This window comes from Tundrisphaera macrotermitis (genome assembly GCF_051175315.1).
In the GTDB taxonomy this organism is placed as follows: domain Bacteria; phylum Planctomycetota; class Planctomycetia; order Isosphaerales; family Isosphaeraceae; genus Tundrisphaera.
On sequence record NZ_CP195100.1, the window covers coordinates 5407909 to 5523251 of the forward strand.

85 protein-coding genes and 2 tRNA genes (2 of these 87 only partly in view) are annotated in these 115343 nt (G+C 69.1%); 36 read left to right on the forward strand and 51 right to left on the reverse strand.

The window, feature by feature from the left end; all coding sequences use genetic code 11:
* Positions 1-746, forward strand: the final stretch of a protein-coding gene (locus TA3x_RS21975) for a hypothetical protein (RefSeq protein WP_435016816.1). The gene continues 850 nt to the left of window position 1, outside the view; the window shows 746 of its 1596 coding nt (coding positions 851-1596); its start codon lies beyond the left edge, outside the window; the stop codon is at positions 744-746.
* A gap of 12 nt (positions 747-758) precedes the next feature.
* Here the strand turns inward: TA3x_RS21975 and TA3x_RS21980 are convergent, their stop codons facing one another.
* From TA3x_RS21980 to TA3x_RS22005, 6 genes are all read right to left on the reverse strand, one after another.
* Complete coding sequence (locus tag TA3x_RS21980; protein WP_435016817.1) at positions 759-1418, reverse strand: hypothetical protein; 660 nt, start codon at positions 1416-1418, stop codon at positions 759-761.
* A gap of 15 nt (positions 1419-1433) precedes the next feature.
* Positions 1434-2006, reverse strand: a complete 573-nt coding sequence (gene pyrE / locus TA3x_RS21985) for an orotate phosphoribosyltransferase (RefSeq protein ID WP_435016818.1) — start codon at positions 2004-2006, stop codon at positions 1434-1436.
* 116 nt (positions 2007-2122) lie between these two features.
* Complete coding sequence (locus TA3x_RS21990; RefSeq protein ID WP_435016819.1) at positions 2123-4519, reverse strand: protein kinase domain-containing protein; 2397 nt, start codon at positions 4517-4519, stop codon at positions 2123-2125.
* 15 nt (positions 4520-4534) lie between these two features.
* The gene (locus tag TA3x_RS21995; protein WP_435016820.1) at positions 4535-5113 is read right to left on the reverse strand and encodes an RNA polymerase sigma factor; all 579 of its coding nucleotides are present in this window, start codon (positions 5111-5113) and stop codon (positions 4535-4537) included.
* A 322-nt stretch (positions 5114-5435) separates the two neighbouring features.
* Positions 5436-5690, reverse strand: a complete 255-nt coding sequence (locus TA3x_RS22000; RefSeq protein ID WP_435016821.1) for a hypothetical protein — start codon at positions 5688-5690, stop codon at positions 5436-5438.
* Between the two features lie 93 nt (positions 5691-5783).
* The gene (locus TA3x_RS22005; RefSeq protein ID WP_435016822.1) at positions 5784-6383 is read right to left on the reverse strand and encodes a hypothetical protein; all 600 of its coding nucleotides are present in this window, start codon (positions 6381-6383) and stop codon (positions 5784-5786) included.
* 526 nt (positions 6384-6909) lie between these two features.
* On the opposite strand from TA3x_RS22005, the gene TA3x_RS22010 reads away from it, so the two are divergent.
* Entirely contained in the window at positions 6910-7173 is a 264-nt protein-coding gene (locus TA3x_RS22010) for a hypothetical protein (RefSeq protein WP_435016823.1), read from the forward strand.
* Between the two features lie 89 nt (positions 7174-7262).
* On the opposite strand, the gene TA3x_RS22015 is transcribed toward TA3x_RS22010, so the two are convergent.
* Positions 7263-9689, reverse strand: a complete 2427-nt coding sequence (locus tag TA3x_RS22015; protein WP_435016824.1) for a hypothetical protein — start codon at positions 9687-9689, stop codon at positions 7263-7265.
* Between the two features lie 434 nt (positions 9690-10123).
* Between TA3x_RS22015 and TA3x_RS22020 the strand changes: the two genes are divergently transcribed.
* Positions 10124-10197 (forward strand) — tRNA-Arg (locus tag TA3x_RS22020).
* Positions 10198-10899: 702 nt separating this feature from the next.
* Here the strand turns inward: TA3x_RS22020 and TA3x_RS22025 are convergent.
* Positions 10900-10972 (reverse strand) — tRNA-Phe (locus tag TA3x_RS22025).
* A gap of 294 nt (positions 10973-11266) precedes the next feature.
* Here TA3x_RS22025 and TA3x_RS22030 point away from each other — a divergent pair.
* Positions 11267-12124 (forward strand): hypothetical protein, encoded by an 858-nt coding sequence (locus TA3x_RS22030; protein WP_435016825.1) that lies wholly within the window; start codon positions 11267-11269, stop codon positions 12122-12124.
* Positions 12125-12140: 16 nt separating this feature from the next.
* On the opposite strand, the gene TA3x_RS22035 is transcribed toward TA3x_RS22030, so the two are convergent.
* Complete coding sequence (locus tag TA3x_RS22035; protein WP_435016826.1) at positions 12141-12998, reverse strand: hypothetical protein; 858 nt, start codon at positions 12996-12998, stop codon at positions 12141-12143.
* 242 nt (positions 12999-13240) lie between these two features.
* Between TA3x_RS22035 and TA3x_RS22040 the strand changes: the two genes are divergently transcribed.
* From TA3x_RS22040 to TA3x_RS22055, 4 genes are all read left to right on the forward strand, one after another.
* Positions 13241-14092, forward strand: coding sequence for a 2-phosphosulfolactate phosphatase (locus tag TA3x_RS22040; RefSeq protein WP_435016827.1), 852 nt, complete (start codon positions 13241-13243; stop codon positions 14090-14092).
* A gap of 147 nt (positions 14093-14239) precedes the next feature.
* A complete protein-coding gene (locus TA3x_RS22045; protein WP_435016828.1) occupies positions 14240-15757 on the forward strand; it encodes a glycine--tRNA ligase in 1518 nt (505 codons plus the stop codon).
* A 14-nt stretch (positions 15758-15771) separates the two neighbouring features.
* A complete protein-coding gene (locus tag TA3x_RS22050; RefSeq protein WP_435016829.1) occupies positions 15772-16614 on the forward strand; it encodes a sugar phosphate isomerase/epimerase family protein in 843 nt (280 codons plus the stop codon).
* A 14-nt stretch (positions 16615-16628) separates the two neighbouring features.
* Positions 16629-17162, forward strand: coding sequence for a hypothetical protein (locus tag TA3x_RS22055; RefSeq protein WP_435016830.1), 534 nt, complete (start codon positions 16629-16631; stop codon positions 17160-17162).
* A 12-nt stretch (positions 17163-17174) separates the two neighbouring features.
* Here TA3x_RS22055 and TA3x_RS22060 read toward each other — a convergent pair whose 3' ends face one another.
* The 3 genes from TA3x_RS22060 to TA3x_RS22070 are packed head-to-tail and all read right to left on the reverse strand — an operon-like array spanning position 17175 to position 19992.
* Positions 17175-18290, reverse strand: a complete 1116-nt coding sequence (locus tag TA3x_RS22060) for a D-TA family PLP-dependent enzyme (protein ID WP_435016831.1) — start codon at positions 18288-18290, stop codon at positions 17175-17177.
* Entirely contained in the window at positions 18287-19612 is a 1326-nt protein-coding gene (locus TA3x_RS22065) for an amidohydrolase (protein WP_435016832.1), read from the reverse strand. The genes TA3x_RS22060 and TA3x_RS22065 overlap by 4 nt, the downstream gene beginning before the upstream one ends.
* Positions 19613-19671: 59 nt before the next feature.
* Positions 19672-19992 (reverse strand): tetratricopeptide repeat protein, encoded by a 321-nt coding sequence (locus TA3x_RS22070; protein ID WP_435016833.1) that lies wholly within the window; start codon positions 19990-19992, stop codon positions 19672-19674.
* Between the two features lie 279 nt (positions 19993-20271).
* Between TA3x_RS22070 and TA3x_RS22075 the strand changes: the two genes are divergently transcribed.
* Positions 20272-21804 carry a hypothetical protein gene (locus TA3x_RS22075; protein ID WP_435016834.1) on the forward strand — a complete coding sequence of 511 codons (1533 nt, stop codon included), beginning with the start codon at positions 20272-20274 and terminating at the stop codon, positions 21802-21804.
* Positions 21805-21905: 101 nt separating this feature from the next.
* On the forward strand, positions 21906-23975 hold the full coding sequence (gene nadE / locus TA3x_RS22080; RefSeq protein ID WP_435016835.1) for an NAD(+) synthase: 2070 nt from the start codon (positions 21906-21908) through the stop codon (positions 23973-23975).
* On the opposite strand, the gene TA3x_RS22085 is transcribed toward nadE, so the two are convergent.
* The 4 genes from TA3x_RS22085 to TA3x_RS22100 all read right to left on the reverse strand — a co-directional run bounded on the left by TA3x_RS22085 (position 23936) and on the right by TA3x_RS22100 (position 31131).
* Positions 23936-24826, reverse strand: coding sequence for a hypothetical protein (locus TA3x_RS22085; RefSeq protein ID WP_435016836.1), 891 nt, complete (start codon positions 24824-24826; stop codon positions 23936-23938). The two genes, nadE and TA3x_RS22085, sit on opposite strands and share 40 nt — an antisense overlap.
* A 55-nt stretch (positions 24827-24881) precedes the next feature.
* Positions 24882-26882, reverse strand: coding sequence for a YjhG/YagF family D-xylonate dehydratase (locus TA3x_RS22090; protein WP_435016837.1), 2001 nt, complete (start codon positions 26880-26882; stop codon positions 24882-24884).
* A gap of 360 nt (positions 26883-27242) precedes the next feature.
* Complete coding sequence (locus TA3x_RS22095) at positions 27243-28595, reverse strand: DUF1501 domain-containing protein (RefSeq protein WP_435016838.1); 1353 nt, start codon at positions 28593-28595, stop codon at positions 27243-27245.
* A 25-nt stretch (positions 28596-28620) separates the two neighbouring features.
* The gene (locus TA3x_RS22100) at positions 28621-31131 is read right to left on the reverse strand and encodes a DUF1549 and DUF1553 domain-containing protein (RefSeq protein ID WP_435016839.1); all 2511 of its coding nucleotides are present in this window, start codon (positions 31129-31131) and stop codon (positions 28621-28623) included.
* Positions 31132-31357: 226 nt separating this feature from the next.
* On the opposite strand from TA3x_RS22100, the gene TA3x_RS22105 reads away from it, so the two are divergent.
* Positions 31358-31909 carry a GbsR/MarR family transcriptional regulator gene (locus TA3x_RS22105; protein ID WP_435016840.1) on the forward strand — a complete coding sequence of 184 codons (552 nt, stop codon included), beginning with the start codon at positions 31358-31360 and terminating at the stop codon, positions 31907-31909.
* Positions 31910-31914: 5 nt separating this feature from the next.
* Here TA3x_RS22105 and TA3x_RS22110 read toward each other — a convergent pair whose 3' ends face one another.
* The 6 genes from TA3x_RS22110 to TA3x_RS22135 all read right to left on the reverse strand — a co-directional run bounded on the left by TA3x_RS22110 (position 31915) and on the right by TA3x_RS22135 (position 42331).
* Positions 31915-33366 carry a hypothetical protein gene (locus tag TA3x_RS22110; protein ID WP_435016841.1) on the reverse strand — a complete coding sequence of 484 codons (1452 nt, stop codon included), beginning with the start codon at positions 33364-33366 and terminating at the stop codon, positions 31915-31917.
* On the reverse strand, positions 33363-35798 hold the full coding sequence (locus tag TA3x_RS22115) for an ABC transporter substrate-binding protein (protein WP_435016842.1): 2436 nt from the start codon (positions 35796-35798) through the stop codon (positions 33363-33365). The genes TA3x_RS22110 and TA3x_RS22115 overlap by 4 nt, the downstream gene beginning before the upstream one ends.
* Positions 35795-39397, reverse strand: a complete 3603-nt coding sequence (locus tag TA3x_RS22120) for a PQQ-binding-like beta-propeller repeat protein (protein WP_435016843.1) — start codon at positions 39395-39397, stop codon at positions 35795-35797. Before TA3x_RS22120 ends, TA3x_RS22115 begins: the two co-directional genes overlap by 4 nt.
* A 60-nt stretch (positions 39398-39457) precedes the next feature.
* Complete coding sequence (locus TA3x_RS22125; protein ID WP_435016844.1) at positions 39458-40381, reverse strand: hypothetical protein; 924 nt, start codon at positions 40379-40381, stop codon at positions 39458-39460.
* Positions 40378-41973 carry a HEAT repeat domain-containing protein gene (locus TA3x_RS22130; protein ID WP_435016845.1) on the reverse strand — a complete coding sequence of 532 codons (1596 nt, stop codon included), beginning with the start codon at positions 41971-41973 and terminating at the stop codon, positions 40378-40380. The genes TA3x_RS22125 and TA3x_RS22130 overlap by 4 nt, the downstream gene beginning before the upstream one ends.
* Before the next feature lie 82 nt (positions 41974-42055).
* Complete coding sequence (locus TA3x_RS22135) at positions 42056-42331, reverse strand: hypothetical protein (protein ID WP_435016846.1); 276 nt, start codon at positions 42329-42331, stop codon at positions 42056-42058.
* 152 nt (positions 42332-42483) lie between these two features.
* On the opposite strand from TA3x_RS22135, the gene TA3x_RS22140 reads away from it, so the two are divergent.
* The gene (locus TA3x_RS22140) at positions 42484-43317 is read left to right on the forward strand and encodes a hypothetical protein (RefSeq protein ID WP_435016847.1); all 834 of its coding nucleotides are present in this window, start codon (positions 42484-42486) and stop codon (positions 43315-43317) included.
* On the forward strand, positions 43314-44453 hold the full coding sequence (gene thiO / locus TA3x_RS22145) for a glycine oxidase ThiO (RefSeq protein ID WP_435016848.1): 1140 nt from the start codon (positions 43314-43316) through the stop codon (positions 44451-44453). Before TA3x_RS22140 ends, thiO begins: the two co-directional genes overlap by 4 nt.
* Here thiO and TA3x_RS22150 read toward each other — a convergent pair.
* The 3 genes from TA3x_RS22150 to TA3x_RS22160 form a co-directional block, all read right to left on the reverse strand.
* Entirely contained in the window at positions 44428-45123 is a 696-nt protein-coding gene (locus TA3x_RS22150; protein ID WP_435016849.1) for a metal-dependent transcriptional regulator, read from the reverse strand. The genes thiO and TA3x_RS22150 overlap by 26 nt on opposite strands.
* 122 nt (positions 45124-45245) lie before the next feature.
* A complete protein-coding gene (locus tag TA3x_RS22155) occupies positions 45246-46571 on the reverse strand; it encodes a class I SAM-dependent rRNA methyltransferase (protein ID WP_435016850.1) in 1326 nt (441 codons plus the stop codon).
* Positions 46568-46894 carry a hypothetical protein gene (locus tag TA3x_RS22160; RefSeq protein ID WP_435016851.1) on the reverse strand — a complete coding sequence of 109 codons (327 nt, stop codon included), beginning with the start codon at positions 46892-46894 and terminating at the stop codon, positions 46568-46570. Before TA3x_RS22160 ends, TA3x_RS22155 begins: the two co-directional genes overlap by 4 nt.
* 123 nt (positions 46895-47017) lie before the next feature.
* Here TA3x_RS22160 and TA3x_RS22165 point away from each other — a divergent pair, with 123 nt between their 5' ends.
* The gene (locus tag TA3x_RS22165) at positions 47018-47392 is read left to right on the forward strand and encodes an ATP-dependent Clp protease adaptor ClpS (RefSeq protein WP_435016852.1); all 375 of its coding nucleotides are present in this window, start codon (positions 47018-47020) and stop codon (positions 47390-47392) included.
* Here the strand turns inward: TA3x_RS22165 and TA3x_RS22170 are convergent.
* The 7 genes from TA3x_RS22170 to TA3x_RS22200 form a co-directional block, all read right to left on the reverse strand.
* Complete coding sequence (locus tag TA3x_RS22170; protein ID WP_435016853.1) at positions 47365-47931, reverse strand: hypothetical protein; 567 nt, start codon at positions 47929-47931, stop codon at positions 47365-47367. The genes TA3x_RS22165 and TA3x_RS22170 overlap by 28 nt on opposite strands.
* Positions 47932-48028: 97 nt before the next feature.
* Positions 48029-48514 carry a hypothetical protein gene (locus tag TA3x_RS22175; protein ID WP_435016854.1) on the reverse strand — a complete coding sequence of 162 codons (486 nt, stop codon included), beginning with the start codon at positions 48512-48514 and terminating at the stop codon, positions 48029-48031.
* Positions 48515-48530: 16 nt separating this feature from the next.
* Positions 48531-49421, reverse strand: coding sequence for an NAD-dependent epimerase/dehydratase family protein (locus TA3x_RS22180; protein ID WP_435016855.1), 891 nt, complete (start codon positions 49419-49421; stop codon positions 48531-48533).
* A 14-nt stretch (positions 49422-49435) separates the two neighbouring features.
* Positions 49436-49930 (reverse strand): Holliday junction resolvase RuvX, encoded by a 495-nt coding sequence (gene ruvX, locus TA3x_RS22185; RefSeq protein WP_435016856.1) that lies wholly within the window; start codon positions 49928-49930, stop codon positions 49436-49438.
* Entirely contained in the window at positions 49927-51006 is a 1080-nt protein-coding gene (locus tag TA3x_RS22190; RefSeq protein ID WP_435016857.1) for a mannose-1-phosphate guanylyltransferase, read from the reverse strand. The genes ruvX and TA3x_RS22190 overlap by 4 nt, the downstream gene beginning before the upstream one ends.
* Positions 51007-51091: 85 nt before the next feature.
* Complete coding sequence (locus TA3x_RS22195; RefSeq protein ID WP_435016858.1) at positions 51092-52537, reverse strand: UTP--glucose-1-phosphate uridylyltransferase; 1446 nt, start codon at positions 52535-52537, stop codon at positions 51092-51094.
* A gap of 44 nt (positions 52538-52581) precedes the next feature.
* A complete protein-coding gene (locus tag TA3x_RS22200) occupies positions 52582-53310 on the reverse strand; it encodes an MBL fold metallo-hydrolase (RefSeq protein ID WP_435016859.1) in 729 nt (242 codons plus the stop codon).
* A 425-nt stretch (positions 53311-53735) separates the two neighbouring features.
* Between TA3x_RS22200 and secA the strand changes: the two genes are divergently transcribed.
* The 4 genes from secA (at position 53736) to TA3x_RS22220 (ending at position 64052) form a co-directional block, all read left to right on the forward strand.
* Positions 53736-57296 (forward strand): preprotein translocase subunit SecA, encoded by a 3561-nt coding sequence (secA, locus tag TA3x_RS22205; RefSeq protein ID WP_435016860.1) that lies wholly within the window; start codon positions 53736-53738, stop codon positions 57294-57296.
* Positions 57297-57618: 322 nt separating this feature from the next.
* A complete protein-coding gene (locus TA3x_RS22210; RefSeq protein ID WP_435016861.1) occupies positions 57619-58911 on the forward strand; it encodes a 3-deoxy-D-manno-octulosonic acid transferase in 1293 nt (430 codons plus the stop codon).
* A 162-nt stretch (positions 58912-59073) separates the two neighbouring features.
* A complete protein-coding gene (locus TA3x_RS22215; protein WP_435016862.1) occupies positions 59074-59433 on the forward strand; it encodes a DUF3467 domain-containing protein in 360 nt (119 codons plus the stop codon).
* A 413-nt stretch (positions 59434-59846) separates the two neighbouring features.
* Positions 59847-64052, forward strand: a complete 4206-nt coding sequence (locus tag TA3x_RS22220) for a hypothetical protein (RefSeq protein WP_435016863.1) — start codon at positions 59847-59849, stop codon at positions 64050-64052.
* A 936-nt stretch (positions 64053-64988) separates the two neighbouring features.
* Here TA3x_RS22220 and TA3x_RS22225 read toward each other — a convergent pair.
* The 3 genes from TA3x_RS22225 to TA3x_RS22235 all read right to left on the reverse strand — a co-directional run bounded on the left by TA3x_RS22225 (position 64989) and on the right by TA3x_RS22235 (position 70450).
* Entirely contained in the window at positions 64989-67190 is a 2202-nt protein-coding gene (locus TA3x_RS22225; protein WP_435016864.1) for a biotin/lipoyl-binding protein, read from the reverse strand.
* 84 nt (positions 67191-67274) lie between these two features.
* Positions 67275-68276, reverse strand: a complete 1002-nt coding sequence (locus tag TA3x_RS22230) for an efflux RND transporter periplasmic adaptor subunit (RefSeq protein ID WP_435016865.1) — start codon at positions 68274-68276, stop codon at positions 67275-67277.
* 110 nt (positions 68277-68386) lie between these two features.
* Positions 68387-70450: an efflux RND transporter periplasmic adaptor subunit gene (locus TA3x_RS22235; RefSeq protein WP_435016866.1), complete on the reverse strand. Its 2064-nt coding sequence runs from the start codon at positions 70448-70450 to the stop codon at positions 68387-68389.
* A 200-nt stretch (positions 70451-70650) separates the two neighbouring features.
* On the opposite strand from TA3x_RS22235, the gene TA3x_RS22240 reads away from it, so the two are divergent.
* Both TA3x_RS22240 and TA3x_RS22245 read left to right on the forward strand, forming a co-directional pair.
* Entirely contained in the window at positions 70651-71736 is a 1086-nt protein-coding gene (locus TA3x_RS22240; RefSeq protein ID WP_435016867.1) for an NAD-dependent epimerase/dehydratase family protein, read from the forward strand.
* Between the two features lie 212 nt (positions 71737-71948).
* Complete coding sequence (locus TA3x_RS22245) at positions 71949-74828, forward strand: zinc-dependent metalloprotease (protein ID WP_435016868.1); 2880 nt, start codon at positions 71949-71951, stop codon at positions 74826-74828.
* Between the two features lie 98 nt (positions 74829-74926).
* On the opposite strand, the gene TA3x_RS22250 is transcribed toward TA3x_RS22245, so the two are convergent.
* The 3 genes from TA3x_RS22250 to thyX form a co-directional block, all read right to left on the reverse strand.
* Positions 74927-76579, reverse strand: a complete 1653-nt coding sequence (locus TA3x_RS22250) for an SUMF1/EgtB/PvdO family nonheme iron enzyme (protein ID WP_435016869.1) — start codon at positions 76577-76579, stop codon at positions 74927-74929.
* Positions 76580-76718: 139 nt separating this feature from the next.
* Complete coding sequence (gene rho / locus TA3x_RS22255; protein WP_435016870.1) at positions 76719-77849, reverse strand: transcription termination factor Rho; 1131 nt, start codon at positions 77847-77849, stop codon at positions 76719-76721.
* Positions 77850-78198: 349 nt separating this feature from the next.
* Complete coding sequence (gene thyX / locus TA3x_RS22260; protein ID WP_435016871.1) at positions 78199-79002, reverse strand: FAD-dependent thymidylate synthase; 804 nt, start codon at positions 79000-79002, stop codon at positions 78199-78201.
* 121 nt (positions 79003-79123) lie between these two features.
* Here thyX and TA3x_RS22265 point away from each other — a divergent pair, with 121 nt between their 5' ends.
* Both TA3x_RS22265 and TA3x_RS22270 read left to right on the forward strand, forming a co-directional pair.
* Entirely contained in the window at positions 79124-81187 is a 2064-nt protein-coding gene (locus TA3x_RS22265) for an ATP-dependent helicase (RefSeq protein ID WP_435016872.1), read from the forward strand.
* A 54-nt stretch (positions 81188-81241) separates the two neighbouring features.
* The gene (locus tag TA3x_RS22270) at positions 81242-82804 is read left to right on the forward strand and encodes a hypothetical protein (RefSeq protein ID WP_435016873.1); all 1563 of its coding nucleotides are present in this window, start codon (positions 81242-81244) and stop codon (positions 82802-82804) included.
* A gap of 6 nt (positions 82805-82810) precedes the next feature.
* Here TA3x_RS22270 and TA3x_RS22275 read toward each other — a convergent pair whose 3' ends face one another.
* Positions 82811-83599: a sugar phosphate isomerase/epimerase family protein gene (locus TA3x_RS22275; RefSeq protein WP_435016874.1), complete on the reverse strand. Its 789-nt coding sequence runs from the start codon at positions 83597-83599 to the stop codon at positions 82811-82813.
* Between the two features lie 140 nt (positions 83600-83739).
* Between TA3x_RS22275 and pabB the strand changes: the two genes are divergently transcribed.
* Genes pabB through TA3x_RS22290 form a run of 3 tightly spaced genes read left to right on the forward strand, consistent with a single transcriptional unit; the run spans position 83740 to position 87109 of the window.
* Positions 83740-85134: an aminodeoxychorismate synthase component I gene (pabB, locus tag TA3x_RS22280; RefSeq protein WP_435016875.1), complete on the forward strand. Its 1395-nt coding sequence runs from the start codon at positions 83740-83742 to the stop codon at positions 85132-85134.
* Positions 85131-85979 (forward strand): aminotransferase class IV, encoded by an 849-nt coding sequence (locus tag TA3x_RS22285; RefSeq protein ID WP_435016876.1) that lies wholly within the window; start codon positions 85131-85133, stop codon positions 85977-85979. Before pabB ends, TA3x_RS22285 begins: the two co-directional genes overlap by 4 nt.
* On the forward strand, positions 85976-87109 hold the full coding sequence (locus TA3x_RS22290; RefSeq protein WP_435016877.1) for a Nif3-like dinuclear metal center hexameric protein: 1134 nt from the start codon (positions 85976-85978) through the stop codon (positions 87107-87109). Before TA3x_RS22285 ends, TA3x_RS22290 begins: the two co-directional genes overlap by 4 nt.
* Positions 87110-87225: 116 nt before the next feature.
* On the opposite strand, the gene TA3x_RS22295 is transcribed toward TA3x_RS22290, so the two are convergent.
* The 3 genes from TA3x_RS22295 to TA3x_RS22305 form a co-directional block, all read right to left on the reverse strand.
* On the reverse strand, positions 87226-87531 hold the full coding sequence (locus tag TA3x_RS22295; protein WP_435016878.1) for a hypothetical protein: 306 nt from the start codon (positions 87529-87531) through the stop codon (positions 87226-87228).
* A gap of 476 nt (positions 87532-88007) precedes the next feature.
* Positions 88008-89003 (reverse strand): zinc-dependent alcohol dehydrogenase family protein, encoded by a 996-nt coding sequence (locus TA3x_RS22300; RefSeq protein ID WP_435016879.1) that lies wholly within the window; start codon positions 89001-89003, stop codon positions 88008-88010.
* A 210-nt stretch (positions 89004-89213) separates the two neighbouring features.
* On the reverse strand, positions 89214-89660 hold the full coding sequence (locus TA3x_RS22305) for a hypothetical protein (protein ID WP_435016880.1): 447 nt from the start codon (positions 89658-89660) through the stop codon (positions 89214-89216).
* 514 nt (positions 89661-90174) lie between these two features.
* Here TA3x_RS22305 and TA3x_RS22310 point away from each other — a divergent pair.
* Together TA3x_RS22310 and TA3x_RS22315 are read left to right on the forward strand one after the other, a co-directional pair.
* Complete coding sequence (locus TA3x_RS22310; protein ID WP_435016881.1) at positions 90175-90351, forward strand: hypothetical protein; 177 nt, start codon at positions 90175-90177, stop codon at positions 90349-90351.
* Positions 90352-90496: 145 nt separating this feature from the next.
* Positions 90497-91363 carry a sulfurtransferase gene (locus TA3x_RS22315; protein ID WP_435016882.1) on the forward strand — a complete coding sequence of 289 codons (867 nt, stop codon included), beginning with the start codon at positions 90497-90499 and terminating at the stop codon, positions 91361-91363.
* Positions 91364-91369: 6 nt separating this feature from the next.
* Here TA3x_RS22315 and TA3x_RS22320 read toward each other — a convergent pair whose 3' ends face one another.
* Complete coding sequence (locus TA3x_RS22320) at positions 91370-91936, reverse strand: hypothetical protein (RefSeq protein ID WP_435016883.1); 567 nt, start codon at positions 91934-91936, stop codon at positions 91370-91372.
* Between the two features lie 32 nt (positions 91937-91968).
* On the reverse strand, positions 91969-92538 hold the full coding sequence (locus tag TA3x_RS22325) for a hypothetical protein (protein WP_435016884.1): 570 nt from the start codon (positions 92536-92538) through the stop codon (positions 91969-91971).
* 130 nt (positions 92539-92668) lie between these two features.
* On the opposite strand from TA3x_RS22325, the gene TA3x_RS22330 reads away from it, so the two are divergent.
* Positions 92669-93472, forward strand: a complete 804-nt coding sequence (locus TA3x_RS22330; RefSeq protein WP_435016885.1) for a ThuA domain-containing protein — start codon at positions 92669-92671, stop codon at positions 93470-93472.
* 21 nt (positions 93473-93493) lie between these two features.
* Here the strand turns inward: TA3x_RS22330 and TA3x_RS22335 are convergent, their stop codons facing one another.
* From TA3x_RS22335 to TA3x_RS22345, 3 genes are all read right to left on the reverse strand, one after another.
* Entirely contained in the window at positions 93494-94618 is a 1125-nt protein-coding gene (locus TA3x_RS22335; RefSeq protein WP_435016886.1) for a carboxylate-amine ligase, read from the reverse strand.
* 23 nt (positions 94619-94641) lie between these two features.
* Positions 94642-95223 (reverse strand): DUF4112 domain-containing protein, encoded by a 582-nt coding sequence (locus TA3x_RS22340; protein WP_435016887.1) that lies wholly within the window; start codon positions 95221-95223, stop codon positions 94642-94644.
* A gap of 95 nt (positions 95224-95318) precedes the next feature.
* The gene (locus tag TA3x_RS22345) at positions 95319-96197 is read right to left on the reverse strand and encodes a C40 family peptidase (RefSeq protein ID WP_435016888.1); all 879 of its coding nucleotides are present in this window, start codon (positions 96195-96197) and stop codon (positions 95319-95321) included.
* A 213-nt stretch (positions 96198-96410) separates the two neighbouring features.
* Here TA3x_RS22345 and TA3x_RS22350 point away from each other — a divergent pair, with 213 nt between their 5' ends.
* The 3 genes from TA3x_RS22350 (at position 96411) to TA3x_RS22360 (ending at position 100699) form a co-directional block, all read left to right on the forward strand.
* Complete coding sequence (locus TA3x_RS22350) at positions 96411-97523, forward strand: OmpA family protein (protein ID WP_435016889.1); 1113 nt, start codon at positions 96411-96413, stop codon at positions 97521-97523.
* A 103-nt stretch (positions 97524-97626) separates the two neighbouring features.
* Positions 97627-99315 carry an ATP-binding protein gene (locus tag TA3x_RS22355; RefSeq protein WP_435016890.1) on the forward strand — a complete coding sequence of 563 codons (1689 nt, stop codon included), beginning with the start codon at positions 97627-97629 and terminating at the stop codon, positions 99313-99315.
* 16 nt (positions 99316-99331) lie between these two features.
* Positions 99332-100699 (forward strand): hypothetical protein, encoded by a 1368-nt coding sequence (locus tag TA3x_RS22360; protein WP_435016891.1) that lies wholly within the window; start codon positions 99332-99334, stop codon positions 100697-100699.
* Here TA3x_RS22360 and TA3x_RS22365 read toward each other — a convergent pair.
* From TA3x_RS22365 to TA3x_RS22380, 4 genes are read right to left on the reverse strand one after another with little or no spacing between them, the layout of a single operon-like run.
* Entirely contained in the window at positions 100696-103650 is a 2955-nt protein-coding gene (locus TA3x_RS22365; RefSeq protein WP_435016892.1) for a glycosyl hydrolase family 38, read from the reverse strand. The genes TA3x_RS22360 and TA3x_RS22365 overlap by 4 nt on opposite strands.
* A 33-nt stretch (positions 103651-103683) precedes the next feature.
* The gene (locus TA3x_RS22370; protein WP_435016893.1) at positions 103684-104403 is read right to left on the reverse strand and encodes a YceH family protein; all 720 of its coding nucleotides are present in this window, start codon (positions 104401-104403) and stop codon (positions 103684-103686) included.
* Between the two features lie 57 nt (positions 104404-104460).
* A complete protein-coding gene (locus TA3x_RS22375; protein WP_435016894.1) occupies positions 104461-106194 on the reverse strand; it encodes an ArnT family glycosyltransferase in 1734 nt (577 codons plus the stop codon).
* Between the two features lie 24 nt (positions 106195-106218).
* Complete coding sequence (locus TA3x_RS22380; protein ID WP_435016895.1) at positions 106219-107274, reverse strand: Gfo/Idh/MocA family protein; 1056 nt, start codon at positions 107272-107274, stop codon at positions 106219-106221.
* A 200-nt stretch (positions 107275-107474) separates the two neighbouring features.
* On the opposite strand from TA3x_RS22380, the gene TA3x_RS22385 reads away from it, so the two are divergent.
* From TA3x_RS22385 to TA3x_RS22405, 5 genes are all read left to right on the forward strand, one after another.
* Positions 107475-108758 (forward strand): DUF3754 domain-containing protein, encoded by a 1284-nt coding sequence (locus TA3x_RS22385; RefSeq protein ID WP_435016896.1) that lies wholly within the window; start codon positions 107475-107477, stop codon positions 108756-108758.
* 218 nt (positions 108759-108976) lie between these two features.
* On the forward strand, positions 108977-111079 hold the full coding sequence (locus TA3x_RS22390) for a cytochrome c biogenesis protein ResB (RefSeq protein ID WP_435016897.1): 2103 nt from the start codon (positions 108977-108979) through the stop codon (positions 111077-111079).
* 1478 nt (positions 111080-112557) lie between these two features.
* Positions 112558-113676 (forward strand): cytochrome c biogenesis protein, encoded by a 1119-nt coding sequence (locus tag TA3x_RS22395; RefSeq protein WP_435022409.1) that lies wholly within the window; start codon positions 112558-112560, stop codon positions 113674-113676.
* Positions 113677-113755: 79 nt separating this feature from the next.
* Positions 113756-115147: an alkaline phosphatase family protein gene (locus TA3x_RS22400; protein WP_435016898.1), complete on the forward strand. Its 1392-nt coding sequence runs from the start codon at positions 113756-113758 to the stop codon at positions 115145-115147.
* Between the two features lie 26 nt (positions 115148-115173).
* A protein-coding gene (locus TA3x_RS22405) for an adenylate/guanylate cyclase domain-containing protein (protein WP_435016899.1) crosses the window boundary here: on the forward strand, positions 115174-115343 show its beginning. It continues 472 nt past the right edge of the window; only the first 170 of its 642 coding nucleotides appear in the window; it begins with the start codon at positions 115174-115176; the stop codon falls past the right edge of the window.

A 115343-nucleotide genomic window follows, 5' to 3' on the forward strand; every position in this document is an offset into this window, starting at 1 on the left:
TTGGCGACGGCTTCGACCCCTTCACCGCATCGGAGTCGGCCGAGCCCGCGCCGCCCTCGGGCGGGCCCGGGCCCCCCCTGCTGGTGGCGAGCCCGAAATTCTCGCTCCAGTACGCGGTCGATGATGCCGGGCCGAGCGGCCGTCCGGCCGTCGTGGAGCTGTGGATCACGCAGGACGGGGGCCAGACCTGGTTCCGCAAGGGGGAGGATCCTGACCGGGTCTCTCCATTCCCGGTCGACCTCGGCGGAGAAGGGTCGTTCGGCCTGAAGCTGGTGGCCCGGTCGGCGTCGTTCCTGGGAGACCTGCCCCCCTCCCCGGGCGAACTCCCCCAGTCGATGGTCGAGGTGGACAGCACCCCCCCGGTGGTCAAGCTCGACCCGATCAAGGTGGGATCCGAGGCGAATGCGGGCAAGATCGCCATCGTCTGGCATGCCAGCGACCCCCACCTCGGCGGGCGTCCGGTCGCGATCTCGGTCCGCCGGGCCGACGTACCCAACGACGCCTGGCAGCCGATCGCCCCCGCGATGGAGAACACCGGCCAGTTCATCTGGACGGTGCCGCCCAACTTCCCGAACCGGTTCCATGTCCGGGTCGATGTCATCGACACCCTGGGCAACCGGGGCTTCGCGGACACCACGGAAACCGGCCCGATCCTGGTCGACCGGACCCGCCCTCGCGGGCGGATCATCGGGCTCGACCCCGCCCATCGGCCCGGCGGCGGCCCGTCGGCCCACCCGATCCGCTGAGCATCGGCCGGCTCAACCCGCGGCAGCCTCGTAGACCCGGTGCGAGCCGATCTTGTGGCTCACTCGCGCCGCCCCGGCGTGGAGCAGGCAATACGCCACGCGCTGGGCGAAGGCGATCGGCCGATCGAGTCGATCGGAGAGGTCGCGCGTGGTGAAGGGCGAGGCGGCCACGCCGTCCGGCAGGAGGTCCCAGAGGTCCCGGGCCTCGCGAAGTCGGGCCGTGGCCCGGACTTCCCTGAGGCTCCGATCGACCACGGCGAAGCCCGGGCGTTTGCGGCGGGCGACCCGGATCTCGTCGATGTCCACGGCGAGCAGATCAACTTCGAGGTTGGCGTGCGGGAAGATCCGCACCAACCCGATCAGGTCATCGAAGGCGTCGAGGAGGGTCCCCCGCCAGGGGGATCGACGCCCGGGAGGGCCCGTCGCCCCGGACCGATCGCGCCAGATGAGCCGACGCCGGACCACCACCGGCTTGATCACCCGGACCCGGCTGGTGGGGAGCAATCGCTCCAGCTTGGGGCGGAGCGGGCCGAGCGCCCCGGTCTGCACCTCGATCAGCAATCCGTCGGGCGTGACGGCATCGATGCGATAGCCGGACACGGCCACCTCGACCCGGCCGCCGATGTCGGGGCCATAACGCCCCTTGAGTTGCCGATGCAGGGTGCATTCCATGGCGATCCGGCCCGGTCAGGCGGGGGGCAACGGCTCGACGCCCAGGTCGCGGATCGTCACCAGCGAGCGGAAGTCCAGCCCCTTCGCGGCGAAGGCGGCCGCGGCCCCCTCCAAACGGTCGAGGACGACGATCACCCGCACGACGCGGCACCCCATCGCCTCGACGGCGGCGACGGCCTGGAGCGAGGACCCGCCGGTGGTCGCCACGTCGTCGACGATCACCACGTCCAGGCCCGTCGCGATCGGGCCTTCGACCAGCTTCCCCGTCCCGTGCCCCTTGCTCTCCTTGCGGACCAGGAAGCCGCGCAGGTCGGGCCGGCCACCGAGCCCCGCGACGGCGAGGGTCGCCCCCACGATCGGGTCGGCGCCCATGGTCAGCCCGCCGATGGCCGCGACCCCGGGCAGGTCGGACATGGCATCGAGGACCCCGGCCCCGACCAGCGCCGCCCCCTCCGCCGAGAGCGTGACGGTCCGGCCGTCCACGTAATAATGCGAGGTCCGCCCGCTGGCCAGGGTGAACGTGCCCGTGCGCAGGGCATCCCGCTTCAACTGGGCGATGAGCCCATCCCGATCCCATCCCATCGCCATGACGTTTCGCCCTTCCCGGCCCTCGACTCGCGGTCCATTCGACCGCAGTACCGTATCAAACCGAGGCTGGGCGGGCGAGTGGACCTGCCGGAAACCCGCATCCCCCCGCGTTCCCCTCAGAGGATTGTCTTCGACGAACTCGATTGGAGCATTTGGAGATGCAGACGCTGCTGGCGGGGTCGGGGGTCGGGATGACGCCGCTCCGCTTCGAAGAACTCTCCCATGGCGATCTTGATCTGGCGGTTCATCTCGGCGGGTTCCCCCCCGACCAGCGCCAGGCGGGCGCGGCCCGAGGCCACCAGGCCCCGGAAATAGTAGATCCAGAAATCCTTCGGCGCCTTCATCCGGGTGCGCATCGAGGCGGACCAGGGGACATCGATGAGGGGGATGATCTCTTCGATCCGATCGTAGAGCCGGGCCAGTCGGGCCGACGTCTCCTCGGAGATCTCCGAACGGTCGACTTCGGCCAGCAGGTCGAGGACGCGCAACGCGTAGGACTGGTAGGCCGCGAGGATCATCTGGATCGATGGATCGATCTTCTGGGTCCGCACCAACCCGATGCCACGGCCCAGGATTTCCACCGACTCCTGGAGGTGGCCCAACTTCAACTCGACGTCGGATAACGCGAAGAAGGCCTGGACGAGCGGTTCCTTGGTCTTGCAGGCCGCCGTCAGGACCTCGTGCGCCTCCGGCTCGCGCCCTTCGTCCTGATAGATCAATCCCAGTTGGGTCAGCAGGAACGAGGAGTTCGGCTCGACTTTCAGCCGCTCGCGGATCTCGGCCTCGGCGCCGGCCGTCCGCCTTAATTCGGAGTAGAGACGCCTGGCTTCGTCGTCGTTGACGTTGCCCCCCTGGCGTTCGAGCGTGAGCCCGAGATAGAGCTTGGCCCGGGCCGAACTCGGATGGGCCCGATGGTAGGCGGAGAAGACCTCTCGGGCTTCCTTCAGCCGATTGGCATCCATGGCCACGATGGCGGCGCGGAACTTCCGCTCGTCCAGGGACTGGCAGACCATCGCCCACGCGATCATCAGGGCGATGGCCAGGACGATGGACCCGGCCACCCGCACATGGCGGCGATTCCGCCACGCGAAGTTGGCCGACAACTCCATCCGGGAGGTGTTGGGGGCGTGTTTCAGCGGGCGACGATCGAGGAACAGGCGGAGGTCCTCGGCGAACTCGGCGGCCGAGGCGTACCGCCTCGATACGTCCGGCTCCAGGCTGCGCGACAGGATCGAATCCAACGCCGGCGGGATGCCCGGATCGATCTTGCGAACGGGCTCCATCGGGGTGCTGCGGCGATCCCAAAGATCCTGGATGGAACGGGTCAGGGGGAGCCCGGGCTTGGGCATCTCGGGCATGACACCGGTCAGGATCTCCCGGAGCACCAGCCCCAGGGAATACACATCCGCGGGACGGCCCACGGCGTCCCACCCCCGCGGGTCGACGAAGGCGTGGAGCTGCTCCGGCGACATGTAGGGGAGGGTCCCGCCCCTCTGCGCGGCGGCGGCCTCCGCCGGGGCCCACGGCTCGTCGGCCAGGTTGAAGTCGAAGAGTTTCGGCCCTTCCTCATAGGTCAGCAGGATGTTGGCGGGCTTGACGTCACGGTGGAGGATCTCCTCCTCGTGGGCGTGGATCAGGGCGTTGGCCAGGCAGAGGCCGATCCAGGCGATTGCCTGGTGGAATGTCCCGTCGATGGGGAAGTCATCCCAACCCGTGGGCGACCCGCCGGCACGGGGCGGCTTCGGCTCCGGAGCGTCCAGCAGCTTCCAGAAGTCGCGGGCCGTCTTCGGACGCCCCTGTTCGCGGATGGCGCCGATCGTCTTGTCGAGCGTGATCCCGGGGCTGTAGAACATGCTGAATCCCCGGAGCCCGCTCTCGTTCGTCTCGATCCGCGAGAGGACCGAGACGATGTTGGGATGCCTGAGGTGGGAGAGGATCGAGGCCTCCCGCCCGTCCGCCTCGGAAATCTTGAGCACGACCTGGCGATCATCGAGGTCGTTCTCGGTGGCGAGGTAGACCCGTGCCGATCCCCCCGTGCCCAGGACCCGGCGGAGCGTATAACGCGAGAACCGCTCGCCGGCCTTGGGGAACTGGGTGATCTTCCGGGGCTGGTTGGCCGTCTGGCTCAACTGGCGGTGGAAACCGATCTGCGAATAGAGGGAATCGCGCCAACGGGCATAGTTTTCGCAGAATGCGGATGCGTCGAGGATCTCGCCATTCTCCTCGCGCAGGCAATATTCCTCATAGACCAGGCTGACGACCCGATCCTTGTGGTCGATCAGTTCGGGGAAACGTTCGAGATAGGATGAGGCGGGGACGATCTCCCCGCGATCGAATCGATTCCGGATATCGACCTTGATCAATTCCGAGAGGACGGTGATCGGGCAATCCGCGCCGCGCCTGCCCCAGAACTCCTCGACCGAAGGTTCCTCGGTCGCCCAACGTTCTTCGAAGAGATCGATGAGGCGGTCGCCTTGCGAGGGGCCGCCTCTCCCGTGGAAGAAGGTTTGCATGGCCTTCCCCCGGGTTTAAAGGCGCCAGCTGTCGGAGACCTTCTTCAGCAATCGTTCCACCGTCCGGACCGACCAACCGACCTCGCGTGCCACCTCGGGCTTCGAATAGCCCTGGAGCCTCAGCTCCAGCACGGCGCGAGCGGGGCCGGATTGCTTTTCCAGCAGCTGCTGCTCCTCCTCGCTGGCGACGGCGATCTGGCTCGGCGTGGGCGAGTCGTCGGCGGGTTCCCATTGCGTCCGGCCGTCGTCCGTGACGAACGAGCGGTCGCGATCGATATTCCGCCGCTGGGCGTGCTGGTGCCGGTGGTGATCGATGACCTTCTGCTGCGCCGCGTGGAGCACGAACTTGCGTAGCTCGTTGACCGAGGCGAAGTCGAAGTCGCCGAACCGGGTGGCCAGGCTGTTCATCACATCATTGGCGATGTCCGTCGAGTCCAGATGCTTCCGCATCTGGCGGCTCATCCGGCGTCGGATGACCCGCAGGATCTTGGGATAGCATTCTTCGAAGAGCTCGCTCCAGGCATCCTGATCGCCATCGCGCGCCCTGGCGATCAGGTCTCCCGAGTCGATGAGAAGTGTCGGCGAATTCTCCATCCGAATTCCTCCCTTGATGTGAAGGGAGGGGAGAGGGAGCGACTTGCCGAGACTTGCCCGATCCTGGGCGCCGTGCGCCGCCGCCTGCTTCTCCCCTCGCGGCGCCAATTGTAGCCCGCGTCGGAGGAACGATGCAGCGCACTCTCCCCGGAATCGGGGCTGCGGACACGCGTGTCAGAATATCCGTCGATTTTGGCCGGGACGTGATTAAAAAAAACAACGTTGGAGCATGCGACATGCAATCTTGCATGCCGTCGTGCGTATCTAATGGCCTATTCCATCCTCATCTGTCCGATCCATCCGCCGGGGTCGCGAACCCGGGTCAGCCGGTGGGCAGGATCCAATCGACATTCGTCATGATCGAGTCGTCCGCGTCGTCCGCCTGCTGTTCTTCCAGGCTCGGGGGGATGAAGGTGATCGAATCCGAGATGAGCATATCCCCGCCGGGGATGCCGAGGTCTTCCGGCGAGACCTCGTCGGCGTAATCGACCCCCGACGGGACCGGTGCGACGTCGGACGGGGTGATGCGGAGGCCGAGGTGATCGAAGCTCGGGACGAAGCGGCTGCGGCGGTTCATGTCGCTCTCTTTTCGGGTGAGGATGGCCGTGCGAAGTCGAGGCGACGCCGGATCGACGCCGGGATGGGCCTCGACGCATGGGTATTTGATGGATCAGTTCAGGCTGAAGGCCAATGCCGAGATCGGCGGGGTCGGCATCGGATCTGAAGCGTCCGGGATCGGATAAGAGGGGTCCGGCAGCAGGATGCGGGCGGCCTGCCGGTACAGGGGGCACGACCGGTGCTGGTTCTCTGCGGCGGCCCGGAAGCGGCTGGAGAGGTCCACGCGGCCGGCGCGATGGGCGAGGATGTATCGCGTCAGGGGTGAGATGCTCGCCTGTTCGGAGGCGAGGAGCTGGTCGAGGGTGGTCCCCCGGAGCATCTTCTGCTCGGCGATGCGGACTTCCTGGCGGAGTTCCTGACGCAACTGGCCGACGATCCGCTTGACCGCCTTGAGGTAGCGGCGGACCGACCCTTCCTGTGCCAGTTCCGCCCAGGGATCATGGGCATCGGCCACCTGGGGCTGGGCCGCGATGAACAGTTCCGGATCGACCGGGATGGAGCCGCCGGTCCCCACCGTCGAGATCATCCGCGCGGCCGCCACTTCCCATGCACCCGGGGTGATCCCGATCGAGTTCCAGCGGGGGTAACGCCTCCGATAAGCCTGCTGGATCCGTTCGGCTAGCTGCTCGATGGCATCCTGAGTCGGGATCACGTCAACCTCGGAACCAGAACTCGGACACGGAGTCGAGGCGACCAAGGACCATCTTGGACGTCCACCTCCGATTCATCCGAACCTAGGACCGTAAACGACACGCGATCGCGACAATCTTTTTTGAGATCTTTTAGGATTTCGGGGCGGGGGCTCGACCGATCGACGAGCCGACAAGGTTTATGTTTAAATTGGCGATTGGCGGCCTTAGTTCCTCCGGAACCCGAACTTCATATTTGGCTGAGGTGAAATCGCCGGTGTTTGGCGTATTCAGGCGATTCTCCCGGGTTGGCGCGAAGGGTGAGCCCGGGCGAAATGAATGATTTGATCATGGACACCTCCTCCGACGCGCGTTAGTATGGCTAGCCTGCTTCGGAACAGATGGATCGGATTGGACCTCAGCCAGCCAGTCGAACCGGCCCATCCCTTCGGTTCGATCAACCCTCGCGAAAGGCGACCGTCCCACCCCCTCGGCCCGAGGTCCGATCCACCCCCGTGTTGATGACATCTATACTCATGGATCGTCGGAATGGACACCTACTCGCGGCAGTCGGACTGGCAATCGATCAAGCTTGACCTCGCGTCCCGCGTGAGGGAAATTCGCGAGGAACTGTTCGGGGAGCATGGCGGACCGATGCTCGCGCTCGAGGTCGGCGTGCCGTTCCGGACCTGGATGAATTATGAGGATGGATGCACCATCCCGGCGCAGGCCATCCTCCGGTTCCTCGAAGTGACCAACGCAGAGCCGCACTGGTTGCTGACGGGAGAAGGCAAGAAATACCGGCCCCGCTGATCTGACGCCGATCACCTCGCCCGGCGGGCGAGGTGGGGCGCTGCGAATCCCCGCGTCGCCCCTTTGCGGCGGGATGGGGACCGACTTGATCAGGCACGACCCCATCGGCATTTGGGGCGGAGAACCTTGCGCGAGGCGGTCCGGGCCTGCTCGACTCCTTCCTTCGACCGCCGCGCCCGCTTGCGGATCTCGACCCTGGTCCGGTACGCAGCCAGGATCGTGCCGATCAGCAGGGCCGGCGATGCGAGAGAGGCCGAATCGATGCGACTGGCCATCTCGGCCTCCGGGCTGCCGGTCCCGATCGCGATGGCCCCCTCGGGCACGTCCGGGTCGATCGCGGGGGGCAGCTCGTCGATCAAGTGATCCTCGACCCAGCCCGCAACCCGAGTGAACCATCCCAGATCGATGTTCATGTCCAGCTTCGCGAGATCCGGCATCGCACCGGATGCTTCCCCCGGAGCATCCTCCTTCGGGGCGACCGTCGGGCCGTTCCTCCTGGCCGGGGCGGGCCGCCCCCAGATCAACCCCGGTGACTCGCCGACCACATTCGAGTCGGCGATCAGGCTCTCCGCGACCTCTTGCAGCAGGCCGTGCGGTAGGGTCGGATGGTTCGATGCGAGCGAGACGGAACCGGCACCCGGCGCAGGCCCGACCACATTGATGATATCGAAGGTCGTCTCCGGATAGCCGGCCGGGACGCCGCCGATCAGGATCGTGGCCCCTGCGTTCTCCCCGGGCGAGACGTGAGCCATCGGAGATGACAGGGGGGACGCCTGGTCCGACCCGGCCGGCGAGGTCACGACCATCGTCGCGTCCACGATGCCGGGGTGGGGCCCGTAGTCGGCGAGGTCGCCCGCGAGCGGTTCGACGATGGGGGCGTTCCCCTTGGTGCCGCGATCGGGCGAGAGCCCCGGGCCGCCACGCTCCCCGGCCGGGGAGCGAGGGGTCGCCACGCCCCCCGACCCCGAAGCCGGCGAAATCACCTTCGGCCCGGACGGCGGCCCCTGACCCACGCCGCTGTCCAGCAGGTTGGACGCCGGGTTCGACTTGAAGACCAGCGAAACGCCGAAGGCCGCGGCGACAGGCTCATCGGCATCGATGGTCAACGTATAGGTCCCCGCCTTCAGGATGTAGTTCCAGTGGATCTCGCCGGGGCCTGAGCCCTCGGAGGCGAACGTGAGGATGCTCGGCATCGGGCGGCCGTCGGCGTCGAGGATCGAAAACCTGGCGGACATCCTCTCGCCGATCGCCACGAGGGAGACCGTACCATCGGCCAACAGCGTGAAAGTGCGCGATGAGGCCATCCCATCGGCCAGGCTCACCACCCCGCCCACCTTCGAGCCGGGGGCGGACCAAAGGGTCCCGAGGTCGCTGGCCGACGGCGCGGCCTGGGACACGACGTCGATCGACCCGAGGACTCCAGCGGCCAGGCCCGGGCGGCTCGGCGTCCGCCCGGAGAGGTCCGCCAGCATCGAATCGGACCCTAACTTGATCTGATACGACCCGACCGGGAGCGCGGCCCCCAGGACGAAGGTCAACGTGGTGTGGTCGGTGCTGACGCTCGCGAGGGAGATCGGCCAGGATTGGCCCTGCCCATCGACCAGGCTCAAGACCCGAGACGGATCGATGAGCAGGGAGTTGAGATCGATCGGGCCGGAGAAGTCGATCGCCAGCCCGGTCAACTCCGACGTGTTGGGGTTGGCCTTCATTCCGCGAATGCCGACCACGGTGGTCCTGGAAGCCGAGGGGGCGGCGGACAGCTGGAGCCGATAGGAACCGTCCGTGCTCTTGCCCATCAGCCGGCCGGCGACGGCGATGAAATACTCCCCTCCGGCGAGGCTGAGGGTCAATGAAGGGTCCAGGGGGGAGTCGATCTTCCCACGCTCGATGTTCACGACCTCCTTCCCCTGGGCATCGTAGAGGATCGCGACCGCATCGAGCGAATTCCCGTCACGCTGCGCCGCGACGTCGATCGAGAGATTCCATTCCCGCCCCTTGGGGATCGAGAACTTGTACAGATCGGTCGCGCCCGGGCTGGTGATCAGGTCCAGGCGGCCCCGATGCTCGACTTTCGTGCCGGTGACGGTCCCCAGGTTGAGGGCCCGCCCGAAGTCGAGTCGATCGGATTCGACGCGGAACGAGCCGAGGATCTGATCTTCGCCCGTGGTCGCCCTGATCCCATCCACGCCCGCCAGTTCGCTCTGGCCGGAAAGCTTGATCTGATATTGGCCCGTGGGAAGGGCCGTGTTCAGGATGAAGCTGACCCGGCGGTTGGACGCGTCGGAATCATCGAGGAAGGCCGTCTCGACGCTGATCGTGCGGGCCGACCCGTCGGGATCCGCCGACCGATCCAGGGAGAAATCCCCCGAGAGGATCGTGAACGGGTCGATCTCCCGGTCGAACGTGATCGTCACCGACGAGATGCTCCGCGACGTCGTCGAACCGGAGGGAGGGTTGGTCTCCAGGACGTCCAAGGTCTCGACGACGGCGGTCTGGTCGAAGCCGAAGCTCGCCATCGACTCGGGCTGGTCCTCCCCGAATCCCGCACCGACCAGGACGGTTGAGTTATCTTCGATGAACCCATCCGGCTCCGAGAGCCCCAGATTGGACAGGACAAAGCGAACCTCGAGTCCATCAAAACGGGGTCGGTATCGATTGATCGTTCGGTTGGTCGTCCTGGAGCGACGTCGATTGCTCGTCATGGCAGTAGACCAGTCTGGAAGCGAGGAAGGGTCGCGACTTGCATCGTGACTTGAACAATCTCTCCATCTGGTTGAACACTAGGCCCCTTTTCGACAATCGGAGACGCGATGATCCCTAATCGCAACGCTGCCGAGACCGAAGCCGGATTTTTCGAATTTTCGAGCGGCCTGAAGATTCTTGCCGAACTGGGCTTCCTCTCACCGTGTCCTTTCCTGTAGAATCCGACCCGTCAAAGCCAGTCAGCAACGCACCCGTAGCTCAATTGGATAGAGCATCGGTCTACGGAACCGAAGGTTTCAGGTTCGAATCCTGACGGGTGTATTTCGCAGTATTAACCAAATTTGTGCATTTGAGAACATCCCGGCATTTTGTCGGGATGTTCTCGTTTCCAGGCAGGATCAGCTTTGTGGCCCAGCCTATGGGCTCGATCGACGCCAACGCGGGCGGGCACGATCTCGGAAGCGGGAAGATCTCAGATGAGCAGGCCGCCTTCCCCGACGGCTGCTCTGGACAATCGAGTTGAAGATCACGCCGGAGAGTGGAGGATCTCGACGGCGCAGAGAAGCGAACTGGCCAAGCAGTAGGACCGTGGCCCACAAGAGAAGGTTGCGGCCCAGGCCGATGGTCCCGACGCGCCGACTTTCGTGATTCCTGGCCGAGGGAAGGATAGGCTCGCCCGGCCAATCCACTCCTTGAAGAGCGCGTTGGTCAACGCTGCCCAGTTGCACGTGAGGCGGTCGACACCCGCCGCGAGAATCCGGCCGGATGAGACGTGGCGAGAGAATGCGACCTTGTTCGCACCATGCCGACGATCACTCGCGATGGTCGCGGTAGATTCAAGGAATCATGCCTTCCCGTCTCAAGAAGGGATCGGGATGCGAGGGCTTCGTCGCCCTGACCGGCAGCGTCGTACACCATAACGGGATGGTGCTACGGCCGATAGTCAATTCCTACGAGATGAAGTCGGGTGGACGCAAAGCCGCCGAACCAGATCTCACACCGAAAGATGGAATTGACTGATAATGGGCAGAGGGAGGGTCGAACTCCCGACACCAGGATTTTCAGTCCTGTGCTCTACCAACTGAGCTATCTGCCCCGAACGTTGAGAGGGGAGTATAACGTCGATGACCTCCCCGAGTCAAGAGAGTCTTTCGGCCATTCGGCAGGCTCCGGGCATCATTGCCCGGGCCTCACGATCATCGGACGCCTGCGGTCCTCGCGAGGTTCGTGGAGAAATCCGGCGCGTGCGGGGGCTATTCCGGCATCGCGCGGTCCGGTACGATTGCCCCTTCTCGACCGCCAAGCCTCGACGGGCCGCTCCGCCCGCGGAGGATCATTTCCGGCCCGTGGCGAGGCCTGGTCACGTCCCTGGACTGAGGAGTGCATCGCGATGGCTTCGGACCTGAAATCAACCTTGGACGACGTGGGCGGAAACTCGCCGCAGCGTGCCCGAGGGGTTCGGATCTTCACCTATCCCAAGATCATCTTCATCTTCCCCAGCCTGATCATGGCCCTGATCTGCGGCGTCGGGATGTGGATGATCGACGGCCAGTTGAAGCGGGATGCGACGCGTGCCGCCGCCCATCAGGCCGGGGAGCCTGCGGGGGCGAACACAGCGCCGGGCGTCGATATCCCGTCCGATGGGGCGCTCCCGATGCAGCTCCGTTCGAACCCGGAACGATTCAAGCAGCCGGAGAACATGCTCGGCTTCCTGTTCCTGGGCGTCCTGTTCCTGAATCTCATGATCATGGCGGTGGATTTCCCCAGGTTCACGATCTTCGCCGTCGTGCTCCTGATCACCACGATCACGTTCTTCCTGCTCTGGCTGGGGATGTTCGTCAACTTCCTCGACCCGCTGGTCCGGCTGATCGAGGTCTTCTACGTCCGCGCCAACGCCCAGTTCTACCTGATCTTCGCGGCGGTCCTGGCCCTGATGTATGGGGCGATCTTCGCCACCCGGTGGCTGGACTACTGGGAGATCATGCCGAACGAAATCCTCCACCACCACGGGCCGCTCAGCGACCTGGAGCGGTTCCCGACGACGAACCTGAAGTTCGACAAGGAGATCCCGGACATCTTCGAGCACATCATGTTCGGCGCCGGGCGGCTGGTGCTCAACCTCCCGAGCGAGCGGCGGTCGATCATCCTCGACACGGTCCTCCACGTCTCGCGCAAGGAGGAGGCGCTCAAGGCCCTGATGAGCCGGCTGGAAGTGCGGGTCACGACCGACCAGGAAGTCGCCGGCTGACCGGCCGGCTCCCCGTTCACGCGCCTCGCCCGGCATTCCTGGCGGGCGAGGCGCGATGCGGCTTGGTCGGGGACGATGGGGTCGAGACCGAGGCGCGGGGCGAGATCGGCAGGGTTTCCCCCGTCTCTCCCCGGCGCAACTCCTCGAGGATCGCCCCGTTCATCAGCTCTTCGACGTCGACCAGTCGGCGGGCGACGTAGGCTCCATCGAGGACGCGATGGTCGTAGATGATCTTCGCCGTCACCTTGCCCCAATCATCGATCGGGCCGAAGGTGAAGGTCGTGGTCAGGGGCGAGAGCGGGTGGACCTGCTCGACGCCCTGGCTGCCCAGGGTGGTCACCCCGAACGTGCCGAACCGCTTGGCGCGGGCCCGGCCCGAGATGTTCAGGCTGACCGACCAGAGGAAGCGGCGCACCGGGGTCGGGTAGCGGCTGATCCGCACCATGCGGCGGAAGAAGCCGATCTCCTCGAGCGGTAGGTTTTTGAATTCGACCAGCGATCGCTGGAGTTCGCCGATCGTCTGGCCTTCCGGGGCGCGGAACATGCCGAAGAAGACCCCATCTTCCCCCTCGAACGTCCGCTCGATGGCCAACGAGCAGTTGGTCTGAGGGTGTTCGTAGATCCGGGGATAGGGGAATTCCAGGAGGGCACGCCGGAGCGGCGGATGCTCCATCGCGACCCGGGCATAGGCCTTCATGAACAAGACCGACCACGACGGCCGGGCCGGGTGGGCCCGACGGGCGGCGAACAACGCCGAGACATCCATGACCCGACTGAGCGGGATCGACGGAACCCGACCGGCGAAGTGCAGCAAGTCGATGATCAGCCGACGTGGCACCGAGAGCGGGAATACGACTCCCTTCGGCTCGCGCATCCTTGCACCTCATCGAGTCGAAATCCGTTTCCCCCAATCCCACACGGCGCGCGGGTCCGGACAATTGGCGTCGGTCAGCGTTGGGGGCGAGCGGTAACCTACCGGAAATCCCCGCGATGGGGAAGGCGAAGTTTCCCGCGTGATCCGAAGGCGTTGGGGACTCCCCAACGGTCGCCCGCCATGCCATAATCTTCGCAGTCAGGGACGGAGCGAACTCGGTCTCGCCTTGGATTCCCACGCCGATGTTGCAACGACCCCCGGTCTTCGTCCACCTGCTCCCCGCCCTGATCCCGCCCGGATCTCTGGAAGGCGGGGTGGCCGTGGTCATCGACGTGCTCCGCGCCACCACCGTGATGCTCCACGCCCTGGCGGCCGGCTGCGACGCGATCCTCCCGTGCGGCGAGGTCGAGGAGGCCCGCAAGCTCGCCGCGACCTTCCCGGAAGGCGGCGCCCTGCTGGCCGGGGAACGCCACGGCGAGCCGATCGAGGGGTTCCAACTCGGGAACTCGCCGGGGCAGTTCACCCCTTCCTTATGTTCCGGCAAGACGATCGTGATGACGACGACCAACGGGACGCGGGCCATCCTGGCCAGCCTGGCCGCCGAACGCGTCCTGGTGGCCGGCTTCGTCAACTGGAAGGCGACCGCCAATCTCCTCAAGGCGGACGGCCGGCCGATCCACCTCATCTGCGCCGGGACCGACGGCCAGGTCAGCCTGGAAGACACGATGCTGGCCGGGGCTTTGGCCGATGACCTGGACTCCTGGGCCTGGGATGCGGCCGGCGACGAGTCCAACGTCCTGAAGCTCGGCGACACGCCGGTCGATACGATCCTGGCCAACGACTCCGCCGAGATCGCCGCGGCCCTCTGGCACGAGACCAGCGCCCTGCAGGGGGAGGGCTATCCCCTCGCCGACTCGCTCTCCGACGGGCGGGGCGGCCGGAGGAACCTGGAACTGGGCAATGACGTCGACATCGAGGACGCGGCCCGGGTCGACCAGTTCCCGTTCGCGGCCGAACTGCTCCGCGACCCACTGCGGATCGTCCCCGCCAGCGATTCCGCCGGTCCTCGTCTCAGGCTCTTCGGCGCCTCCTGAAGCCGGACGGCTTCGTTTCCGCTCCCATGAAGCCCTGGCCGGGACGGCCGAGTGAATTCGTTTCCCCGGCGTCCGGCCGGTCGAGAAGTTTTGATGTTCGGGGTGGGCCCTGCCAAGGTCATGCCCCTCGGGAAAGGTGATGACGCGATGGACATGGAAAAGCTGGTCTCCCTCTGCAAGCGCCGGGGGTTCATCTTCCCGTCGAGCGAAATCTACGGCGGCCTGAACGGCTTCTGGGATTACGGCCCGCTCGGGGTCGAGTTGAAGCGGAACATCAAGGACGCCTGGTGGCGCGACAACATCACGCTCCGCGACGACATGGTCGGGCTGGATTGCTCGATCATCATGAACCCGAAGGTCTGGGAGGCGTCCGGCCACGTCGGCGGCTTCAGCGACCCGATGGCGGATTGCAAGAAGTGCAATGGCCGCTTCCGTGCCGACCAGCTCCTCTACATCCGAATCGATGCGACCACGGATGACGGGCAGCCATCCCGGACTCCGGTCTACTTCTTCGGATTGGGGGGGGTGACCGAGGTCTACGAGCAGAACGCCAAGCGGATCGACAAGTTGAAGGGTTCGGCCAAGCCCGGCGAGACCATCCATCAGACCGAAGGGGTCTTCGCCGGCGCGGATCGTGCGACCCAGGAACTGTTCGAATGCCCGACCTGCAAGACGGTCGGATCGCTGACCGAACCCCGCAACTTCAACCTGATGTTCGAGTCCCACGCCGGGGCACTCGCCACGGAGGCGAACAAGGTCTACCTCCGCCCCGAGACGGCGCAAGGGATCTTCGCCAACTTCAAGAACGTGGTCGACACCGCCCGGGTCAGGATCCCGTTCGGCATCGGCCAGGTGGGCAAGAGCTTCCGCAACGAGATCAACCCCCGCAACTTCACGTTCCGGTCGCGCGAGTTCGAGCAGATGGAGATCGAGTTCTTCTGCCACCCGGACACGGCGGCCGAGTGGTACGCCTACTGGCGGAAGACCCGGTTCCAGTGGTACGTCGATCACGGTTTGCAGAGCGACCGGCTCCGCCTCCGCGATCACGACCCGGACGAGCTGGCCTTCTACTCGACCGCCACGGCCGACATCGAGTACGAATTCCCGTTCGGCGTGAGCGAGCTGGAAGGGATCGCCCATCGCGGGGCCTATGACCTCGGCCAGCACCAGAAGTTCAGCGGCAAGGACCTGACCTACTTCGACGAGGAGATGAAGGAACGCTACCTGCCGCACGTCATCGAGCCGTCGGCCGGTGCCGACCGCGCCACGCTCGCGTTCCTGTGCGAGGCGTACAAGGAAGATCAGGTCGCCGGCGAGACCCGGACCGTGCTGTCGTTCCACCCCCGGTTCGCCCCGATCAAGGCGGCCGTCTTCCCGCTGGTGAAGCGCGACGGCATGCCCGAGATGGCCGAGAAGATCTACCGCGACCTGAAGCGCCATTTCAACGCCTTCCTCGACGAGAAGGGGGCGATCGGCCGACGCTATCGGCGGCAGGACGAGGCGGGGACCCCGCTGGGCATCACCGTCGACGGCCAGTCGATCACCGACGGGACGGTGACCTTCCGCGACCGCGACACGTGCCGGCAGTGGCGCGTCCCGGCAACCGGGGTCGTCGAGGCGGTCCGCGACTTGCTCGAAGGCGGCACGGTACCCGAAGCGTCCTGAAGGGATCTCCCCCGATGAAGCCATGCATCAGCCAGGCGACCACCATGAGCACGTCCTTCGAGGCCGACCTCGAAGCTTACGCTCAGTGCGGCTGGGCCGCCGTCGAGATCTGGCTGACCAAGCTGGAGACGTACCTCCAGTCCCACACCGTCGAGGAGGCCCGCGGCCTCCTCGACAGGTCGGGCCTGGTCCCGGCCGCCGCCGCCGGCCAGGGCGGCCTCCTGCTCTCGCGCGAGCCCGAGCGGGCGATCCACTGGGACCTGTTCCGCCGCCGGCTCGACCTGCTCCACGCCCTCGGGGTGCCGAGGCTGGTCGTGGCGGTCGACTTCTTCGCGCGTGACCTCGTCCCGGAAGACTACACCCGGTCGGTCGCCTCGATGGTCGAGGCCGCGCATCTGGCCCAGGCGGCGGGGGTGACCCTCGCCTTCGAGTTCCAGAAGAACGCGACGTTCTGCGCCAGCCTGGATACGATGCTGGCCCTGATCGCCCAGAGCGGCGCGACCGGCCTGGGGGTCTGCCTCGACCTCTTCCACTACTACACCGGCCCCAGCAAGTTCGAGGACCTGGCCTACCTGACCCCGGAGAATCTCGCCTGGGTCCAGATCTCGGACCTGAGCGGGACCCCTCGGGAACTGGCCGGGGATTCGGATCGGATCTTCCCTGGCGAGGGGGATTTCCAGATCGAACCCATCCTGGACCACCTGGGCCGGATCGGTTACGACGGATATGTGTCGCTGGAAGTCCTCAATCCCCAGCTCTGGGCCATCCCGGTGGATCGGGTCGCCGATGCCGGCCTCCGCGCAACGGCCCGGACCCTGGGCCGATGGCTGTCCAATGCCCCGGAACCCCAAGTTTAAAGGTAGGCCGAGTCTTGGCCCTCTCCCTCGCGGCCGTACAACCGCCCGCGGCGATGTTCCGCGAAGATCAGCGCTTCGGCTGGTGGCTCTACGCGCTGCTCGCCCTGATGATGGGGATCGAGTGGTCGATGCTGATGGGCCACGGCCAGGCCCTGCTCGGCATCGCCGATGCCAAGACGGCGGCCGGCACCGCCCTGGGGATCGCCGTCGGTCTGGGGATGCCGATCCTCCTGCTGGTCGGCGTCCTGCGGATGACCACCGTGGTGGCCCTGGGCGAGGTCCGGGTCTGGTTCGGCTGGATCCCGACCTACCGCCGGTCGATCCCGATCGCGTCGATCCGGGGCGTCCACGTCGTCCAGTATCGTCCGATGCGCGACTACGGGGGCTGGGGCATCCGCCAGGGGCGCGATGGCGAACGCGTGCTCAATGCGCGCGGGAATCGGGGGGTGCGCCTGATCCTGGAAGATCAGACGCAGATCCTGATCGGCAGCCAGCGCCCCGAGGAACTGGCCCGGGCGATCGAGTCGATTCGCCACCCGGGGCTTTGAGGGTGCCGCCCCTCAAACCTTGATGACGCGCTGGCGGGCGGCCACATCCCAGCAATCGACCAGCTTGCCGTCCTCGACGACGTAGGCCCAGGCGTGCAGGGCGCAGGTCGGGCAGACGTGGGTTGGGATGGCCAGGAATGGCGTGCCCGGAGGGAAGGAGGCCGCGTCGGCCGTCTCCACGACGAGGTGTTCCTCGCTCTGGCCGCCGAGCGTGGCGCCGTCGAGCCCCAGCAAGGTCAGCCGGTCCCCGGCCGGGTCGGCCGCCACGGCCTTGTGGCCGAGGTCCAGGGTCAGGCGGTCGGGCCTGGGCTGGCTCACGACCCGCGTCAGGAGCAAGGCGGCGGGCGTGAACGGGAGGTCGGGGAACTTCCCGGCGTAGCTGCCATCGTGCAGGACGCAGGTGCCCGGCGAGCACTCCGCCCCTTCCGTCTGGACCTCGGCATGGACCGGGAAGGTCGGCGTCCCGCCCAGGACCAAGCGGGGGACCGGCAGCCCGAGGTTCAGGATCTGGCTGCGAAGGCCGTGGACCGCCTCCAGGCCGGGCGCCGCCGCCCTTTTCCGCTCGTCCAGGTCGAAGTCCCGGACATGGCCGTCGTAGGCGTGGAGGCCGTCGGGCCGGAGGTTGGGCAGGGCGTTGACCAGCCGGTACAGGCTCAGGGCATCCTCTCCCACGGCGATCCCGGTCCGGCCCATCCCGGTGTCCAGGTCGACCAGGGTCGGAAACGGCTCGTCGAAGTCGGCCATCGCCTCGGACAGGTCCCAGGCCGAAACCGGGTGATCCACGGTCGCCCGGAAGGTCGTCTCGGGGAACGCCTTGCGGAGCTTGGCCAGCCGGCCCAGGTTGGGCCCGACGGTCGGGTAGGCGAGCAGGACGTCGGTCCCGCCCGCCGCCGCGATCATCTCGGCCTCGGCGATCGTGGCGCACTTGTGCTTGCGGATGCCCATCGACTCGGCCAACTGGACGAGCTGGGGCATCTTGTGGGTCTTGACGTGCGGGCGGAGCCGGCCGACATCACCCGCCATGGCGATCATGGCTTCGAGGTTGCGTCGGACCTCCGCGCGGAAGATGACCAGGGACGGGCTCAGCAGATTCTCGACGTCAGTGATCGGGTAGCGGGCGTCGATCATCGATTCTCTCGGGAGGTAACTGCGGGAGGGAGCAAGTCCACGACGGCGGCCGTCATGGCGCGGATGCCGGTCCGGAGGGTGGGGGCGGGGTCGGGATGGAACAGCGGCGAATGGAGCGAAGGCAGGGTCTCGCCCTTCGCCTTCGCCTCGGCCAGCCGATCGGGCGGGATGGTGCCCAGCCGGAACATGAAGGTCGGCACGCCCCCCTGCCCGAACAGGCCGAAGTCCTCGGCCCCCATCGTGGGGTCGACCTCGACCAAGTTCGCCTCGCCGCCGATGCCCCGGGCGATCGCCGGCATCACCCGACTGACCAGGCTGGGCGTGTTGATCGTGGCCGGGGTCGATTCGTTGATCACGACCGACGGCTCCGGGGCGCGATGGGCTTTCGCCAGGCCGTCGGCCCGGCGACGGATCCCTTCTACCAGTTGTGTGGTGACCTCGGGCCGGAACGACCGCAGGGTCATCTGCAGGAGGACGTCGTTGGGGATGATGTTGTGCTTGGTCCCGCCCTGGATCGACCCCACGGTGACCACGGCCGAGTGGATCGGGTTGACCTCGCGGCTCACGATCGTCTGCAGGTCCAGGACCAGCAACGAGGCGAGGACGATGGGGTCGACGGTGTTGTGGGGCATGGCCCCATGGCCCCCCTTGCCCCGGACCGTCACCTCGACCGAGGTCGATCCGGCCATCGCCGGGCCGGCGATATAGCCGATCTTGCCGGCTTCCAGGTCGTGCGCCACGTGGAGGGCCAGGGCGAAGTCGGGCTTCGGGAACCGGGTGTAGAGGCCGTCGGCGAGCATCTCCTTGGCGCCGCCGATCTTCTCCTCGGCCGGTTGACCGATCAGGACCACCGTGCCCGACCACTCCTTCTTGTGCTCCGCGAGCCAGCGGGCCACCCCGACCAGGCAGGTCATGTGGACGTCGTGGCCGCAGGCGTGCATCACCGGCACGGTCTTGCCGGCGTCGTCGGTGGTGGTCGCCTTGCTGGCATAGGGCAGCCCGGTCATCTCGGCCACCGGCAGGGCGTCGAGGTCGGACCGGACCAGGACCGTCGGCCCGGGCCCGTTCTTGAGGATCCCGACCACGCCCAGCTTGCCGACGTTCTCCGTGACCTCGGCCCCGGCGTGACGCAGCTCGTCGGCGATCCGGCCGGCCGTCTCGACCTCGTGGAACGACAGCTCGGGATGCGCGTGCAGGTGCTCGTAGAGCTTGAGCAACTCGCCCTGATGCCGGTCGATCCAGGCGACGGCATGATCGTCCCCCGCCGCGGCGCGGGCGATCAGCAACGCGGACAGGGCCAGGCCGAATCGCGTCCAGGTCATGGTCGAGGTTCCCCGTAGATCGAAGCCAACGCCATCAGATGAGACCGAACGGTCCAGGATCAATCCAGGCCGTGCTGCTTGTTGAAGGCGATCGCCTTGGCATGCTCCGCCTCGGGGATCTTGCCGCATCGCTGGTAGACCACCGAAAGGGCGGTGTAGCTGAACGTGTCGTCGGGTTCAAGCTCGACGACCTTCTTGGCGTGCTCGATGGCCTTGTCGGGGATGGCGAGGTCGACGAACAGCTTGGCGAGCATGCCGTGGCCGATGGCAAAGCTCGGGTCCGCCGCGATCGCCTCTTCCAGCTTGGCCACGGCCCCGGGCTTGTCGCCGGCGTCGCGGAGGTCCACGGCCTGATCATACAGTTCGTTCGGTGTCGGCATCGGTCGGGCAACTCCCCCATCGTGAACGTCGGTACGCGGCCTCATTCTAAGGGACCGGGTCGGCACTCCGCCAGGGCATGCCCTGCGCCCGCCGTCCGGGTCCCGTCCCGGGCGAGCCGACGGAACAGAACCCCCGGTAGGCCCCGGAAATCGCCTCAAGTTGCGGACGATTCGGGCCGACAAGGCGCGATTGACCAAACTCCCCATCCCGCATAAGATCCCGCCCCGATGGGTCGTCGCTTTAGGAAGGCGACGGGGACAAGGCAAGGAGGTCGAGCGATGGCAACGATGACGGGTCTTCTCGCACTGGCTTTGGTGGGGGCCGCCCCGGCGGCCGATCCCTGCGACGAAGCGATCTCGGTGCAGGTGCGGGTCTTCGACATGGACGGGCTGGGGTGGAGGTCCGAGGCGCACCCGCGCCTCCGCCCAGTGGCCAACCGGGGAACGTCCACGGTCTGGACGGCCGACCGCTCCTTGCTCGACGACCTGGTCGCGCGTGCCAAGATCGTCTCTACGACGCCCCGGGTCGATGCCGTGGGCGAGGCGGCCGTCTCGAACATCAAGCCGGTCCATTATGTGGCCAGGCAGGATCGGGTCGGGGGCACGACCACGCCGATCTCCTTCAAGCCCGCCGTCGAGACGATCGATGCCGGGATCGAGGCCCGGGTCCGGGGCCGGAAGCTCGACCAGGGGATGCTGGCCCAGGTTCTGATCTCCGACACGCGGGTCCTGGCGATGCACCAGGTGAAATTCGTCGAAGACCTGCACCCGACCAAGCCCGCCCCCGATGCCCCCAAGCCCACGGACAACGCGGCCGTCGGCGCCTTCCTGAAGACGACCTTCGGCGTCAGCCTCGCGACGAAGTGCGAGGGCGGCGCCGAGGCCATCGGCACCAACATCCAGGTGCCGGAAGTGGCCCACGCCGAGATCGAAGGCGAGTGGCTCATCCCCAACGACGGCATCCTCGTGGTGAGCCTGGGCGTCGACACGGTCGCCAACCACCTGGGCCGGGCTATCCCCCGCGAACGCCTCGCCGTGGTGGAGCTCAGCAACGACCAGCCCCCGACGCCGATCGCCGTCTCCCAGCTCAACCAGGCCCTGACCGAGGACACCCTGGCCCTGATGGCCGTCGACCCCGCCTTCCAGCACAATCCGGACTCGGGCCGCATCCAGCCGTTCGCCGGCCGGAGCTACGCCGACATCGTTGCGAACATCGATGAGGTTCCCACGGGCCGCCTCGCTGTCAAGCAGGGCCTCAACGAGTACTATGGCCAATTGTTCAGGACCCAGGACGAGGCGGTCGTGACCGCCAGCTTCGACGACGCCGCCCCGACCCAGCCCATCCTGCCGACCCCGGCCGCCCCGTCGCGGATGCTGCCCCTGCCGGTCGACGGCAACGGCAACGTGGTCGAGCTGCCCCCGCTGCCGATCGCGGCCTCGACGCTGGATGAGTCGCTGCGTCCCGCCGCCAACCAGCCGAGCCCGCAGTCGGTCCACCTGTCGATGGCCGATCCCGCGATCTCGCAGGCCACGTTCCTGGCCCCGGCCCCCGGAGTGACCACGACGACCGTCGTGTCGACCTCCGGCCCGTCGCTCGGCTTCGGCATCCAGATGAAGGACGGACAGGGCACCCCGGTCCAGGAAGTCGAGAAGGACCTGACCACGGCCCTCAAGACCCCCGGCAAGACCGAGACGATCCGCGTCCCCCTCGGCGGCAGCCTGTCGCTGGAGATCAAGGCCACGGTGGTCCCGTCCCGGTCCGCCGAGCCCGCCGTCGCCGACGGCTCGGGCGACTCCGCCGACCGCAAGTGAGCGATCGATCGCGGTAAATTGACCCATCCCCCAACCGCGGTGTACCTTGAAGGCGTCGATCCGGCGCGGCAAGGGCATGGCGGGAGGGGGCGGGGTTCATCATGGTGGACGGTCAGCAAGCACACCTGGCGGCGGCCTCGCTCAACCAGACGGTCGGCGACTGGGCCGGCAACGAGAGGCGGATCCGCGAGGTCATCGCCGAGGCGCGCGGCACCGGGGCGAAGCTCCTGCTCCTGCCCGAGATGTGCGTGCCGGGCTACAGCCTGTGCGACCGCCTGCTCCGCCTGGGGACGCTGGAACGGTCCTGGGATGTCGCGATGCGCCTCGCCGACGCCACCCAGGGCATGGCCGTCGCCGTGGGCCTGCCGATCTCGCACGAGGGGGTCGTCTTCAACGCGATGGCCCTGCTCGCCGACGGCAAGCTCGTCGGGCTGGCCGCCAAGGAGAACCTCGCGGTCGGCGACGTCCAGTACGAGAACCGTTACTTCCAGCCCTGGAGCCACGGCCGCGTCGTCGAGTTTCGCGGCCCGGATGGGACGACCGCCCCGCTCGGCACCCAGATGTACCAGATGGACGGGCTGGGCACCTTCGCCTTCGAGATCTGCGAGGACGCCTGGAAGGGGCTCCGGGTCGGGTCGACCTACGCCCTCGCCGGCGCCGAGATCCTGCTGAACCCGTCGGCGTCGTGGTTCTCGATCGGCAAGCATCGCAATCGTCGGCGGCTGGTCTCGCAGATCAGCCAGCAGGACCACTGCGTCTACCTCTACACCTCCTTGCTGGGCTGCGACGCCACCCGCCTGATCTTCGACGGCAGCCTGTTCCTGGCGGTGGACGGCCGGATCGAGGTCGAGGGGCGTCGGTTCGTGTTCACCCGCGAATGGGAGATGATCCACCGGGTCGTCGACCTCCGCGAGGTCCGCCACGCCCGGATGGAGGAAGGCTCCTGGGGCAGCCAGGCGACCCGGGCCAATGCGGGGGCCTACGGCAAGACCCCGAACCTGGTCCGCGTCCCGGGCGACTTCACCACCGACCGCGTCGCCCCGGCCCCCCCGCCCTACTGGATCCCGCCGGAACCAGCCCACCCGGACCCCTCGCTCCGCTATCTCGAAGACTCCGCACTCGGCGGTCGGGCGATCACCGAGCGCGACCTGAACCACATCGAGCTGGAACTGGCCCTGGCCTTGGCCCTGCGCGACTACACCGGCAAGACCGGCATCAAGACGCTCTGCCTGGCGCTGTCGGGCGGCCGGGACAGCGGGATGGTGGCCCTGCTGGTCCAGCGGATGCTCCGCTACAATCACCCCGAACTTTCGGCCGAGGCCCTGGCGCGGCTGGTCCGCGACCGGTTCCTGTGCGCCTACCTGGCCACCGAGAACTCGGGCGAGAAGACCCGCGAGGCCGCCCGCGCCGTGGCCGAGGAACTCGGGGCCCGGTTCATCGACGCCAAGGTCCAGCCGGCGCTGACGGCGGCGCACGAGGTCGTCGAATCGATGATCGGCGAGCCGTTGTCCTGGTCCAACCCGGCCCACGACATCCCGCTCCAGAACGTCCAGGCCCGGGTCCGGGGGATGCTGATCTGGACGATCGCCAACCTCCACAACGCCCTCCTGCTGGTCACCAGCAACAAGAGCGAGGCGGCCGTCGGCTACACCACGATGGACGGCGATTCCAGCGGCGGCCTGGCCCCGATCGCCGACGTGCCCAAGAGCCTGATCAAGCTCTACCTCGATTGGGCGGCCGACTTCCACGACCTCCGGTCGCTCCAGAAGATCAAGGCGATGGAGGCCAGCGCCGAGCTGAGGCCCCCCGGCGAGGAGCAGACCGACGAGGCCGACCTGATGCCGTTCCTGGTGCTGGACCAGCTCATGTTCGCCTTCGTCCAGCTGGCCCTCGACCCGGTCGACATCCTCCGCCGCCTCTGGCCGACGTTCCGGGCCCAGTACGACGGCGACCTCCGCCGCTTCGCCGCCGAGATCCGCAAGTTCGTCCGCCTGTTCTGCTTCGCCCAGTGGAAGCGCGAGCGGTTCGCGATCAGCTTCCGGGTCACGGCGTTCGACCTCGATCCCAAGACCGGCCTCCGCTTCCCTCCGGTCCAGGCCCCGTTCACCGAGGAACTCGCCGCGATGGACGCCTACGTCGAGGAAGTGCTGGCCGCCGGGGGCGACGGCTGAACCCTGTTCGACCATCGACGATGTATCCACCAGGCCAGGAGCAAAACGAACCCAAGCCAGGCCAGCCCGAACGCCTGATCCGCGAACCAGAAACCGCTCATCGGCCGGAAGAACGTGTCGCGTTGGAAGAGTGCGTAGGCCATGATCGGCGTGCAGGCAATGGCCCCGGCCCATTCGGTCCAGGGCCAGGAACGACGCCCCGGCCACCGCGACGCCAGGGCGATCGTGGGCACGGCGAACATCAGCCAGACTGGGGTCTCGGCGATCCGTTCCTGGGCCTGGATGGCGAGCAAGCCCGCGGACGACCCCCCGAGATCGCCGAAGGGGGACAGGAGGAACGGCACCTCCTTCTGGACGACGGCGAGCGGCCCGCCGAGTGCGATGATCGCGAGGCCCAGGACCCCTACAGCATTGAGCAAGGGCGGGACTCGCCGGGAGATCGCGGCGAGGGCGGCAAATCCCACGATCATCACCAACGTCCAGGCAGCGGCGATGATCCATCGCGCGGCCGAGAAGTCGATCCCATAGCGGATCACCAGGGGCTGTTCGGCGAACATCAAAGCCTGCGGATGGAGGCCGACGACCCCAGAAGCGGCCATCAGGGACGCGAGCCATTCGCCGGGCCCGATCGGTCGCCGATGCCGGGCCGACCGCGCCAGGGCCGCGGCCGAGATCGCCATGCTGCTTGCCCACACCATCAGGAATAGCAGGATCATCACATAGGCGGTCGTCGCGAGCGGGTAGTAGAAAATCGCCATTCCGGGCAAGCGCTCGATGGCGAAGGCCAGCGCCACCCCCACGGAAAGGGTCATTGCGTCGCCCAACGTCATCCACCGGGATTCTGGTCGCATTTCTTTCTGTCCTCGGCCGTCACGAGTGAGCGGCTCATGGACGAGGCTCCTGGGGTCAACCGCCGGAGATCTTGCTCGCCTTCCCCGCTTCCAGGGCCGCGACGATCGCCCCGGTGTCGTAGACGCATCCGCCCCAGGTGCCGCCGCCCAGCGCCTGCATGGCCGCCCAAAGGCGGGTGTCGTCCGGCAGGTTGGGGTCGGGGGCGAGGTCGGGATGCGGCTCGCGGTCGACGAGGAGGACTGCCGCCTCCTCGGGCGACAGGTCGCGGCCCTCGGCCCCGATCAGGTCGACCGTGCCCGTCAGTCGGATGCGGTCCACGGTGATCCGGATCGTGTCGCCGTCGCGGATTCGGCCGATCGGGCCCCCGGCCAGGGCCTCCGGGCCGACGTGGCCGATGCAGGCGCCCGTGGAGACGCCGGAGAACCGGGCGTCGGTGATGACCGCCACGTCCTTGCCGAACGACAGGTGCTTGAGGGCCGAGGTGACCTGGTAGATCTCCTCCATCCCCGCGCCGATCGGCCCTCGGCCGATCAGGACGACCACGTCGCCGGATTTCACGGGCGACCCCCCCTGCCCCTTGATCGCGGCCACGGCGTCGCTCTCCCGGGTGAAGACGCGGGCCGGGCCGGTCTTGCGGTAGACGCCGTCGGCGTCGACCACGGTGGGATCGATGGCCGTGCTCTTGATGACCGACCCTTCCGGGGCGATGTTCCCTCGCGGGAACGTGATCGTGCTGGTCAGCCCCCGCTGGCGGGCGCGGTCGGGATCCATGATCACGTCGTCGGGATCGACCTGATCCTCCTGCATCAGGCGAGCGCGGAGCCGGGTCCGGCGTTCGCTCGCGGCCCAGGCGTCGAGGTCGTCGCCCAGGGTCGCCCCGTTCGCGGTCAGGACCGAGGTGTCGAGCAATCCGAGATTCCTGAGGTGGAGCATCACCTCCGGGACGCCCCCGGCCAGATAGACCCGGATCGTCGGGTGGTAGTTGGGCCCGTTCGGGAGGACATCGACCAGCCGGGGGACGCTGCGATTGACCTCGGCCCAGTCCTCCACGGTCGGCCGACGCAGGCCGGCGGCGAAGGCGATCGCGGGGATGTGGAGCAGGAGGTTGGTCGACCCGCCGAACGCGGCATGGACGACCATCGCGTTGCGGATCGAGGCGTCCGTCAGCAAGTCCTTGCCGGACAGGCCGCGTCGCGAGAGGGCGACCACGGCACGGGCCGATCGCCGGGCGACGTCGCGCCAGATCGCCTGGCCCGACGGGGCGAGCGCGGCGTGGGGGACGGTCAGCCCCATCGCCTCGGCCACAACCTGCGCCGTGGCCGCCGTGCCCAGGAACTGGCAGCCGCCGCCGGCCGTGGCGCAGGCCCGGCAGCCGAGTTCGGAGGCTTCCTTGAGCGAGATCTCGTCGTGGGCGAACCGGGCGCCGATCGACTGGATCTTGCCGGCGTCCTCGCCGTGGGCCGGGGGCAGCGTCACCCCGCCCGGAACCAGGATGCCCGGCCACTCCCGAGAGCCCGCCAGGGCCAGGAGCATCGCCGGCAGCCCCTTGTCGCAGGTGGCCACGCCGAGGATCCCCTTGCGACGCGGCAAGGAACGGATCAGCCGGCGGAAGACGATCGCGGCATCGTTGCGATAGGGGAGGCTGTCCATCATCCCCGGCGTGCCCTGGCTCCGGCCGTCGCACGGGTCGGACACCATCCCGGCGAACGGGGCCACGCCCAGACCGCTCAACTCCTCGGCCGCCTCGCGGACCAGGAGCCCGACTTCCCAGTGCCCGGTGTGATATCCGAGGGCGATCGGCGATCCGTCCTCGGCGCGGAGCCCGCCCTGGGTGCTGAGGATCAGGTAGGGGTCCCGATCGACCTCCGACGGCTTCCAGCCCATCCCCGCATTCTGGGTCAGCCCGAAGAGGTCGCCCGACGGCCAGTAGCGGAGCATGTCTTCGGTCAGCGGCAACGATCCCGACGGCCCCTCCGCCCGGGTCTGGACGTCGAACAGGCCGGGTTCGGCCGTCCCGAACGGGTCGGATGGAGTCGTTTGCTTGGGGGTGTTCATGGTGCCCATCGAAGCTGGGGGCGAGAGTGGTCGAGAAATCCGATCGTAGGGGATTTCCCGCGTCACAATCGGGAGGGGTGCCCGGTAATCCTGGCATCGCAAGCGAACCGTCGATGGCTCGGCCCGGTGACCAGTCGGCCGCTCCCCCGATCCGCGAGAAATCCGTCGGCCATCATACTCCAAGATGCCGCCGATGGTCGCCGGGGCCGTCCTCATCGACCGGTCACGACTTGCTCTCCTCCGGCACGCCGATGGGTGGCCGCCGGACGTCCTGCATGCGAAAGCATGATCGAATAGCGATCGAGGCCGGCCGATCCCGCGAGGGCGGCCGGCCTCGTGGCTTTGGCGGACCGGGCGTCCTCAGCCCTTGGCGACCAGCTCCCGGAGCGCCGTGCCGCCGTCGACCAGCCGGACCGGCCGGCCGTCGGGGGTCGGGAACTGATACTCGGGGTCGATCCCGATCGCCGTGTAGATGGTCGCCGCCAGGTCGGCGGGCGTGACCGGGCGCTCGGCCGGGGTGTCCCCCTTGGCGTCGGTCCGTCCGATCACGGCCCCCTTGGGCATCCCGGCCCCGGCGAGCAGGGCGCAGTTGGCCCGGCCGTGATGGTCGCGGCCGGCCATCCCATTGATCTTGGGGGTCCGGCCGAATTCGCTCAGCATGACGACCAGGGTCTCGTCGAGTAGTCCGAGCCGTCCCAGGTCTTCGAGCAGGGTCGCCAGCCCGATGTCGAGGGGCGGGGCGAGGTCGTTCTTGATCCGGGGGAAGTTCTGCTGGTGGGTGTCCCACTGGAGCTGGGCCGAGCCCCGGTTGTTGATCGTGACGAACGAGACCCCCGCCTGGATCAGCCGCCGGGCCATCAGGCACGACTGGCCGAACGGGGTCCGGCCGTAGGCGTCGCGCATCTCGGGCGTCTCGTCGCCGATCCGGAACGCCGCCTGGGCCTTGGACGAGGTGAGCAGGTCGTAGGCCTTGTCCGTGAAGTGATCCCGGCTGGTCGTCAAAGGGGTCGGGGCGATGTCGCGGGCGAACTGGTCGAGCGAGCGGACCATGTCCCGCCGGCGCCGGAGGCGGTCCAGCGTCACCCGGTCGGGCGGGGTCAGGTCGCGGACCCGGAAGTCGGCCGCGGTCGGGTCGCCCCCCACGGCGAACGGGTCGTAGGCCGGGGTGAGATAGCCGCTGGAGGCGAAGATCGGGGCATCCGGCAGGGCGACGTACGGCGGCATCGCCCCCCGATCATCCTCGATCGACTTGGAGACCACGCTCCCATAGCCGGGATAGACCAGGGCCGGGGTCGGCCGGTAGCCGGTCATCAGGTGGTGCGCGGCGCGATCGTGCTCGGCCTCGGGCGACGTGACGCTGCGGACCAGCGTGACCCGGTCCATCATCGTGGCGAGCTTCGGGAACACCTCGCTGATCCGGAGGCCGGGGACCGCCGTGTCGATCGGCTTGAACTCCCCCTTGATGTCGGCCGCGGCGTCGGGCTTGGGGTCGAACGTGTCGAGGTGCGAGGCCCCGCCCGCCAGCCAGATCATGATGCAATGCTTGACCTTGCCTGGCTTGACCCCGCCGGTGCCCGAGGCCCGGGCCGCGTGCTGGAGCCGGAACAGGTCCCCCAGGCCGAGCCCGATCGTCGAGAACAGCCCCGCCTTGAGCAGGGCGCGGCGGTCCGGGCCGGGGCAGCGTCGCGACGTTTCCGAGGATTTCCGGGCCACGTTCGCCCCTCCTTCCGGGTACGGATCAGTGGTTGAACGAGAACTCACGCGAGTTGAGCAGGGCCCAGAACAGGTCCTCGGCGACCTCGCGGCGGGTCGCCTCCGGGGCCAGTTCGGCCGCCCAGCGCGAGGTTTCCTCGGCGGTGGGCGTGCGGCAGATCGAGCGGAGGTAGAGGTTCTCGACGATCTCCTCGGGCTCCAGCCCCAGCTCGAACAGGTTGGCCAGGTAGCCCCGGGGGGCGGACACTTTCCCCTCGACCGCGTCCCCGCCGATCAGGAGCAACGACTGGCGGAGGCTCAGGGCCGGGTTGGCCACCGGGGCGCAGCCGTTGATCCGGGCACACCGGCCGAAGGTCTCCAGGATCGTGCTCGGCGTCGCCGGGTCGACGATCTCGATGGCGCGGGTGCCGGCCGGCTTGTCCCGATACCGATTGACGACCTCGGTGGCCTGGGCCAGAGCGTCGGCCATCTGGTGCGCGGTCAGCGGCCGGGGGATTTGGTGCGAGAATAGCCGTTGGTCGGACTCGTTGCCCGGCACCGTGGCCGAGGAGAGCCCATAGGCCCTGGAGGTGGCCACCGTGCGGACGAGATCGCGGAGGTCGAACCTGTGCTCCACGAAGTGACGGGCCAGGGCGTCGAGCAACTCCGGGTGAACCGGGGGGTTGGACCGCGACAGGTCGTCGGGCGGGTCGGCCAGCCCCTTGCCGAAGAACTGGGCCCAAACCCAGTTGGCCATCGCCCGGGCGAAATACGGATTGTCGGGCCGGGTCATCCAGGCCACCAGGGCGACCCGAGGATCCTCGGTCTTCTCGGCCCGGATCGGCTCGCCGGACAGGAGGCGGGGCTCGGCCGGCTTGCCGGTCCGCTGATGCTCGACGGAGCCATCGGGATCGATCGCGACCGGGGCGCGGGCCATCATGCCGGGCCCCCCTTCCGGCCGGCGCCGGGCCTTGGCGAAGGTGGCCGCCAGGCCGTAATAGTCGTCCTGGGTCCAGACGTCCGATGGGTGGTCGTGGCACTGGGCGCAGCGGATCCGCAGGCCCAGGAAGCGCTGGGCGGTCTTCTCGGCGGCCACCTTGGGGTCGGTCGCCTCCAGGGCATAAGCCGCGGCCCCGCTGCCGTCGCGGCTGGCCGGGTCGCCGAGCGCCGTGAGGAGTTCGCGGACCATCGCGTCCCAGGGGGTGTTCTCGATGAGGCGTTTCGCCAGCCAGGCCTCGTAGTTGTAGGCCGCGTTGCCCAACTCGGGCCGGCTGGTGGTGATCTCCAACATGTCGCCGAGCTTGATCTGCCAGAACCGGGTGAAGTCGCGGCTCGCCAGCAGGGTGTCGACCAGCTTGACCCGTTTGTCGGGGTCGACGTCCTTGAGGAACTCGCGGATCCGGTCGGGGGTCGGCTGCTGGCCGGTCAGATCAAGCGACACCCGGCGGAGGAACGCCGCGTCCCCGGCCTCCGGGCTGGGCGGGACCTTGAGCGATTCGAGCCGCCGGAACAGGGCGTCGTCGATGAAGTTGCGCCGGGGCAGCGCCGCGAAGTCGAAGGCCAGGTCGGGATTGATCAGGGTCGCCAGGCGGGTGGGAACCACCTGGGTCTGATAGCGGATCACCAGGTCGGCCTCGGCGCGGCGGAGCAGGGTCACCCGGCCCCGGGCGTCGATCGTGGCCGCCGAGTCGTCGTTGACCCGGTAGTTGGCCAGCCGGGTCACGTCGCGGGTGTGGCCGTCGGCATGGGTCGCCACCACGCGGAGTTGCGTCGATCCCGGTTCGTCGAGCCGGACGTCGCCGGGCTCGACCGCCACCCGGACCGTCCGGCCGTGCCCGCCGTCGGCCTTCATCGGTGCGCCCGCCCGGAGCCAGCCGAGCAGGATCTTCTCCTCGTCCGATCCGGGGCGGATCCGCGCCCCGCCGACATGAGGGATGGCGCCGGTGGCCTTGGCGACGACCAGGCTCGACTCGGGTCGGACCGTCGAGACGCGGCGGCCGCCGAGGTCGCGGGTCAGGCTCCGGTGATCGGCCTCGGGGTCATACCCGAACAGGGAGAGGTGGAAACCATTCTGGCCCAACGCCCGGCCGTGGCAGTTCCCCGCGTTGCAACCCACCTTGGTCAGGATCGGCTCGATGTCCTCGGCGAAGTCCCAGGCCCGGGGCTTCGCCGCGACCACGATCGTCGACTCGACCCGCGACGGGCCGGCCATCGCGACGATCTTTGCCGTCCCCGGCCCGACCGGGCGTGCGAACCCCGTGGCGTCGATGGCCACGACGCCATCCGGGGTGGCCGTCCAGGCGACCGCGGCCGTCAGGTCCTTCCGGCCCCCGTGCGTCCCGTCGCCATCGACGATCATCTGGACCCCGGGGTCTCCCGGCTCGATGGTCGCCGTGGCGGGATGGACCCGAATGGTGGGAGGAGGCGGGGTCGGCGTCGCGACGACGGCCGGCGCGGCCGGTTTCGGCTCGACCGGCGTGGCGGGCCGCCCGCCGCAGCCGATGGCCAGTCCCAGCGCTCCGATCGAGGCGATGATGGGGGGGAATCGACGGGACAACGGCCGCCCCTTTCGGTTCTGATGGCCGATCGCGAAGCCATGACAATCGTCGTCGCTTCCAGGCCGATCCTAATCCATGTCCGAATTCGATGCAAGGATGGCCGGGCGTGCCACCGGTGATTCGCTCCTTGAGTCGGAAGATTCTCTTATTTCTTGAGATTTGACGCCGGCCAGAACTCTCGTAGAATTTCGGTGCGGACCGAAAGGACAGTCGGGGGCGAAATCGATGGAACTGACGCCGGCCTCGAAGAAGTTCGTCCTCCACTGGGGGGAGATGGGCCAGGCCTGGGGGATCAACCGGACGATGGCGCAGGTCCACGCCCTGCTGTTCGTCGCCCCCGAAGCCCTCGATGCCGAGGAGATCAGCCTGTCCCTCGACGTCAGCCGGTCCAACGTCTCGACCAGCCTCCGGGAGCTGATCACCTGGGGGGTGGTCCGGCGGGTCCACATCATCGGCGACCGCCGCGACCGGTTCGAGGCCCTCAAGGACGTGATGGAGACGTTCCGGGTCATCATGGCCGAGCGTCGGCGGCGCGAGATGGACCCGACGATCGCCCTGCTGGAGCACTGCGTGGAGGAGGCCAAGGCGGGCGGGCCGGACGAGGCCTACACCCGAGAGCAGCTCGAAAAGATGCTCGCCTTCACCCAGATGCTGACCGCCTGGTACAACCAGATCGATCGCCTGCCGACCTCGGCCCTCCGCCGCCTGTTCATGGGCGGTGGGAAGCTGGTCTCGTTGTTTGGCGGGGCGTCCGCGCCCGAAACCGGCGAGCCCTGACCCGATCAGGGCATGGGCGGCGTAGCGGCGGGCTGGGGCTTCGCCTTCTCCTTCGCCGCCTCGGCTCGCGCCTGCTGGAGCATTTCGTCGTAGGCCCGCATCGTGTCGTCGTCGAGGTAGCGGGCGATCAGGGCCGCGGTGTCGTCGAGCTGGGCGCGGGCGTTCTTGGTCAGGACCAATGACTTGAGTTCAGCCTCCTGCCTCGCCCCCTCGACGCGGATCTGTTCGAGCCGGGCCTCGAATCGGTCGCGCGGGGTGAGCTTGCGGAACTCCCGGATCGTCTCGGCCAGCCCGTCCCAGTCCTCGCCGTCGGCGCGGGCCTTCATCCGCAGTTCGAGCCGGGATCGCGAGGCCACCACGTCGATGATCGCGTCGCGGAGGGCGTCGAGCCGGGCCTCCAGGGCGAGGGTCGCCGGCCGGGTCTCGACCGGGATCACGCGTTCCTCGCCGGCCTCTCCGGGCATGATCGGGAACTCGACCATCGGCTCGGAGCTTCCGGCCATCAGCCGGAGGATCGCCAGGCCCGAGGCGAACCCCGGCTCCAGGACGATCCGGCCGTCTCGGTCGGTCGTGCCCACCTCCCGGGACCGGCTCTCGCCGGCCTCGCGCACCGTCAGGACATAGCCGGAGGCCGGCCTCTTGTCGGATCGGGCCACGAACCGGAGCCGGGTCGGTTCCAGTGCCGGCTTGATGCCCAGGGCGATCAGCGTATTCTTGCGAGCATAGCGGTTGGAAAGCGGGTCGCTCACCCCCCGGATGATCCCGCACCGGGCCCGCGCCCCGTCCATCGACTCGACCGGGAAATAGCTGTAGGGGACCTCGCGGACCTCGGGGGGGCCGCCTTCCCTGGGGAAGATCCGCAGCACGCGGAACACGGTGCCCGCCGCCGCCACGGCGCCGATCGGGCTGGCGGGGGCGAGACCGCCGCCGCGGACCAGGAAGTCCACGCCGCCTCCCCCCTGCTGGCCCACCTCCGCGAGCGGGGCGAAGATCGCCAGGCTCACGTCCAGGAGCCCACGCGGGGCGTCGGCCGGGAACAGGACCGACCGGCGATGGACCTGGCCGAGCCACCCGGTCGCGGCGTCATATTCGCGCCCGATCAGCAGGAAGCCCCGACCTTCGGGCCGGACCTCGATGAACCAGGCCTTGTCGGCCGCCCCGGCCAGTTGCTTCATCGCATCGGCCGAGGCGTCCTCGACCGACCGCCCCGGCACGGGCTCGGTCCCGTCGACGACCTCGATGGACCAGGCGGTCCCCACGAAGCGATGGACCAGGTTGAGCCAGGCGGCGATGAACTCGGACTTCCTCGCCCCATCGATCCGGGTCCCGACCTCGAAATCGACCCGGGCGCGGATCGTGTAGGGCCGGAGTTCGTGGGGGGGGACGGTCTCGGCCGCGGGCGACGGGCCCGGGCCGATCAGGATCACGCCCAGGAAGATCGCGGCGAGGCGACTCATCGATCCTTGCCGATCCACGGCTCGATCTCCCATTGGGCGATGTCCTGATAAACGTGCTCGGCGACCGCGGGCGGCCCCTTGAGCCGGTCCCGCCAGGCGAAGTGGGAATCGGCCTGCCACAGCGGGAGGACGGGCATCTCGTCGCGGCTCTCCCGGTCGATCTGGAGCGCCAGGCCGCGGGCCGCCGTGGTCTCCGGGGCCCGGTCGAGCTGGAGCAGCAGCTGGAGGATCCGCGGGCTGGCCAGCGAGGCCAGGGCGTCCGCATCCGGCGGGGCATCGTATCCGGGGCAGAGCATCGGGCCGAGGTCGTGGAACGGGTCGCCCGCCCGGGCGGCCCGGTACGCCAGGTCGAACCGCCGGCCGGCCCGGAGATCGGACTCCAATTCGGATTCGGGCCGCTCGCGGGGCGTGACCTCGACCCCGATCAGCTTCCACGCCTCGATCAGCCGGGGGCAGACCGCGCGGGCCTCGGCGATCGCCGGATAATCGAACGTGAAGCTGAGCTTGGCCCCGTTCAGCTCCTTGGTCGCGGCGGCGACCAGCAGCCGGGCCAGCAGCGGGTCGTACTCGAACGGCGCGACGTCGGGGGCGTCGAACGGGGAGCCCTTCAAGGCCGGGCCGTCGGCGACCCGGTTGCCTCCGTCGGCCGGCCGGCGGAGGACCACCTCTTCGAGCAGGACGCGGCGGTCGATGGCCAGCGACAGGGCCCGCCGGAGCGTCCGGTTGCGCAGCGTCGGAGTGCGGCCGTCGATCGCGATCCGGTGGACGCTCGGCGTGGCGAGCCGGCCGACCTTGATCCCCGGCTCGCGAGTCAGGTCGGGAACCTGCGCGGGCGGCACCCGTTCCAGCAGCGAGACCCGACCCTGGACCAGCGCGGCGACCCCGGCCGAAGGGTCGAGGAACCGGGCCTCGCGGATCCGACGGATCCGGCCCGGGCTCGTCTCCGCCACGGCCCGGTAGCGCGTCGCTTCGGCCTCGGCGGCATCCAGGGCGAAGGCCCCGTCCCCGACGGGCCAACGCCCCCGGCCAGGGAGCGTGACCCGGCCGTCGGCCGAGGCGTGGGCCGGCCCGATCGGCCCGACCAGCCAGAGTTCGGGCTTCATGGTCGGCCGGGACAGGCGGACCTCGACCCGCTCGTCGCCCACCGCCTCGACCCGCTCCAGGAGGTCGGCCCATCGGGCATTGAAGCCCGGGACCGACGGCGTGGCGCGATCGGCCAGCGCGCGGGCGACGTCCACCGCCGAGGCCGGGCGGGACCCGTCCGACCAGACGAACCCATTGCGGATCGAGATCTGGAGGCCCCGACCCAGGTCGGTGCTCACGACTCGGGAAGCCAGCTGGCCCGGGTTCTCCCCGCGTGAGAAGGCATCATCCACTCCGCCCAAAATCGGCACGTACAGCAGACGCCCGGCCCGCTCACCGGCCGGCGACCGGGGCCACGGGCCGACCGGCCGGGCCACGTCGGCGACGGCGACGTCCAGCGTCGGGTTGGCCCGGAAAGCGTCGGCCAGCGTCGACTCCAGTCCGGGCAGGTCGGGCCAGATCCGCGAGGCTTCCGCCAGGAGGTCGAGCTTCGCCTCCGGGCCGGATCGGCCGGCCTCATCGACCAGGGCGCGGGCCCGGTCCTCGAAGCGGGCCCGCGACCGGCGGGCCTCGTCGTGGCCGGGGACGAGGCGGTCCAGTTCGCGGAGCAGCCGCCTCCCTTCGGCGAAGTCCCCCTCCTCGAACATGCGGGCGATCTTCTGGCCGAAGGACGCGGCCAGCTTGTCGCCGAGCCCGGGATAGTCGGGCTTGCGGTCGCGGAGGTCGCCCAGGAGCCGAAGCCCTCGGGCCCCCCCGTCGTTGTCCTCCAGCGCCCGGCTCCCTTCCTCGAACAACAGCCGATTCACCTTGTCGCCAAGCCCTGGCCAGTGGGGGTTGCGGGCCCGGACGTGGAGGAGACGCTCGAAGGCACGCGAGAAGTCCTCGGCCGTGATCAGCCGATCCGCCTCGGCCAGGAGCATGTCCTCGTAATACTCGACCGCTTTGATCGAGGCCCGCTTGACCCGGAAGTCCCGATCCTCCCCTTCGAGCAGGTGGATGATGATCTCGGGCTCTTCGTCCTCCTTGGCGTTCTCCTCGGGCCGCCGGTTGCGACGCCTGATGGCCTTGCGGGCCCGTTCTTCCAGCTCCTCGACCTCGGTCTTTTCGCGGACCTTCTTGGTGTCGATCGGCGGCAGGGGACGCGGCGAGAGCGGTTCGACCTCGATGACCGAACGGTCGATCAGGGTGATCCGATCGAACGGGGCCCGCTTGACGAGTTCGGCCTCCTTCCCCGCCGGTTCGGCCTTCTGCCCGAGGCCCGGGCGCGGGAACGCCCAGGACGCGGCGACGACCAGGATTGCGCCGACGACCAGCCCGGCCGAGCGCCTGGGGAAACGGTCGGTGCTCATGGCGGCGAGGCTCCTGGCTGCGGGAACGGGAGGCAGCGGAATGTGCCCACGCCCTCCGGGATCACGAGGTCGGCGCCGGCGGCCATCGGCCCACGGGCGGGGAGCAGTTCGAGCGGGATGGGCCGGCCCGGCGTCCCATCGGCGGTCGACGCCGGCCGGGCCCAGCCGTCGCGGGTCAGGAACCAGGCCCAGCCGTGGCGGATCGTGGGCGAGCCGACCACGCGATCCCCCTCGATCCGGGTCGACCAGAGCTTGCGGCCGTCGGGCGCGAAGGCCCAGGCCGTATTGGCGGCATCGACGACCAGCCCGAGCCCGCCGATGGCGATCGGCCCGAGGATCGGGGACGACGCCAGCGGCCACGTCCCCTGGGTCGTCAGGTCATGCGCGGCCAGCGAGCGGATCGTCCCATCCCTCCCGGCGACGAGGATCGCGGCGCCGGTCGAGGCCAGGTCACCGAGCGGGGGGTTATCTAGTCGGACCTCGGCCGTGGCGACCAGGCGGGGCCGGGGCGACGATTCGCGGACGAGCCGGCGGAGCAGACCGTCGGCGTCGGGCAGGAGCATCGCGTCGTCATCCAGGGGCCGGGGCGTCAGCCAGCGGATCGGCCGGGATCGGTCGAAGGGCGGGACGAACGGGTCGGCGGCCGACGCACCGGTGCTCGGGTCGATCAGGTAGGCCCGCCCATCCCGGCCCGGGATCAGCAGGTGCGGGCCCCAGGCCACCGGCGTGGCCCCGAGCGGCGCCGGAAGGTCGACCCGGACGAACTCGGGGGAGTCGGCCCGGACCAGCAGGTGATCCGCGCCCGGGGACGGGACGATCACCGTGGCCCCGCCGATCTCGATCCAGGCCGACGGCTCGGCGGGCAGTTCGGGTGCCCCGGCCCGGGGCAAGGGTTGCTCGACGAACCCGCCGGCGCGGAGCCGGTCCGCGCCCAGGGTGATCGCTTTCCCGTTCGCGCCCAGGGCCGACACGCCGTCGCCCGTCGGCGAATCGACCGGCGCAATCGGCCAGGCGGCGCCGACCACGGTCCTCCACAGGACCGAGCCGGTGGCCGCATCGACGCCCCAGATCGACGCCCCGGGCGCCCGGGCATCCTGCTGGGTGAGCACCGCCGTCCGCCCGTAGATCCGGGGAGCGAGGAGCGCCGGCCCGGCCGCGCCCAGGGTCCAGGCGGCCTGGAGTCGGCCCCGCTCGGGATCCAGCTCGTATCGGCCCGAGAGCCCCGACGCCACCCAGACCTCTCGATCGCCCCGGGGCACGACGAAGCTCGGCCCCGCGGCGTCGGCGGCGGGCGGGATGCGTGCGATCGGAGAGAACGGGGCCTTGGCGTCGTACAGGCCGATCGCGTAAGCGACCAGCTCGTTCCGGTCGCTGGCCGACCAGATGACCGACCCCGACACCTCGGGCGTGGCCCAGGTCCAGCCGCCGACGACAACTTGCTGGGCGAGCCGGATCTTGGTCCCGGACTCGTCGACGACGTAGATCCACCAGGCCCCCTCGTCCAGCCCCTGATTCACCGGCAGGACCAGGAACCGGCCCGCCAGCGCCGGGGCGCAGGCGATCGAGCCGGGATCGTGGCCGGTGAACTCGACGGCCACGCACGACAGGGGATCGAGCCCGACCACGAACAGGCATCCATCTTCGGCCACCAGGTAGAGATGGCGGGCCGACTCGTCGGCCACCGGGGTTGCCGCGATCGATCGGCCCAGGTGCAGGGTCGCCCGCAGGGCGCCCGAGGCCAGGTCGATCTGGAGCAGACGGCCGTCGGGCGTGGTTTGCCAGACCTGATTCCCCAGGACCAGCGGCGGCTGATGGATCGGGCCGCCCAGCTCCTGGCGCCAGGCGATCGCGCCGGTGCGGCCCTCGATCCGGACCAGTTCGTTGGATCGGGCGTCGAACGCCAGCGAGGCCGGCGCCGCCCCGGAGATCGGGACCGGGCCGAACGGCGACCCGACGCCCACCGAAACCTGCCAGAGGGGGGCGCCGGTGTCGGCATCGAGCCCGAAGGCGAACCCGTCGGCCAGGGCATAATGGATCGCCCCCCGGTCCGAGGGACGCTTGCCGGGATCGAGCCGGTAGACCACGGAGATTGGCGGCCCGAGCGGCCCGGGGCGGGCGCCGACCTGGGCCGTCCGGCCGGCCGGGTCGAGGCGCACCGCCGCCCGGATCAGGTCGTTGGCCGCGATCATCCGCTTCGAGATCTCGCGATCGGCCGAGAGGTCGGGATGGCGTCGGACCAGTCGGGTGCGGGCGGCATAGACGTCGTCGGGCCGGCTCGCCTTGAGCCCGGCGTCCATCCCGGCCAGGGCCTCGGCCCGCGCCTGCTTCTTGTCGATGGCCGCCCGGGCCGCTGCCAACTTCGAAGGGATGCGAGACCGCTCGACCAGCGACGCCGCAGCCTGCCCGGCCAGGCGATCGTGGAGCGTGACGGCGGAGCCGGCATCGGCCAGCGCGGTCGGATCGCCGAGGTCGCGGGCCCGGTCGGCCAGCCCCTCGGCGATCTTGCGGAGCTGCTCGGCCAGGTCCATCTTCGAGTCGGAGAACTCCGGCAGGGCACCAACCTCGCCGATGGTCGCGATGGCCTCCTTCAGGGCGTTTCCCCACGACGTCCCGACCGAGCCGGTGTGCTGCCGCACCTTCGCCATGCCCCGCAGCACGCGCGCCTTGCCGACCCGCGGGTCGCCGGGGTTCTCCGCCACGAACCGGTCGAATGCCTTGATCGCGGCCCGGTCGTCGCCGTCCTCCATCCGGGCGATCGCGTCCGCGAACAGACGGCGTGCGGCCCCCTGGACGATCAAGCCCCGGAGCAAGAAGCTGAACAGGATCAGGACGGCCAGGGTGGCGATCAGGGCGATCACCATCGGCGAGGAGAAGACCCGCTCCTCGCCCGGAGGGCGTTCCCAGAGCCTCGACCATCGCTCTTTCAGGCCCGCGGAATTCCGGATCTTCGGGCCGGCCCGCGCGATCGGATCTTCTTCGGCCCGGAACTCCTTGATGTCTTCGGCGAGGAGCGTGTTGACGTCCTCGAAGTCCTGGGCCAGCGGCCCGGATTCGCCGAACTTCATGCGCCTCAAAAAATCCTTCGGGCGTCGCGATGCGGGCCTCAACGGCGGCGGCACGGGGCGAGATGGGGGAGACGCAGGCTCGTCAGCGATCGGGATCAGGTCGCCCTCCAGCTCGATCGAGGGGGGCGCCATCTCCATCTTGTGGAACGGGACGGGTGCGGGGGCCGGGGGCGGCGGTGGTGCGGGGCGGCCCCGCGTCGGGTCGGTCTGGACCACGGTCTTGTCGCCGTGGGACACGTCGTCGGCGGTGCTCAGGACGAAGATCCGGGCCCCGCCGACCAGGGCCTCATCCCCCTGATACAGGCTGGAGGAGACGAGCTTCTTGCCGTTGACCTCGAACGGGGCGACCCCGGGGGAGGCGTCGATCTTGTAACGCCGCTTGCTCCAGCGGATCCGCCCATGGAACGGCGAGACGCCCGGCCCGTTGAGCACGACGTCGCACAGCGGGTCGGACCCGAAGGTGGCCGGCGTGTCCCGGGTGATCCGGTACCGTGAGACCCGGCCGTCGGCGTCGTGGACTTCGAGGGTCGCCATGGGTGGTTCGACGGTCTCCGCGCTCGATGGTCAATGGGGCCGGCCGGGCCCTCGCCCGGCCTAACGCAGCCCTTCCTGGGAGATCACCTCGAAGCCATAGCCCGACCCGAGCTGGACCACGCCGAAGCGGGTGCTCCGGATCTCGCCCGGCTGCCGCCCCTTGTAACGGACTTCCAGCTGGGCCAGCGTCTCCTCGACCTTGTCGGGATAGAACTGGAAGATTACCCCTTCGCCCACCTCCGCACCCGCCTTGGCCAGCAGGGCGAGGTCCGACTCCTTGCGGCCCTGCCCGCGCCAGACGAAGTAGAGCCGTCGGTCGTTGGCGCCGGAGCCCAGGCGACGCTCGGGCCGGGCCTGCGAGAATTTGGAGTAATACGCGAGCTGATTGCCGGACACGATGGCCAGCTCCACACCCAGGGCGTCGAGCTGCCGGGCATATTCGTCGGGGGTCTGGCCGGTCTTGAAGACGATGCTCCAGCGATCCTCGCGGCTGACCCCGCCGTCGCCGGGGCCGAAGCCGAAGCCGGGCATCCCGTTGCCAACCCTGGAGCGGCGCTTCCCCGAGGCGACCCGGCCGCCGTTGGGCATCACCGCACCGACGTCGACCTCGGCCAGTTCCTGCCCGGGATCGGTGGCGGCATCGAGCAGGGCCGACGGACGGGCCTCGACCGAGGGTTCCTCGAAGTCGGGGGCTTCTTCCTCGTTGTTGGACGCCTTGTCGGCGGCCGCCCCGCCCGGGACGTTCACCGACTCGACCCCGCCCATCTGCCCGTCGGGCCGGCCCCCGCCTCCTCCGGCCACCTCGATGATCTGCACCGGGCGGGCCACCCGCGTGGCATAGGCCAGGCTGGTCGCCGCGATGATCGAAAGCCACCCGAAGACGATCAGGGCGCCGAGGATCAGGGCCAGGAGCAGCGAAGTGACCCGATCGTAGGCCGACTCGCCGATCACGCGAGGCTCGATCGGGACGGTTGGGGGGCTCATGGTCCCCTCCGGTTCGGGCCCGGATCGGGCGGGAGCGGTGGGCTGCCGGCGGGGCGGGCCCCTTCGTACCAGGCCCTCCAGGACTTGACTGCCGCCTCGACCTGATCCGGCGTGGCGTCCCGGGGCGGGCCGAACCCATCGATGCGCCTTGACAGGAGTTGCAGGCCATCGCGGGCCTCGTCGCGCACGCCGGGGTCGGGGTCGCGGAGGGCGGAGATCAGGTCCGGGGCGACGCCCAGTTCGCCGGTCCGGGCGAGCCCCCAGGCCGCCACCCGCCGGACCCCCTGGTCGGGGTCGGACAGCAGCTTGTGGAACCGGGCCTCATGGGGGCGGAGCGCCTTCGACCCGTCGACCTGATACCGGGCGACCAGACCGGCCAGGGCGGAGGCGGCGTCCACGACGCGGGGATCTTCCAGGACCGCCAGCATCCCCTCGACGGCCCCGTCCATCGGGCGGGCGACGACCCGGCCGCCGGCCACCGAGATCTGGCTCAGGTCGGCCGGCAGGCCACGACCGCCGATCAAGGTGCCGGCCCCGAGGCGGCGGAGCTGGAGCTTGCGCACCGACTTGGCCGTCGATTTGGTCAGGAACAGGACGCCCCAGGCGGTGTTCGGGCCGTCTCCATAGGTGGCGGTCCAGTTGCCCCCCGACTGCTGGGTGGCGGCCAGGAATCGGCGGCCGTCCTCGAACCAGTTCTGCTTGCCCAGCGTGGCCTGATCGGCCAACGCCCCGATCCGCTCGATCCCATAGAGGGCGTAATAGGGCGAGTGGCCGACCACGTCCGGCTGGCTGGTCGAGAAATTACGGGTCAGCCAGTTCAGCCCGCCGCGGATCGCCCCGGCCAGGCGTCCTTCGGCGACGAGGTCGGTGGGGGTTCGCCGGCCCGCCTCGGGCGTCACCGGGATCAACAGCGGATTGGGCGGTTTCAGGTTGCGGAACGGGGCGAGCTGCCGGAAGCAGATCAGGAGGCTGCCGGTCCCGGCCGCCGTCATCGACATCGTCTCCGGCCCGCTCTCGTCGCGGTGGTAGTTCCAGCTGCCGACCGGGCTCTGGGTCCCGATGAACCAACGGGCCGCCCGGTTCCAGACCTCCGGCTCGATCGCGAAGCCGACGTTGTCCGCTTCCCAGAGGCCGAGCACCGCATATTGCGAGATCGAGGTGTCGCCCGCCGAGCGGAAGTCGTAATCCCACGACCCGTTGGGCTTCTGCTTGGACAGGATGTGGCGGGCCGCCCCCTCGATCTCGGCCCGATAGGCGACCGGGTCGAGGTTGGCCAGGGCCATCAGGGTCACGGACGCCTCGTAGACGTCCGGCCCGCCGCCGCTCTCGGGCCTGTAGTTCGACCCGCTGAACCGGGCCCGGATCTTGCCCAGGGCATCGGCGACCATCGGGTCGGAGGCCGGGACCTCGGCCTTGATCAGGGCCAGGGCCTTCAGCGCCGACTCGCCGGTGTTGGCCCCCCCGGATGCCTGGAGGTAGCGGACGCCCCGCGCGACGTTGGGATCGGCATCGATCGCGCCGGCCAGCGTCGGCGCGCACAGGACCCCCGCCGCGATCATCGCCGTCAGTCGCCAAACGACGGGATGGCCCATGAAGTCGCCTCGCCTCCCAACCGACGCCGTACGGGTCGCCACTGATATCATGATATCCCGGCGGGGCAAGCAAGGCGAGCGGTCAGATCGGCTGTCGGTGGAGGGCGCCCCCGTGCGATCGGCAGGCGGCCTCGACGCGGTGCCGGAGAGCCTCGGGGCAGGCGATCGACAGGATCATCCCCTGCCCGCCTTCGATCAGTTCGGGCGGGGTGATGCCCAGGCGGTCGCTGGGCACTCCCAGGCTCGTGACGAGCTGGATCGCCGCATTGCCCAGGGCCGAATTGCGGAAGAAGGCGACGACCCGGGGCATCGGGTCGCCATCGTGCACCACGCCGGGGCGGATCTTGGGCGATTCCATCGTCGATTCCAACTTTCTCTGAGCGTGTCGTCCACCGATCCACCCCCGAGTGTGACACCCGGGCGATCGGTTCGCAAGGGAAGACGCCGAGCGGCCGGGGGCCGGTTCTGCTACGATGGTCGCTCCAGAGATGAAGGGGAGAAGACTCCGCGATGAGATCGATGATCGTCTGGGGGATTGCGCTGGCCGGCCTCGCATCCGGGACGTCGCTGGAGCGGGTGGGCCGGTTCGAGGCCGCCGCGATCCGCGAGGCCTCGGGCATCGTCCGCAGCCGTCGCCATGCCGACACCTACTGGGTCCACAACGACTCGGGGAATCCGCCGGCCCTGTTCGCGGTGCGTCGCAACGGCCAACTGATCCGATCCTATCGGGTCGCGGCCCCGAATCTCGACTGGGAGGACATCGCCGCCGACGACGACGGCAACCTCTACATCGGCGAGATCGGCAACAACGACCTCCGCCTGAGCGTCCGGGCCATCTATCGGATCGCCGAGCCCGACCCGACCCGGCCGTCCGACGACGCCATCCCCCTGGCCTCGGCCACCTATTTCCGCTATCCCGACAAGGATCGTTTCGACGCCGAGGCGCTGTTCATCTCGGGCGGCCGCGCCTTCCTGATCGCCAAACGCTCCGACAAGCTGGATGCGGCGCTCTATTCGGTCCCGCTCGATCCGCCCGCCCCGGTGGGCCATCCCGTGACGGCCAAGCGGGTCGGGACCTTGCCCGGATGCACCGAGCCCGTGACCGGCGCCGACCTCTCCCCCGATGGCCAACTGCTGGCGGTCGTCACCAACTCGGTGGTGCGGGTCTATCGCGACCAGGCGTCGAAGCGATGGGGGTTGAGCCGAATCGTCGCTTTCCAGGCCAAGGACGTGGAAGGGATCTGCTGGGACGGCATGGACCTGATCCTGGCCTCCGAGGATCGATCACTCTACCGGATCGCCGAGAAGACCTGGCGGGCCGACCCCGGGGCGGGCCGGCGATGACCGCGACCGAGGTGGTGGTGATCGGCGGCGGGGCGATCGGGATGTCGATCGCCTACGCCCTGGCGCGGGAGGGGGTCCGCCCGGCCCTGCTCGATCGCGACGCCCTGGGACGCGGGGCCTCCTGGTCCGGCGCCGGGATGATCCCGCCCCACTGCGAGCGGATCACGACCAACCCGACCACCGACCTGCGTTCTTGGAGTGCCCTGCTCTACCCCGAGTGGTCCGAGGCGCTCCGCGACGAGACCGGGATCGACAACGGCTATCGCCGGACCGGCGGCATCGACGTGGCGTTCACGGAGGACGAGGAAACCGAGCTGAAGGCGGCGGCCGGCCGCTGGAGGGCCGAGCGGATCGTCTTCGAGCGCCTGGCCCCCGGCGATTTCGCCCGCGTCGAGCCGGCCCTCACCGCCGAGGCCCGCGCGGTCTACTTCCTGCCGGATCGCGCGCAGATCCGCAACCCCCGGCATCTCAAGGCCCTGGCCGCCGCGCTGGAACTGCGCGGGGTCGCCTTGATGCCCCATCGGCGGGTCATCGGCTTCGATGTCGTCGGCGGGCGGGTCCGGGCGGTGCGGACCGAGTCCGGCCCGATCGGGTGCGACCGCGTGGTCGTGGCGGCCGGGGCGTGGACCGGTGAATTGCTCGGGGACCTCGGCGTGATGGCACCGACACCGCCGCTCAAAGGGCAGATCGTCCTGCTCCGAGACGACCGGATGCCTTTGCGGAGGATCATCGAGCATGGCAAGAACTACCTGGTACCGCGCGATGACGGGCGGATCCTGATCGGCGCGACCGAAGAAGACGCCGGGTTCGACAATCGGACGACCGACGAGGCCCGCCGCGACCTGCTGGCCGTTGCCCATCGCCTCTGCCCGTCCCTGGCCCGGTCCGAGGTCGAACGATCCTGGTCCGGCCTGCGGCCCGGGAGCATGGACTCGCGCCCCTACCTGGGCCTGGCGCCCGGGCTGGAAAACCTGGTGGTGGCGGCCGGGCACAAAAGGGCCGGACTGCAGCTGGCGCCCGCCACGGCGGAGGTGATCGCCGACCTCGTGCTAGGCCGGCCGACCCGGATCGACCTGTCGGCCTATCGCATCGACCGCCCGCCGTCGATGGTCATCGATCCGGCGTTTCGGTCGTAACCCCGGCGGGCTCGGGCGTGACCAGGACCTTGTGGGCCGCCTCGGTCCCGAGCGCCGCGGCGCGATCGCGGAGGCGGAAGGCGAGAAAGCCCGCCTCGGGGCGGTTCTCGGTCATCTCCCCCTCGGCCCCCAGGTCGAGCCCGCACTCCGTCAAGTAGCGGAGGAAGCTCGGATCCTGGTCGACCACCCGGACGACCCGGAATCGCTGGCCGCGATCGAGCTGGGCCAGGGGGGTGCCCGGTGGCTCGGTCAGCGACCCGTCGGAGCGGGGGATCGGGTCGCCGTGCGGGTCGACCGAGGGGAACCCCAGGAAGGTGTCGATCCGGTCGATCAGGCGGTCGGAGGCCGCGTGCTCCATGTGCTCGGCCTCCTCGTGGACCTCGTCCCACGGCATCCGCAGGGTCTGGGCGAGGAAGAGTTCGAGCAGGCGGTGACGCCGCAGGACCTTGAGGGCCAGCCTGGTCCCGGACGCGGTGAGCCTCGCCCCTTCATAGGGGGTGTAGGTGGCGAGCTGGGCCTCGGAGAGCGTCTTGAGCATCCCGGTGACGGTGCCCGGCGAGACGTTCAGGGCCGTGGCCAGCTCGCCGGTGGCCACCGCCTCGCCCGGCGCCCGGCGACCGGCGATCAGGTAGATGGACTTGAGGTAATTTTCGACGGTCAAACTCGGCACGACGGCCCCCGCACCGGCGGAATTCCAGCACCTCGCGCCCCGCCGATCCGGGCCGCGTCCCCATTGAGTAGGGGCATCTTACCCGAGACCCGGGCGGGGACGGAACCGGGCTTCGGCCCGGTTCACCGCTCGTCGTGCTCGTCCCCCTCCTCGTCCCAGGACGGGTCGTCGGCCAGCGACGGCATCACGGATCGCTCGCCGACCCGCAGCCAGACCGCCTTGAGGTAGGAACCCTCCAGCGCCTCCAGGCCGACCGGGTGGTCGGGCGCCGCGCCGGTCACGGCCAGGACCTGGACCGATCGCCCCGCCTTCCGGGCCGCGGCCCGGAGCAGGATCAGGAATTCCTCGACCGGCAGCAGCCCCGAGCAGGAGCAGGTCAGCAGGATCCCGCCGGTCTCGACCACGTTGAGGGCCAGGACGTTGAGGTCGAAATACTTCCGCTTGCCCGCCGAGATGTCGTCCCGCCCCGGGATCAGCTTGGGCGGGTCCAGGACCACCACGCCGAAGCTGCGCTTGTTGGCCCCCATCTGGCGGAGGTAGCCGAAGGCGTCGGCGTGGACGAAGTTCGGCTTCACCTGGTTGGCGTTGGCGTTGTCCTTCGCCGTGGCGATCGCCTTCTCGTCGAGGTCCACGCAGGTGACGTCGGCCGCCTTCCCCCGGGTCAGGGCGTACACCCCGAACCCGCCGGTGTAGCAGCAGACGTCCAGCACCGATTGGCCCGGGGTGAACCGGGTCAGGGCGAGGCGGTTGTCGCGCTGGTCGCAGAAGAACCCGGTCTTGTGGCTCCCCTGGAACAGGATGCGGAACCGGACGCCGTTCTCGGTGATCGTCACCCGGGGCGGGAGCCTGGGGGTCGTGACCGGGCGGCCGGGGAAGTCCTCGGCCAGCGCGATCCGCTCGTCGACGTGGACCCGGAAGTGCTTGGTGCCGAGCCGTTCGGCGACCAGGGACAGGATCGGCCCGATCCGCTGGTACATGCCCAGGCTGAAGATCTCGGCCGACAGGACGTCGTCGTAGCGGTCGAGGATCAGCCCGGACAGGCCGTCGGCCTCGGCATGGATGACGCGATAGGCGTTGGCCGTTTCGTCGAGCTTGAGCAGGTCGCGTCGAAGCGCCAGGGCGCGGTCGATCCGTTCCTCCCAGAACGACGGGCCCGGCGGCTCGACCCCGGCGCGGAGCAGCCGCAGGCAGATCTGCGACCGGGTGTTCCAGAGGCCGAAGCCGAGCGGGAAACCTTCGCGATCGACCACGCGGACGATGTCGCCGTCGCGGGGGCGGACCGGCCCGGTCGGGCCGATGACCATCTTGCGATAGACGAACGGGTGGAAGCCCTGCGACCGCACGGCGACCGTCGGCGGGTTGGCCGGGGCGTCGAGCGGCCGATCAGGGACGTCCTCGGTGGGGGCGTGCGAGGGGCGCGGGATCGGGAAGTCGGGTCGTCCGTTCACGCCTCGTCATCCATCAGGTCGTCGTCGTCGTCGGCTTCCAGGGCGCCGGGATCGTTGCGGGCGATCCGCCGGAGCCGGACCAGCAGCGCCGTGGAATAACGCTGGACGGCGAGCTGCTTGGTCATGACCGGCTCGGTGGCGGCGTCCAGCGGGATCTCGGCCAGGAGGCGGTGAGCCTTGGCGAGTCCGTCCCAGCCGGCCCGGAGGATCGGCGAGACTTCGGAGCGGGCCCCGGTTTCGCGGGCGAGACGGATGGCCTGGCGGGCTTTCTTCAGGCCGGCCTGGGCTTGCTGGAGGTTGCGCAGGGCGGTGGCGGGGCTCATCGCGGCCATAAGATTCGTCGGGAGACCTCGCGAAACAACTGTTACCTTGACGTGAACTATTGCGTTATCATAATCGACTGACCCCCCTCCGGTCCAATCCGCCATTCCCGAATGGAGTCATCGATGAGCGAGTCCGACGAGAGCGCGGTCGCCGAGGCCGAGCCGATCGTCTCGACCCAATCCGCACCCAAGACCGGGGCCGACGCCCGGAGCAAGACCCGGAAGCAGCCCCCCTACCACGTCATCGTCCTCAACGACGAGGAACATACCTTCGAGTATGTGATCGAGCTGCTCACCAAGATCTTCGGCCACTCGCTGAACATCGCGGAGACGCTCACCTGGCGGATCCACAACTCCGGGCGCGCCATCGTGTTGACGACGCACCGGGAGCTGGCGGAACTCAAGTGCGACCAGGTCCTGAGCTATGGGCCGGACCCCCGGATGAGCATCTCCAAGGGTCCGCTGGGGTGTTACATCGAGCCGGCGCCGGCCGACTGAACCCGATCCTGGAGCTGCTGGAGCTGCGGCTGGATGGCCTCTCCCGCCTTCTCGACCAGCCCCTGCACATCCTCGATCGACTCCTCGCCGATCCGCTTCAGGTCGTCCATGGTCAGCCCGACGGCCTCGGAGCCGACCTTGAGGGCAAGATAGTCCTCGGCCAGCCCGATCATCGGCGACGGGACGCGCAGGACCAGCCCGAGCAGGCCGCGGATGCGGGGCGCCAGGGCCCCCACGCCGGCGGCCACCGCGGCGCCCAGGGGGGCGACCCAGGGATCATTGACGCCCTCGCGTTCCATGACCGTCTTGGCCACGTAGTAGCCGGCCGCGGCCCGGGGCAGCATCGCCGGCAAAGACGCCCGGCTCGGGACGCCCGGGACCTTGTCCACGACCATCTCGCCGACGGCGGCCAGGGCCCAGTTCCGGCGGTTCTCGTGGTTGTAGGCCGCCGCGAGCAGGGCCGGGCCGAACGAGGCCCGGAGCCCGGAGACAGCGGCCAGTCGCATCGCACGCTCGAACGCTCGCTTCGAATCCGTCATCGTCATCGCTCCCCGGCGGCCGGGGCCGCCGTTGCTTGCTCCGGGGGAGGCCGCTGCGCGGCCGATGCCGATCCGAACCATGCAAGATCGGGGCCGGTCAGAAATCGCGGTCGAAGGGGGCCGTCGGCTTGAGATACCCCCGCCCCTCGATGACGTCGAGATAGGCCAGGACTTCCGGCGTCCGCGTGACATACAGCACGCCCACGGCGTAGAGCACGCCCCACCACGACCCGACGTACAACCCGCCCGAGATCAGCAACCCGACGGCATCCAAAACCAGGCTGATCCAGGCCCAGGTACGATGCAACCGGATGCCCGACGGGTCGCCCTGGAGCGTCCGCCACCCGGCCATGAACAGCATGACGCTGAGGATCGAGGCGGCGATCAGCCAGAGGATGCCCAGGACGCCGAGAAGGGAACCGACCGCCCCGGCGACCGGCCCGAGCAGCCAGCTCCCCGCGCTCAGGCCGATCAGGACGAGGATGCCGACGACCACCCCGAGCACGGTGGTCAGGGACCACAACAGGCTGATGACGCCGATCAGGTTCAGGACGCCCGGCTTGGGCGGGAGGCGGTCGAACATCGGCGGGGGGCTCCGGTCAATCCGCCCGCCCCCGGTCTTCCCCGGACAGGGCGGCGGGCAGTCCATGCGTGAAGTCGGGGAAACGCAGCACCACGCCCAGCCCCTCGCGCATCCGGCGGTTGGAGACCCGCTTGTTCGAGTCTTCTCGGGTCGAATCGGCCTCGCCTTCCGGGGCGACGAAACGCGGCGTGGGTGCTCCCAGTAGTTCGGCGGTCAGGCCATAAAATTCGCGGCGATGAGAAGGGCGGTCGTCGCTGGCCAGGTAGATCGACCCGGACTCCCCCCGATCCATGGCGGCGATCGCCGCCGCGGCGGCATCATCGATGTGGATCATGTTGAGGAACTTCTCGGGGTCGCCCACGATCGGGTCGCCCCGGAGGATTGCATCGCGCCGCACGATCCGGCCCGGTCCATAGAGGCCGGAGAAGCGGACGATGACCCAGGGGAGGCCCGTGTCCTTGCCGTACTCCCGGACGACCTTCTCGGCCTCCAGGCAGGCCCGGCCCGATTCGGTCCGGGGCTCCGTTGCCGAGGTCTCGTCGACCCAACCGCCGTCGTCCTGGGCATAAACCCCGGTCGAGCTGGCATAGACCAGACGGCCGACGCGGTCCTGGAGCCGGCCGAGGGCTTTCCGCAGGCCATCGACGTAGACGGTGCGCAGCGGTGTCCCGGAGGAGCGATCGTAGCCCACGCAGTACAGGGCCTTGTCGACCGACGGGAGCCGGGCCAGGTTGTCGCCGTCCAGGACGTTGACGATGATCGGCTCGATCCCGAGCCGTTCCAACTCGGCGGCCCGCGCGGCGGATCGCGTCGTGCCGTAGACGATCTCGCCGCGCTCGATCAGGGGGAGTGCCGCCCGCCGGCCCAGGTAACCGCATCCGACGATGAGGGTAGAATCTTGCCGCACGCCGTTTCGCCCCGTTAGTTGCCGGCCGGCTCGTCGGACAGGGGAGAGGCGGGAGCCTCCTCGTCCGGGCAGCCGGCATCGAGATAGTTTTGGAGCAAGATCCGCGCCGCGAGCATGTCGCGCTTCGCCTTGCGGTCCTTGACCTTGAAGCCGGCCGAGCGGAGGACCTCGTCGGCGTCCACCGTGCTATACCGCTCGTCCTGGTAGACGACCGGGATCCGAGTCTGCTCGGTGAGCCAGAGGCCGAAGATGCGGGCCTGCTTGGCCAGGCTGCTCTCTCCCCCGCCGGTGTGGAGCGGCAGCCCGACCACGATCCGGTCGATGTCGTGTTCCTTGACGAGATCCTGGTAGTGGCGGGCGTCCCGGGCGATGTCGCGACGCTCGTACACCTCCAACGGGGTGGCGATCGAGCGACGCGGGTCGCTGACCGCCGCGCCGATGCGCCGGGTGCCGTAATCGAGCCCGAGGATCCGGGTCGTGGACCATTCGTCCCGCTTCGCGCCACTCACAGGGTCGACCCGAATCCGGCGGCATCGAGCCCTTCGACCAGCTTCTTGAGCTTGTCGAGTTCCGACTTCCTGGCCACCAGGGTCGCCCCCGCCGACTGGACGATGACCAGGCCATCGACGCCCAGGGTCGCGATCAGGTCGCCGTCGTCGGCGACGATGATGCTGTCCGTGGTTTCGACCGGGTAGACGTGGCCTTGGAGGGTGTTGCCGTGGGCATCGGGCGGGATCAGGCCGGTCAGGGCCCGCCAGTCGCCGACGTCGTTCCAGTCGTAGACGACTTCCAGGACGCGGACGTTGGGGGCCTTCTCCATGACGGCCTTATCGATCGGCACCTTCTGCATGTGCGGGTATTCGCGGGCGATCGCTTCCTCCTCGTCGGGCGTCCCCAGGCTGGGGGCGATCCGGTCGAGGCTCGCGGCCAGGCCGGGCTGAAAGGCCCGGATGGCGTCGAGGATGGCGCGGGCCCGCCAGACGAAGATGCCGGCGTTCCAGGCGAACCGGCCTTCGGCCACGAACCGTTCGGCGGTGGCGTAGTCGGGCTTCTCGCGGAACTGGACGACCTTGTGGAGCGCGATCCCGTCGGGCTCGCCGAGCTTCTCGCCGCGCTCGATGTAGCCGTATCCGGTCTCGGGGCGGGTCGGCATGACGCCGAAGGTGACGAAGGCGGTCGGGTCCTCATCGACGACCGCCAGCGCCGCCAAAACCGTGGCGCGGAACCGCTCGACCGGCTCGATGACATGATCGGCGGGCATCACGATCATCGTCCCTTCGGCGTCCTTGGCCGCGATGATCAGTGCGGCCAGCCCCACGCACGCCGCCGTATCGCGCGGGCAGGGCTCGGCCACGACGTTCGATGCGGGCACCGTGGGCAGTTGGGCCCGGACCGCCTCGGCCTGATCGGCCCCGGTGATCACCCAGGTCGTCTCGGGCCGGACCAGGGGCGCGATCCGGTCGACGGTCTGCTGGATCATGGTCGCGTCGCCGTGGAGGCGGAGCAACTGCTTGGGCCGATTGCGGCGGCTCTTGGGCCAGAACCGGGTGCCGCTGCCACCGGCCATCACCACGGCGTGGAGCATGGGTCCTTCCTCACTCTGGATCGATCCGTTGGGGGATGATGGGATCTGCATGGAGGCCCGGCGCCGGCTCCGTTCGGTACGGCGCTCACCTCGCCTGGGACACGCCTTCGGGCCGGAGCAACAGGGGGCCATCGACGACCATCCCGGCGGGCAGCTTGCCCTTGAGTTCGGCCGCGTCCAGGGCGTAGAGGGGGCTGATCTCGATGCCGAACGGAACCGAGCCGTCGGGGCGGCGGGTGACCGTGGCCCCGGCCGCTTCGAGCCAGTCGGCAAAGCGGTCGCTCATTCGCTGGCGGACGGTCGCGGGGGAGTCGGGCCCGGTGGCGTTCTTGAGGGGCTCGAACTCGACGGCGCGGTCGCACTCGACCAGGGCATAGCGCTCGGCCAGCGGCAGGGCGTCGAAGATGAACCGCTCGAACTTGACGGCATTGGGTTCGTTCGGCTTCACGATCGACCCGTCCGGGCCGACGTAGGCGACCTTCTTGATCGCCCGGTGGAACGGGAGGCGGAGGTCTCCCTGCACCAGGCGCTCGATGAACGCGACCTCGAAGACGTGGATCGCGATGCTGCCGGCCCACAGGCGGAGGCTCTGGTCGGGCTCGCGCAACTCGGCCAGCTCGGTCGGCAGGTCGGAGTATTCGATCACTTGCGGCTTGCCGTCGGCCTTGACCACCACGCCGACCTTCTCGCCCGGCTCGGTCTTCTCGATGACCTTGAACGACATCTCGGCGTCGGCCTGGCGGTGGAGGCCGAGGAACGCCGGGTCGGCGATCTTGACCATCGGGTTGTCCACCTGGAAGTAGAACAGCGACCGCACCCCGCGATCGCGCATCTCTTGCAGGCAGCTCGGCTTGCCGTCCGCGCCCGGTGCCGCCAGGGCGTACAGGGTGCCGCCATGGCCGTCGGGGCTGAGGGCGATATGGCCCGGTTCGGCCAGGAGGATCTTGCCGGTCTCCCGGTCCACGGCCGGCATCTGCCCCTGGACGAAGAAGCGGACGTGCTCCAGGCCGAAGTTCCCGTGCTCGGCGAAGAACGCGGCGGTGACCGCGTGGTTCTCCGGGCTGGTCATCACGTAGAACGGGATCGTCTTGCCGTGGCGGCGGGACAGGGCCACCACCTTCTCGGCGTGGATCTGGAACAGGCTGGCCGAGGAGACCGGGGCGATGGGATAGGTGCCCTTGGGCCCTTCGAAGCCGAGCCGGGTGCCCGAGCCGCCGGCCACCACGATCACGGCGACCTCGCCGGCCGCCAGGGCCTCCTCGCCGATCGCGGCGACGTGACGGCGCGCCACCCGCTCGCCGTCGGTGCGGGGGAGGCGATCGACCGGGATCGGCTCGACGTTGGTGTAGGCCTGGGCCTCCTGGGATCCGACCAGCTCCTGGAACAGGGCGTCGAGCTGGGCGAGGTCGATCGCGGCGATCTCGTCCGCCAGCCGGGACCGGGCCGAATCATCGAGGGCGTCCCACCCTCGGAGCAGATGGTCCTGGCCGTAGGGGGCGAGGCGGGCGGCGAGCGAGGGGTCGGCGGGCATCGCGGATCGGCTCCTGTCGCACCGCGGAGGGGTGCGGCGGACGGTCAGAAATCCAGGGTCAGACCATCGTAGGCCAAAGCCACACCGGGGGGCAAGGTCGCCTCGGTCGGCCCGTGATCGAAGCTATGGGAAAGATGGGTCAGGTAGGAACGACGGGGCCGCAGCCTCTCGATCGTGCCGAGGGCCTGCTCCAGATTGAAATGCGTCGGATGCCACTCGGGCCGCAGGGCGTCCACGATGAACGTGTCGAGCCCTTCCAGGAGCGGCCAGCTTTCCTCGGGGATCGAGTTGACGTCGGTGCAGTAGGCCAGGTCGCCGATCCGGAAGCCCGCCACCTTGAACCGGCCGTGGTCGAGGCGGATCGGCATGATCCGCTGGCCGAGGACGTCGAACGGGACGCCCGGGGTGATCCGCTCGAACCGCAATTGGGGCAGGCCGCCGGCCGGGACCGTCGCGGCGTGCGCGGTGAAGGCGTAGTCGAAGACCTGGCGGATCGTCGCCTCGGTGTGGTCCTCGCAGAAGATCGGCACGGGCCCGCCGATCGTCTTGGGGAAGACCCGGGCGTCATCCAGGCCGAACAGGTGGTCGGCATGCTGGTGGGTGAAGGCGATCGCGTGGACCCGCGTCACCCGCTCGCGGACGAGTTGGAGCCGCATCTCGGGCGTCGTGTCGATCAGGAGGTTGCCGCCCGGCAGGTTGACCAGGACGCTGCACCGGGTCCGGTGATTGCGCGGGTCGGTCGACCGGCAGACCGCGCATTCGCAGCCGATCATGGGCACCCCGGATGAGGTCCCGCTCCCGAGTATGGTCAGCCGCCGCCGCGGCATCGTCGCGAAATCCGCCACCAATGACCCGGCCTCCCTCGGCACGATCCCGCTTTCTCGACATCCCCGCCCCTCGGCTGGATCGGGGCGTCATTGTACGACGGATCGCACCGGCGGGCGACCCGGATCGAAGGATGGAGATTGGCCAGGCGAACCGGGTGCCGCCGGCTGTCCCTATTAAGAGGAAGAGAAGGCGTCGGGATCCGGCCCACCGCCGGGCCTTCGGGCCGCCCGGGTCCGCTTGACCGTGCGCCGATGTTCGATGTAAGATCATCGACAAAATCGACTTGGAGCGGATCGGGGTCTTTCACCGGAGTGAGGCGAAGCCGGCAATGGAACTGCTCACCGATATTTGGGATAAAACGACCGACGCGATGACGGCGGTCACCGAGGGGGTTTCCGACGGGCTGATCCGCCTGTTCGGCAACTCCAACGAGCGGCAACTCCGGCGGATCCGGCCGATCGTCGCCCGGATCAATGCGATGGAGCCTTCGCTCCAGGGACTGACGGACGAGGAACTTCGGGCCAAGACCGCCGACTTCAAGCGTCGCCTCGCCGCCGGCGAGACGCTGGAGCAGATCCTCCCCGAGGCGTTCGCGGTCTGCCGCGAAGGGGGCCGTCGGTTCCTCAAGATGCGGCACTACGACGTCCAGCTCATGGGCGGGATGGTGTTGAACGGCGGCAACATCGCCGAGATGGTCACCGGCGAAGGGAAGACGCTGGTCGCGACCCTGGCCGCCTACCTCAATGCGCTGGAAGGCAAGGGCGTCCACGTCGTCACGGTCAACGACTACCTCGCCCGCCGCGACGCCGAGTGGATGACCCCGCTCTACAACGGCCTGGGCCTGACCGTCGGCGCGATCCAGTCGGACATGGACCCGCACGAGCGTCAGGACATCTACGCCCGCGACATCACCTACGGCACCAACAACGAATTCGGCTTCGACTACCTCCGCGACAACATGAAGCCGTCGCGCGAGCAGCAGTCGCAGGGCCCGCTGAACTACGCGATCATCGACGAGGTCGACTCGATCCTGATCGACGAGGCCCGGACCCCGCTGATCATCTCCGGCCCTGCCTTCGACGACGTCCGCAAGTATGCCGAGGCCGATCGGATCGCGCGGCTGCTGAAGAAGGACGTCCACTTCGAGGTGAAGGAGAAGGAGCGCACCGCGCACCTCAACGACGACGGCGTGCGCGAGGCCGAGCGGATCGCCGGGGTGGAGAGCTTCTACACCCCCGGCAACATGGAATGGCCGCACCTGATCGACAACTCGCTCAAGGCGCATCACCTCTATCGCAAGGATCGCGACTACGTCGTGATGAACGGCGAGATCGTGATCGTCGACGAGTTCACCGGCCGCCTGATGACCGGCCGCCAGTGGTCCGACGGCCTCCACCAGGCGGTCGAGGCCAAGGAACGGGTCCGGATCAAGGAAGAGAACCAGACCCTGGCGACGATCACGCTCCAGAACTTCTTCAAGCTCTACAAGAAGCTCTCGGGCATGACCGGCACCGCCATGACCGAGGCGAATGAGTTCTGGAAGGTCTACAAGCTCGACGTGGTGGCGATCCCCACCAATCGCGGGCTGACCCGGCAGAGCTACGCCGACGTGATCTACCGGACCGACAAGGAGAAGAACCAGGCGATCCTGGACGAGATCCGCGAGGTCCACGCCACCGGCCGTCCGATCCTTGTCGGGACGACGTCGATCGAGAAGTCGGAGGAGATCGCCGAGCTGCTCGCCCGGTCGGGCATCGAGCACCAGGTGCTCAACGCCAAGCACCACGAGCGCGAGGCCGAGATCGTCGCGCAGGCCGGTCGCAAGGGGATGGTCACGATCGCCACCAACATGGCCGGTCGAGGCACCGACATCATCCTCGGCGGCAACGCCGAGTTCGCTGCCTGGGCCGAGCTGAAGCACCTCAAGGACGCCGACGGCATCCCGCTCTACCCGACCCGGCTGGAAGTGCCCGACGACGTGTGGCGGGCGACCATCGAAAAGTATGAGCCCCAGATGAAGGCCGAGGGGCGCGAGGTCGCCGCGGCGGGCGGCCTGCACATCATCGGCACCGAACGCCACGAGAGCCGCCGGATCGACAACCAGCTGCGCGGCCGGTCGGGACGCCAGGGCGACCCCGGCTCGTCCCGGTTCTTCCTGTCGCTCGAAGACGACCTGATGCGGAAGTTCGCCGGCGAATGGGTCTCCAACGTCCTGGCCCGGCTGGGCATGGAAGAAGGAGAGGCCATCGAGAGCCGGATGGTCTCGCGGCGGATCGAGGGGGCCCAGAAGAAGGTCGAGGAACGCAACTTCGACTCCCGCAAGAACCTGCTCGAATATGACGAGGTCATGGACGAGCAGCGCAAGCGGGTCTACTCGTTCCGCCAGAAGCTGTTGGACGGCGACCCGGCCAAGGATTCGATCCTGGAGATGATCGATACCCAGATCGCCGAGGCCGCCGATCGCTTCCTCGCTGACGACTACGGCGCGGCGAGCTTCGCCGAGTGGTCGGGCCAGCGCCTCGGCGTCGAGTTGACGACGCGCGGGTTCCTCAAGGTCCCGTTCCAGGACGCGATCGACCACGCCCGACACGAGGCCGAGGTCCAGTCCGGCAGCCAGATCCGCGAGGCCGTCGAGGAGAACCTCCCCTCCGACGCCGACCACGCCGAGTACAACTGGACGACCCTGGCCGCCTGGTTCAACGCCCGCTACGGGACGACCCTCAAGGACAAGGATCTCCGGGCGTTCGGGCAGACGGTCAAGGGGGAGTACGAGCTCGACCGCATCGCCCTGGAAGACTTCCTGGTCGAGAAGGCCAATGCGGCGATCGCCGCCGTCGACCTCTCCCCGGCCGAGGAGTTCCTGGCCGAGGATTGGGGACGCCGGACCCTGGCCGGCTGGGCCCACCACAAGTTCGGCGTGGCCATCGACCCGGCCGCCTGGGCCAAGGTCGGCAAGGCCGAGATCGTCCGCCAGCTCCGCGAGCAGGCCCGGGTCCTCTATGCCAACAAGGAAGCCGAATTCCCGGTCCGCGTCGGCCTGACCAAGTTCCTCGCCGAGCGGTCCCAGGGGCAGTCGAGCCCCCGCTATGACCGCGACGGCCTGGCCGCCTGGGCCACCGAGCGGTTCGGGGTCTACATCGATCCCGAGGAGATCCGTTCCAAGCTCCGCCCCGAGATCGAGGCCCTGCTCCTCAGCATCGCCCACCGCGAGTACCCCGGGGCCCGGCTGGCCAAGGAACTCGACGAACTGCTCGATCATGTCGATGGTTCGGACGCCAAGGGCATCGATAAGCTCGTGGCCTGGGCCAACGATCACCTGGAGGCCGAGATCAAGGCCGAGGAGCTGCAGGGCCTGTCCCGGACCGAGCTTCGCCGCAAGCTGGTCGATGCCCTCGACGCCCAGTACCGGCCCGAGATGCGTGAGATGGAGAAGGTCCTGGTCCTCCAGATCCTCGACCAGAGCTGGATGGAGCACCTCCGGACGATGGACCACCTCCGGTCCTCGGTCGGCCTCCGCAGCTACGCCCAGGTCGACCCCAAGGTCGAATACAAGCGCGAGGGGATGAAGATCTTCGAGGAGATGTGGTCGGGGGTTTCCGACAAGGTGACCGACCTCGTCTTCCGGATGGAGCAGCTCGACCCCGACTTCCTGTCCTACCTCGGCTCGCGGTGGCAACTCGACCGGGCCCAAGCGATCCACCAGAGCCCGGCCGAGCCCGAGCCGGTGGCCGTGGCCGGCCCCGGCGGCGGCATCCGCGCCCAGCAGGAGGCCGCGATCGCCGCCAGCCAGCAGTCGACCGAGCCGGCCAAGAAGGAGCCGGTCCGCCACCTGAGCAAGAAGGTCGGGCGGAACGACCCCTGCCCTTGCGGATCTGGTAAAAAGTTCAAGGCCTGCTGCATGAAGAAGGAAGCGTCGGCCGATCCCTTCTGATCTCGGTGATGCGAATTCGGTCCGCGGACCGATGAAAAACCAACGCCCTCCCGGTGCAAGCCGGGAGGGTTTTTCTTTGGTGCCGACCCTATCGTCGGGGATGGCATCGCTTAAGGCGTGGCAAGCCCGCGGCGCGGGAATGACGGGGGTTGGGATTGACCTCCCGAAATCGCCCCCATGGGCCGATCACCGTCGAAAATGGGCATGGCTCTTGCGTTGGGACAAGATTCATCGCGACATTGGCCGATAAGTCGGCGATCCGTCGCACCTCGATGACGAGGGTGGGTGCTGGTTCGGTCCCGGTCCGGGAAAGGATTCCCTGATGCCCTGCGTGCTCAACCTGATCTACGCGACGCTGCTGGCCGCCTTCTCGCCGATCCTGCTCCTCCGCTCCTACAAGACCGGGCGTTACCGGGACGGATGGGGCGAGAAGTTCTTCGGCCGGGCCCCGCGCCGGATCGGCGATCGCCCGTGCATCTGGTTCCACGCGGTCAGCGTCGGCGAGGTCCTGCTGCTCAAGCCGATCCTGGCGGAGATGGCGCGGAGGCGTCCGGGCTGGGATGTGGTGGTCTCGACCACGACCCGGACGGGGCTGGCGGTGGCCCGGAGCAGCTACCCCGAGATCCTCACCTTCTACGCCCCCCTGGACTTCAGCTGGTCGGCCCGTGCGGCCGTGGCCCGGATCCGCCCGACCGTGCTGGCTTTGGTCGAGCTGGAACTGTGGCCGAACCTGGTCTGGGCGGCGAAAAGGGCCGGGGCGCGGGTCGCGATCGTCAACGGCCGCCTGAGCCATCGGAGCCACCGGGGGTATCGCCGCCTCCGCGGGCCGCTCGGACCGACCCTGCGTCGGCTCGACTCGGTGGCGGCCCAGACCGACGAGTATGCCGACCGCTTCGTCGACCTCGGGGTCCCGGCCGGCCGTGTCCGCGTCACCGGCTCGGTGAAGTTCGACGGCCTGGAATGCGACCGATCCAATCCCCGGACCGTGAAGCTCCGCAAGGCGCTCGGCATCGCGCCGGCCGACCTCGTCTTCGTGGCGGGCAGCACGATGGAAGGGGAAGAGGCGGCGGCCCTGGCCGCCTATCGCGAGGCGAGGAAGGCGCACCCCAGGCTCCGGCTGGTCCTGGTGCCCAGGCATGCCGAGCGATTCGACCGGGTGGCCGAGTGGCTCGAATCCGAGGGCGAGGCCGTGATTCGCCGGAGTCGGCCCCAGGACACGCCACCCGCCTCGCATGGTCGCCCCGCCGTGATCCTGCTGGATACGCTCGGTGAGCTTTCGTTCGCCTGGGGGTTGGCCGACGTCGCGTTCGTGGGGGGGAGCCTCCACCCGGGCCGGAATGGCCAGAATATGATGGAGCCGGCGGCCTTCGGGGCCTCGGTCCTGTTCGGCAAGTACACCTCGAACTTCCGATCAGTGGTCGAGCAATTGCTGTGGCGTGACGGGGCCCGGGTCGTGGCCGACGCCGAGGCCCTGGGCCGGGCCCTGCAGGCCGACCTCGACGAGCCCGAGGCCGCCGCCGAGCGTGGGATGGCCGCCCGGAGCTTCGTCCTGGCCCAGGAAGGGGCCTCGGGGCGGACGTTCGCGGAACTCGATCGCCTGGTCGAAATGGCCTAACCCGCGAAGACACCTTGATCGGAACCTCCGCATCCTCAATACTCCCGAGGAGAGTCGGGCGTCCCGATCGTCGGGGCGGCCGGCCGATCCGGCCCGCGCGATCCCTCCGGATCACGCCTCGGGTCGAAGAGGAAGTCGTTACGGCGACCCAGGGAGAATCAGATGAGCGAGCAGATTCCGGCCGAAGGAACCCAGGCCGCCCAGCAGGCGAACGAAGTGGTCGTCGACGATTCGGGGACGTTGCCGTCCTATTCCAACTTCTGCCGGGTCACCGCCACCCCCGAAGAGGTCATCCTCGACTTCGGCTTGAACCCCCAGCCGTTCGCGACGGGCCGCCAGGATGTGAAGGCCAACCAGCGGATCGTCATGAACTTCTACACCGCCAAGCGCCTCCTGACCGCGCTGGGCATGACCATCCAGCGTCACGAAGGGACGTTCGGCTCGATCGAGCTCGACGTCCGTCGCCGCGCCGGAGGCCAGCAGGCGGCCCGCCCGGCCGGCCCCCAGGGCGTGACCGAGTAAACACGTCCCGACGCCACACATCGAGATCCGGGGCCGACCTTGGCCCCGGATCTTTTCATTTGGGGCCCGCGGCCCGTTCGTCCGGGATCGCCCCGGACCGGCGGCACGCAAGAGCAAGTCGGCCCTCCCAGCCCGCATTTCCGCCCTTTTTGTCATCTCCGGCCGCGATTGTTCCGATCCAAACACCATGACGAGAGTCTTGGGCGCCCCGGTTGTACCGGTCGCGCCGGGGCGTCGGATTTTTCGGTTCAACGGCGGAGCCCGTCGGGCCGATATCTATGGACGCCGGGCACCTCGGCCTCGGTTCAGGATGGACGAGTCTAGGCTTAGGAGATGATGGAATGTCTCAACCTTCCCGACCCCGGGGACGTGGACCCGAGAAGCGACGCGCACGCGGAGCCCAACTGGAGCCGGTGACCCTCCTGGAGACCCGCCAGCTGCTGGCCCCGTTCGTGTCGACCGGCCCCAAGTCGGCCACGTTCACGCCGTTCACCGGGAATCCCACGGCGACCTCGAACTTCGGCACGGTCACGGTGACCAACGCCCTGCCGAGCCAGACCGGGGCCACCGTCGCCCTGACGGCGGCGAACTACCCGGAGCCGGCGGCGATCACCTCGGTCTCGCAGTTCACGCCGGCCGCCTCCTTCGGCGGCGACATCGTCCGCATCGAGGCCGGCCCCGGCGGCGAGTTCGGCAAGGGCGTTTACGCCGTCTCCCGAGGCGCCGGCGACAACGCCGGATTGGGCGCGATCAACCGCCCCGGCGTGGTCTATCGCGTCGACCCGGCGACGGGCAAGTCCTCGGTCTTCTTCGACCTCAACACGGTCATCCCGCAGCTGGACCCGACCCAGACCAGCGCGGCCAACAGCCTGGGCACGGCCACCGGGCTGGTCAACTGGTACGACATCACGTTCGACCGCGAAGGGATCTTCGACGGCCGTCCGTCGATGTTCATCTCCTCGGTCGACTTCAGCAACGCGGCCAAGAACGCCATCTACCGGGTCGCCTCGGACGGGACCTTCCTGGGCGCCTACACGACGTTCTCGGACACCACGATCAGCCAGACCAAGCTGACGTTCAACCCGTCGGCGATCCTGGTCCCGCCCGTCGAGCAGCAGAACTTCCTCCGCGGCCTGTTCACCGGCACGGGCTCGGGCGCCCAGACGGTCGCCAATAGCTCCGGGTCGACCGCCACGGCCACGTTCGCCGGCCTGTTCTTCGACTCGAACCAGTTCCGCAACGGGACCCCGCTCAACAGCCTGAACTTCCCCCCCGGCGTGAAGCAGACCGGGTTCTCCCTGGGCGTCCAGACCTCGCTGACGGCGGCCAACGCCAACTATCCGTCGCTGGTCTACGACACCTTCGCCGACTTCGGCGTCCCCGAGTTCCCGCCGACCACGGGCGACCCGTTCCCGGCCATCGCCGGACTGAGCGGCGTGCAGGGGTTGAACGGCGACTCCCTGATCAACCAGGGCGTTTTCCCCAACATCCTGACCGCGACGACCCCGAACCCGAACATCGACCTCTATCCGCGGCAGACGACCGACTTCCGCCGGTTCCAGGATTCGACCTTCGACCAGTACGGCTACTTCTCCCAGGGGCTGCCGATCACGACGGCCACGGGGGGAGGGACGACTGGGGGGACGGGGACGAGCACAGGGTTCTCCACCTTCAGCAACCCGATCTATGCCGGCAGCCTGTTCGTCTCCGACCTGGCCTCCGGGCTGTCGGTCCTGATCGCGCCGCCGAGCGGGGCGCCGACCGGGACCCCGTCGCAGCTCGTGCCGGTCCAGGGCGTCGCGGGCTCCGCCGGCTCGGCCGGGCTGACCCTGAACGATGACGGGACGCTCTCGGCCACGTCGAACACGTTCGGCGGCGGCCGCATCATCCGGATCAACCAGAACGGCGTGGTGACGAACTTCGCCGAGGGCTTCAACACCTCGGACGCCTTCGACTCCTCCTCGTTCATCGGGTCGAGCCTGAGCATCTCCTTCTCCGCCGACGGGACGACGCTCTACGCCGCCGACAACGACGGCATCTGGCAGTTCAAGACGGTCGCCAGCCTGGCCGGCTCGTCGTCGGGCTCGATCATCGGCCTCAACGACCTGCGGACCCTGGGCGTCCCCTACGACGGCCAGAACAGCGCGGTCGCGATCATCGATACCGGCGTGGACGCCAGCAACACCAACTTCCGCGGCCGCGTCGCGACCGGGACCAGCACCACGATCTCCAACGCCTTCGGCAATGATGACTTCGCGGCCGGGCTCGCGATCTCGGGGACCGGCACCGGCGGCACGGGCACCGGCGGCAATACCGGCGGCAATACCGGCAACACCGGCGGGGCCGGCACCGCCGTGACGGTCAGCTCCCCCAACGGCCATGGGACCCCGGTGGCCGGCGTCATCGCCCAGTTCGTGCCCCAGGCGACGCTCAACCCGATCAACGTCTTCACCCCGTTCGATGCGGGCGGCTCCCTCACCGCCGGCAGCACGGGCGGTGGGGCCGGCGGGGGCACGGGCGGGGGCAACAACACCGGCGGCAACTTCATCTCGTTCGCGACGAACCAGGGGACCTCGGTCGACTCGATCTACTCCGGCCTCCAGTACGTTTCGTCCAACCCCTACGTCAAGGACCCGATCCGTCCGCTCAACAACGACCGCGTGATCGCGGCGAGCCTCGCCTTCGGGACGAGCCAGACGTTCGCCAGCGAGCAGACGGCCTACAAGTCCTACCCGCAGGTCGTCATCAGCTTCAAGAACCAGCTCCGCAAGTTCCTGAAGCTCGGCATCGCCCCGATCGCTTCCGCGGGCCAGTTCGGGGCCCAGGCGGGCGCCGGGACCGGCGGGACCACGGGCGGCGGGACCGGCGGCGGCACGGGCGGCGGGACCGGGAACAACAACGCCCTGAACATCGTCAACCGGGGCGCCACCAACAACGTGGAGAATGCCAGCGTCGGCGACGTGAACGGGATGTCGCTGCCGGCAATCCTCAACGAGACGATCTCGGTGACCGGGTCCTACCCGTTCCTGTACTCGGCCTCGGCCTCTTCCTTGCCGACCGATCCCGCCCAGACCACGACCGGGCGGATCCGAGGCCCGGTCCTCGTCTTCGGCAACACCGTCAGCACGCCCGGCGGATTCACCGGGGCGGGCACCGGCACCGGCGGCGGCACGACCACGACAGGCAACGCCAACGGTGCCAACAGCCTGGGCCAATTGACGGCGGCCGAAGGTGGCGGCACTCAGACCGGGGGCAACACCGGCGGTGCGGCGGCCGGCTCGGCGATCGTGACCTTCTCCGACCGCATCCTCGGCTCGTCCAACCGCAGCACGACGACCGACTTCGCCGCCCCGGCGATCGACGTCCCGACGTTCAACCGGGTCTCGGTGGACAGCGGGTTCCAGCAGAACACCTTCGTCCAGGGCGGCACCTCGATGTCGTCGGCCATCGTGACCGGGGCCTACGCCATGGTCGCCTCGGCCCTCGACTACTGGTCCAACCTGAGCAAGGTCGGGGCGACCTCCGACGCCTACCTGACCCAGCCGGTCGGGGCCCGCACCCTCGACTTCGGCCACAAGTCGATCGTCAACTTCCGGGCCTATAACAACCCCGATGGCATCAACGGTATCCTGGCTTACACCGCCGTGCCGGCCACCGATACCAACGACAACCTCGGCGTCGCCGGGCCGCCCACGCTGCTCGGCAGCACGCTCTTCCGCTCCTATGCCCGCGTGGACATCGGCAACGCCATCGCCGCCATCGAGGGCCAGGTGGCGCTGAACTACCTGTTCAAGCACGGCACCTTCAGCATCATCGACACCAACAACAACGGCCTGATCACCTCCCAGGAGATCCAGAACTTCGTCGACAACTCCAACGGCATGGGCCTGCCCGAGGCCGGGGCCATGGCCCGCCTGCTCGGCGGGACCGCCCGGTCGGCGATCAACCCCGACTTCACCCTCGTCGGCGAGCAGCCCGACCAGCCCGACGCCCTCCAGCGTCGCTACAACTTCTTCGACTACGCCACGGATGGCCGGTTGAACGGGGCGATCTCGATCAAGCAGTACAAGATGCTCCAGAGGAACCTGCTGCCCACCGCCGACCAGTACACGATCGTCGATCGGCAGCGGGCCTCGGTCAACGGCTTCCTGCTCTCCCCGGGCACGCCCAGGAACTTCAAGGATCTCCAGAAGATCTCGCCCAAGTTCCAGTTCGTGCCCAAGAGTGCGGTCGCCAAGTTCAAGAACGTCAGCCCGGCCCAGTTCGGGGTCAATCGCGGGCTGAAGGGTGCCCTCAACGGCCCGATCTTCACCCTCTTCGACGGCAAGGCCGGGGACGACGCCAGGGCGGTGGCCTCCACCACCCCCGAGACGACCGCGCCTCCGACCGGAACCCCCACCGGCACGGCCGGGGCCACCACCGGCACGACCGGGACCACCACCGGGACGGCCGTGGCGAGCACGCCCGACGCCGACAAGCCGACGTCGAGCCCCGCGACGACCACCCCTGCGGCGGTCGCCCCGACGACCCCGGCCGACACCACGGCCGAGGACCTCCTGGCCCAGCTCAAGGAGCTGGCCAAGCCCAAGCAGTCCGCCGACCAGAAGGCGGACGCCTGATCCCACGCGGGGCCGGGAGGGTGCGACCCTCCCGGCCCGCCCGACATCGCGACTCCGACACCCGGCCGGATCTCCGCTCCCCAGCGGCGATCCGGCCGGTTCGCGTTCCCGACACCGACCCCGATCTCGAGGCAACCGACGACGGCGGGATCGCCATCCTCGATCGGCATGAGTCGATCCCGCTTCCCGATGCCTCACTCGTGGTCGAGAGCCGGGCGGCCCGGAGACTGCTGGATCGTGGGGGGGATGCCGCCGTCCGGGCCGGCATCGGCCTCGTCCCTCCGGCGATGGGCGGCACCGCCGCATCGCGGGCCCGGCCCGCCCTCGACCGCACTCGCCGAATCGTCCTGGATCTCTGAGACACCACGGATCAAGACGCCGGCCGCTCGCACGGTTCGACTCGCGACAGGAAGGCCCATCGACCGGCGACCCTCGCCCGTCCAGGTGCCCCTGCGTTGCGATCCCCCGGGGGCAGCGGCGTATCCCGGCCCGGGACTGGGGGTGGGAGGGCCGTTCCGCATCGCCCGACGCGGACGCTCAGCACCGTGTTCGATCCCGGCGGGATGGCCCGATGCGGAGGAGGAGTCGCTTCACCACCCCGGCGGAGGATCCCTCCAGGCCCCGACCCGTATTGGGAAGCGCCCCGGCATCGGCGGTCGCGCCGATCGATTGCCGGTGCAGGTCCCGAGGGTGTGGCCCCCAGACTTGGGAATTCGCGGTTTGTTGTCGCTCGCGGGGTTGGGAAGATCCCCGCATGCGGAGTTCTCCGGCTTCAGGAGCGACAACCAGGGCCCGGTGAGTTTCGGGGAATAGCCGGAGCAAACTCCGGGGCGGAGATCGTCGCCAGGCCGTCGGGAGGATCAACGAGAAAGGGGCGTGGCCGACGGTGAAGTCGGGCACGCCCCGGATGGGATTTCGGTGATTCGAGCGGAGCAATCAGAGGGTGAAGTGGAACGTCTTGGTGATGAGCCGCCAGAGCCACCAGGCGAGCGGCTTGGAGCCGCTATCGATCCGGGCGAACCCGCGGAGCCCGGGCTGGAGGCTGAGGTCGCTGTTGTCGATCGGGATCACCACCTCGTAGACCGCGGAGATCGGCACGGTCTGGCCGGTCTTGGGATCCTGCTTGGTGGCGATCTCGCCGCCCGCCGCGTTGGACAGCTCGGGGCGGATCTCGTCGAGGTTGCGCGGGGCGTGCTCGCTGACGACGCTCTGGATGGCCTCGGCATCGGTGCCGTAGATCCGGACCCAGGCCCTGGGCTTCTTGCTCGGGTCGGTGTTGATGACCAGGTCGATGTCCGACTGGTCGAGGATCATGTGGGCTTCGAGCTTCCTGGGGTCGCCGATCTCCATGAACGGCTTGCCCGGCTTGAGCCACTGGCCCCGGGTCTCGCGGTTGGGCACGCCCATGGCCTGGCCGTCGCGGGGGGCGACCAGGGTGAGCTTGTCGCGCTGCTCGCTGATCTTGGTGATGGCCGGCTCCAGGTCGGCTTCCATCTTGTAGTGGAGCTGGGCCTGGGCCCGGCTGGCCACGTCGTCGACGTGGTTGTACCAGACCGCCTTGACGTGGTGGGACTTCTGCTGCTCTTCGAGCTGGAGGTACTCGATGTGCTTCTCGGGATTCGACAGGGTGGCCAGGATGTCCCCTTCCTTGACCATGTCGCCGTCGCGGACGTTGAGCGTGACGAGCTGGCCGGGCACCTCGGCGTAGATCTCGGCCGGCTTGGCGGCCGTCAGGACCAGCGTCCCCGACACCTGGAGCGGGGTGGGGATCAGGAGGATCGCGGTGACCAAGGCGGCGGTCACCGCGAAGAACGACGCCGCACGGGCCTTTTTCACCTTACGCATCCTCCCGGGAGAGCGGACGAACTTGACCATCTGGTAGAGGGGCATGAACAGCAGCGGGACCAGCGAGCTGATCGCCAGCATGTAGCTGATCGACTGCAGCTTGTACGGCTTGAGGAACTGGGTCAGGAAGTACAGGATGCTGAACGTCACCACCCAGCGATAGAGATAGCTGGCGATCGCATAGATGACGAACAGGGTCCGTCGTGACCGGGGCATGTAGCTCTGGACCGGGATCTCCAGCCCGAGCACCTTCTCCTGGAACAGGTAGGTGAAGAACTGGGTGCTCTTGACCCGGAGGTTGGGGATCTCCAGCCAGTCCGACATGACGTAATAGCCGTCATAACGCAGCAGGGGGTTGGCGTTGAACATGATCGTGTTCACCGAGCAGATGAACATCGTGGCCAGCGCCAGGCTGTTGAGCAGGCCCTGCTCCGAGTTCCACCAGACGAACGTGGCGATGCTGGCCAGGAAGCACTCGACGTAGATGCCCGCCGCCGAGATCCAGATCCGCTTCCACTTGTTGGGCAGGAGCCAGCAGTCGGTCACGTCGCAATACAGGGCGGGGGTGAGCACCAGGAGCAGCGCCCCCATCTCGTGGACCTCGCCGCCGAAGTGCTTGGCCGTGAGCCCGTGGCCGAACTCGTGGATGATCTTGATGATCGCCAGGCTGCACCAGAAGTAGATGATCGTCTTCCAGGTAAAGAAGCTCTGGAAGTCCGGCAGGCGGGCCGAGAACGTCGACCACTGGCTGGCGACCAGGGTCAACGCCGCGAGCATCATGCCCACGCTCACGGCGATGAAGCCCTTGGTGTAGATCCAGCGGAAGTACGGGTACATGCCCGTCAGCATCCGCTCGGGGTCGACGATCGGGATCTTGATGTAGAGGATGTTGGCCAGGAACTGCCAGAACTTCTTCCAGCGGTTCTTGCGCCGCCGGGTGATCAGGGCCTTGGCCTGGTCGGGGCTGTCGACCAGGGCGATCCCGGCCTCGTGGAGTTGCGAGGCGAACCGGAGGAGGTCGTCGACCGTGATCGTCTGGGGCCGATACTTGCGCTCGAAGGCCCGCTTGACGTCCTGGAGCGTCTGCTTGCCGTCGAACTGCTGGAGCAGGAAGTATTCCTCCACCTTGAAGCGGAAGTACTTCAGCGCGATCGGGTCCTTGATGACGTAGTGGGTCATCCCCTCGTAGAACTGCGGCTGGACGATCAGGTCACCCCGCAGCTTGACCCGGAGGTGCTCGGCGGCCTGTCCCATCGGGGTGGCTTGTGGGGTCAGGGTCGGAGCGATGCTCATCGGTCGGGATTCCTCGCTACGGCCTCAATCGATCGGGGTCGTCGTGCCTGGGGTCCGGTTCGCGTCGGTCGAGGAGGGGCAGCCTCAGCGCGGCAGGGGCGGGAGCCCGTTGGCGCCCAGGCTGGTGGGGGCGGCGGGCTCCAGGGTCGGGGACGCGGTCGCCGGGGCGCGACGGCCGGCCGGGGCGGCGTAGGCGGTCGACTCGGGCTTCAGGGTGATGATCATGGTCGTCTTCATTCCCGGCCCCAGCTCATGCGACTGGTTGTCGACGTCGGCGTAGATCCGGACCTCGCTGCCCGAGACCGGCTGGACCTTGGGGTCGACGAACGAGATCTTGCCCTTGAACCGCTTCTGTTCGAGCGGGTTGACGCCGCTGCGGCCGTCGCCCAGGCGGGGCTGGATCTCGACGTCGCTCCCCTCGGTGACCCGCTGGCGGTACTCGATCGGGATGTAGGCCCAGACGCGGAGCTTGTCCAGGTTGCCGAGCCGGACCACGGCCTCGTTGGAGTTGACGCTCTCCCCCTCGTGCTTGATCTCCTCGAAGATCACGCCGGGGAACGGGGCCCGGATGATGTGCTCTTCCGCGGTCTGCTCGGCGGACTTGAGCTTGGCCTTGGCCAGGGCCAGGTTCTCGTTGGCCTCGGTCACCATGGCGTCGGCCATGGCAAACTCCGCCTCGGCCTTCTGCATGTCCTCGGCCGAGACCAGGTTGACGTCCTTGATCTTGAGCCGCCGGCTGCGGGCGACGACGGCGCCGGCGTTGAACTTCTGGGCCTCGGCCTTGGCCAGCGCCCCCTTGGTCTCGGCGGCGACGCGGGCCTCCTCGACGGCCAGGTTGGCCGACTCGCGGTGGAGGTAGCCGATGATGTTGTTGGGGTAGACGCCCGCTTCCTGGCCGATGTGGAGTTCCATCTTGTCGATCACGCCCGGGCGGAGGGCCGAGACGTCGGATCGCTGGATCCAGTCGACGGTGGCATCCTCGACAACCAGGGTCTGGGCGGCCTTGGGCGCCTGGGCGAAGGTCGCGGCGGACACGACCGAGGCGAGGCCGAACGAGAGGGCGAGCGCTTTCCGGTTCCGGGTCATGGCTTGCTCCGAGGCGGGGGGACGTGTTCGATTCCGGGTGACGATCGGATCGGCGGCCGCGGGGGTGCGTCGGACGCACCCCGCACGCGGCCCCCGAAGGGCGACGGATTTCAGCGGAGGAACGGCCAGCGGAACAGGACCGTCTCGTAGAAGACGTGGACGACGTCGCGGAGCAGGACGTAGGCCAGCCGGGCGTCGCCGCACTGGACCCGGGCTCGGACCTCGGAGCCGGGGCGGAGCGTCTGGTTCCGGTCCTTGAAGTCCTGGCGGACCTTCTCCGGGAAGCCGACCGTCACCTTGACCACGTGCTTGGTCTCGACCGTCTCGGCCTTCGAGCCGATCTGGCGGACATAGCCCGGGTAGCGATGCTCGGGGTCGGTGGCCGTGACGAAGTAGGCCTGGAGGGTCGAGCCCGGGGGCTTGGTCCCGGCCTTGATCTCCGCCTGGAGCTTGCTGTTGGCCCGGAGGATCGGCCCCATGTCGTCGTCGGGGACCTCGACCTCCATGATCCACTCGCCGCCGACCGCCGCGATCTGGAGCAGCTCCTGGCCGATCTCGACCGGGCGGCCTTCCAGGTTCTTCTTGGGCTCCCAGGTCGTGATGATCCCGTCCTGGGGGGCGAGGATCTTCATCGACTTGATCTGCTCCTGGATCACCTCGATCTGCTGCTGGGCCCCCTTGGCCTTGATGCGGGCCTCGTCGGCCTGGCCCCGGAGCGAGTTCCGCTCTTCCTCGCGGCCCACGAAGTTCATGGCCTGGAGGTTGAGGTGCATCATCGAGGCTTCCGCCCCGTTCTTGTCGTAGATCCGCTGCTTCAGCTCCTTCTCCAGCTCGCGGCTCTCCATCTCGGCGACCACGTCCCCCTCGTGGACGAACTGGCCGTGGTCGACGAGCACCCGGGCGACGATCCCCGGGACCGGGGCATAGAGGTTACGCCGGGCCTCGGGCAGCAGCGACCCGCGGCCCTCGATGGTGAGCTGCCAGGGGACGAAGGTGAGGACCAGCAGCAGCCCGACCACGGCCAGGAGGCCGGCGACGAGCTTGGCCAGGTTCCGCCCGCGGAAGAACCGCCAGGGGGAGCCGACCATCTTCAGCAGGGGCATGAGCGCCTTGTCGGCCTCGGACGCATTCCACAGGGCGGTGGAGGCGTGGCGTGCGACGACCTCGCAGCGGGCCTGGGCGTCGGTCGAGGCGATCTCGTCGCCGATCTGCTCGGCGACCAGGCATCCGAACGGGACCTTCTCCTTGGCGGGGTCGGACTCGGGCTTGTGCAGCAGCGTGACGATGATGGCCTTGGAGCCGGACTCGTCGACGTAGGCCTCCAGGCAGTCGCGGAGGTCGGGGGCGAACCCCTCGGTGTTGCCCGTGTAGACCAGGTCGTCGCCCGACCGGATCACGGCCTTGCAGAGCTTGGTCAGTTCGCGGATCAGGTTGGCCCGCTGCTCGACGACTTCCTGGCCGCTGACGGCCTCGATCATCGTCCGGCCGCCGACCTTGAGCGCCACGCTCAGGCGGTCGCAACCCACCAGCCTCTTGCCGTCGTTGGCCACCGCGAACGACGCTTCCTTGAGGTCGAGCGTCCCGTGGATCGCGTGGGTGAACGTTTCCAGCTGGTTCCACAACCGCTGCTGCGACATCATCTGCCGCATCTGGCGGTTCTTGAGGTAGGACGCGGCCAGGTCGCAGAGGTCGCCGACGAACCGGAGCGTGCTCTTCTGCTGCGCCGCCCTGCGGTTCGGATCCATCAGGATCTCGACCAGGCCGACGATCTGCTTGTCGACGATCAGGGGGGCCAGGATCAGCGTGTAGGCGGTCGGGTTGCCGGCGTTGGGCACGCCTTCGATGGTCGCCCCGGGCGGGATGATCTGGGGCGAGGACGCCTGGATCATGCAGCCGAGGAGGGCGTCGTGGGGCTGGGTGCGGACCCGCCCGTCCAGCAGGCCGGAAAGATGGAACTCGATCTGCTGCTGGAGCTTGATGCTCCCCCGCCCGTCCATCAGCCAGAGCGCCCCGCCCGACGCGGCCACGGCGGCCACGGCCCGGTTGAGGAACTCCACGTAGAATTCGGGGGGTTGGATGTCCGATTCGGCCAGTTCGGCGATCTCGGCCACCAGCTTGCGGATCTGCGTCTTGGTCTGCTCGAGCAGACCGGGATCGATGGTATCTTCCGGCATGGTGGTTCCAGGGGGTCGGGAGCCAGCGACCGTTTCGCCAATCTTGGCCGCCGCATCCCGTCTGAGATGCGGCATACTGACAACGGGACCGCGGCGAGCGCCGTCTTCCCTCAAGGAATTTCGGGAAATGCCCGAGACCGACGCCTCGGGTTCCCAAGTCATTGCCATGTCATCGGTTATTGAACGCGAGGTGCGAAGGCATGGCGGACCCATCGGCGGCGAAGCTCGCCCTGGTCACGGGCGGGACCGGATTGCTCGGCAGCCACATCGCCGAACGGCTCGCGGCCCGGGGGGACCGGGTCCGGGCGCTGATCCGGCCCGCTTCGGACACGCGATTCCTCCGGACGCTGGGGGCCGAGCTGGTCGTGGGCGACCTGACCGACCCGGCCTCGTGCCGGGAGGCGACCCGGGGCGTGGACGAGGTCTATCATTGCGCCGCGAAGGTCGGCGATTGGGGCCGCTGGCCCGAGTTCCAGTCGGGGTGCCTGGATGCCACGCGGGTCCTGGCCGAGGCCGCCCTGGAATCGGGCGTGGGCCGGTTCCTCCACATCAGCTCCACGAGCGCCTACGGACATCCCGCCGAGGGCAGCCCGCCGATCACCGAGGAGGCGCCGCTCGGCCAGAACTTCTGGCGGTTCTGGGACTACTACACCCGGAGCAAGGTGGAGTGCGAGCGGATCCTCTGGCGGCTCGCGGCCGACCGGGGCCTGCCCCTGACCATCATCCGGCCGAGTTGGCTGTACGGAGAGCGCGACCGGACCACGATCGCCCGGCTCGCCGGCCGGCTCCGCGCCGGCAAGGTCCCTTTGATCGGGCCGGGGGACAACCCGATCAGCGCCGTCTATGCGGGCAACGTCGCCGATGCGGCGATCCTGGCCGCCCGCGACCCCGGCTCGGTCGGCGAGGCCTACAACATCACCCATCAGGGTTGGATCTCGCAGCGCGACTACCTCGCCGAGTTCGTCCGCGCGACCGGCGCCCCGCCCGTCCGCCGCAAGGTCTCGTACCACGCGGTCTACGCCATCGCCTTCGTCCTGGAGGCGATCTACCGGACGGCCCGGTCGCGTCGGCCCCCGATGATCACCCGGTATGCCACCTGGCTGATGGGGCGTTCGCTCTCCTATAGCACCGAGAAGGCCCAGGCCCGGCTGTGCTGGCGGCCCGAACTCGGCTACCGCGAGAGCATTGAACGGTCGGTCCGCTGGTTCGAGGCCGAGGCCGATCGCGCAGGGCTCGAACATCGGCCCGATGGGCATCGTAAGGAAGAACCCTCAGGATCGGCATAACCGCGCGAGTTCGCCCAGCCCATCGAGATTGACCCCTTGTCGCACGGGCGTCCGACGCCGATGATGGAAGGGCATTCCTTGGTCCGTGCCAGGCCCTCCTCTCGGCCTCGCATCGACCGGGCCCCGGCCGTGGGGCCTCCGACGGCGGCCACGCCCGGCCGCCCTCACTCCCGACTCTCACTCGCCCCGATGCAACCCGCTGGAGATGCACCATGATGTTCCGGGATGCGATGGCCTGGGGCCTCGCGTTGACGATGATGTCCGCGACGATCACCCAGGGCCGAGCCGACGAGAAGCCGACCACGCCGCCGGCGGGCTCGCCCGCGAATCTCGATATCGAATCGATCCTGAAGTCCCGGGGCGGCGGGGGCGGCGGCACGGGCTCGCCGGGCATCAACGATCCGCGCAAATATCGCGATTTCTCCGAGGTGACCGAAGGGGCCCAGAAGCACGAAGGCCTGTTCACCCTCTACCAGAAGGAACAGCACCTCTACGCCGAGATCAAGCCGTTCCAGTTCGACCAGCCGATGCTGGCCCTGGCGGCGATCGCCCGCGGCATGGCCCGGGCCGGCGAGCCGCTGTCCGCGGGCGAGGACGAGGCGGTCATCACCTTCCATCGCGCCGGCGATCGGGTCCAGGTGATCCGCCGCAACATCCACTACAAGGCGCCCGCCGGCAGCCCGACCGAGAAGGCCGTCAAGCAGAATTACACCGACTCGATCCTGATGGCCCTGCCAATCGTCAGCCTGAATCCGGGCGGCGGCATGTCCGTGGTGATCGACCTGTCGGAGATCTACTTCACCGACTTCGCCCAGGTCGGCCTCGGCATGGTCGACCGGAGCCGGACCAACTGGTTCAAGGTCAACACCTTCGCCAACAACCTGGAACTCCAGGTCCAGACCACCTTCGCCGGAGGCGGCCGGGGGATGATGTTCGGGGGCGATGACGGCGTGGCCGATCGTCGCGGCGTGACCATGGTCATCCACTACAGCCTGGTCAAGCTGCCCGACGGCGGCTATAAGCCCCGCGTGGCGGACGACCGGGTGGGCCACTTCCTCAACGCGGTCAAGGACTTCGGCCAGGCCGATCCCGATTCCAACATCGTCCGCTACATCAACCGCTGGCGGCTGGAGAAGGCCGACCCCAAGGCCAAGCTCTCCCCGCCCAAGAAGCAGATCGTCTGGTACATCGAGGATACCGTCCCGATCGAATACCGGCCGTATGTCGAGGAAGGCATCCGCGAATGGAACAAGGCCTTCGAGAAGGCCGGCTTCCGCGAGGCGATCGCCGTCCGCTGGCAGGAGCCGGGCCGCGACGACTTCGACCCCGAAGACATCAACTATTGCACCTTCCGCTGGATCACGACCAACCAGACCTACGCCATGTCCTGCCTGCGGTCCAACCCCCTGACCGGGGAGATGATCGACGGCGACGTGATCTTCGACGCGAGCTGGATCAAGTACTGGAAGACCCAGTACGCCATGCTGACCGGATCCGGCGCACCCCCGGCCGCCGGGCAGGAGGCGTCGCCCCGGATGCTGGCGATGGGCGAGGTCATCAGCCCGATCCTCGCCGATAAGGAAGGCTTCGGCCGCCTCGACGCCGCCACGGCGATGGGCAAGGACGGCCTGGCCGCCGTGCCCGCCGAATGGACCGGGCTCCAGCTCCAGCTGATGCGCCGCCTGGGCACCGGCAAGAACAACGCCTGCCGGATGAGCACCGGGATGACCAGCGAACTGGGCCTGGCCGCCCTGGCGCTGGCCGATGTCGCCGGCGACAAGGACAAGCCCAACCCCGAGGCCAAGCTCCCCGAGGAATTCCTGGGCCAGATGATCAAGGAAGTCGTGATGCACGAGGTCGGCCACTCGCTCGGCCTGCGGCACAACTTCAAGGCGAGCACCATGCTCGACGCCGACCAGCTCAACGACACGGCGATCACCCGGGTCAAGGGGCAGTCGGGCAGCGTGATGGACTACAACCCTATCAATATCGTCCCCAAGGGGCAGAAGCAGGGCGACTTCATCACGACCACCCTCGGGCCCTACGACTACTGGGTGATCGAGTACGCCTACAAGGACCTTTCGGGGGACGAGGCGGGCGAGTTGAAAAAGATCGCCGCGCGGGCCCCGGAGCATGACCTGGCCTTCGCGTCCGACACCGATCGGATGGTCAACGAGGACCCGTCGGTCAACACCTACGACCTCGGCTCGGATACCTGCCGGTTCGCCAAGGATCGAATCACCCTGTCCGAACAGCTCCTCAAGGACCTGGACAGCAAGGTCGTCAAGGACGGCGAATCCTGGTCGCGGGCCAAGGTGGCGTTCTCGGTCATCATGGCCCAGTACGGCAACGCCGCGACCCTGGTCGCTTCCCACATCGGCGGGCAGTCGATCTACCGCGACCACAAGGGGGACAAGGACGCCCACGACCCGATCGTGCCGATCGCCGGCGCCAAGCAGAGGGAAGCCCTGGCCTTCCTGGTCGAGCACATCCTGGGCGACAAGACCTTCAAGTTCTCCCCCGCCCTGCTCCGCCGCCTCGCGGACACCTACTGGGATCAGGGCTTCGGCGCCGAGGGATATCGCTCCGACGCCACGATCAACGACCGCATCCTCGCGATCCAGAAGATCGCCCTGAACCGTTGCCTCTCGGCCCGCGTCCTGACCAATCTCCAGAATCAGGAACTCCAGGCCGACCCCGAGACCAAGCCGCTGACCATGGCCGAGGTCTTCCGGTCCCTGACCGACGGCATCTTCACCGAGCTGGGCCAGCCCCAGGTGACGATCTCGACGATCCGCCGCAACCTCCAGCGCGAGTACCTCCGCCGCCTGGCCACGATCGCCCTCGGCGACCGCCGCAACACCAGCCAGGATGCCTTCGCCTTCATCCTGTTCAGCGGATCGGGCGGGTCCTACCCGGCCGACGCCCGGAGCCTGGCCCGGCTCCACCTCCGCGAGATCGGCGAACGGATCGGCAAGGCCCTCGATAACAAGGATGCCGTGACCGACGACACCTGCCGGGCCCACCTGGAAGAGGCCCGTCACAAGATCGCCAAGGTGCTCGACGCCCAGGTCGGCGCCAACGAACCCTGATCCTGCCGGGTCGGGATCGCATCACAATCCGCACGGGCGGCCGACCTCCAGTCCCGGAGGTCGGCCGCCCGTCGGTGTTTCAGGCCGGGTCGCTCGGCTCAGAAGGGGACGACGCCGCCCGTCGGGCCGGGGTCGACCGGCATGCCGTTCTGGTTGGGCGAAGGGCCCGAAGCTTTGGGGGCGGGGGGCTCGGGCTTCTCGGCTTGCAGGACGCCCCGGAAGCCCAGGTAAGGATGCCTCTGCTCGATCCTCATCCCCTCTCGCCAGAACACCTTCCAGTCCTTCGATCCTCCTTTGACCGTCAGCATGATCGGCCGGGACCGTCCCAGGGGCGGGCCGACCGGATCCTTGGCGACGGTGTCCCGGAACTGGAGGAAGTAGCGGGAGTCGTAGTAATCGCCGGTCCACTCCCAGGCATTGCCGGCCATGTCGAAGGCCCAGTAGGGGGAGACGTCGCTGGGCTGGCTCATCACCGGGTCGATCTGCTTGGGCACGCGGGGCGGGGCCCAGTTGGGCGGGCCGTTCCCCCACGGATAGATCCGACCATCCTGGCCCCGCGCGGCCATCTCCCACTGGGCCTCGGTCGGGAGCTTCTTGCCGGCCCACACGCAATAGGCATTGGCGTTGCGGGCGCTGACGTTGACGGCCGGATGATCCTCCGACGAGGCCGAAGGCTCGGACGATTCCTTGTCCTTCTCCTTCTCCTTCGCCTTGGACGTGGGCCGGTCCAGTTCGTCGACCTGGCCCGCCTCCTTGAGGAATTGCTGGTACTGGCGGACGGTGACCTCGTGGCGGTCGATGTAGTAGCTGGCCAGCTTGACCTGGTGCGCGGGGCGTTCGGGCGGGTCGCCGTCGTTGCGGCCCATGGTGAACGTCCCACCGGGCACGAACACCATCTCGGCGCCGTCGCGACCGCCGACGATCTCCATCGGCCAGCCGGATTCATGGAATTTGGTGTCCGGCTTCTCCTTGAATCCGGCCGGGAGCACCTTGACCGGCCGGGGCGGAGCGACGATGGCCGGGGGCCTGGGCGGGACGATCACCGGGGCCGGCTCGGGAGCGGCCGGCGCCATGGCGACGGTCGCGGGGGCGGTCGAGGTCGCGTTGGTGTCGGGCGTGAGGGTCACGGGGGCGGCCCCCGCCCCGGGGGCTTCCGCGAGCAGGGGCAGCTTCTTCCGGTGGCGCGCCAGGGACTCCATCGCCTCGCGCGCCGCGTCCGTGTTGGGATAGTTCTTGGCTACCTTGTTGAACAGGTCGATCGCCGCGGGGATCCGGCCGTTGCGGGCCGCCGACTGGGCGTTGCCGAGGAGGCTGTGCGCCTCCTGCTCGACCCGTGCCTTGGCCTCGGCCGCGAGCTTGACCCGCGGGTCGGGGGCGTTGTTGACGACGGCCTCGGGATCGGCGACGCGGACCCTGCGGATCCCGATCACGAGCAAGATCAGGAAGATCGACGCCATCACCGAGCCGATGATCCAACGGACCCGCTGGCGGGTCTCGTAGGTGTCGAACTTCGGGGTTTCCTCGATCTTCGAGGTCTTATCGGGCGCGTCGTCCGACTCGGTCGACTTCTTCTTCTTGGGCCGGGCCGCGGCATCATCGCCGGTGCCCGCCCCCGCCGCCCGCTTCTTCTTGGGCCGGTCGGCCGCGTCCCCATCGTCATCCGGCGAAGGCTCGATGCGCCAGAGCCGCGGCAGCGGCTCGGGCGGCTTCGGCGCCTTGGGCTTGCGACCAGGGTCGGGGGGGCCGGCCATGCGAACGCTCCGGTGGGTCGGCGAAAGCGAGAACGCATCTCGTCCCGAACGCGGGAAGTGGTCCGTTCAGACTACCTCTCCGCCATCGACCCGGCAAGGGGAGCCATCGGGCTCCCCGCGATCGCCTCCGGGCCCCGGATCAGCGCTCTTTCTGGAACTGGCCGATCTTGTCGAGGAAGGCCGCGTTGCTGGGATACTTGGACATCTGCTTCAGGAGCGACTCCATCGCCTCGGCCGGCTTCATCCCGACCAGGGTCCGGCGGAGCAGGGTCACGCGGGACAGGGTCTCGGGGTCGAGCAGCCGTTCTTCCTTGCGCGTGCCCGACATCTGGATGTCGATCGCCGGCCAGATCCGCTTCTCGGCGAGCTTGCGGTCCAGGACGATCTCCATGTTCCCGGTCCCCTTGAACTCCTGGAAGATGATCTCGTCCATCCGGCTGCCGGTCTCGACCAGGCAGGTGGCCAGCACCGTGATCGATCCCCCTTCGTCGAAGGTCCGGGCCGCCCCGAACAGACGCTTGGGGATATCCAGCGCCTTGATGTCCACTCCGCCGGACATGGTCCGGCCCGAGTTGGAGCCCTTGTTGTAGGCGCGGGCCAGCCGGGTCAGGCTGTCGAGCAGGATCAGGACCTGCCCGCCCCCCTCGGCCATCCTCTTGGCGCGGTCGATGGTCAGCTCGGCCAGGCGGATGTGCTCCTCGGTGTCGTGGTCCGACGACGAGGCGATCACCTCGCCCCGGACGGACCGGCGCATCTCGGTCACTTCCTCGGGCCGTTCGTCGATCAGGAGGACCAGCAGCGTCACTTCCGGGTGGTTGGTCGCCACCGCCTCGGCCATCTGCTGGAGCAGGATCGTCTTGCCCGACCGGGGGGGGGCGACGATCAGGCCGCGCTGGCCCTTGCCGATCGGCGTCAGGAGGTCCATGACCCGGGGCCCGAGCGGGCCGCCCGGGGTCTCCAGCCGGATCCGGTCGTGGGGATCGACGGCGGTCAACTCGTCGAACTTGCGGAGATTCAGATATTGCTCGGGTGTCCGACCGTCGATCTCGATCAGCTCGGCCAGGCGCGGGCCTTCCCCCTTGCGGGCGGCATCCTCGACCACGCCGGTGAGGTGGACGCCCTGCCTAAGCCGGAACTTCGCCAGCAGGGGCGAGCCGACGTAGACGTCGCCGCTCCCCACCCGGAAGTTGCGGGACGGATCGCGGAGGAAGCCGTAGCCCTTCGGGTGCATTTCCAGGACACCGGAATGGGTGCGTTCGGCGGTGCTCATGTCGATGCTCGGGTTGTCAATTCTGGGGGGAGGAAAGATCGGAGGGTCGACCCGGGCGCGCCGAAGCCTTGGGACGCCACGTTCGCGCGGACCACGGCTCGATGTTCGCTCGATTCGAGAGGGGATTCGGGAATGAAAAGGGAATGCGAAGGTATGATCGGGGGAGTACGCCCGAGGATCTCGGGAATCCCGGCGGGCGAGCATCACAGGGAGAATTGCCAGAACGGAAGATCGACCGATGCATGCTATCCCAACGACCCGGCCCGCGTCCATCCCGCTTCGTCGAAATCGTCCCGCGGCCGGGCGCCCCCGGGGATCGCGTTCGCGCGATCCCCGGGTGGGGCTCCGGTCATACCTTACGATACGGCGTGGTCACGGAAGGTTCGGCCCCGTCCTGGGAGACGATCTCGTAGTCGCCGAACAGGTTCGGGCTCTCCGCCTGGAGGATCCGCAGCATGGCCACGGCGACCTTGCGGATCTCCGCGTCGGCCGCCGCATCGCCGCGGGCCTCGATGAAGTGCCGCAGGGCGCGGGCGTTGGCGGTCACGAAGATCTGGGTCTCCGTGGCGTTGGGCAGGACGCTCCGGGCGGCCTCGCGGGCCTTCTTCCGCCGGAGGGTCTTGTCCTCGATCCCGGAGAACCTCGATGCGAGCCCCTCGGCGAGCCGGGCGTAGGCCTCGTGGCTGGCCGTGACGGCGTCCATCCAAATCTTATGGAGTTCGGGATCCTCGGCGATGGCGTCGGGCTCGACGAACGAGCATTCGCCTTCATCCACGAACCGCTGCGACCGCTGGCTATAGGCGAACCCGGCGCGGTGGCGGACCAGCTCGTGGGTGAACGACCGGCTCACGCCGGTGATGATGAAGTTGTAGACCGCGTGCTCGATCACCGAGCCGTGGCCGACTTCGAGGATGTGCTTGAGATAGGCCGCATTGCCGCCGGGGCGGGGACGGGCGTAGCTCTTGTAGCAGAGCCGTCCGGCGACCTCGACCAGCTTCTCGCCGGCCACCTCGGCGTCGGTCTTCCAGGACGCGACCCCTTCGTCTTCGAGGAATTGCGTGAGCGCATCCTCGTCGATCGTCAGGCGCCCGACCAGGCGGACGCTGGGGTCTCGGATGATCCGGGCGGCGATCCCTTCCTCCATGATCGACATCGTAGCGAGCCTCCTTGCCCGGGTCGAGCCCGTCCTGTTCCGGCCTCCGCTCATGTGCGGCGGCCCCGTCTCGGCTATACTATCGTCTCGATGGCCGCCCCAAGGTGAATCGGGCTGACTCATGCGCAAGATCCGGCTCCAAAGATCGGGCGACGACCGGCTGGCGGCGCGGTTCGCCGCCGACCTCAACCAGGCCCAGCACGCCGCGGTCACCGCGCCCGACGGGTTCAACCTGATCCTGGCCGGACCGGGCTCGGGCAAGACCCGGGTCATCACCTACCGGGTCGCCTACCTGATCGCCCAGGGCGTCGCCCCCGAGTCGATCCTGCTGGTCACCTTCACCCGCCGCGCCGCCCGCGAGATGGTCGGGCGGCTCGAAGCCCTGATCGGGCCCCGGGCGGCGAAGATCTGGGCCGGGACGTTCCACCACATCGGCAACCGGATCCTGCGGAAGGCCGCGCCGATCCTCGGCTACGGCCAGAACTTCACGATCCTCGACGGCGAGGACCAGCTCGACCTGGTCAAGCTGGCGATGGAAGACGCCGGGCTGGTCGGCACCGGCCGGATGGCCCCCAAGCCGAACATGGTCCAGCACCTGTTCAGCTTCGCGTTCAACGTCCGCCGCCCGCTCGCCGCTCTGGTCCAGGAACGCCACCCGGAATGGCTCGAATGGATGCCCAACCTGGCCGCCGCCGACCTGGCCTACCGCAAGCGGAAGCTCGCCGCCAATTGCCTCGACTACGACGACTTGCTCGGCCTCTGGGCCCGGCTCCTGGAAGAGTTCCCCGAGCAGAGGCGGGCCCAGGCCCGGATGTTCCGCCACGTCCTCGTCGATGAAATGCAGGACACCAACGCGGTCCAGGCCGACCTCGTCGAGACGATCGCCCGCGAAGGGGCCGGCAACCTGACCGCCGTGGGGGACGACGCCCAGTCGATCTACAAGTTCCGGGGGGCCAACTACGACAACATCCTGCGGTTCCCCGAACGCAACCCCGGCGCCCGGATCTTCCGTCTGGAGACGAACTACCGATCCACGCCCGAGATCGTGGCGTTCACCAACGCATCCATCGCCAAGAATACGCAGGGATTCGCCAAGACGCTGGTCTCCGCCCGGCCGCCGGGCGTCCGCCCGCTGGTGGTGCCGACCTCCGACGCCTACGAGGAGTCGGACTTCCTCTGCCAGCAGATCCTCGAAAATCGCGAGAATGGCGTGCCGCTCTCGCAGATGGCCGTCCTGTACCGCAACCACCACGACAGCATCCTCCTGCAGGCCGAGCTGGTGGCGCGGGGTGTGTCCTACACGATGCGGAGCGGGCTCCGGTTCTTCGAACAGGCCCACATCAAGGATGTCCTCTCGTTCCTCCGGATCCTGGTCAACCCCCGCGACGAGCCGGCCTGGCGGCGGATCCTGCTCCTGCTCCCGGGCGTCGGCCCGGCCAAGGCGTCCGCCCTGTGCCATCGCCTGATCAACGAGGCCGAGCCGCTCCAGGCCCTGGCCACCGCCGGGACGATGGCGTTGGTGCCGGCCAAGACCAAGGGGTTCTTCGCCGGGATGGTCGCCGACATCCGCAAGATCGAGGCGGCCCAGCCCGCGACCAACCCGGCCGCGGCGATCGCGGCGCTCCTCCAGGGCGGCTATCCCAACACGGTCCGGTCGCGCTACGAACGGGCCGACAACCGGATCGCCGACATCGAGCAGCTCGGCGTCCTCGCCGCCCGCTACGACGACCTGGAGAAGCTGATCTCCGACCTCACCCTGGCCGGGGACATCTACGGCGTGGACACGCTCGACTCCGAGGAGCCGGTCGAGCACCTGGTCCTCAGCACGATCCACCAGTCCAAGGGGCTGGAATGGTCCCGCGTCTTCGTCCCACGGCTGATCGAGGACGGATTCCCCGGCGCCCGGGCTTTGTCCGAGGAGGGGGGCGAGGACGAGGAGCGCCGGGTCTTCTACGTCGCCGTGACCCGGGCCATGGACGAGCTGACGCTGACCTATCCCCTCACCCTGCCCCGGGGCGGGCGAGGGCCGACCCTGATCACCAAGCCGAGCCGGTTCATCACCGAACTGGTCGCCGACCTCTACGAGTCCGCGACCATCGAGACCGAACTGGACCTGTCCTGGGCCGGCCTGACCAAGGCCCGGGGCGATGACACGCCCGCCCTCCCCCCCCCCGCCGACTCCTGACCACTTCCCTTCTCCCGGAATGCCGGAATATCCCCCGCGAGGGCCGATCCGATCATGGAAGCGATCCCTTCGCCTTCGCCCGACTCCCTCCCCGCGCCGGCGGAGACGCCGGAGGCGATCCTCGACGAACTCCGCGACGCACGCGACCTCTCGGACGAGGAGCGCGAGGCCCGGCTGGCCCGGCTCGTCGAGCAATTCCCGGCCGACCGCCTCCGCGTCGCGGCCCGTTCCCGACTGGCCGACCTCGGCGGTGGGGACGCCGAGGCGGTCCTCCGGCTGGTCGAGGCGTTCGCGACCCCGGCGCTGCTGGAAGACCTCGCCGATGCGCTGCTGGGCCAGCCCGGGCTCCCGCCCGAGCGGTCCTGGGAGGCCCTGGCCCTGCTCGAAGGGGCGGGCCTGCTGGTCGATTACCCCGAGCTGGCCGAACGCCTGGACGAGCTGAACGAGACGATCGACGCCGACGGGTCGCTCGAAGACCTGTCCGACCACCTGGACGACGAGCCCGAAGGCTCGTGGGTCGCGCTCCAGGCCCTGGGGGCGGTCGAGCCCGAGGTGGCCGAGGAGATCGTGGCCGGCCTGGCCGACGCGCCGGGGGGGCCGGGCCTGGTCTCTTTCCTGCGGATCCTCGCCTTCGCCCACGAGCCGCGAATCCGCCACGCCGCGATCTCGGCCCTGGCCGCCCGGCCCGACGACGATGACGACCACCGCGCGGCCTGGGCGGAGATCGCCCACGATCACCCCGATCCCTCGATCCGCGAGCGGGCGGCCCGCCGGCTCGGGCCCGACGCCGGCGCCGAGGTGGCCCGGGCGCTCGCCCGGCCCGAGCGGGCCCGCCCGCATCGGACCGGGTGCCTGGTCACGGCCCTCGACGGCGCGGGACGGGGATCGATCGTCCTGACCGCCACGGACCGGGGCCGGGCCGTCGCCGCGACCTTCCTGTGCGACGTCTGGCGCGGGGTGGTCGAGGTGATCGGCGAGGTGGGAGACCGGCCCGACCTGGCGTCGGGGTTCCTCGACCTGTTCGCCGAGTCCGAGACCAGGGACCTCGTCGAGGGGATGCCCGGCCTGGCCGATGGCCTGCTCGCCGGCAGCCTCCTGCTCTGCGACCGGACCACCACGCCCGCCCTCCGCTACTGGCTCGAACGGACGGTCGGCCCGGAGTTCGTCCCCCGCCCCTTCCCCGGGCTGGTCGGCGACGAGGACCTGGCCGATCACGCCCTGGACAGCATGGCCGATACGGCGCGGATGATCCTGGACGCCTGCCCGGACTGGGTCGACGCCTCGGCCCTGACCTACGACATCGCCGAGGAGATCGCCCTCCGGTCGGGCGAGAGCCCGCCCGACCCGTATCGCGACGCCGGCGCCTATCGCTACCTGTTCGAGCATCATCTCAAGGACCGCCTCGAACACTACCGGCGGATGCTCCTCTGGATGGCCTCGTTCTGGGAGGCGTCGGGCTCGCACGATCTCGGCCGGTCGGCGCTAGCCCTGTCCTGGCAACTGGCCGACCCGCAGCACGCCGTCCCGGCCCACCCGTTCACGATGGACCTGAGCACGCGGAGCCTGGCCGCGGCCCAGGCCCACCTCCGCGCCGGGCACGATCCCCGGCGCGGATAGGCGGATTCAGAACCTCCGGAGGCGATCGGCCATCCGGGTGAACTGGGCCAGCGGCTCGCGGTCCGTCTCGGGCCAGATGGTCAGGTAGCCCCGGTAGTTGATCTCCTCCAACGCCCCGAGGTACTCCTCCCAGTCGAGCGCCCCGGGCGGGAAGCCCATCCCCCGCGGGTTGACTGCCGTGAACGTCCGCGACGAACTGGCCGCGTCGTTGGCGTAAGCATGGGCCAGGCGAACGTCCAGCTCGCGGGCGGCCGCCACGGGGTCGATCCCCTGCCTGAGCAACCCCGACGGGTCGAGGCTCACGGCCAGGCTGGGCATCGCCAGCTCATCCAGGAAACCGGCCAGGCTGGCGCCCGGCTCGGTGCCCGACTCGATGGCGAACCGGATGCCCCGGTGGTCGGCCCGCTTCCCCAACTCGGTCAACGCCGTCGCGAATGCGGCGCGGCGTTCAGCGTCCTCGGCCGGCGGCAGGGCCCCGACCCGGGCCAGCGCCAGCCGGGTCCCGAGGTCGTAGGCCAGCGCGAACGCGGAGTCGGCGCGGCGGAGCCGGTCTTCGAGCTGGTCGAGGGTGTCGAACGGGCGGCGGGTCGGGAGGCTGATGGCGATCAGCTCCAGTTCGACGGATCGGAGGATGTGCCGCAGCTCGCGGCGGCCGGTCTCGGTCAGGGCCGACGGGCCGAGTTCGCCGGCCGCGTCGAAGACCATGCCCCGGGCGCCGACCCGGGCGGCCCCGCGAATCTGGTCCCGGATCGGCCGCGCCGGGTCGAGCCTCAGGCCCAAGGGAGAACGGATCATCGGTCAACCTGCCCTTTCGCTGTCCTCGTGACGGTTTGCGGTATTCGACCCGCATGTGATAGAGATTGTATCGTCCCACGCCCGACCGGAGGGGTGGTCCCCCTCCGCAGGCCCCAGGTTCCCCGGGAGTCGCTCGATCCGTGCCCGCCCCGCCGATCCGCCTGCCCCTGAGCCTCTCCCCGGACGAACTCGCTCCCCTGATCGGTGCCTGGGACCGGCCCGCGCTCCTGGAGAGCGTCGGCTCGGGCCGTTGGAGCATCCTGGCGGCCCGCCCGAGGATGGAGTTCGTCTCCAGCGACGGGTCGAGCTACTGGTGGGAGAGCCGCAACATCACCATCCAGAAGCAGAGCGACCCGCTCCCGGCCCTGGCCTACCTCCTGGACCGCTTCCGGCTGGCCGACTCGCGCGACGCCACGGACGAGGAAGGCCCCCCCTTCCAGGGCGGGATGATCGGGTTCCTGGGCTACGACCTGGCGACCCGCCTGGAACGGCTGCCTCGGCGGATGGGCCGCGATTCGGGCATCCCCGAGATCCGGTTCGGCCTCTACGACACGTTCGTGGTGGTCGACCACCAGACGCAGGCCAGCGAGCTGTGGGCGGTGAACCTCCTGGATGAGCCGCGCGAGAAGGTGGCGGCCCGTGCCGATCGCTGGAAGGCCGACCTGGCGGCCCTCCCCCTGCCCCGGGGCTTGACGCAATTGAGCACACCCCGCCCGATCATGTCCCGGAGCGATTACCTCGCCGCCGCGAGGAAGGCGCTCGACTACATCGAGGCGGGGGATGTTTATCAGATCAACCTCTCGCAGCGGTTCCAGGCGGAGGGGCCGGTCGACGCGCTCGACCTCTACCTCCACCTGAAGCGGGCGAGCCCGGCCCCGTTCGCCGCCTTCTTCGGCTGGAACGGGTCGGCGGTGGTGGGGGCGAGCCCGGAGACCTTCTACAAGACCCAGGGGGACCGGATCGTGACCCGCCCGATCAAGGGGACGCGCCCCCGCTCGGCCGACCCCGACGAGGACCGCCGGCTGGAGCGGGAGCTGGAAGAGAGCATCAAGGATCGCGCCGAACTGACCATGATCGTCGACCTGGAGCGGAACGACCTGGGCCGGGTCTGCCGGTTCGGCTCGGTCCGGGTGTCGGAGCCGGTCGCGGTCGAGAGCTTCGAGCAGGTCCATCATCTGGTCGGCACCGTGGAAGGCCGCCTCCGCCCCGATGTCGGGCCGATCGACGTGGTCCGGGCGATGTTCCCGGGCGGTTCGATCACCGGCGCCCCCAAGATCCGGGCGATGGAGATCATCGACGAGCTGGAGACCCACCGCCGGGGCGTGTACACCGGGGCGATGGGATACTGGAGCCGGGGCGGGACGTCGGAGTTCAACATCGCGATTCGCACAATGACGGTCGAGGGGAATCGGGTCACCTACCAGGTGGGCGGTGGGATCGTGGCCGACTCGACCCCCGAGGCCGAGTATGCCGAGACCCTCCAGAAGGGGCTGGGCCTCCGCCGGGCCATCGAGTCCTGCGGGGGGGGGCGATGATCTGGTCGGGCGGCCGGATCCTCCCCGATGAGGCCCTCGCCATCCCCTGCACCGACCGCACCTTCGAGCACGGACTCGGACTCTTCGAGACGGCGCGGACCTGGGGTGGCCGGCCCTGTTTGCTGGAGGCCCACCGGGCGAGGATGCTCCGGTCGGCCCGGGAACTGGGGATGCCGATCGACCCCGCCGCCTTCCCGGACGCCCGCGCGGTCGCCGACCTGCTGGCCGCCGAGGGTCAGGCGGGCGACCGGATGCTGCGGATCACCGCGACCGGGGGCGAGCCGGGCGGGCCGGGGCCGGTGGTCTGGATGAGGTCGGGGCCGCTCCCGCCGGGATCCCCGGTTGGGTTCGTTTGGGAGAACGATCCCTGGACGGTTGCGCTCGATGGATGGGCCGTCGCCCGAGATGACGCGACGGCCCGGCACAAGATGCTCAACTACTGGTCGAGGCGAACCGCCTTCGAGACGGCCCGCGCCCGGGGGTTTCATGAAGTGCTGTCCCGGACCCCGGACGGGGCTTACTGGGAGGGGAGCCGTACCAGCCTGTTCGCGGTCAAGGGCGGATGTCTCTTGATCCCCGCGCTCGACGGGCCGATCGTCCCCGGGGTGATGCGTGGGTTCGTTCTGGAGGATGCGAGTCGGCTGCCGGGCGAGGTCCGGGACGTCCCGGGGATTTCTCGGGACGACCTGCTCGCGTCCGACGAGGTATTCCTCGCCAACGCGGTCCGTGGGATCATCCCGGTCGTGTTCCGGGAAAATCCGGGGCCATTCGTCCGCGGTCCGTGGGTGGGTTCGATTGGTCAAAGGGTCGCCCAACGTCTGGAATCCGGCGAGGACTCATCGTGACGACGGTAGCGGAACTGGCCGCGTGGCTCGAAGGGTTTGCCCCGAGCCGGCTTGCGGAATTATGGGATAATGTGGGACTGCTCTGGGGCGACCCCTCCGACCCGGTGGCTCGGGTGATGACTTGCCTGACCGTGACGCCCCGGACGGCCGACGAGGCGATCGCGGGGGGGGCGGCTGCGATCGTCAGCCACCACCCGATTCTGTTCAAGCCGATCAAGACCTTGCGCACCGACCGCCCCGAGTCGGCGATGCTCTGGCGACTGGCCCGCGCCGGGGTGGCGATCTTGAGCCCGCACACTGCCTTCGACAACACCAACGGCGGGATCAACGACGGGCTCGCGTCCCGGCTCGGGCTGTCCGAGGTGGGACCGATCCGCCCGGCCGCCAACTCGGCGCGGTTCAAGGTCGTGGTGTTCGCGCCGCGATCGGACCGCGAGGCGGTGATGTTGGCTTCGTTCCGCGCCGGCGCGGGGGAGATCGGCGAGTATCGCGAATGCTCGTTCGGCTCGCCCGGCTTCGGGACCTTCCTCGGCGGAGAAAATTCGAACCCAACGATCGGGGAGGCCGGCCGACGCGAGACGGTCCGGGAATGGCGGCTCGAATTCGTCTGCCCCGGCGACCGGCTCCGGGCCGTGCTCGCCGCGATCCGCGAGGCCCACTCCTACGAGGAGCCCGCCATTGACGCGATCCCGCTCACTTCGGGGCCGCCCGTCGACCCGGGCGCGGGGCGGATCGGCCGGTTGGAGCCGGCCGAGCCCCTGGGGCAACTGGCCGCGCGAGTCGCTCACCTTCTGGACGCCCCGGCGACCCAGTTCGTCGGCGACTCCGGGCGGATCGTCTCGCGGGTGGCGATCTGCTGCGGCGCCGGGGATGACTTCCTCACCGATGCGATCCGCCTCGGCGCGGACGTGCTGCTGACCGGGGAAGCCCGGTTCCATCGGGCCTTGGAGGCCGAAGCACACGGGATCGGCCTGATCGTCGCCGGGCACCACGCCACGGAACGACCCGGCGTGGAGGATCTCGCCCGTCGCCTGGGCCAGGCGTTCCCGGGGGTGGAAACCTGGGCCAGCCGGGCCGAAGCGGACCCCCTGACGCTCGCGCGGGCCGTGCCCGACCCCGGGCCGCGATGAGCCCTGTCGGCGGGGAAAAAAAGAACCCCCGGTGCAGTGCCGGGGGCATTCGAAGCCGAACGGGATGTCGACCCGGAGCCGGCGCGAACCCGAAGCCGGGCCGCGGCCTCCATCGGTCAGGAGGTGGCGACGACCGGTTCCGAGGGATCGCCGGGGCCCGCCTTGCCGCCGCGCGTGGTGGGCACGGCCAGGTAGGTCTGGTGTTCCCATTGGCCGGCCCAGGCCAGGCCCGCCCATCGCTGGAGCGAGATCGCCTTGACGGTCGGGCGGTCCTCGTCGCGGATCACCTCACCCCATGCGCCGGTGTAAGCCGCGCGAACCTGTGCCGAGGTTCCGCCGTAGCAAAGCAGGCGTTCGCCGCTGGGGGCGAGGCACGCCACCGCCCGCCAGTCCTGCGCGCCCGTGGTTTCGCTTCCACTCATCGTTACGATGATCCTCGCCCGTCGGTCTCCAGAATTCCGGGCCGACGGCCCGGACGGGGAGAGGCCGAAAATCCGACGGGTCTACAAGTGAGATGCAGGTCTCTGGGCCCGGCGAAGTCGAGACGATCGACGCATCCTCGGGCTCGCACCCAAGGGCCGGGCGATCAGTGATCCCGCCCAACGAAAGTCTACGCCGCGACGAAGGCCTCGACAACCGAATGGGTTGACGAGTTCGACCGCGACGGGCACGATCGACCCCGCGAGGGGAGTCGTCGGATGCCGATCGGCGGATTTCGCGGCCGGGATCAGCGAAGGACGGGGGGGATGGCAACCCATCCGCGTCCCGTCCCTCGAACGTTCCTATTCTATCCCGGGTCCGCGATCGCGGCGAATAAAATCCGCCAACTTCTCCCCAACTCGTTCCTTGCAAGGAACATCGAGAAAGGGCATTCTCCGCGCCGGTTGGCGAGAGTCGATCACGGCTTGCCGATGCGGAGCAGGACTTTCCCCCGCCGGCCGACCTCCTCGGCCTCGCGGACGGCGTCCTTGATGGCGTCCAGCGGAAACTCGCGGCCCGGGTCGGTCGCCAGGACCCCGGACCGGATCAGGTCGGCCACCTGGCGGAACAGCAGGACCATCGCCACCTTGTTGCGGCGGGCGGCCCAGTGGCCGAGCCAGAATCCCTCGATGACCCGCTTGCCGGCGATCATCCGCCGCGAGTCGATCGCCATCGGCTCCGCCGACAGGGTCCCGTAGCACAGCATCCGACCGTCGGCGGCCAGGGATTCGAAGACGCCGGTCCCGGTCGCGCCGCCCACCGGATCGAGGGCGTACCGGACGCCGTCCTTGCCGACGATGGCCCGGACCTGATCCTCGATCGGCCCGTCCGACGAGGAGATCACGGCATCCCCGCCCAGGGCCTTGATCTCGGCGATCGCCTCGCGGCGTCGGACCACGTTGATCGTCTTGAAGCCGTCGTGCCGGCCCAACTTGATGATCATCCGGCCCAGGGTCGAGCCGGCCGCCGACTGGAGCAGCCACGCCCCCTTCGGGACCTTCTGGACGTGGCGGACCATCGCCAGCACGGTGGCCGGGTTCACGAAGAACGACGCCACCTGCTCGTCGGGCAGATCCTTCGCGACCGGGACCGCACGGAGCGCGGGGATGATGACAGACTCGGCCCAGTTGCCCCCCGCCTGATTGACGACGGCCACCCTCTTGCCGACCAGCAGCTTGCCGACCAGCCCGGGCCCGGCCTTCTCGACGATGCCCACCCCCTCGAAACCCGGGGTCGCCGGGAGCGTGGGGAGGACCCCGTATCGCCCCCGGACGACCAGGAGTTCGGACGGGTTGACCGGCGCGGCGAGCATCCGCACACGGATTTCCCCGCGGCCCGGCTCGGGCGTGGGGGCCTCGGTGGCGTAGAGGACGTCCGACGGCTCGCCAAACTGATCGAAGCGGATGACCTTCATGCGGACCTCGCGGGGACGATGGCCCGGCCGCGACCCTCGGGGGCCGGCGCCGGGGCCGGCCATCATAACCGGGCCGGGGCCGGGGAAGAACCCTCGGGGAACGACGGGGTCGGACCGGGGCCCGCCCGATGAGGGGTCAAGCCCCGGATGCGGCGGCGGCCCATCTCTCCCGGGCGTCCCGTGCAATTCCCAGCCGCCACACCGGGCCGCTCACGAAGCCGCGCGGCTCTCCAGCCCGGTGCGGTGGGCCAGCGGGATGATGTAGACCCGATCCCGGCCCGCCGGGACGGTGCGGATCTGCCCGTCCAGGGTCGCTTGCCGGAGATATTCCTGGATCCCGGGCATCGCCGGATCCACGAGGATCGCGTCGGCCGGAATGCCGCGACCGAGCCGTTTGAGCGGACGGATCATCGATCCGATCACGAACGCCCCTCGGCCCGGTGGCACGCGTCGGGGATCGATCGGCACGCCGCCATCGGTCCGATCGCAGCACAGGAATTCGGCCCAATCTGTCCCGACCCGGACCGCCCCGGGGGGGCGTTGGCCGGCCGGGATCGCCCTCCACTCGTCGCCCGCCCACATCCGGAAACGGAATGCGAGGACGCCGGCGCCGTCGACGAACTCCCGATACGGCCTGTCGTGATCACTCGGGGTCATGTCGTCCCTCTCCTCCGCACCCGGTCGCACACCTGGGCCATGATGGGGCGGACGACGCCATCAAGGGTCGGGGGCATGGGGATCCGCCGGCATGGATCGAGCATCGGAGGCTAGACCCTATCTTGATCCGGCCGGCATGACTGTCCCATGGCGGACATTACCGAACGATTGTACCGCATTTTTCAAAACGCCGCAGGCCAAATGCGCCCCCGATGCGGAACGGCATCGTTCGGACGAATGACAGGCCGGGTCCTCCCGCCTACAACAATCGAAGGGGCGGGAGGAACCCTCGCGACGACGAGGGCATTTTTCGTCATCATGTCGGTCCAAGGGGAGTGTGCATCGCTCGAATCAACGAGCGATGGATGCCCCCGCCCCGGGACGATGCATCAACCTTTCACAGGGCGAAGCCACGATGACGCGTGTCGCAACCCTACGAGTCGAGGACTCGACCTGGATCCAGATCGACAACACGAACGGAGGGTCAGCCGTCCATGTGCGGATCCTCCCGACGATGGCGATGCCATCGTCCCTCCGGCTCACGAGCGAGGAAGCCGCGAGGTTCGGCCGGGCCCTCCTCTCGGCCGTCGGGGCGGTCGAGATCACGGCCCCGCCGGACATCGAGCCGGGAGGGGTGCCGGAGCTTGCCGGCGAAAACTCGATCGGCGATCGATCGGCCGATCGGGCGTGATGATGCGATCGGCCGGCTTCGCGGTGTATGATCTCCCCCATCCGAGAGCGTGGCGGCACGCCGTTTGGAACGGCTCCCGGGTCACCTCCGGCCGCCGTTTCGGCCGATCGGGCCGATGCAACCGCTGACGTACGAGGGAATTGCCTTGGACAGATTTCTTGTCACGACGGAATGGCTCGAAGCCCACCTGAACGACCCCGGCCTACGCGTGGTCGACATCCGGGGCTACGTGGCCACGAGGCCGATCGAGCCGGGCGTGGAGGAGGCCACCTATCGGGGCGCCCCGGAGGAATACGAGGCCGGCCATATCCCGGGCTCGGTCTTCGTCGACTGGACCCGCGACATCGTCGACCTCGACGACCCCGTCCCGGCCCAGATCGCCGGCCCCGACCGGTTCGCCGAGGCGATGGGCTCGCGGGGGATCGGCGACGACACGATGGTCGTCGCCGTTGACCACATGGGGGGCCAGTACGCCACCCGGCTGTGGTGGGCGCTGACGTATTACGGCCACGACCGCGTGGCGGTGCTCGACGGCGGCTGGAACCGATGGGTCGAGGAAGAAAGGCCGATCACCGACGAGCCGACCGAGGTCGCCCCGGCCGTCTTCCACCCGCGTCCCCGCCCGGCCCTGCGGGTCACGGCCGAGGAACTGGCCCGGAAGCTCGGCGACCCGTCGCTCCAACTCCTGGACGCCCGCGACTCGGGCCAGTACACTGCCGCCCGGCGTCGGGGTCCCCGGGGTGGCCACATTCCGGGCGCGCTGAGCCTGCCCCGCGAGGCGTTCTTCGCCCCCGCCGGAGGGTTCCGGCCGCTGGAGGAGATCCGCGAGGTGGTGGCGCAGGCCGGCCTCGGGCCCGATCGCCCGACCGTCGCGTATTGCAACGGGGGCGTGGCGGCCACGGTCGTCCTGTTCCATCTGGCCCGGCTCGGCTTCCCGGACCTGGCCAACTACGACGGCTCGTGGAACGAGTGGAGCGGCCGGATGGACCTGCCCGTCGAGGGGTCGAAGTGACCCGGCTCAGAACAGATCGCGGCCCCGGGTGAGGCGGTCTTCGAGGCCGTCGGCCGTCTCGGCGATCCGCGAGACCAGGCGGCGGGCGTCGATCGTCGCGACGGAGTCGGCCACGAGGTTCTGGATCACCACGAAGTATTCCTCGCCGCGCAGGACCTTGATGGCAAAATGGCCGTGGATGATCCGCGCGTTCCCCTTGAGGAGGAGGCGCGGGTCGCGGTCATTGGCCGTGCCGCAGACCGAGACCAGCGAGACGACCGCGCGGCCGTCGAGGTCGGCCCCGGTCGCCCCGACGTAGACCGCCTGCTTGCGGTCGAGCTGGAGGGGGACGACCAGGCGCCAGCCGTGCCCGTGCGGCGTCGCCTCGAACCCGGATCGGACCACGAGGTCCCGAACCACCCGATCGAGGCTCGCGTCGGAGGGGTCGGGTGCCTCGTAAGGGCCGAGCGCATCGAACCCGGCCCCCGCATCCGCCTCGGCGGAACCGAGCGGGAGCCCGCACCCGGCGCAGAACCGGGTGGCCGGGTGGTTGGCCGTCGTGCACCGGGCACAGGCGTCGATCGTGGTCCGCATGGTCGTCCTCGCGGGGGATCGCGGCCAATCGTTCAGTCTTCGAGCGTCATCGACGCGATCATGTCATCGAAGCCCTTGGAGGCGGCCTTCAGGGTCTTGTCCGGGCCGACCAGCTTGAAGAAGTAGCCGGTGGTCTTGGTCTCGACGATGGCGCCCAGGAGGCGATAGTTCGGGTTGTCGGCCTTCGGCCCCCCGGCGCCGGGCATGGCGGTGGCGACGTAGCGGCCGGCGATCTCGATCCGGGTGACCGGGACGTTGGCCCCCTTCCGCTCCTCGACCTTGGCCTTGGCGGTGTTCTTCTCGCCGTCGACGAACATCTCTTCCCAGCGCTTGATGTTCGCTTCCTTGGACCCGGCCCCGCCCGGGAAGGCGAACACGGTCATCTCGCCCGGCTCGCTGTCGCCGGGGGCGGCGGGGACCTTGACCTGCAACTGCCGCATGGCCGACTTCGGCTTCTCGGACTTCCACGCGGCCGGGGCCTTCAGCGCCAGCGAGCCGGCGCGGAGGCTCTGCATCGGCTCGTCGGCCAGGGCGACGCCCAGGCCGGCCAGGACCACCATCCCGACGCCCGCAACCATCGGGATCATCTTACGGAAGCTCATCGCGATTCCTCCCGGCCGGGGAGCCCGGCCGCTTGCGGCCGACTCCGGGTCGGCCATACGATGCGGAGCGTTTCCCGGCACCGATGCCGGCATGTCCGACCCACCTTGATTTCTCGCGGAGCCCGACCTCGTGCGAACCCACCGAGCCCCCGGCGCGGCCCTGATCCTGGCCCTGGCGCCGATCTGCCTGGCGATCTGGCCCGACCCCGCCCTCGCCCAGAGGAAGGTCCCCGAGGGGACCAAGGTCCTGATCCTGACCGGGGGCGAACGCGAGCATCACGGCTACCGCGAGCAGGCATTGTATCTGGCCGGAGTGCTGGAGGACACCCGCCGCTACCAGGTCACACTGGCCGAGGACGCCGCCATCCTGGAGACCCCGGCCCTGGCCAGGTACGACCTCGTCCTGATGAACGCGGATCGCCGCGACCCCGAGCACAAGCTCACCCCGGGCCAGGCCAACGCCCTGTTCGACTTCGTCCGCGCCGGCAAGGGGTACGTCTCGATCCACGGGGCGGACAACACCCCGCCCGATGCCCTGCCCGAGTGGAAGCCGTTCCTCGGCGGGATCTATTCCCACAAGGGGCTGCCCGACGGCAAGGCGATCCTGGGCAAATACACCGTCAAGATCGCCGACAAGGACAGCCCGGTCGCCAAAGGTTTGAGCGACTTCGAACTGGCCGACGAGCTTTACTCGAACATGCAGATGATGCCCGACGTGAAGCCCGTGGCCACCATCGATTACAAGGGGACGACGTGGCCGGTGGCCTGGACCTGGCCCTACGGCCAGGGCCGCGTCTTCCACACCTCGCTGGGCCATCGCCGCTGGGGCCCCAACCAGCCCGACCCCCTGGCCGACCCCAACCTCATCAAGCTGATCGTCCAGGGGATCGACTGGGCGGCGGGCCGAGAACCGGCCGGACCCGCCCCGAAGTGACCCGCCGGGCGGCCCGGGCGATCAATCGAGCCCGGCCGCCGTCTCCTCGATCAGGCCATCGACGGCGTCGTTGAGGTCCTCGTCGCGGGCGAAGCGGGCCCGTTGCCGCGAGGCGCCATTCCCCTTCGCGAGGATCTCCTCCACGGTCGCCGAGACCTCATCCCATTCGCCGTCCGCCTCCATGGCGGGGCGGACGAATTGCATGAGTCGATCGACGACGGACCGGGCCGGCGCCGAGGTCATCGAATGGAGATCGACGAGGTCCCCTTCCAGCCCGTAGCGGGCCGCCCGCCACTTGGCCGCACGCAGCAGCTCCGGCCGGACCTGGGGGGCCGGCTCGCCGCGTTGGGCGCGGTCCAGGCAGGTCCGGGCCAGGGCCCGGCACAGCGCGGCGATCGCCACCGCCTCATCGACCCGGGCGCAGACGTCGGCGATGCGGAATTCGATCGTCTCGAAGTGCGACGACGGGCGGACGTCCCAGTAGATCCGCGACGCCTCGGGGATGGCCCCGACGTCGATCAGGGCCTGGACCGTCGCGTCGTACTCGGCCCGGTCGGCGAACGCGCCGGGGATCCCGGTCATCGGGAACCTCTGGAAGAGTTCGGTCCGGTAGCTGGCGTAGCCGGTGTCCCGGCCGAGCCAGTACGGCGAGTTGGCCGAGAGGGCGAGCAGCGTGGGCAGCCACGGGCGGACCCGGTTCATGACCCGGATGCCGTCCTCGCGGTCGGCGATCCCGACGTGGACGTGGCAGCCGAAGATGATCTGCTCGCGGGCCAGCTGCTGGTTCTCCTCCAGGATCTTGTCATACCGTTCCTTGGGCGTCAGCCGCTGGTCCTGCCATCGGGAGAAGGGGTGCGTGCCCGCCGCCACGATCCGGCAGCCCTGCTCCGCCGCCGCCTCGACCACCGCCTTGCGGAGCCGGACGAGTTCGTCGCGGACCTCCGCCAGGGTCCGGCAGACCGGGGTCCCGATCTCGATCTGGGAGAGGAACAGCTCGTTGGTGACCTTGTCCCCGACGTCCTCCTTGGCGCCGGGCAGGATGCGGAAGGCCCGCGACTTCAACTCGCGGGTCTCCGGGTCGACGATCTGGTATTCCTCTTCCACGCCGATGGTGAAGTCGTCCGTGGTTGGCTTCGTTTCGGGCACGGGGGGCGGCTCCGGGGCGAATCTCAGTGATTCCAGATCAGCTTGACGATCAGGGCGGCGACGGCGACCATCCCGATGAACATCAGCAACAGGGCACCGATCAGGATGGCGCCGATGGCCCAGAGGTAGCGGACCGAGGGGGCCGACGGGATCGGGCCGCCCCGGGCCTGGATGGCGTGGACCTCGCGGAGCAGGTTCAGGTTCCGCGTGTTCGCCTTGAAGCCGGCGTCGAACAGGTCGCCCACGACCGGGATCGACCCGAGCCCGATGTCGAGCAGCACGTTGGCCGCCATCCGGGCCGCGACCGCCTTGGGCACGCGGTAGTGCTTGAGGGCGGTGAGCACCAGCCCGGTCTGGATCAGCCCGGCGAACAGGTCGCCGCCGCCCGGGATCAGTCCCAGGATGGCGTCGAGACCAACCTTGAAGTTGGTCCCCGGCACCGGGATCGACCGGTCCATGAGCCAGGCGAGCCACTCCAACCCCTGGCCGATCGCCTCGCTGTTCCGGGTCCCGGGCCCGGCGATGTCGCTGAAATCGGCCGCCGAGCCCCGGTAGATGGCGTCGGGCTTCAACGGGGCATCGGGGTCCGGGCGGGTGGCGGGCATGGGCAATCCCCTCGGTCAAGGGCCTCGCAGATCGCGCGAGGCGTCGCCCCGTCCAGGCTGCATTTCCGATGCCGCCTCCTCGCCGCGAACCGGGATCATCGTTCGGAGGGCGGGTCGTCCGGGATGATGCGGAGCGCGTGGCTGGCGCTCATGTTGTACCACGAGTTCTTGCGGAATGGGCGGAGGTGGATCCCGCACGGGATCAGCCGTCCCTCGGAGTCGCGGGTGTCCTCGCCGTGGCTGTCCATCACCAGCGGGACGCCGTCCGGCGACTTGCCGATCGGGCCGACCCAGAGGACCACGTGGCTAATCTTCCCCGACTTGTTGCGGATGAACAGGAGGTCGCCGGTCCGGAGGGCCTGGATCCGCTCCTCGAACGATTCGGGGAGCGCGATCCGCCGGATCGGGACCGCCCGACCCGCCTCGCGCGCCGTCGCCTGTTCGGCCTGGATGCCCACGTCGGTGCTGATCCTCAGGCCGAAGCCGAGGTTATAAACGAACCCGGTGAAGTTGGAGCAATCGACGCCCTTGCCGTTCCGCCCGGCGCAGGTCTGCATCCAGCGCCAGTGCGCGGGCGGTTCCCAGTCCGGGATGTGGTGGTGCTGGTAGGCATAGCCGAGATACCGGCTGGCCACGGCGATCACCCGCTCCCGCTTGCGGTCGGCCGGCCAGCGCTCCACCCCCGGGGGCGGTGGATAGGATCGGGCGGGCGGGCCCCAGGCTCCCCATCGCTCCCGCGTCCGTTCCGCGTACCAGAGGGCATGCGGGATCTCCGCCTCGATCCGATGGTCGCCACGCTCGGTGCGATCGAGGTCGCCCACCAGTTCCTCGCGGGGCCATTCGTAGGCAATCCGGTAAGGGGACCGATACGGCTCGGGCGGCGGGGCCTGGGCCGTCGCGGGCCGGTCGGCGGTCGGGGACGAGACGGCGAACGCGAAGGCGACGGCCATCGTCGCGGCGAGCAGCTTGTTCATGCGAGGTCTCGGATCGGGCGTCCTGGGGACGAGCCCGCGCGTCCCACCCGTCCAGTTTAGGATGAATTGGAGATACGGGGCGAACCAAAATGGGGACCCGGCGAATCTTCACCAGCGGTGGACGAATGCCCCGGAGACGCGATGCTTCCGCCCGGGCCGCGGCCTGACGTATGCTGGAGCGGGCGGGCGGGCATCGGGACGCGAGGGACGATCATGCGACGCGAGATCACGAAGGGGCGGGCGCTGGCGAATGCCGGCTTCGTGGTGGTCGCCCTGGCGATGGCCGGATATGGCCTGCGGCAGATGGCCGGTCGCGCCTGGGCCTGGCAGCCCACCTTCCGGGTGAGCGCCGGGTTCGCCACGATCGGCGGGCTGGAGGTCGGGGCCAAGGTCCGGGTCCAGGGGATCGATGCCGGCGTGGTCGAGGCGATCGTCCCGCCGCCCACGCCGGGCGCGGAGGTCGGGCTGGTGTTCCGGGTCGATGACCGGCTCCGGAGCCTGGTGCGGTCGGATGCCCGGGTCCGGATCGTCCCCCAGGGGGTGATCGGGGCCAAGGTCGTCGAGATCGTCCCCGGGCGGCCCGACGCCCCCGCCCTGGCCGACGGATCGCGCCTGGCCGCCGAGCCGGCCATCGAGATCGCCGACATCCTCCGCGATGCCCGATCCGCGATCGGCCGGGTCGATGCCGCGGCGCAGGCCGCCGAGAAGGGGCTGGGGGAAGTGGGCGCCATCGCGGCCACGATCCGCGAGGGGAAGGGATCGCTGGGCAAGCTGGTCCAGGACGACGAGGCGTATCGCAAGCTGATCGCGTTGTCCGAGCACGGGACCAAGACGATCGACGACCTCGACGAGAACCTGGCGGCGCTCAAGGGGACCTGGCCCCTGTCGCGCTATTTCGACGGCCGGGGCTTCGCCGATCGCGACAAGATCCTGTTCAAGCCCGGCGCCGAGCGGGAAAGCCGCATCCTCGGGGCCGACGACCTGTTCGAGCGCGGGCGATCGGTGCTGACGGCCGGCGGCCGGTCGCGGCTCGACGGCGTCGCCGCCTGGTTCCAGAAGGCCAAGCGGCCGAAATCGGAACTCGTCATCGCAGCGTTCACCGACGATCGGGCCGACCCCGACCTGGCCCAGATCCTCACCCAGGAGCAGGCCGAGGCGGTCAAGAATTACCTCGTGTCGAAGCACGGGATCGACGTCAACGGGTGGTTCGGCACGCGCAAAATCGCCGCCGTCGGCTTCGGCGCGGAGCCGCCCCGGTCGGCCCTGGCCCAGGGGGGCGGCCCCCCGCGCCGGGTCGAGGTCATCCTGTTCACGCCGCAAGCGTGACCCGGGCGGCCGGGCCGGATCGTTGACGCACGGGCCCATGGGCCGTAGCCTGTGACACTCCGCCCGGCGTCGGGGCGTTCAACGACGGGGAGAGGGTCGATCCGTGGCCTCGTTGTTCATCATCCAGGGCGGCGAGCAGGGCCGGCGGTTCTCCTTGCAGGCCCGGGCCGTCGGCCTGGGCCGGGATGCCTCCAACCCGATCCGCCTGCACGACCACGAGGTGTCGCGGCGGCATGCCGAGGTCCGCCGCGACGAGAACGGCTACCGGATCGTCGACCTCCGATCGGCCAACGGCACGTTCCTGAACGGCCATGCCATCGACCAGGCCCCGCTCAAGCCCGGGGACCAGGTGCGCCTGGGCCAGACCGTCCTCCTGTTCCAGGACGCCCCCGACGACAGCCGCGAGCTGACGGCACGCGTGGACATGACCGGCCGCGGCGACCTGGCCGACCGATCGGCGATCCTCCGGAGCATCCCGGCCGATGAGGGCTCGCGGATCCTCCAGGCCCCGGGCAACGTGGGGGACTGGCTCCGCGACCGCCTGCTCAACCTGTCGGTCATGTACAAGGCCACCCAGGCCATCAGCCACGTCGTCGACATCGACACCCTGCTGCCCCAGATCCTCCAGCTCGTCTTCGAGTCGATCGGGGCCGACCGGGGTGCCATCTTCCTCAAGGGGCCCGACGGCGAGATGACGCCCAAGGCGGTCCGGTGGCGGGGCGAGGCCGATCCGGGCGAGCGGATGACGATCTCCAGCACGATCTTCGACCACGTCCTGAAGCAGGGCGAGGGCGTGATCACGTCGGATGCCCCGGCCGATCGGCGGTTCGGGCCGGCGCAGTCGATCGTGAACATGGGCATCCGCGAGGCGATCTGCGTCCCGGTCCAGGGCCGATTGGCCACCCTGGGGGTCCTTTATGCCGACGTCCGGGCGGCGGCCAGCGTGGGGATTCCGCTGGACGAGCCCAAGACCCGGTTCACCAAGGACCACCTGATGCTGATGGTGGCGATCGGCCACCAGGCCGGGCTGGCGATCGAGAACACCCAGCTCTACGAGGCCAACCTCCAGGCCGAGCGGCTGGCCGCCGTGGGCCAGACGATCGCCACCCTGTCCCACCACATCAAGAACATCCTCCAGGGGATCAAGGGGGGCAGCTACCTCATCGAGATGGGCCTGAACGACAAGGACGACGCCATCGTCCGCCGGGGCTGGACCATCGTCGAGAAGAATCAGGCCAAGATCTACAACCTCGTCATGGACATGCTGTCCTACTCCAAGGACCGCGAGCCGGCCCTGGAGCTGGCCGACCTGAACGAGACCGTGGCCGACGTGATCGAGCTGATGCAATCCCGGGCCGGCGACCTGGGGGTGACGCTGTACTGGCAGCCCGCCGCCCACCTGCCCCGCCTCCACTTCGACACCGACGGCATCCACCGCGCGGTCCTGAACATCGTCACCAACGCGATCGATGCCTCCGAGGACGTCGAGGGGGGCATCGTCACCGTCTCGACCGCGATCGGTGCGGACGGATCCAGGGCGCAGGTCGTGGTGGCCGACAACGGGGTCGGGATCTCGCCCGACGAGGTCGACGGGATCTTCCAGGTCTTCGCCTCGACCAAGGGCTCGCGCGGGACCGGCCTGGGCCTGTCCGTCTCGCAGAAGATCATCCGAGAGCACGGCGGGACCATCGCCATCGACTCGGAGGTCGGCAAGGGCTCGACCTTCACGATCGAGCTGCCGGTCAAGCGGTTCGACGTCCGCGACTCGGCCGAGCATGCGACCCTCGACTGAACCAGGGCCCCCGACCATGAAACGACCCCGCATCACCATCGCGTTGGTCATGATCCTGGTCGCGGCCTCGGCGGGGGTGTTCTCCATCGCCCAGAGATGGATGAGGACCGCGATCCGTCCCCCCCGGACCGCGATCGGCGACGTGCAGTACTACAACAACGCCATCCCTTCCGATGACCTGAAGATCCGCATCGGGCCGAACACGTTCGCCATCGACTCGGTATCCCGCAACGACCGCGATGGGTCGATCCGGGTGGAGGACGGTCGCGGCTGGTGGAAGATCCCCCGGTCCACCCCCGAGACGGCCGCGATGAAGTCGTCGGCCCCCTGGCTCGACGTGGCCACGATCCGATTGGCCGGCGACCCCGATCGGATCGAGGTCGTCGAGCTTCGCGTGTTCGACTACGCGACGCGGACCTTGATCGGCAAGGATATGGACCACAATCACGGCTCCCGGCTGGTGTCGCCGGGCGTGTATCAGATCTACCAGGTCGGGGCCTTGTTGCCCGCGGAGGTCGACGTCTGTCTCAGGGCGAGCAGCCACCCTCCGGGCGAGAAGATTTCACGCCTCGCGCCGAAGGTCGGGGCGACCGCCCCTTATGAGACGGGGACCCTCACGGTCGCCGAACTGCGCGGCGGCCATCCCGATTGGACGGAAGTGGAGGCGAGTCCCGACCCGTTGCATCCGGCGATCGCGTGGGGCGAAGATCCCCGGCCGAGGACGCACAAGAGCACGTTCGTGATCGATTGGGCGGGCAGTCCCGGCGTGTCCCCAGCCCAGGTGGTCGCGGTGGCCCGCGAAGGGCGGAGGGCTTACTGGCAACGACCGGGCTCCTTCGATTTCCTCGATTCCCACCGCATGGTCATCCCGATCGACTTCGACCTGGACGAGATCGACCACCTGGAAATCCGACCCTATCGGCTCGCACGGTCCTTCTACTTCGAAGGCGTTAGGCTCCCGAAAGCGAGCACCAGGCCTTTCGCCGACCCCCCCGCCGTGACGGTCAAACTCGACGGTCGGCCGACGAAGCAGCGGCTCGCGGCATTCGACCCGATCCTGGTCGACCTGGAAGTTCGCCAGGATGGGGGCGGTTACATGAAAGGGGCCGACGACCACGGCCAGTACTTCCCCCCTCCCGACGAATCCCGCGGCCATCCGGGATTCCATGTGTTGGCCGACACGATCGGACTGATGCCGGACGGTTGGCGGCTCTCCCTCTTCGATCGCGGCGGGGAGGCCCTGCTGGGGCCTTACGATGCGAAGAACGGGAGCGGCCATGCCAGCGCGTCCCGGTATCGTGCGAGCTGGGGCATCGAGGTCCCGCTGGAACGGTTGGGGTCGGCCGAAATCCGGTTCTCCACCCCGGCCCAGGTCCACCCCTAATCGGCGGTGTCCGAAATCTGGTCCTTCCGATGCCACGCCAGGGTGACGTCGACCCGCGCCAGCTCGTGCGGGGTGAGGTCGACCGGGATGGCGTCCCCCTCGACGAAGAGGTCGATGATGTGCTCGCCCTGGAAGTCGACGTGCGCCGCCCAGGCGGGGTCGCGGTAGGCGCGGAGGCGGCAGCGGGTCGGCTTGCCGGCGGTCTCCAGCAACGTCACAGTCACGCCCCAGCCCTTGCCCTCGTTGGAGTGGGGATTGAAGGCGACGGCGAGCACGGCGACCGACTTGTGATCGACCTGGAACAGCCAGCCCGAGGGGCCCGAACGCGGGAGGCCGGACTTGCTCGGGACCGCGGGCGCGGGGGCGATGAAGTCGAGGGCCGGCTGGAATGGGTGTTCCAGGTCGAGCGCCACGCCGAGCCGGAACGTCCGGGCCGACTCCCGACCGGCGATCAGGAGCGTGTCGAGCATCTTGGGGCCGTGGCGGCGGTGGTGGGCCAGCCCGCCGAACAGGAGCGTGGATCGACGGCCCCGGATCGCCAGGTCGATGGCGTCGGGCGTCTCCATCCGCTCCGCCTCGGTCGCGTGGGGGGCGAGCAACGACGTGCGGCGGAGGGTCGAGCCGGCGTCGGGCCAGGCCCAGCGGCAGGCGAGGTAATTCTCCCAGGGGTCGGCGGCGGCGACCCGTTCCAGCCAGGCGGGATCGAGGTCGGACAGGGTGATGTCGATCTCCAGCGTCGGCCGGCCGCTCCAGAGCCGGAACCTCTGCCGGAAGGAAGCCAATGCGCGGTTGTCGCGCGGGTCGTGGAGCGTGCCGGTCGTCGTGACCTGGGCCAGGGCCGGCCCGTTGTAGTCGACCTGCACCGATGCCCCACGCATCACGCTCGGCGCCGGCTTGCCGTCGGGACCGACCAGCCCGGCGATGGCGAGTTTCTGGGCGAGGCGGGGCGTCTCCTCGGTGCGGCCCCGGACCCCGCGCAGGCCGCCGGTGGCCGGGTCGATCAGGACGGCCATCGACTCGTTGCGGAGGACCTTGTCCTTGACCGAGACGCCGGGATCCCCGGCGGGTTTGCGGGCCGAGGATGGTTCCCTGGGCACCCAGGCATAGCCGAACGGGGGGACGTCGACCACGGCCATGACCCCGTCCTCGGTCATCTGGGCGGCGTGGATGGCCCCCTCCGGCGCGAGCGTGCTCGCGGCGTCGGGCAGGACGACCGCGACCCGGCGGGCGATCCCCAAAGGGTTCAGCACCACGAAGCCCGGCGGGCCCTGGTGGGCCTGGCCGACGATCGCGCGGGCGAGATCCTCAGCATCGGTCTGATAACGGACATCGAGCGTCTCTGCCACCACATCGGGCCGGGACGTCTCGACCGCCTCCTCCAGCCCTTCCAACGCACCGGGCGTGGGCGGGGTTGGGGTTTCGTCGGCCGCGGGCTCCGGCGACGGATGCCTGGTCCCTTCCAGGACCGCGTCGGCCAGGGCTTCGAACACGGCCGTGGCATCGAACCGGGCGCGTCGTCGGTGGTGCTCGGCGCGGGCCGAGATCGGCGCGGGGTCCCCCTTGGCCACGGCCTGCGCCAGGTAGGCGGGGGCCAGGTCGTCGAGCTTCGGCGTCAGGACCTCGTACGGGCGATCGGAGTGGTGGAAGAAGTCGTTGGCGGTGACCCAGCGCGAGAGCACCGGCGAGTAGGCGGCCACCCGGCGGAAGTCGCGATACCAGGGGGCGACCTGGTCCGGCCAGTGGGCCAGTCCGATCACCGCGACCTGGTATTCCCGCATCGATCGGCCGATCCGCCAGGCGAGCCTCGCCCCTTCGACGGGGCGGTCGGCGGCGATCGGGGGGCGGGTCATGGCTTCCAGGGCCGACCCGTCGGGCGATTCCCAGGTCCTTTTCGACTCGATCGGGATCGGGAACTTGCCGGAGTCGAGGGCGACATAGGAGGCGTACTTGAGGCCGAAGCGCCGGGCGATCTGGGGGATCTGGTCGTGGAGGCCGTAGCGGCGGCGGGCGAACGTCTCGACGTTGCGGCCTTCCAGGTGCTCGCGGTAACCCTGGGAACCCCGGTCGTACTGCCAGAGGACCGAGCCCCAGGGGGCGAACGGCTCGTCGATCTCGGACCAGGTCCCGCCGGCCACGTCGAGCCAGCCCTCGGTGATCGCCTCGCGGACCCGCGCGATGGTGTCGGGCTCGCGCCGGGCCAGGACGTCGATGGCCAGGGCCGGGGCCACCAGGGTGACGGGGGCGCGGGCGTCGAGCAGGTCTTCCAGGGCCCGGGGGGCGGTGGCGGGATCGAGCAAGCAGAGGTCGAGGATGTAGGCTTCGGTCGGGAAGATCCGCTCGCGCGCCTGGGTCAGCAGCTCGAATCCCGCCCGGAGCCGATTGGTCGCGCCGTTGGCATCGCCGGCGACCCAGGCCCTGGCCCCGCCCATGATCTCCCGGGCCAGGCTGGTCCGGTCGAGCAGGTCCACGTGATCCATCGCCACCGAGAGGTCGCGGAGCCAGCGCTGGGCCGAGCCGAGGGCGAGGAAATCGAGCGCCACCGGGTCATCCAGGGCCACGCCCGGCGCCGGGATCCCGGCCTGCTCCAGCAGGGAGGCGATCAGGGCGACGCGATCCCCGTCCAGGACCTCGGCCAGCGGGACGGCATTCTCCTCGGCCTGATCCCGATAGGCCGGCGCGAGCTGGCCAAGATGGCCGGCGACGATCCGGACCTCGCCGGGCGAAGGATCGGACGGATAGGCGAGTTCTTCCAGCCGCGGCAGATCGTCCGAGGCGGCCAGGAGCGCCGGATGCCACGGCGCCGACGCGGCGGCCCAGGCCAGGGTGGCGGCCTGGTCGGTCATCTCGGGGGCCGGCTCGTGGCCGTCGCCGTCGATCATGACGACGAAGCGGAGGGGGCGGGCGTCCGGGGCTGATTCGGTCACGGCACTCGGCAGTTCGGTCGATTCCATCCGCGCGACTCTCTTTCTCTCGAACGGCGACGGTCAGGACCCGAGCGCGGATTTCAACTCTTGGACCTCGTCGGACAGCCGGCGGACGGCCTCCCGCAGCGCATCGACCTCGGAACGCAGGGCCGCCAGCTCGGCCGAGGGCGCGGCGGACGCCTCCGCCCGGGGGGCCGGTCGGGCCGGCCGGTCGGGCTCGTCGGGGGCATCGACGACGTTGGCATATTTGGCCCGCTCGCGGGCCAGGTCGTCGGGCCGGCCGAGGTTGTGGGTCACGACCACCCCGCGGCGGATCCCGGGCGGGGTCAGGGTGACGACCAGGTCCTTGGCGGCCAGGGAATCGAGCACCGCCTGGAGCGCCGCCAGGTCGGGCAGCGGCTCCATCCGGCTGGCCCGGGCGCGGAGGTCGCCGACCGACTGGGCGCCGCGGAGCAGGAGCTCGGCCACCACCGCCAGCTCGACCTTGCCGACCTTCAGCCAGTCGTACAGCGTGTGCTTCCAGCGGACCACCCGGCCGCCGGCCTCGACCATCACCACCGCCCCCTTCTTGCGGAGGCCCTGGAGGATGTCCTCGACGTCATCGGCGTCGAAGTTGGTGATCGGATCGCGGTTCGATTTCTGGTTCGAGCCGGTCACGATCGCGGCGATCGTGAGCGGGTAATACTCGGGCGTCGTCTTGGCCTTCTCGACCAGCACACCCAGGACCCTCCGCTCGTGGGCGGTGAGCGGGACCCAGGATCTTTCGACCGGCGAATCCATGAGACCTCGGGCGGATCGGGGGCTTGGGTACGGGAAAGGTCGGGCCGTTGCCCCACCTCATGGGCGAGCCTCATCGTAGCCGCCTCCGGGGCGCTCCTCAAGCCGGAGGGTGTCCACGCGGAAGATCGCGATCGTCGCATCGTCCGTGTCGATCAGGGGGGACAGCCCTTCCAACGCCCGGAAGTAGCCCGGCGGCCCCCAGGGTCCCCAGAGCAACGAGGACGAGACGGCCAGATACCGCGTGGTCGCCGATAGCCGGGGCGGCAGGTCGGCGGGGGCATGGTTGGCGTCGATCGTATAGGTCCGGCCGACCACGCCGTAGTGCGCGGGGTCGGTGTCGCCGAAGTAGTAGAACGTGAGGTCTTGCAGCTCGGGCCGTCGTCGCTGGAGCGCCGCCAGTCCCCGCAGGCCCTGTCCCCAGTCGAGATTGGAATCGGAGAGGATGCGCCGCCCGCCGATCGGGCCGCCGGCCAGCCGGTTGAAATAGGAGAGTTCGTGGGGATGGATCAGCCCCACCGACAGGCCCATCCCGGCCACGCCCGCCCACTCGATCAGGCGTCGTTTGCGATCTCCTTCCGCCAGGGCCGACATCCAGACGATGGCGGGGACAGCGACCGGGAGCAAATAGCGGATCCCGTAATTCCGCTTCGAAGCCAGGGACGCGATCAGGAGGAAAAGCAAAACGACCGCGATCGGGAACCAGCCTCGGTCGCGCAACCGCCCCGCCCGATCGGCGGGATGGCGAGTGAATCCCCGGGCCAGGAACAGGAGGGCGACCGCGATCGGGACCTTCACGGCCAGGGTCACCAGGTAATAGTAAGACCACCCGGCCTGCCGGGTCTCGCCCAGCAGGTAGCTGGGCCCTCCGTTCTTCTGGTGGGCCATCTGGACGGCGAACGCCACCCAGTCCTGCGGGAATGAGCGATGCGCGAGCCAGCCGACCCAGGGCCGCAAGAAACCGGGGAGGCGGGCGGCGATCGCGGGGTGATCGCCGCCGTGCGGGCTCAGCGGGATCGTCGCGAATCCGGTCAGCACCAGGTTGATGGCCGCCATCGCCGCGACGAAGCCGAGCATCCCCCGGAACACGACCCCGAGCGACGCGAGCCGGCCCGGCGCAGGTTCGCCGCGGGCCGCCGAGAAGCGGAGGTCGAGCCACCAGAGGACGGCCAGGATCGGCGGGATCAGGACCGCCGTGAACTTGCACGACCAGGCCAGCCCGGACAGCACGGCGCCCGCCCAGAAGGCACACCGGTCGCCGTCGCGGAGGAACCGCCAGAACGCGGCGAACCCGCCCGCCGAGGCGGCCACCAGGGGCATCTCCATCGTGGACAGGGCGCCGTGGGCGAGCAGGTTCGGGCTCAGGGCGAACAGGAACGCCGCCAGGGACATGGCTCGCGGGCCATACAGGCGTCGCGCCCACCAGGCCGTGGCGAGCAACGCGACCGCCGCGATCCAGAGCGACCCGAGCCGGACGACCGGCAAGAGCCGGGCCTGGTGGCCGATCGGATCATCGATCCAGTCGCCGCGGCCGAGCTGATCGAGGAGGTACAGGGTCGGGGCCTGCTGGATCTTCCAGAATGTGAGGGGAGAGCCCATGCGGGCGATCTCTGCCTGCTCCCCGGTCCTCCACCAATGGGCGGCGACCCGGAGGTAGGTCGTCTCGTCGTAGGTGGCGGAGCTTCGGCCCGCCTGGTCGGCCATCAGGGCCAGCATGATGACCAGGGCCAGGAGGACGGCCAGGCGGCAGGGCCAGGGGGTGGGCGTCCGGTCGGGTCGGTCAGTTTCACCCATCGAGGAAGCCTCCCGGCCGGGGGGTCAGCGGGGGCGGGCGGCCTCGATCCGGCGTCCGTCGTGGCGGCTCTGGCGGAGTGCCCCGATCAGCCGGGCCACCGCCAGGGCATCGTCCCAGCCGGGGGCCAGCGAGGGCTCGCCCCGGACGAGCCGGAGGAAATGATCGTTGAGGACCTCCCCGACCGACGGCTCCATCGGGAGGCGTTCCTGGTGGGTCCCGCTCTCGTCGGTCCAGTGGATCCTGTCGGGCATCTCCAGCCAGGCCACCCCCCGTTCCGCGTAGACCTGGATGCCGGGCGGGGGGAGGAACTTGGCTGCGTCGCCCCACGGGCCGCGATGATACTTGCCGACCGACACCTGGGCCGCGGCCCCCCCGGCGAATTCGAGGAGGAACGTCTCGTAATCGGGGTCGGGGCCGATGGCGTTGCCCTGCCCCGGATCGCCCGGGAAGATCACGCCGCCCCAGCCCTGAACCGACACCGGCTCGGACTGGAACACGAACCGGCACCAGGCGAGCAGGTAGCTGCCCGGGTCGATCAGGAGCGAGTTGGGGGCGATCTGGGTGGACGGGCCGGGCTGGCTCGATCGATCGAAGGCGGATAACCGGCTCTTGGAGACGACCAGCCGGGGCGCGCCGATCCGGGTGGCGATCAGCTCGCGGAGGCGGAGCGACGCCGGGTAGAACCGCCGGGCGAACTCCGGCATGAACGCAACCCCGCTCGCCCGGATCCGCGCGTCGAGACGATCGATCTCGTCGGGGTCGCTGGCCAGGGGCAGGGCGCAGTAGATCGGCTTGCCCGCGGCGGCGGCCAGGTCGATGGCGTGGAGGCCGAACCACTGGGGCGCCAGCAGGTAGACGGCGTCCACATCCGGCCGATCGATCAGCTCGGACAGCCCGGTCAGGGCCGCCGCGCCGAGCTGGGCGGCCTCAAGCTCCGCGCGCCGGGCGACCTGATCGTAGACGGCGGTGACCCGGAATCGGTCGGCCATCCGCGCCAGGGCGGGCTTATGCCGGGCTTCCCAGAGTCGCCCCAGGCCGATCACGCCGATCCGGAGTCGGCCGCTTCCAGGTCGGATCAACTCCGCCTCCGCCCGCGCCTTGCGTTTGTCGATCACCCCGATCAGCCGGCATCCCAGAACCTGCAGGCTACCAGGTCGCTTCGAAAACGGCCAGCCATCGCCGACAGCCGGGGCGGCGAACCGCGAGTTGAACCGGCCCGCGAGACATCGCGTATAATGACCAGGGGGGTGTCCCCGTCCTTCGGGCCCAGAGGTCGCGCATGGCCACCGATTCCCAGCAACCCTCGCTCGATCCGGACCTCGATGAAGAAGTCGTCGATGCGCTCCCGCCGATCGTGGACGAGGAACTCACCCTGCCGACGATCGACATCCGCGATCGGGCCCTGCCGGTCCGCCAGGGCGACCTGACCCGCCTGCTGATCTCCCAGCCAGAACTCACCGACGAGCACCGCGAGCAACTCCGGAAATTCTCCGGGCTGCTGGGGGCGATTTTCCACAGCGAGTTCTACCAGACGCTCCACGAGCTCAAGGAGCGGTACGGGCCCCTCGACCCCGACTCGGACTACATCCGGCTCCGGGAGCACACGATCCGCCGCACCGAGCAATCCGACGAGGAGTTCCTGGAGCCGTTCGAGGTCGCCCTGGAACGCGCCAACTATCGCCGCCTGAACGTCGACATTATCAAGGATGCGGTCGCGGCCCCCAATGAGATGGGCCTGACCTACGTCCCCAACTTCAACCTGTTCGAGCACCTCCGGATCTACGCGCGGGGCTATACCAAGATCCGTCGCGTCTTCCGCAGCGCCAAGACGAAGTTCAAGAAGCGGACGATCACCCTGGACGCCTATCAGCGCCTGATCGTGGCCCTGAAGTTCCGCCCCGGCCTCGACGACCCGTTCATCCGCACCGACGTCCTCTATCTCCGCATGTTCAAGGACGTCCCGCACGTCGACATGGAGATGCACCTGCCCGAGCAGGGGACCAAGGTCCGGATGCGCTGGATCGATAAGGCCCAGATCGCGTCGCCGGTGGTGATGGGCCTGCCGACCCTGGCCTTCAAGCTGTTCTCGGCCTTCACGATCAATCCGATGCTCCTGGCGCCGATCCTGATCGCCCCGGTGTCCGCCGGCGTGAACTCGTTCTTCGGGTTCCAGCGGGCCAAGGCGAAGCATCTCTCGTCGATGATCCGGAACCTTTACTACCTGACCCTGGCCAACAACGGGAGCGTCCTGTATCGCCTGATCGACTCCGCCGAGGAGGAAGAATACAAGGAGACCATGCTCGCGTATTTCTTCCTCTGGAGGTCGTTGCTCCGGGGCACCGGCGAGGAATGGAATCAGGCCGGGCTCGACGCGGAGATCGAGGATTTCCTCAAGCAGTTCTCCGGCGTGGAGATCAACTTCGAGGTCGAGGATGCCCTGGTCAAGCTGTTCCGGCTCGGCCTGGCCCGCCGCGACTCGGTCGGCCGGATCCATATCGTGCCCATCGATCAGGCGATCGTCGTGCTGGATCGCCTCTGGGACAACATGTTCCGATACAGCTGACCCGTCCGCGCCGCCCGTCGGGCCGGATTCCGGGGTGCAGGCCGAAATCCGATGTTGACAGGACGCGAAAGTTTAACAACGATTCAACAATGGGTCGAGGTTTGATCCGACTGGCCCCTCGGCTTCCGACCGTCTACAATGGCCGTGCACGCGACGACGCGTCGGATCGATCGCCCCGCCCGCCCCACCCGGACGCCACCCCCGCTGAGTGATCCATCATGGCGACCGCCACCAAGGTTCCTCCGTCACCTCCGCCCGCCCCCGGACCCAAGGCCGGATCCTCGCGGTTCCTGCGTTGGTTCGATGCGATCTTCCGGTTCCTGGCATCGCTGAAGCTGGCGGTGATCTCGCTGGCCACCCTGGCGGGAGTCCTGTGCTATGCCACGTTCTTCAACTCGTGGCACGGGCTGACGGCCGCGCAGGAAGTCATCTATCAGAGCACGGGATTCGCCCTCCTGCTGGCGTTCCTGGGGATGAACATCCTCTGCGCGGCGCTGATCCGCTATCCCTGGACCAAGCGTCAGACCGGGTTCGTGATCACCCACGCCGGCCTCCTGATCGTGATCTTCGGGTCGTGGTGGAGCGCCCAGTATGCCGACGAGGGGCAGCTCGGGATGCTGGAAGGGCAGACGTCGAGCCAGCTCATCCGCACCCACAAGCCGGTGATCCTGGTCAAGGCGATCGACCCCCACACCGGGGGCGAGACGGGGACGTTCACGCTCCCGTTCCGCCCCGGCTCGTTCGACTGGCCGGAAGGGAAGACGGAGACCCTGTCGCGGTCCGAAGACCCGTTCAAGCTGACGATTAAGAAGTTCTACAACGCCTCGGGCCCGCGCTGGAAGCACGTCGAAGATCCCCAGGGAGCCCCGATGATCAAGCTCCGCCCGATGGCGACCCCGCCCGGTGCCAGGGAGCCGATGGACGTCTTCGCCACCGCGGGCCAGAACCCCGACCGTAATCACTGGATGGTGCTGCGGCCCGAGAATCCGGTCCGCAAGATCGTCCGCGACGTGACGCCCGCCCGCTATTCCTTCAGCTATGCCGATCGTCCCGAGGCGATGGAAGACTTCCTCCACCCCCCCGAGGACACCGGCAAGGAAGGGGTGGCGCGAGTCCGATACACCGACCGCGCCGGCAAGGATCGTCTCCTCGACATCAAGGTGGATGACGCCAAGGCCGGCGATCCGATCCCTCTGTCCGATAGCGACCTGGTGGCCTCGTACGTCCGGACGACCCACACGCCCGTCACCGACCCTCGGCTGTCCGAGGCGTTCGGCGGGGTCCTGGACATCGTCGAGTTCGACGTACGCAAGGGGGACGCCCCTGCGGTCAAGCACAACGGCTATGCCGGCCTGCCGATGATCCCCAACGTCATCCCCGGCCGCGACAACCCGGGGGGGGAGTCGCCCCAGCCCCTGATCCGGCTCGACTACTTCTACCCCCCGATCGTCGATCCCCAGGTCAATCGCCTGTTCGGGGTGGTCGAGGTGATGGGCGACCAGGACGGGCGGCTGGCCTATCGCGTGTACGAGCGGGGCACGCCGGCCAAGCTGCGGTCGTCGGGGATGCTGAAGGTGGGTGAGGAGGTCACGGCGTTCGGCGGCAACCCGAACATGCCCATGACCATGACCTTCCGCGTCGAGGAGTACTTCACCAAGGGCCGGGAAGACCTCTATTACGGTTCGGTCGACCTGCCCAAAGAGAAGAAGGACAACGCGATCTCGGCGGTCCTGGCCGAGATGACCGTCGACGGGAAGACCAAGGAGGTCTGGCTCCGCCGCTCGGGCACGTTCGATCCCGACTACCAGACGGTGACCTTCCCCGGCGGGATGTACGAGGTCGCCTTCGACTCCGATCGGCTCGACCTCGGCTTCTCGCTCAAGCTGAAGGACTTCGACGTCGGATTCGACCCGGGGACCAACCAGGCGTCCACCTTCCGCAGCGAGGTCGAGCTGACCGACAAGGCGGCCAAGATCGAGAACAAGCCGATCTCGATCTACATGAACCACCCGCTGGACTATCGAAACTGGCGGTTCTTCCAGTCCAACTACGTCCGCTACGTCGACCCCGAGACGAGGCAGGAAACGGGCGAATTCCAGTCGATCTTCCAGGTCGCCAAGGATCCCGGACGCGAGATGAAATACGCCGGCTGCATCATCGTCGTGCTGGGCGCGTTCGTCCAGTTCTACATGAGGGCCGGGCTCTTCTCCGACGGGGGCAAGCTCGAACGGGAGCGTGCCGCCGCCCGGGCCAAGAAACGGCTCGCCGCCAAGGGCAAGTCCCAGGCCTCTGCCGATGCCGACGAGGCCATCGACCTGTGAACCACGATCGGCCCACCCACCCGGCCAGGAGCTTGCACATGCGACGACGATTCAAGTGGTCGGGATCGGCCCTGGCCTTCGGGCTGATGGCCGCCCTCGCGCAGACGTCCGCCCCGGCCGAAGACCGGGGGGCGACCCCGACGTCCGGTTCCACCAAGCTGGGCGATACCCCGGCCTACAAGATCCTGGGCCAGCTGCCCCTGATGCACACCGGAAGAGTCAAGCCGCTCGACACGGTCGCCCGCGAGGAGATCAAGGAGATCTACACCCGCGAGTCGATCAAGCTCTTCGACGAGAAGGGGGAGGCGGTCGCGACCTGGTCGCCGGTCGCCGCGTTCTTCGACTTCACGGCCCGCCCCAAGTTCTGGGACGCCCAGCCGATCATCGCGGTCGAGTATCTCCCGCTCAAGCGGATGATCCTCGCCGACGCGATCAAGGCCGAGCTGGAGGCGATCGCCAGCAAGTCCGGGGTGGCCAAGCCCCTGGCCGATCGCCTCAACACGCTGGCCAAGGCCGAGGCGATCACTGCCGAGGATCTCAAGGCCCTGCTCAACGAGGGCCAGCTCGCTCCCGACGACGCCCGGGACATCGCGAAGTGGGCGGCGAAGGTCGGCGAGGGGCAGAAGTGGCTCGCCCCCGACGACCTCAAGGACGCCGAGATTACCGTCGAAGGGCAGAAGACCCCATTCCTCGCCTGGGTCGACGGCATCTCGCGTAGGGGCCGCGGCGCCGCCGGGGCGATGGGAGGCGACGAGCCCAAGCTGAGCGAGATCGAGCGCAAGGGCTTCGAGGTCGGGATGCGCCTGGCCAAGTATCGCGCGATCCGCGACCGCGAGACGTTCTCGGTCATCCCCCTCATGGCCGTGCCGCACCCGGTCAAGGAGGCGTTCCTGGCCTATTCGGCCGCCGCCTTCGAGAAGGCCCGCAACGAGGGACCGGCCAGCCTCGGCCCGCTCGAACGCGAGGCGGCGATCACCCTGGACAAGTACCTCAACGACCAGCCGCGCAAGGACCGGGCCCTGCCCGGCACCGACAAGGAATTCGACGCCAAGTACCTCGGCTGGCTCAAGGAGAAGTCCGCCTGGATCCCGCTCGGCCTGATCCGCGAAGTCCCCGTCGATGAGCTGGCCCGAGCCGGGTATCCGTCGGGCAAGGTGCAGGCGTTCCGCGACGCCTTCCAGGCGGTCGAGGAGGCCGAGCTGGCCAACCCCGGCCGTGCGGCCCAGGGGCCGGCGGCGAAGCTGGTCGATGCCGCCCGCGACCTGGGGATGACGGTCAACCCGACCCTCTACCCGGGCCCGGAGGCGATGGCCCGCGAGGCCAATTTCAACGCCTTCGCCCCGTTCTACAAGGCCCCGGTCGCCTACGGCCTCGGGGCGCTCCTCCTGATCGCCAGCCTGGTGACCTCGGGCCTCGGGGCCAGCCTGCAGTCGAACCTGCTGGCCAAGGCGTCGCGGATGTCCTACCTGGGCGGGATCATGGGGTTCGCCGCCGGGATCGGCCTGGAATGCTACGGCTTCCTCCAGCGGATCCTGATCTCGGGGTGGGCCCCCGTCACCAACCTCTACGAGACGGTGATCTGGGTCGCCCTGATCACCTCGGTGATCGGCCTGGTGCTGGAGGCGGTCTATCGCAAGACCTACGCCGCCCTCGCCGCGTCGGGCATGGCCCTGTTCGCCACCCTGCTGGCGGCCAACGTGCCGATGCTCGACCCGGACATCTCCGGGCTCCAGCCGGTGCTGCGGAGCAACCTCTGGCTGTCGATCCACGTCCTCACGATCGTCTCCAGCTACGGGGCTTTCGCCCTGGCCCTGGCGCTCGGGCTGGTCGCGACGGCCGACTACCTGGCGGCGACCTATCGCCGGACGGCCAGCTTCGGCGAGATCCTCTCGCTGCTCCTCCCCGGCCTCCCCCTGCTCGGGCTGGGCGTCGCCACCTCCTACGCGTCCTATGGCCACTTCGGGGCCTCGGACGTGATCCAGGACTACGGTTTCTACCCCGGCATGATCATCGGCAGCATCGGCGGCGTCCTGACGGCCACCTCGCTGTTCGCCGCGCTCGGCGAGATGATCAACCGCGCCCTGTTCCGCGACCCCGCCGCCGGCGGCGACCCGGCGATGGCGGCGGCCGGCGAGGAGGCCCGCACTCGCTCGATGCGTGCCACCGCCGCGCGGATCAAGCCGATGTCGGGCTTCATCTACCGATCGATGCAGGTCGGCGTCCTTCTGGTCGCGCTGGGCACGTTCCTGGGCGGGTGGTGGGCCGACGTCTCCTGGGGCCGCTTCTGGGGCTGGGACCCGAAGGAAGTCTGGGCGCTCATCACCCTGCTGGTCTACCTGATCCCGCTGCACGGCCGGTTCGCCGGCTGGGTCAACACGTTCGGCCTGGTGATGTCGTCGGTCGTCTGCTTCCTCTCGGTGCTGATGGCCTGGTACGGCGTCAATCACGTGATCGGCGTCGGCCTCCATGCCTACGGCCTGACCGAAGGGGGCGGGCAGGGCGTCGTGGGGATCACCACCCTGGCCGTCCTGAGCTTCGCCGCCGGCGCCGCCTGGCGTCGCCACCTCTCGAACCTCAAGCCGGTCGAGGCGGCCTGAACGGTTTGGATTCCCCCGATCTCGGAGGGCCCGGGCGGCGAGCGACGCCGCCCGGGCCCGACTCCTTTGAGGCCCCGTCGTGGATCAGCCGACCCCCCCCTTGATCCTGATCGATGCCCCCGGGCTGACCGGGCGCCTCCTGGAATACGCCCCCAGGTTGCGGGCCCTGGCCGGGTCGGGCTGGAGCCGGCCGTTGCGCGAGGTGGCGCCGGCCGTCACCTGCACCGCCCAGGCGAGCCTCCTGACCGGACTCCCCCCCGACGGGCACGGGATCGTGGGCAACGGTTGGTTCTTCCGGGACACGGGCGAGGTCCGGCTCTGGCAGCAGTCCAACGCCCTGATCCAGGCGGAGCCGTTGTACGTCACCGCACGACGGCGTGCCGCCGAGCGCGGGCGATCGTTCAAGACGGCCAAGCTGTTCTGGTGGTTCAACCAGGGGGCGGCGGTCGACGTCAGCGTGACGCCCAAGCCCTACTATGCGGCCGATGGCAACAAGGCGTTCGGGATCGCCGGCACGCCCGAGGGGCGGACCGACGCCCTGGAGCGGGAACTGGGCAAATTCCCGTTCCACACCTTCTGGGGGCCGGGCGCCGGCCTCGCCTGCACCCCCTGGATCGCCCGCTGCGCCGCGAGCGTCGCCCGCGACGATCGGCCCGACCTGACCCTGGTCTACCTGCCCCATCTCGACTACGACCCGCAACGCTTCGGCCCATCGGGCTGCGATATGGCGCGGCTGGTCGGGGAACTGGACGACGCCTGCGCCCCCCTGCTCGACCAGGCCCGGGCCATGGGGGCTCGGGTCTGGGTGTTCGGCGAGTATGGCCATTGCGACGTGTCGCGGGCCGTCCCCCTGAACCGGGTCCTGCGCGAGGCGGGATGGCTGGCCGTCCGGCCCGGGCCGTTCGGCGAGGTGTTCGATCCGTTCGGCAGCCGGGCGTTCGCGGTGTGCGACCATCAGGTCGCCCACGTCTACGTCAAGGACCCGGCCGACATCCCCCGCGTCCGCGATCGCCTCGGGTCCGAGCCGGGCGTGGACCGTCTGCTGGTCGGCGAGGAGCGCGGGACGATCGGCCTCGATCATCCCCGATCGGGCGAGATCGTGGCATTGTCGACCCCCGACGCCTGGTTCGCCTACCCGTTCTGGCTCGATGACCGCCGGGCTCCGGATTATGCCCGCACCGTGGACATTCACCGCAAGCCGGGGTATGACCCCTGCGAACTGTTCCTCGACCCGAAGATCAAGGCGCCCAAGCTGAGGCTGGCGCGGCGGCTGATCCGCAAGAAGCTGGGGTTCCGCACCCTGTTCGACGTGATCCCGCTCGACCCCGGGCTCGTCCGAGGCTCGCACGGCCTGCCCGCCGCCAGGGTCGAGGATCGGCCGATCCTGATCGGCGACGGCCCCGCCCCGGCCGAGGATCTGGGCGTGGCCGATGCACATCAACTCCTGCTCGATGCCCTCGTACCGGGTTGAATCCCGACCGGCCAGGAATCGAACCGATGGACATCCAGATCCCCCCCGCCGAGTCCCGCGCCAATCATGCCCTGCTCCGCCGCCTGCTCGCGGAACGCAACCGCGAGCCGGAGCGGGCCGAGTCGATCGACGGCCAGATCCGCGAGGCCTTCGAAAGGACCGCCGCGGTCCTGGTCATGGACATGGTGGGCTTTTC

Bases quoted from the DNA above. Each gene is read 5' to 3' on its own strand.
- TA3x_RS22060 (WP_435016831.1), bottom strand. From the start codon at position 18,290: ATGATCGACGCCCGCTACCCGATCACTGACGTCGAGAATCTGCTGAGC.
- TA3x_RS22000 (WP_435016821.1), bottom strand. From the start codon at position 5,690: ATGAACCGCCGCAGCCGCTTCGTCCCGAGCTTCGATCACCTCGGCCTC.
- TA3x_RS22050 (WP_435016829.1), top strand. From the start codon at position 15,772: ATGAAGCCATGCATCAGCCAGGCGACCACCATGAGCACGTCCTTCGAG.
- TA3x_RS22370 (WP_435016893.1), bottom strand. From the start codon at position 104,403: ATGGATTCGCCGGTCGAAAGATCCTGGGTCCCGCTCACCGCCCACGAG.
- TA3x_RS22010 (WP_435016823.1), top strand. From the start codon at position 6,910: ATGGACACCTACTCGCGGCAGTCGGACTGGCAATCGATCAAGCTTGAC.
- TA3x_RS22190 (WP_435016857.1), bottom strand. From the start codon at position 51,006: ATGCTCCACGCCGTGGTGATGGCCGGTGGCAGCGGCACCCGGTTCTGG.
- TA3x_RS22215 (WP_435016862.1), top strand. From the start codon at position 59,074: ATGAGCGAGCAGATTCCGGCCGAAGGAACCCAGGCCGCCCAGCAGGCG.
- TA3x_RS22160 (WP_435016851.1), bottom strand. From the start codon at position 46,894: ATGAGCCCCGCCACCGCCCTGCGCAACCTCCAGCAAGCCCAGGCCGGC.
- TA3x_RS22040 (WP_435016827.1), top strand. From the start codon at position 13,241: ATGTTGCAACGACCCCCGGTCTTCGTCCACCTGCTCCCCGCCCTGATC.
- TA3x_RS22365 (WP_435016892.1), bottom strand. From the start codon at position 103,650: ATGGAATCGACCGAACTGCCGAGTGCCGTGACCGAATCAGCCCCGGAC.
- TA3x_RS22245 (WP_435016868.1), top strand. From the start codon at position 71,949: ATGATGTTCCGGGATGCGATGGCCTGGGGCCTCGCGTTGACGATGATG.
- TA3x_RS22210 (WP_435016861.1), top strand. From the start codon at position 57,619: ATGCCCTGCGTGCTCAACCTGATCTACGCGACGCTGCTGGCCGCCTTC.
- TA3x_RS22375 (WP_435016894.1), bottom strand. From the start codon at position 106,194: ATGGGTGAAACTGACCGACCCGACCGGACGCCCACCCCCTGGCCCTGC.
- pyrE (WP_435016818.1), bottom strand. From the start codon at position 2,006: ATGGCGATGGGATGGGATCGGGATGGGCTCATCGCCCAGTTGAAGCGG.
- TA3x_RS22230 (WP_435016865.1), bottom strand. From the start codon at position 68,276: ATGACCCGGAACCGGAAAGCGCTCGCCCTCTCGTTCGGCCTCGCCTCG.
- secA (WP_435016860.1), top strand. From the start codon at position 53,736: ATGACGGCGGTCACCGAGGGGGTTTCCGACGGGCTGATCCGCCTGTTC.
- TA3x_RS22085 (WP_435016836.1), bottom strand. From the start codon at position 24,826: ATGCGACCAGAATCCCGGTGGATGACGTTGGGCGACGCAATGACCCTT.
- TA3x_RS22165 (WP_435016852.1), top strand. From the start codon at position 47,018: ATGAGCGAGTCCGACGAGAGCGCGGTCGCCGAGGCCGAGCCGATCGTC.
- TA3x_RS22235 (WP_435016866.1), bottom strand. From the start codon at position 70,450: ATGCCGGAAGATACCATCGATCCCGGTCTGCTCGAGCAGACCAAGACG.
- TA3x_RS22240 (WP_435016867.1), top strand. From the start codon at position 70,651: ATGGCGGACCCATCGGCGGCGAAGCTCGCCCTGGTCACGGGCGGGACC.
- TA3x_RS22135 (WP_435016846.1), bottom strand. From the start codon at position 42,331: ATGGAATCGCCCAAGATCCGCCCCGGCGTGGTGCACGATGGCGACCCG.
- rho (WP_435016870.1), bottom strand. From the start codon at position 77,849: ATGAGCACCGCCGAACGCACCCATTCCGGTGTCCTGGAAATGCACCCG.
- TA3x_RS22275 (WP_435016874.1), bottom strand. From the start codon at position 83,599: ATGATCCGTTCTCCCTTGGGCCTGAGGCTCGACCCGGCGCGGCCGATC.
- TA3x_RS22300 (WP_435016879.1), bottom strand. From the start codon at position 89,003: ATGAAGGTCATCCGCTTCGATCAGTTTGGCGAGCCGTCGGACGTCCTC.
- TA3x_RS22195 (WP_435016858.1), bottom strand. From the start codon at position 52,537: ATGCCCGCCGACCCCTCGCTCGCCGCCCGCCTCGCCCCCTACGGCCAG.
- TA3x_RS22030 (WP_435016825.1), top strand. From the start codon at position 11,267: ATGGCTTCGGACCTGAAATCAACCTTGGACGACGTGGGCGGAAACTCG.
- nadE (WP_435016835.1), top strand. From the start codon at position 21,906: ATGGTGGACGGTCAGCAAGCACACCTGGCGGCGGCCTCGCTCAACCAG.
- TA3x_RS22045 (WP_435016828.1), top strand. From the start codon at position 14,240: ATGGACATGGAAAAGCTGGTCTCCCTCTGCAAGCGCCGGGGGTTCATC.
- thyX (WP_435016871.1), bottom strand. From the start codon at position 79,002: ATGTCGATCATGGAGGAAGGGATCGCCGCCCGGATCATCCGAGACCCC.
- TA3x_RS21990 (WP_435016819.1), bottom strand. From the start codon at position 4,519: ATGCAAACCTTCTTCCACGGGAGAGGCGGCCCCTCGCAAGGCGACCGC.
- TA3x_RS22110 (WP_435016841.1), bottom strand. From the start codon at position 33,366: ATGAGTCGCCTCGCCGCGATCTTCCTGGGCGTGATCCTGATCGGCCCG.
- TA3x_RS22140 (WP_435016847.1), top strand. From the start codon at position 42,484: ATGAGATCGATGATCGTCTGGGGGATTGCGCTGGCCGGCCTCGCATCC.
- TA3x_RS22070 (WP_435016833.1), bottom strand. From the start codon at position 19,992: ATGCCGACACCGAACGAACTGTATGATCAGGCCGTGGACCTCCGCGAC.
- TA3x_RS22250 (WP_435016869.1), bottom strand. From the start codon at position 76,579: ATGGCCGGCCCCCCCGACCCTGGTCGCAAGCCCAAGGCGCCGAAGCCG.
- TA3x_RS22350 (WP_435016889.1), top strand. From the start codon at position 96,411: ATGCGACGCGAGATCACGAAGGGGCGGGCGCTGGCGAATGCCGGCTTC.
- TA3x_RS22310 (WP_435016881.1), top strand. From the start codon at position 90,175: ATGGCGATGCCATCGTCCCTCCGGCTCACGAGCGAGGAAGCCGCGAGG.
- TA3x_RS22360 (WP_435016891.1), top strand. From the start codon at position 99,332: ATGAAACGACCCCGCATCACCATCGCGTTGGTCATGATCCTGGTCGCG.
- TA3x_RS22305 (WP_435016880.1), bottom strand. From the start codon at position 89,660: ATGACCCCGAGTGATCACGACAGGCCGTATCGGGAGTTCGTCGACGGC.
- TA3x_RS22105 (WP_435016840.1), top strand. From the start codon at position 31,358: ATGGAACTGACGCCGGCCTCGAAGAAGTTCGTCCTCCACTGGGGGGAG.
- TA3x_RS21995 (WP_435016820.1), bottom strand. From the start codon at position 5,113: ATGGAGAATTCGCCGACACTTCTCATCGACTCGGGAGACCTGATCGCC.
- TA3x_RS22015 (WP_435016824.1), bottom strand. From the start codon at position 9,689: ATGGCGAGCTTCGGCTTCGACCAGACCGCCGTCGTCGAGACCTTGGAC.
- TA3x_RS22265 (WP_435016872.1), top strand. From the start codon at position 79,124: ATGCGCAAGATCCGGCTCCAAAGATCGGGCGACGACCGGCTGGCGGCG.
- TA3x_RS22320 (WP_435016883.1), bottom strand. From the start codon at position 91,936: ATGCGGACCACGATCGACGCCTGTGCCCGGTGCACGACGGCCAACCAC.
- TA3x_RS22125 (WP_435016844.1), bottom strand. From the start codon at position 40,381: ATGAGCCCCCCAACCGTCCCGATCGAGCCTCGCGTGATCGGCGAGTCG.
- TA3x_RS22120 (WP_435016843.1), bottom strand. From the start codon at position 39,397: ATGGCGACCCTCGAAGTCCACGACGCCGACGGCCGGGTCTCACGGTAC.
- TA3x_RS22340 (WP_435016887.1), bottom strand. From the start codon at position 95,223: ATGCCCGCCACCCGCCCGGACCCCGATGCCCCGTTGAAGCCCGACGCC.
- TA3x_RS22225 (WP_435016864.1), bottom strand. From the start codon at position 67,190: ATGAGCATCGCTCCGACCCTGACCCCACAAGCCACCCCGATGGGACAG.
- TA3x_RS22390 (WP_435016897.1), top strand. From the start codon at position 108,977: ATGGCGACCGCCACCAAGGTTCCTCCGTCACCTCCGCCCGCCCCCGGA.
- thiO (WP_435016848.1), top strand. From the start codon at position 43,314: ATGACCGCGACCGAGGTGGTGGTGATCGGCGGCGGGGCGATCGGGATG.
- TA3x_RS22090 (WP_435016837.1), bottom strand. From the start codon at position 26,882: ATGAACACCCCCAAGCAAACGACTCCATCCGACCCGTTCGGGACGGCC.
- TA3x_RS22175 (WP_435016854.1), bottom strand. From the start codon at position 48,514: ATGTTCGACCGCCTCCCGCCCAAGCCGGGCGTCCTGAACCTGATCGGC.
- TA3x_RS22200 (WP_435016859.1), bottom strand. From the start codon at position 53,310: ATGATCGGCTGCGAATGCGCGGTCTGCCGGTCGACCGACCCGCGCAAT.
- TA3x_RS22115 (WP_435016842.1), bottom strand. From the start codon at position 35,798: ATGAGCACCGACCGTTTCCCCAGGCGCTCGGCCGGGCTGGTCGTCGGC.
- TA3x_RS22270 (WP_435016873.1), top strand. From the start codon at position 81,242: ATGGAAGCGATCCCTTCGCCTTCGCCCGACTCCCTCCCCGCGCCGGCG.
- TA3x_RS22325 (WP_435016884.1), bottom strand. From the start codon at position 92,538: ATGAGCTTCCGTAAGATGATCCCGATGGTTGCGGGCGTCGGGATGGTG.
- TA3x_RS22395 (WP_435022409.1), top strand. From the start codon at position 112,558: ATGGGGTTCGCCGCCGGGATCGGCCTGGAATGCTACGGCTTCCTCCAG.
- TA3x_RS22285 (WP_435016876.1), top strand. From the start codon at position 85,131: ATGATCTGGTCGGGCGGCCGGATCCTCCCCGATGAGGCCCTCGCCATC.
- TA3x_RS22385 (WP_435016896.1), top strand. From the start codon at position 107,475: ATGGCCACCGATTCCCAGCAACCCTCGCTCGATCCGGACCTCGATGAA.
- TA3x_RS22075 (WP_435016834.1), top strand. From the start codon at position 20,272: ATGGCAACGATGACGGGTCTTCTCGCACTGGCTTTGGTGGGGGCCGCC.
- TA3x_RS22345 (WP_435016888.1), bottom strand. From the start codon at position 96,197: ATGAACAAGCTGCTCGCCGCGACGATGGCCGTCGCCTTCGCGTTCGCC.
- TA3x_RS22065 (WP_435016832.1), bottom strand. From the start codon at position 19,612: ATGACCTGGACGCGATTCGGCCTGGCCCTGTCCGCGTTGCTGATCGCC.
- TA3x_RS22130 (WP_435016845.1), bottom strand. From the start codon at position 41,973: ATGGGCCATCCCGTCGTTTGGCGACTGACGGCGATGATCGCGGCGGGG.
- TA3x_RS21980 (WP_435016817.1), bottom strand. From the start codon at position 1,418: ATGGAATGCACCCTGCATCGGCAACTCAAGGGGCGTTATGGCCCCGAC.
- TA3x_RS22295 (WP_435016878.1), bottom strand. From the start codon at position 87,531: ATGAGTGGAAGCGAAACCACGGGCGCGCAGGACTGGCGGGCGGTGGCG.
- TA3x_RS22170 (WP_435016853.1), bottom strand. From the start codon at position 47,931: ATGACGGATTCGAAGCGAGCGTTCGAGCGTGCGATGCGACTGGCCGCT.
- TA3x_RS22035 (WP_435016826.1), bottom strand. From the start codon at position 12,998: ATGCGCGAGCCGAAGGGAGTCGTATTCCCGCTCTCGGTGCCACGTCGG.